Source organism: Pyxidicoccus xibeiensis (assembly GCF_024198175.1).
GTDB classification, from domain to species: domain Bacteria; phylum Myxococcota; class Myxococcia; order Myxococcales; family Myxococcaceae; genus Myxococcus; species Myxococcus xibeiensis.
Genome location: NZ_JAJVKV010000006.1, coordinates 173015 through 286301 on the forward strand (window position 1 = coordinate 173015; position 113287 = coordinate 286301).

Below are 113287 nucleotides of genomic sequence, written 5' to 3' on the forward strand. Positions count from 1 at the left end.
CAGCGCCAGCTCCGGCGCCAGCCGCTCCAGCTCCACCACGAAGTCCATCCCGCTCATGCCCGGCATCATCAGGTCACAGAGGATGGCATCGAACTGCTCTCCGGCGGACAGCAACTGGAGCGCCTCGCGCGCGTCCTGCACGGCGCGCACCTCGTACACGTCGCGCACCAGCCGGGCCACCGAGCTGCCCACGGCCGGCTCGTCGTCGATGAGCAGCAGCCGCCGGCGCGGCGCTCCCCGGCGGGGCTCGCGCGGCGGCATGCCCGGCTGTGCCGGGGCCTGCACCGCGCCCACGAGCGCGGGCAGCACCACGCGGAAGGTGCTCCCCCACCCTGGCGCGCTCTGGACTTCGATGCGCCCGCCCATGGCCTGGACCAGCGTGAGGCAGATGGACAGCCCCAGCCCGGTGCCCTCGCCCACGGACTTGGTGGTGAAGAACGGGTCGAAGATGCGGCGCTGCACCTCGGGCGTCATGCCGTGCCCGTTGTCCGCCACCTCCAGCTCCACCGAGCCGCCGCGGCCGGGGCGCAGGCAGATGCGCACCACGTTCTCATCCACCGCCCGCTCCGGCAGGGCCTGCAGCGCGTTCACCAGCAGATTGACCACCACCTGCCCCAGGCGCACCTCGTTGCCGTGCACGCGCGGCACCGGCTCGAGCGTGCACACCAGCCGGGCCCGGTGCGACAGCTCGTTGCGCACCAGCCGGAGCGCCCCGTCCACCACGCGGGTGATGTCCACCGGGCCGTGGCCGTCCTCCTCCGCGCGGGCGAAGGTGCGCAGGTCCCGGACGATGGCGTTGACGCGGCCGGCGCCCTCCTCCGCCTCCGCCACCACCTCGCGCAGCTCCGGAAGCTGCTCGGGCGCCAGCTCCGCCTGGGACAGCCGGTCGCGCAGGAAGGACAGGTTGGAGCTGACGTAGGCCAGCGGGTTGTTGATTTCGTGCGCCACGCCCGCGGCCAGCGTGCCCACCGAGGCCATGCGCTCGGCCAGCATCAGCTGTGACTCCAGCAGCTTGCGGTCCGTGACGTCCCGGATGACGGCGACGAGGAACGACTCACCGTCCGCGCTGCTGAAGGAGGCCTTCTTCGTCACCAGGTGGCGCGACTGGCCCGTGCTGCCGGTGTGCGTCTCCTCGTTCTCGTCGGTGACGCCGGAGCGGAAGACCTGCTCGTCCTTGCGCCAGAAGACGTCCGCCTCGTGGGCGGGGACGAAGTCGTAGTCGGAGCGGCCCAGCAGCTCGTCCGCGGTGTGGCCCATGAACCGGCAGAAGGCGCTGTTGACGGCCACCCAGCGGTGCTGCCGGTCCTTCACGAAGAGCGGGTCCGGCAGCGCGTCGAGCGCGCTGCGCAGGAAGTCCCCGGTGCGGCGCATGGACTGGAGGTCCGCTCCGGCGCGCTCCGCCTGCAGCCGCCGGCTCAGCGCCACCAGCCGCGCGCCCCAGTGCGCGCCCGGTGGGGCCACGCACTCGTCGGCGCCGGCCTCGGCGAGCGCCTCCGTGTCCGAGGGAGCACGCCCCGTCAGCAGCACGAAGTGCGTGCGCGACGCCACCCGGGACGCGTGGATGCGCTGACACGTCGCGAGGGCCGCCTCCAGCGGGCCGCCCTCGTCCCAGGCGACGACCAGGCCCTCCGTCACGGACTCGACGGGCAGCGCCACGGCCCCGGCCACACGCAGGACATGACAGGGCCGGCCCGCCTCGGACTCGCGCAACCTGCGCTCGATCTCCTCCGCTACGGCGGAGGGTACCGCCACCAGCGTTGCGTGCACCCCGTCACTCCCCGGCCACCAACAGGCCCTGCTGCCCGTGTGTACATGCAAGACACGGGACAAGCCGCGCGATTGCAGCGCCCCGAAGCGAAACGGTCAACGTCGCCCCCGTTTCGGGATTCCATTGCCTCCGCGGCCAGAGGTTTCACGGACCCGCTGGGTCATCTTCGCCACCAGTCCGGGGCCCACACCACAGGCGGGCAGGAGGGAGCAGCGGGCGCAGTTGTCCGGGACGGGCTGGGCGGGGCAGGCGCCGCTCATGCCGTAGTGGCAGAGGGCGAAGTCGTAGCGCACGGGGTCGGCGGCATCCAGCGCGCGCAGCGAGGCGGTGACCTCCTCGGCGGTGCGCCACGTGAGGTCCTTGCGCCGGGTGAGGCCCAGGTGCTGCGAGATGCGGCCGATGTGCGTGTCCAGGGGGATGAGGAGCGCGGCGGGGGGCACGCGCTTCCAGATGCCGAAGTCCACGGTGTCGGGGCCTCGCACCATCCACCGGAGGAAGAGGTTGAGGCGCTTGGCGGCGCCGGTGCCCAGGGGCGAGGGCAGCAGGTGGTGCAGGCCACGCTCCGGGCCGAGCGCGGCGCGCAGCGCGTCCATGGGCACCTGGCGCAGGCCGGTGGTGAAGGCGTCCAGCGCGCCGTGCAGCGTGCCGCGGGCCTCCAAGCCCTGGACGAAGAGGGCCTCCAGGCTGCCGTGCTCGCGCAGCGCGCGGCCCATGCCGAGCAGGAGGACGGCGACGTCGGTGCCCACGTTGAAGCGGTAGACGAAGCCCGACAGCAGGGCGCAGGCGCCGGACACGTCGAGCGCGCGGACGAAAGCGGCGGGCGAGGGGCCCATGCGCCGCAGGAGGGCGTCCACCTTGGGGCGGAACAGGTCCGCGCGGCCGTAGGCCAGGGCGGCGGCGAGCAGCGCGCTGACCTCGATGTCGCGCGCGTCGGTGTAGCGGTGGGGGAACTCCACCGGGTCGAAGCCAATGCGGGCGCGGGCGTCGGTGGAGGCCAGGAAGGCGTCCAGCCTCGGGCGCAGGTGGTCGGCCGCCTGGGGGGTGAGCCCGGTGTCGCGGGCGGTGCGCCGGCTGGAGCGCGGTGTCACGTCGGAAGCTCCCAAATGTCCCTGGAACGGCTGCCTGGGCGTCAAGCTTCCCGGACTCGCGCGGATGCACGGCATCCCCCCTCCTCCGGGACTGAGGAAGGGGGACGGGTCAGCAGGCTACGGCTGCACGGCGAACACGAGGTCGTCGTGGTCGTTATAGGAGCTCGTGCCGCAGGCGGTCGGGCTCCCGCCGTAGCGGAACCGTGCGCGCACGGCCTGCACGGCGCCGGCGGGCAGCGTGTACGTCGTGGACAGCACCTGCCGGCCCTTGGCGGTCGGACGCAGCGTGGCGATGAACGTCCACGCCGGGCTGCCGGAGGTGGCGGCGTTGCCCGTGTAGTACAGGTCCAGCTTGTCGTTGGTGACGTTGAAGCACCACACCGTCGCCTCGATGCGCACCAGCTTGCCCGGACCGAAGGGCGTCCCGTCCACCGTGGCCACCTTGATGTGGTCGTTGGACTCGTCCGAGTGGTAGCTGCCCGACAGGCCGTCCGAGCACGAGTTGTTGATGGTGTTCGGGAAGTTCACCTCGGGCCCCAGGTTGGCGCGGCCGTTGAGCAGCGCGCCGGAGTCACACGACTCCGAGACGGAGAAGCAGCGGGGCGCCCGCAGCGCCGGGTCATACCCCGCGACGCTGGCGGAGTTGCTCACCGTCACCTGGATGGCGCTCGTCGCCGGGAGGTTCACCCTGTCGTAGGCGCGCGCCTCCAGCGTGTGCGCGCCGTTGGGGGTGGCCCCCGTGTCCCAGGTGAAGGTGTACGGCGCGACGGTGTCCGTGAACTTCACCGCACCGTCCACGAGGAACTCCACCCGGCTGATGCCCGAGGCATCCGTGGCCGTCGTGGTGACGCTCACCGAGCCCGTCAACGTGGCGCCCGCCGCGGGCGCGGTGATGGCGACCGCGGGCTCCGTGGTGTCCGTAATCGTCAGCGTGCCCTCCGCCAGCTCCGCCACGAACGCGGAGGCAATCTTCGCGAACTTCAGGGCGTGCGCTCCGGTGACGTCCGTGTTGGCGAGCGTGTCGGCCGCGCTGTGGATTCTCTGGTTTCTGCCGTCGAACAGGGCCTCGAAGGGCATGGAGACCGGAAAGCCCGCCGAGTTCCAGGAGGCGTGGTCCGAGCACGCATAGTTGCACTGCGTGTTGGCCCACTGCACGCCCGGGATGTACGTGCCGATGAGGTTGGTGACGAACGTGTTCTGCGCGGCGTTGGTGAAGTCGGAGATGATGCCCACGTCCACCGTCGAGCCCTTGTAGTTCGTCATGTCCAGCTGGAGCACGCCAATCACGTTGCGGTTGTTGGCCTTGTGCTCCTGGGCAATCGCCTGCGAGCCCCGCAGGCCGACCTCCTCGGCGGCGTAAGCAATGAACTTCACCGTCTTCGCCGGGCGGTAGCCCTGGGCCATCGCCACTCGCAGCACCTCCGTGAGGGTGGCGATGCCGGAGGCATCATCGTCCGCGCCGGGCGCGGCGGGGTTCGTGGTCGAGCTGGTGGTGGAGTCCAGGTGCCCGCCGACGATGACGATTTCATCCGGGAACGTGGTGCCGGTGATGGTGGCGATGACCGACGGCTGGAGCCAGCTGTGGCCGAAGAGGGTGATGGCCACGTCGTCCCGGTCCAGGGGGACATAGCCCTGCCACTCGTCCGCCAGCCAGGCGGCCGCGGCCGCGCCCGTCTCCGACGTGAAGTAGCGCGTCGGGTAGGTCGTCGACAGGTGGGTGATGGTGGCGAGGATGTTCGCCGGGTCGAGGCCCGCCTGCATCGTGTTCACGAGGTAGGGGTTGTCCAGCGTGTAGTTGGCCGCGAGCGAGCGAGGCGTCTCCACCACGGGCGCGTTCATCGCCGCCAGCGCCTCGGCCTCCGTGCCGTGGTAGAAGAAGCCGCCGCAGCGGTGGAACTGGTTGTGCATCACCGCGGAGACCAGGGGCAGCTGGGACTCGGGAAGGCGCAGCGCGGTGACCTGCCCCTTCTCGCCGACGCGGGCGGGGGCGGCGAGCCCCTCCCCCATCAGCGCGGCGTTCACGAAGCCGACGGCATCCGAGCCGATGGTGATCCACACCTCCGGATCCTTGGACTTCGCCGCCGGAGCCTTCTCGGCGGGAGCCTTCGCGTCAGGAGCCTTCGCAACGGGGGGCTTCGCGAAAGCCGAGACACAACCAAGCACCATGACGGCCGAAGCCAGGCGCTTCATGTTCATACGCTTCTCCACTGCATGCGGGGGAACTGGTGCTGCGGGACCGAGGCAGCGGGCTTCACTGCCTACACAGTGACTGTGACATTTTCCGTGATAACAGGGAAACGGTGTCGGTCCTGAAACAGCCGCAGCTCCTCCCAGCCTGGAGGAAGCGTCATTCGCTGAGAAAATGATTAAAAAAGCTCAGCGTGTCAGCTCGCGGACGGCATGGCCCAGCTCCGGGAGGATGAGCGCGTCCAGCGCGAGCCGCACGGCCCTGGGTGAGCCTGGCAGTGCGAAGAGGATCATCCCCTGCCAGGTGCCCGCGGTGGCCCGGGACATCATCGCCGCGCTGCCAATCTGCCGGTACGACAGCATCCGGAAGAGCTCGCCGAAGCCAGGCAGCTCCTTCTCGAACAGGGCCTGGAGCGTCTCCACCGTGGTGTCGCGCCGGCCAATGCCCGTCCCGCCGTTGAACACCACGGCGCGCGCGCCCGCCTGCCGTGCCTGCTCCAGCGCGGCGCGGATGGCCTCCGGGTCGTCCTTCACCACCGTGTAGCCGGCGAGGCCATGCCCCGCGGCCTCCAGGGCCTCGCGCAGCACGCGGCCGCTCTCGTCCTTCGCCGCGTCCCGGCTGTCCGAGCACGTCACCACGAACGCGCTCACGTGCACCGGCGCTCGCGCCTTGTGCTCCGCCGCCACGTCCGCGTCCGCGCCGCCGTGGGCATGGGCCTGGTCATGGGCATGCGGGGGGTGGTGGTGGTGCTCGTGCCCGTGGCCATGCTCGTGGTCATGGTGCGGATGCGCGGGCCCGTGGTGGTGCCCGTGCTCATGAGCGTGCTCGTGGTCGTGCTTGTGCCCGTGGTCATGACCGTGCTCGTGGTCATGGTCGTGGTCGTGCCCCTCGTGTGCCATGGCGGTGCTCCGGTGCGCGCGTGGGCGCCTCAGGTGTTGTCGGGCAGCTCGACGACGAGGGTTCCGTCCTGGACCTCGACCGTCACTGTCGGCTGGTCGTCACAGACGCCCGGGGACGTCTCGTTGCGCCCGGTGTCCATGTCGAAGCCGACCTCGTGGCACGGACAGACGACCAGGTTTTCCTCGATGCGACCGCCCGACAGCAGGCAGCCCGCGTGGTTGCACCAGTCGTCGAGCCCCTTGTAGCGGCCCTGGATCTTCGCGATACACACGTTGCGCTTGCCGACTTCGTAGCCGCGCATCTCCCGTTCGGCGAAATCCGCCGGACCCAGCTTGATCTTCGTCATCGCGGTCCTTTTTCCCACAATGCAGGTCGGCCTGCACCCCCGTTCCCCGGGCATTACCTTCCCCACCGTGACTCCAGACGTCAGCCCCCCCACCGTCGACAAGGCGGCAGTTGCCCAGGTCCTCCGGGACATCTCCATCCTGCTCCAGCTCCAGGGAGAGGGCGGATACCGCGTGCGCGCGTACGACATGGGCGCGGACCGCATCGTCGGCCTGCCCCAGGAGCTGGGGCCGCTCGTCGCGGAGGGCCGCCTGGAGAGCCTGCCGGGCATCGGCCCCGCGCTCGCCGAGAAGATCACCGAGCTGGTGACCACCGGACGCCTGCGCTACTTCGAGGAGCTGAAGGCGAAGTTCCCCCCGGGCCTGCTGGAGCTGACGCGGCTGCCGGACATCGGCCCCAAGAAGGTGGCCGCGCTCTGGCGCGAGCTCCAGGTGGGCAGCGTGGAGGACCTGGAGCGCGCCTGCCGCGAGGGCCGGGTGCGCCAGCTCAAGGGCTTCGGTGAGAAGAGCGAGGCGAAGATGCTGGAGGGCATCGCCGTGTACCGGCGCGCCCGCGGCGAGCGCAAGCTGCTGGGGGACGTGCTGCCCATCGCCGAGGCCCTGCTGGAGCGGATGAAGGCCGCCCCCGGCGTGGTGCGCGCCAGCCTGGGTGGCAGCGTGCGCCGCCGCGCGGAGACGGTGGCGGACGTGGACATCATCGCCTCGGCGCCGGACCCGGTGCCCGTGCTGGACGCGCTGGCCCACGCGCCGGGCGTGGCGGCGGTGCTGGGCAAGGGCGGCAGCAAGTGCTCCGTGCGGCTGGAGGCGGGAGACCTGCAGGTGGACCTGCGGGTGCTGCCGGACGAGGACTACGCCACCGCCCTGCACCACTTCACCGGCTCCAAGGCGCACCACATCCGCCTGCGCAACCTGGGCCAGGAGCGCGGCCTCAAGATTTCCGAGTGGGGCGTGCACCGCGAGGACGGCACCAAGGTGCCCGTGACGGACGAGGCCGGCCTCTACGCGCTGCTGGACATGCAGTACGTGCCGCCCGAGCTGCGCGAGGACAACGGCGAGGTGGAGGCCGCGCGCGAGGGCCGCCTGCCGCAGGACCTGGTGACGCTGGAGGACGTGCAGGGCGCCGTCCACGCGCACAGCACCTGGTCCGACGGGAAGCACTCGCTGGAGGAGATGGCGCTCGCCGCGCGCGAGCTGGGCCTGAAGTACCTCACCGTCACCGAGCACAGCGAGGCGGCCATCTACGCCGGCGGCCTCAAGGTGGACGACCTCAAGCGCCAGTGGGAGGAAATCGACCGCGTCAACGCGGCGGTGCCCGGGGTGCGCCTGCTCAAGGGCATCGAGGTGGACATCCTCGAGTCCGGCGCGCTCGACTACGCCGACAGCGTGCTGGAGCAGCTCGAGGTGGTCATCGGCTCCATCCATGTGCGGCACGGCATGGACGAGGACCAGATGACGCGCCGGCTGCTCACCGCGCTGGACAACCCGTGCCTCCACATCCTCGGGCACCCCACCGGCCGCCTCCTGCAGAGCCGCGAGCCCTACCCCGTCCGCATGGAGGAGGTGCTGGAGCGGGCCGCCGAGCGCGGCGTGGCCGTGGAGGTCAACGGCAAGCCGGCGCGGCTGGACATCAAGGCCGAGTACATCCGCCAGGGCCTGAAGCACGGGGTGCGGCTGGTGGTGAGCTGTGACGCGCACCGGCGGGAGGACCTGCGCAACCTGGCCTTCGCCGTGGCCACCGCCCGCCGGGGCTGGGCGCGGAAGTCGGACATCCTGAACACCCTCCCGGCGGACCGGTTCATCACCTCGCTGCGCGCCCGCCGGTGATAGGCTGCGGCGCGCGCCGATGTCCCGCCTGCTGCCGCTGCTCCTCTGTCTCGCCTGCCTGCCCCACCCCGCCCTCGCCGGGGAGGGCCGGCCCTCGCGCGCCGACCTGCAGCGGGTGATGGAGCAGCACGCGCGCTCGGTGGTGCGCGTGCGCGGCCCGAAGCAGGCCAGCCCGGGCGTCATCGTGGGCGCGGCCGGACAGGTGCTCACCTCCACGGAGCCGGTGGGCGGCGAGGCCTTCGTGGGCCTCAACGCCGCCACGGTGGAGCATGACGGGAAGGCCCTGCCCGCCCGGGTGGTGCTGGCCAACGCGGCCCTCAAGGTCGCGGTGGTGGCCGCGCCGGACGGCACCTACCCGGCCGCGCCGGTGAAGCTGCTCAAGGAGGGCGACAGCCTCCGGGGGCGGTGGGTGGTGGGCGTCCTTCCGGCCACGAAGGCCCAGCCCGCGCGGCCCGTGTCCGCGCAGGTGGGCAGCGCCCCGGCGCCCTTCTTCGACGTGCCCCTGGCGCTGCCGGCGGGCAGCCCGGTGTTCGACTCGGACGGGCGGCTGGTGGCGGTGGTGGTGCAGCGCCACCGGCGCGGCTGCCGGGTGCTGCCGCTGACCGAGGTGAAGGTGCAGCTCGCGTCGGCGGACGCGCCATGAGCGGCGCCATGGCGACACCCTGGCGCCCCACCGCCGTGCAGGAAGCGGTGGGCCTGTGGGCCGTGGGCTTCCTGGGCATCATCGCCGCCTTCCTCCTCTTCGGCGGCACCAGCATCCCCAAGCTGGTGGCCACCGTGGGCTTCCTCTACCTGCCGCTCATCCCCATGCGCTGGCGGGATGAGGACTACCGCGACTACGGGCTGACGCTCCGGGCGTGGCGCCAGGACGTGCGCCTGTTCCTGGTGCTGTCCGCGGTTGTGGGGCCGCTGTTCTTCCTGGCCTTCGCCGGCTTCGTGGAGGTGCTGCCCCACCTGCCCCACGCGCTGGCGCGCCACCTGACGCCCATCGTCGGCGAGGGCCACTTCCGGCCCCGGCTGCCCCCGCGCTTCGGCGAGTGGGTCATCGACCAGCTCTTCGTCGTCGCGCTACCGGAGGAGTTCTTCTACCGGGGCTACCTCCAGAGCCGGCTGCGCGACGCGTGGCCGGAGGGCCGGCGCGTGCTGGGCGGCAGGCTGGGGCGCGCCTTCTGGGTGACGGCGCTCCTGTTCGCGCTGGGGCACCTGGCCATCTTCCAGGTGTGGCGCCTGTCCGTCTTCTTCCCCGCCCTGCTCTTCGGGTGGATGCGCGAGCGCACCGGCACCATCCTCGGCGCCGCCCTCTTCCACGCGGCCTGCAACCTCTACGTGCGCTTCCTCGAGGTGTCCTTCTTCGGAAGTCCCTGAGGCCGTCAGCCCGTCCCCGGCCTGCCGCATGCCCCAGTCCCGGCAGAACAGCGCTCGACTCCGCCCGGGCCAGCGCCCGCGCGCCGAAGGCCCCCCTCTGACGTGATTCGCGGATTCATGGAATAGTGCAGTCCCGAAATAAAAATAGACGCGAAGCAGCAACTTCTTGGGACCTGAGTCCGACAAATACGTACCCCCCTCGCAGCGAGGCCCCCACCATGAGCGTTCGTCGCACCGATGGCCCGAAGCAGCCGGTCTCCCTCCGCCCCACCACCACCGAGACGCAGCCGAAGAACGCCGTGAAGACGGGGACCACGCCGGCGCGGGTGAAGGACGGGTTCGAGTCGTCCGCGCCCCGCCGCACGGAGCTGGCGCGCGCGGAGCAGACGCTGACGCCGGTGCCCGCGCGCCCGGGCCGGCTGCCCATCGACAGCAAGGACGCGCAGAACGCCATCCAGGCCTCGCTGTCGTACCTGAGCCCGGCCACGGGGGCCATGACGCTGGTCGCCCCCTCCCCGAGCTTCGTGCCGAAGAACGTGGAGCGGGACGAGCTGGGCATGACGCACGTGCGCCTGGACCGCGTGCACGAGGGTGTGAAGGTCTTCGGCGAGCAGGTCATCTCCCACCTGGACAAGGACGGGAAGGTGTCCAGCGTCACGGGCGAGCAGTCCACCATCCCCGCGGGGCTCGGCAGCCAGAAGCCGAAGCTGTCGCCCGCGCAGGCCATCGAGTCCGCGCGCAAGGAGTTCGACGGCAAGCCGGACCGGCAGCCCCACGCCGAGCGGGTCATCTACCAGGACAAGGCGGGCCAGTACCACTCGGCCTACCGCGTGGAGATGTCCCAGATTGAAGGCCAGCAGAACCCGCGCCGGATGAACTACCTGGTGGACGCCAACAGCGGGAAGGTCTTCGAGAGCTTCAACGAGATTGACGGCTTCTCGATTCCGAAGGGCACCAAGACGGCGACCCTGCCCACCGAGGCCAGCGCCACCACGTCTCCCAAGGCGAGCATCGCCGACCTGGGCACCGTGACGTCGAAGCTGAAGCTGGACCAGGACGTCACCATCGACAAGCTCAAGCTGTCGCTGGACATCGACCACACGTACCGCGGCGACCTGTCCGTCACCCTGACGAGCCCCTCCGGCAAGAGCGCGGTGGTGCACAACCGCACCGGCGGCGGCGCGGACCACGTGAAGGGCGACTTCGACCTGAGCGCCTTCGCGGGTGAGCAGGCGAAGGGCGAGTGGACGCTCACCGTGAGCGACAAGGCGCGCGCGGACACGGGCGTGCTCAACAGCTGGGGCCTGAAGGCCACCGGCAAGGCGCCCCCGCCGACGACCCCGCCCGCGGGCAAGGCGGACGACACGTCGCTGTACAGCGGCAAGGTGGAGCTGCAGACGACGAAGAACGCGGACGGCACCTTCAGCCTGCGCGACTCCACCCGCGGCAAGGGCGTGGAGACGTTCGACGCGCAGAACAAGGCGCGCGCCACCGGACAGACGGACTTCAAGGACACCAACGACGTCTGGGGCGAGTCGACCGACGATGCCCGTAGCCACGCCGCGGTGGACGCGCAGTACGGCGCCTCGATGACGTACGACATGATGAAGAACGTCCTCGGGCGTGACTCGCTCGACGGCGCGGGCGAGAAGCTCGTCTCCTACGTGCACGTCGACAACGGCCTGGTCAACGCGTTCTGGGACGGCCAGAAGATGAGCTACGGCGACGGCGACGGGAAGACGTCCGGCCCGCTCACCGCGCTGGACATCGCGGGCCACGAAATCGCGCACGGCCTCACCGAGCGCACCGCCGGCCTCATCTACCGCAACGAGTCCGGTGGCCTGAACGAGGCCATGAGCGACATCTTCGGCGCGGGCGTGGAGTGGTACGCGGCGCAGAAGAACCCCGGCGTGAAGTTCAACTGGACGGTGGGCGAGACGGCGTGGACCCCCGGCAACAGCACCGAGGACGGCCTGCGCTACATGGATGACCCGACCAAGGACGGGTACTCCATCGACAACTACAAGCACTACCCGGAGCAGACCGAGGTCCACGGCTCCAGCGGCATCGCCAACAACGCCTTCTACCTGATGGTGAACGGCGGCAAGAACCGCACCTCCGGCCAGGAGGTGAAGGACGGCATCGGGATGGAGAAGGGCCTGAAGATCTACTACCGCGCCCTCGCCCACTACATGACGCCCAACACCACCTTCGCCCAGGCGCGCGAGGCGTGCATCAAGGCCGCCACCGACCTGCACGGCGCCAGCTCGACGGAGGTCCAGAAGGTGAAGGAGAGCTGGTCCGCCGTCGGCGTGAGCTAGCTGCGCTTCATGGGCTGACGGCTCCCTGGTGCGAAGAGCGCCGGGGAGCCCGGCCCGGGCTCAAGAGGCCACGGCCGGAGAGCCCAGGTCGCTCGCGGAGGGAGGAAGTCCCTCCGCCAGCAGCATCATCGTGTGGGCGGAGACCTGACGGAGCGCCTTGGCCGGGGCGTACTCGGGCGAGGCCCACCAGGCCCGGGCCTGCTCCGCGTTCGGGAACTCCAGGATGACGAAGCGTGGAGGAGCCCAGGTGCCCTCCAGCGTCTGCGTCGCGCCCCCGCGCACGAGGTAGCGCCCGCCGTACCGGGCAATCGACGGCGGGGCCAGCTGCTTGTACCGCTCGTAGGTCTGAGCGTCATGCACGGCGATTTCGACCACGACGTAGGCAGGCATTCACGTTCCTCTCGCGGGCGGCTCAGAACACGAACGGGAAACGGACGGGGCCTCCCTGTTCCTGGTGCTTCGGGAAGGTCCAGGCCCGGACCTTCCCCTCGATGCAGCGCGCGATGGGCGTGCCCTTGAGCGACGCCGTCTCGGTGACGACGTCCGACACCTGACCGCTCGGGAGGATGCTCCAGCGCACCACCACCCGGCCTCCCGCGCCGGGGGTCGGCGGCTGCTGCTCGCTGGCGCACGCGGAGATGTCGTCCTTCTTGGCGAGCACCACCTCGAAGATGTCGGACTGGGCGAGCTCGGCGGGCGGCTTGCTCGGGTCCGGCGGGACGTACACCGAGCGCTCCGCGCGTGCGCCGGCACCCGGCGGAGGTGACGCCAGCTCACGCTCGAAGGCCTCGTCGGGGCCCAGCTTCTCCGCCGGTGCCGTGTCCACGGCCGGAGCGGCCTCGGCGTCCAGCTCGTTCTCGAAGTCGGCCTCCGCCAGGGGCGGTGGCGCCGCCGGGCGCTTCTCGGCCGAGGGAGCGGAGACCGCCGCGCGAGCGACAGGCGCCTCCTCGGGCAGGTCCTCCGTCTCCAGTGACTCGGCCACGGAGGCCGGGGCGCTGGTGGCGGCGGGCGCCTTGCGTCCACCGGAGGCGGCCAGCACCGGCACGGCGCCGCCCCTGTCGAGGGTGCCCGCGGTGACGCCGGCGAGCGAGGTGCCGCCAGCCGTGCCAACGCCAGGCGTTCCCAGCTTGGCGCCCGCGGAAGCGACGACTGCGCCCGGAGCGGCGCCTGCACCGGAGGTGCCCGGCAGAACGCTCGCGGCTCCCGGCGAAGCGCCAGGGACGGCGGTCCCCGACGCGGCACCGACGGCGCCCGGCGTGGCACCACTGCCCGTGGCTCCCACCGCGGCAGCATTGCCGACACCGCCCGGCGTGGCACCGCTGCCGGTGTTCCCCGGTGCGGGCTGAGCGCCATCCACGCCCCGCGCCGTGCTCCCGGCGCCGGGAGTCGCGGTGGCGCTCACTCCCCAGGTCTCACGCGAGGTCATGCGGGCCAGGAGCGCGCGCCCATCGGCGCTGCCCATCAGCCCCATGACGATGGCGACCGACACCCCGCCCGTGACGCCCCCCAGCAGCGCGAGCCACACACCGCCGCGCCACCGCACCTCCACCCTTCCCGCCTCCCTGCCCAGCACCGCATGGGTGCCCACCGGCTCCACGGAAGGACCCGCGACCTCGGCAGGCACCGTCACGAACTGGAGCGAGGCGCTCACCTCCGCGGCCACCGTCCCAGGCTGCGGCGCGGCGCCCACCTGCGACGCAGCCACCTCGGTGCTCACAGCCACCGGCCCCGTCGCCTCCACGCGCAAGAGCTCCACCGCGGGCTCAGTCACCGGAGCCGCCGCATCCCCGGGCAGGGAGCGCAGCGCCTCGGCGCCCTTGAGCGCGAAGTTCGAGCCACTGGGCTCACCGGTCGACTCGGCGGGCGTGGGCAGCTTCTCCTGCGGCAGCGGCACGAGCGCCTCGGCCAGCTCCGGAACCTGGCACAGGGGCGTCCACGCGCTGAACCCCTCCCGCCAGCACAGCGAGTCCGCCCCCAGCTCTCCCCGCTCCAGGAAGGACTTCAGCGCCGCGACGTCATGCGGCCCGGAGACCTGGTTGCCGGGCGCGACGTACCACGCGTGCGTCGCCACCTCCTCGGGCACGGACGACACGAGCGGACGCCGTCCGGCATGCAGCCGCTCCGACAGCATGTCTCCACGGCCCCGCGACTGCGTGGCGGGCGCCACGACACGGTTCTTGTCCGTGCGCAGCTTGCCGACGAAGGCATCCAGCTCTGCTTCGGACACGCCACCCAAGACGGGTGCCTGTCCCCCTTCAACGTCCTGCGAGGAAGCTCCCCCGGTGCTCCCCAGGTTGGAACCACCGTCCCCTGAGTTGCCGACCATGCGTGTGCTCCTTGCCAGACCCCAACTGACGACCCGCGCCCCGACCTGCTGACCTGCTACCCCAATGGAATGCCCGTGCCGCGATTCGTCAACGGAGAGTCTAGGCGCAGAGGTGGACTCCATGCCCACTTGGAACAGCGTCCCAGCGGAAATCTCCGTCTCCACCCCGGTGCTTCCGCTCCACTGTGGGGTGTCCACACACAGAGACCGTGACGTGCCTCCCGCGGAATCGCGATGACCCTTCAGAACAGCGGGTCCTTCGGATTCAGCCCGAGCCCCAGCTCCAGCCGGCCGAAGTTCTCGCCCGCGGCGTCGAAGTTGATGCCCGCGTGCACGGCCATGGCATGGATGTCCCGCCAGTAGCGCTGCAGCGGGTTGCTCTCGAAGTTGGCACCCGCGCCACTGGCCGTGTAGAGCCGCTCGACGGCGCGCACGCACAGGGTGGCGGCGTAGGCGTAGTCGCGGCGCACCTGCACGCGCTGCTGCAGGGTCAGCATGCCTCCGGGGCGCAGGGTGTCGAGCGCCCGCCGCAGCAGCAGCTGCGCGGCCTCCAGTTCCGCCGACACCTCCGCCATGCGGATCTGCTGGTGGGACAGCGTGGCGACCTGCTCGCGGCTGAAGGTGGTGTAGCGCGTGCGCATCAGCTCACGCCACGTCTCGTACGCCCCGAGCGCCGCCCCGATGATGGGCGCGACCAGCGACGACGCCATCGGCGGCAGGAAGGGCAGCTGGTAGAGCGGCGAGGCATGCACCCTGGAGCCCGGGGAGCGCCCCTCGCGCACGTCGCCCAGCGCCATGTTGCGGTGCTCCGGCACGAACACGTCGTTGACCACCACGTGGTTGCTGCCGGTGCCGCGCTGCCCGGCGACGAACCAGGTGTCCTTCACCTGGAAGTCGGCGCGCGAGACGAGGAACAGCCGCACGTCCGGAGGCCCGGCCTCGGCGCCCGCCGCGGACGGGACGATGCCCGCGAGCAGCGCCCAGCCACAGTGCTGGATGCCACTGGCCCACTGCCAGACGCCGGTGAGCCGGTGGCCGCCCTCCGTGGGCACCGCCTGTCCTCCGGGCGCGTTGACGTTGGCGATGCACGCGTCCGGGTCCGCGCCCCACACCTCCTGCTGCGCGGCCTCCGGCATCATCGCCATCAGCCACGAGTGGATGTTGAGGAAGGAGAAGCACCAGCCCACCGAGGCATCGGCCCGGGCAATCTCCAGCGTGGCGTCGATGAACGCGTCCAGCCCCAGCTCATGCCCCCCGAAGCGCCGGGGCGTGAGCAGCCGCACGAGGCCCGCATCGATGAAGTCGCGGATGAGCGGCTCGGGGACCCGCCGGCCCGACTCGGCCTCTCCCGCGAGGGCGCGGACCCGCGGCGCGAGCGCCTTCGCGCGGGCAACGGCCGCTGCTGCGTCGAGGTGAGGGGGAGCGACGGAGGACTGCACGGAGTTGACGCTCATGCTGTGGGTTCCAGTCCGCGGGAGGTCGAAGCCAGCCCGAGGATACCAGCCCCCTGCCAACAGCTTCCAATGCCCCCAGGTCACAGGGGCAATCGGATTGTCAGGGCCGCTTCTCGAGCACCACGAACGTGGGCGAGGTGTAGCCCTCGTGGGTGCCGTGGCTCCGGAAGGTGTACCCCTGCCGCGCGTACCAGTCCTGATGCTCCTGGAGCGCGAGCCGCACGTTGAGCCGCACCGGCAGGGGGCCGAGCGCCCGGGCACGCGCCTCCACCGCCTCCATCAGCGCCCGCGCCACGCCCTGGCCACGAAAGGGCGGGAGCACCGCCAGCCGGTCCAGGTACACGTGGTCCTTCCGGACGTGGAAGAAGACGCATCCCTGCGCACCGGACGGCGCATCCGCGAGGAGCGCGCCGCCGTCCCGCAGCTCGCGCCGCACCACCTCCTCCGTCTTGCCGTGGGCGCTGGACGGAGGATCCAGCCGCCCGCGGTACTCCTCGAATGCCTCACGCAGCAGGCGCGCCAACAGGGACGCGTCCGCATCCACGGCCTCGCGAATCTCCACTTCCGCCTACTCCTTCAGCGCCGCGGTGAACTGGGTCAGCGTCTTCTTCGCGTCGCCGAGCACCATCATGGTGTTGGAGCGGACGAAGAGCGCATTTTCGATGCCGGCGAAGCCGGCGTTGAGCGAGCGCTTCAGCACCAGGCACGTCCTGGCCATGTCCGCGGACAGGATGGGCATGCCGTAGATGGGGCTGCTCTGGTCGGTGCGCGCGGCGGGGTTGACCACGTCGTTGGCGCCCACGACGAGCGCCACGTCGGTGGCGGCGAAGTCGTCGTTGATGACCTCCAAATCGTAGAGGTGGTCATACGGGACGTTGGCCTCGGCGAGCAGCACGTTCATGTGGCCGGGCATGCGGCCGGCCACCGGGTGGATGGCGTAGCGCACGTCGCAGCCGTTGGCCTGGAGCGCGTTGGCCAGGTCCCGCACCGCGTGCTGCGCCTGGGACACCGCCATGCCGTAGCCGGGCACCACGATGACGGAGCGCGCGGCACGCAGCACCTCGGCCGCCTCCTCCACGCTGCCCACGTTGGGCGCGGGCCCGGCGGGCGTGGCCCCCGCCGTCATGGACTTCTGCTCCGGCGCCGCGCCGAAGGCGCCGAAGAGCACGTTCGCGAACGAGCGGTTCATCGCCTTGGACATCATCATGCCCAGCAGGAAGCCGGAGAAGCCGTCCAGCGCGCCGCAGATGATGAGGACGTTGTTGCCCAGCGCGAAGCCCGTGGCCGCCGCCGCGAGGCCCGCGTACGAGTTGAGGAGGCAGATGACCACCGGCATGTCCGCCCCGCCGATGGGCAGCACCAGCAGCACGCCCAGCAGCACGCCCAGCACCGCCACCGCGTAGAAGGCCCAGGACGCCCCCGGCATGTAGACGAGCAGGCCAATCAGCCCGAGCGTGCCGGCAATCATCAGCATGTTGGACGCGTTCTGCCCCGGGTAGGTGACGGGCCTGCCGGTGATGAAGCCCTGCAGCTTGCCGAAGGCCATGAGGCTGCCGGTGAAGGTCAGCGCGCCCAGCGCCACCTCCAGGCCAGTGGCCGTAATCTGGAGCGTGCTCATCTTCGGCCCGCCATGCTCCAGGTACTCGACGACGCCCACGAGCCCCACCGCCAGGCCGCCGAAGGCGTGCGAGAGCGCGATGCGCTCGGGCATCTTCGTCATGGGAATCCACAGGCCCATGCCCGTGCCCACCGCCGAGCCGATGAGGATGGCCAGGATGATCCACTCCCACCGGACGATGACGCCGGACACCGCCACGCCGTACAGCAGCGTGCCGGCGACGGCGGCCACCATGCCGACCTCCGCGAGCAGCACGCCCCGGCGCGCCGTCTGCGCGTCGCCCAGGTCCTTCAGGCCCAGGATGAAGAGGATGGACGCGGCCAGGTACAGCAGCTGGACGAACGTCTCGGTCGTGGAGAGCGTCACCGCGTGCCTCCCTTCTTCTTGAACATGCGCAGCATGCGGTCGGTGATGAGGAAGCCGCCCACCACGTTGATGGTGGCCGCGAGCACCGCCACCGCGCCCAGCACCGTCGACAGCGTGCCGTAGTGGCCTCCCGCCGCCAGCAGCGAGCCCACCAGGGAGATGCCGGAGATGGCGTTGGTGAAGGCCATCAGCGGCGTGTGCAGCAGGTGCGGCACCTTGGAGATGACCTGGTAGCCCGTGAAGGCGGCCAGGAAGAAGACATAGAGACCGAAGATCAGCGTCAGTGACATGTCAGCTCTCCCTCAGGGCCACGTCCGCCACCGCCGGGTGGACGATTTCACCGCCGCGGGTGATGAGCATGCCCCTCACGATTTCATCCGCGGTATCCAGCTTCAGGGCGCCGTCCTTGTCGGTGACGTGCGCGAGCAGCTTCTCCAGGTTGCGCGAGAACATGGCGCTGGCGTGCACCGCCAGCTGGCTGGGCAGGTTGCGCTCGCCGATGACGGTGACGCCATTCTCCGTGCGGTAGCGCTCACCCGGGCGGGTCAGCTCGCAGTTGCCGCCCTGCTCCGCGGCGATGTCCACCACCACCGAGCCGCTCTTCATCCGCCGCACCATGTCCGCGGGCAGCAGCAGCGGGGCGCGCCGGCCGGGCACCAGCGCCGTGGTGATGACGGCGTCAGACTTCGCCACGTGCACCGCCAGCGCGTCCGCCTGCTTCTTCTTCGCCTCCTCGCCCAGCTCCTTCGCGTACCCGCCCGCGCCCGCGGCATCCTCGATGTCGATGTTGACGAAGCGGGCGCCCAGGCTCTCCACCTGCTCCTTCACCACCTTGCGGACGTCGTACGCCTCCACCACCGCGCCCAGGCGCCGCGCCGTGGCGATGGCCTGAAGGCCGGCCACGCCCGCGCCCAGCACCAGCACCTTCGCGGGAGGAATGGTGCCCGCGGCCGTCATCAGCATGGGGAACAGCTTCGGCAGCGCCTCGGCCGCGAGCACCACCGCGCGGTACCCGGCGATGGTGGCCTGCGAGCTGAGCACGTCCATCATCTGCGCCAGCGTGGTGCGCGGCACCATGTCCATGGCCAGCAGCGTCACCTGGCGCTGGGCAATGGCCTTTGCCAGCTTCGGGTTGGACATGGGGTACGCCAGGCTCACCAGCACCGAGCCGGGCTTGAGCAGCTCCAGCTCCTCCGGACCCGGGGGCTGGACCTTGAGGAGCACGTCGGCGGCGGCATAGACGGCCGCGGCGCCCGACTCGAGGCGCGCTCCGGCGGCGCGCAGCTCCTCGTCGGAGCACTCCGCGCCCAGGCCCGCTCCGCTCTCGACCACCACTTCGTGCTTCTTGCCGACGAGGCGTTTCACGCTCTCCGCCACGAGCGCGACCCGCCTTTCGCCCGGCACCGTTTCACGGGGAATGGCGATGATCATGACGGGGAGCATAGGCGAACACGCCCGCTCCCATCTGCCCCGCCCGGAGAGAAGTCCCTACCTGCCCTCCGGTACTAGGGGATACCCCCGATGCGTCCCACCACCGCGGTGTCAGGCGCGGCTCAGGCGGCCCGCTGCGAGTGCTGCGCGGCCACCCAGTCCTTCGCCTCGTCCTCGGTATCCACCGTGATGAGGGGCCGGGTGCCCGGGCGGCCCCCCTGCGCCATCACGCTCGCGATGGACCTGACGGCGAAGCTCGCGCCGAAGATGAACCGGCTCGCGAAGGGGGCCGGGTCCGGGTGCTCGGCGAACGTCTGCCGCAGCTCCGGGGTGATGCCGGTGCTCTGCCGCATGTCGGCGACGAGGTGGAGCGTCGGATGCTGCGCCTGGAGCTCACGCGCCAGGTCCTCCAGCTCGCGGAGAAGCTTCACGTCGAAGGCGCCGACGACGACGACCCGCAGCGTGCCCGGCGCCTCGAGCCACACCTTGTGCGGTCCCAACGTCCTCATGGTTCCCATGCTCGGAGTCCCCCGCGATGAGAATCGAGGCGTGGCTCAGGCGGTCTTCTTCGCGCGGTCTGCCTCGCGCTGCTTCGCCACCCAGGCCTTGGCATCCTCCTCGGTCGCCACCATGGCGAAGGCGGTGGTGCCCGTGCGCCCGAGGAGCTGCTGGGCGCGGATCATCATGTTGATCATGGTCCGCATGGCGAAGCTGCTGCCGTACATCGCCGAGCCCACGTAGGGCAGGTAGTCCGGGTTCTCGCCCAGCAGCTTGCGCACGTCCGCCGTCATCCCGGTGCCCTGCCGCGCGTCGGTGATGATGTAGAGGCGCGGATAGCGCTTCTGGAGCTCACGGGTGAGCGCGACCGACTCCTCCAACAGCTTCATGTCGTACGGGCCCACCGTGACCATCCGCACGGTGTCCGGCTCCTCGAACCACATCTTGTGCGGGCCCAGCGTCCACATGGTCTGCATGGCAATCTCCTAGGGATTCAATCCAGGTCGGGGCAAAACGGCTCAGGCGGTCTGCTTCAGGCGGTCGGCCTCGCGCACCTTGGCCACCCAGGCCTTGGCCTCCTCCTCGGTGCCCACCATGACGAAGGGCCGGCTCGAGGAGCGCCCCAGCAGGCTCCCGGCGCGGACCATCATGTTGATCATCGTCCGCATGGCGAAGCCGGTGCCGAACATCGCCGAGGCCGCGTAGGGCATGTAGTCCTCGGAGGTGCTGAGCTGCTTGCGCACGTCCGCCGCCATGCCGGCGCCATTGCGCGCATCCATGATGAGGTAGAGCGTCGGGTGGCGCTTCTGGAGCTCCAGCACCAGGGCGCGCGACTCCTCCAGCAGCTTCATGTCGTACACGCCCGAGAGGGTCACCCGGACCGTGTCCGGCTCCTCGAACCACATCATGTGGGGGCCCAACGTCCACACTGCACCCATGCTCTTGCTCCTCGCTTACGGTCCGGGTTGGCTCAGCGCTGCGCCGTCGGCGTGCCGCCAGCGTGCTTGCGCAGGTAGAGGAAGCACTCGCGCAGACCTTCCTTCAGGCTGCCGAGCGTCTTCACCTCACGCAGGTCCACGCCAATCTGGACCAGCGTCTGGGCGATGAGCGGGCTGATGCCCGTCACCACGCAGTACGCACCCAGCAGGCGGGCCGCGTTCACCATCTTGATGAAGTGGTTGGCCGTCATCGTGTCCACCACCTCCACGCCGGTGATGTCGATGATGACGCAGCGGGCCTTGCCCTGGACGATGCGGTGCAGGAGCCGCTCGGTCATCTCCACCGAGCGCTGCGTGTCCACCACGCCGACGATGGGCAGCGTGAGGATGTCCTCCCACAGCTCGATGATGGGCGTGGACAAATCCCGGATGGCCAGGCGCTGCTGCTCGATGGTGGAGAGCTTCTCCTGGAGCTCGCGGTGGCTGGTCTCCAGGCGGCTGAGCGCCTCGTCGTGCCCGCGGCGCGTGCTGTCCAGCTCGCGCACGAAGACGTTGAGCGTCTCCTCCAGGGCGGCGAGCTCGTCGTGCTCCTGGATGTTGATGGTGGTCCGCTCCGGGGAGAACTCTCCCACGGAGATCATCGACAGCACGTCGATGATGCGGCCGATGCGTTCAGGGTCGATGGTGAGCTGCTGGGGCTTGGGCAGGGCGCTCATGATGGGGGTGTGGTTCCTCAGACAGCGGACTTGGGGAGGGCGGTAGCAGGGGGCAGACCGAGCATCTCGTCGGCGAGCTGCTGGGCGGCTTCCCGCTCGGTGCTGGCGGTGCGCCCGCCCACCACCTGCACGCCGAGCAGCGTCAGCCCCTCTTCCAGGCCCAGGGCCGTCTCCACGCCCTCCAGCTGGATGCCCATGCTCTGCAGGGTGAGGGCCACGTCCGCGCCCATGCCGCTGAGCACGGTGCGGGTGCCCATCAGCCGGGCCGAGCCGGACAGGCGGGCCAGCACCGCGCACAGGTGGCTGTCCACCAGCCACAGGCCGGAGATGTCCACGACCATGCCGCGCGCGCCGGTGCGCTGGATGTCGCGCAGCACGTCCGAGCACAGCTGCGCGGCCTGCGCATCCGTGATGTCTCCCTGCAGGGGGACGATGAGCTGGCCCCAGAGGGGGATGATGGGGATGCGGGAGATCTCCCGCTCGGGGCCGGAGCCCCCCGAAAAGTCATGCTGGCTCATACGGTCTCCACATCCGCCACCAGCACGGTGGCGTCGTCGGTGGTGCGGGCGTAGCGCTCCATCAGCAGCGCGCAGGCCTCGCCGGGTGGAAGGCTTCGGGTGGGCTCCAGGTCCAGCCTGAAGCTGAGCCCGTCGCTGAAGAACACGAGGCGGTCCCCGTGCTGCAGCGGCGCGGAGGCCGTGCGCAGCGAGCGCATGGACTGGCCGAGGATGCCGGGCGTGGGAATCACCGGCACCTTGGTGCCCCGGGAGCGCAGCTCCACGTTGCCCACGCCGGCGCAGTGCAGGGTGTGGCCGTCGAACAGCCCCAGCATCACCGCCGCGCCCCGGCCGTTGCGCAGCGCCGCGTGCAGCGCGTCCACCACGGGCCCCACGCCGCCGCTGAGCGACTGCTGCTCCAGGCACCGGGCCGCATCGGACGCCACCCGGGCCGCCACCGGGCCGTGGCCCAGCGCGTCCACCACCGCCAGCAGCGTGTGAGCGCCCTCCTGACGGACCAGCGCGATGTCGCCATTCTCCTGCTCACCCGACTTGGGACGCGAGCGGTGGGCGATGGTCAACCTCAAAGCCATACCTCGAACTCCACCTGGGTGCCCGTGGGCCCGGTACGCACGTCGAACCGGTCCGCCAGACGCTTAACGCCCAGCAGCCCCAGGCCCATGCCCGTCTTGCTGCGATAGGTGCCCGACAGCACGCGCTCCAGGTCGGGAATGCCCCGGCCCTGGTCCTCGGCGCGCACGCGCAGCAGGCGCTTGGGCGTCTGCTCCGGGGCGAGCTGGATGGTGCCGCCGCCGGCATACGCAATCTGGTTGCGCGCCAGCTCACTCACCGCGGTGGCCACCTTCTGGCACTCGAAGCCTCGGCCACCGAGCGTCTCGCACAGCGCCCGCGCCGCGAGCCGGGCGTGGCTGGCGTCGGACTCGTTGCGCACCAGATAGGTGGTGGGCCGCGTGGGCGTCTGCGGCGCGGCGGGCCCCTTCAGCGACACCATGGGCATGGGCGCCGGCGTGGGGATGGGCGCGGAGGCCGGCGCTGCGTAGGAGGGCGCCCCGGAAGCGGGCGCCGTCAGCGTCCGCAGCTGCGCGGCCAGCTGCGGCCTCCGGGACGGGTCCACGAAGTGGCGGGTGGCCGGCTCCAGCGCCTCGATGACGCGCGGGAGCTCCGCGGCACCGACCGACTCCAGCGACAACCGCAACGGCTCCAGCGTCCCGCGCAGCACGAGCCGCGCCGCGGTGTCCGACATGAACTGCTGCAGCACGCGCAACAGCTCGGCGCACATCGAGCCCCGGCTCACCAGCGCCTCCTTTCCTGGAGAACGACCCGCTTGCGGGCCACCACTTCAAGACCTCCGCCCTCGCGATTGGTCACCTGGACGGCATCCGTCAGGCGCCGCACCGCCGCGCCCCCTTCGCCCAGGCTCTCTCCGGGCAGCGGCCCGGGACGGCCGTCGCGGCCGGTGAAGAGCCGCTCCGGCTCCACCATGCCGGGCCCCCGGTCTCTCGCGCGGATGAAGAGCCACTCCTCCTCACGCCACAGCTCCACCGTGCCTCCCGCGCCCGCATGACGCACCAGGTTGGTGGCCAGCTCGCTGACGACCACCGCCACCTCCGCGCTGGCGGCCGCCGCCATCCCCACCTGCCGCGCGAAGCGACGGCCCAGCGCGGCGGCGACGGCGGCGTCCGACTTCAGGCGGACCTCCACGCACAAGGGGGACTCGGGAAGAGGAATTGGAGAGTGCTGGGCCGGCAAGCTCATTCCTAGCGGAAAATTTCGATGAGACTCACCAAAATAGTCCTCCAATCTGACGGTTATGTAAAGTGGTGCACACCGTACCCACCGGTACCCACTTCCTTTTCGCGGAAGCTCGGGCTAGAACGCGGACCTTTTGGGTATTGGAACCCGGCTTCACCGGATTGAGTCGGGAAGCTCTGAGTTTTCAGTCTTCAGGACAAAGCAGGCTAGCGGGCACAGGGGAGCCCAGGCTCCCCGCGCCACACGCATCACGCCTCGTGCAGGTGATGCACCTGCAGGTCCGGGCCGACCACCAGCGTGGTGCCCTGGGTCAGCTCCACCCAACCCGCGGGACGCTTGAGGTGGCTGGCCACCACCACCGTGCGACGGCGCCGGTGCGCGCCCACCGCGGGCTGCGACTCCGGCGTGCCCGGCGTCACGCCACAGCGCTCGCACTCCGCCGAGCCCTCCAGCCGCGTATAGAAGAGGGGCTGCTCACCGAAGCGGCACGCCACCAGGAGCGAGCCGTTGGTGGCGACGAGGTTGAGCGTGGGCGTGCGCGTCACGCCCGAGTCGAAGGCGGCCTTCATCACCTCGCGCGCGGCGTCCGAGAGCACGTGGCCGGCGACGCGCGGCTCCAGCCTCGGGTCGTCCGTCCGGCCGAGGTCTCTCAGGTGGCGCAGGAAGACGCCGAAGAGCACCTCGCTGTCGGTGCCGCCCCGCACCTGGCGCCGCAAGTGCTCCGGCAGCGACTCCAGCAGCGGCGCGCGAAGCGACTCGAGGCCCGTCACGCTCCCCTGGTGACCGAACAGCCAGCGGCGGGCCCGGAACGGCTGGGTGTTGTCCTCCAGCGACAGGCCGACCGGCAGCCTGCCGCCATGGAAGAGCAGCGCATCGGACTCGTGCGGCGGAGCAAGCGAGGCCAGCTCCAGTGCCTCGTCGCTGGCGAAGCGCCGCAGCAGGACCTCGTCCTGGGCATAGGTGCCCACGCCCATGGCGTTGGCCCGATGCTCCGCCCGCAGGAGGACCTGCCCGGCGAGCCGGTGCAGCTCGCAGCCGAGCAGGTTGGGGTCTGACGTGAACGCAGCGAGGATGACGGACATGGGTGAGGCCCCCTCTTCCAGTTCATAGATAATGTCGCCACCCCACCCCCTCAAGCCAGCAGGCGCGCTCACTCGCCTCCTCGCTAAGTGCTTGAAATGGCTGGGCTTTGCGTGATTGGAACATTGACAGTTCCCGTCCGGGGCAACTAACCTCCCCGCGCTTCACCGACGGGCCTGTTTGCAGGTCTTCACCGGAGATGGAATGGCGGACGACATCGCAATCGGCATCGACCTGGGCACGTCCTATTCGTGCGTCTCGGTGGTCCAGGACGGCCAGCCCGTGGTCATCCCCAACGAGTGGGGAGAGACGACGCATGCCTCCTGCGTGTCCTTCCTCGAGGATGGCTCGGTGCTGGTGGGCAACGCTGCCAAGAAGAACATCATCACCAACCCCGAGCAGACGGTGTACTCGGCGAAGCGGCTCATCGGCCGCTACTACTTCTCCGACGAGGTGAAGAAGGCGCAGGCGGTGATGCCGTACCGCATCGTCGAGGGCGACAACAACTCGGTGCGCATCGCCGTGAGGGAGCGGACGTACTCGCTGCCGGAGATCAGCGCGCTGGTGCTCAAGGAGATGAAGGCGGTGGCGGAGACGTACCTGGGGCGGGAGGTGACGAAGGCGGTCATCACCGTGCCGGCGTACTTCAACGACAACCAGCGCCAGGCCACCAAGGACGCGGGCCGCGTGGCCGGGCTGGAGGTCTTGCGCATCCTCAACGAGCCCACCGCGGCGGCGCTGGCGTACGGCTTCGGCCGGGACGTCAACCAGCGCATCGTCGTCTACGACCTGGGTGGCGGCACGTTCGACGTGTCCATCCTGGAGATTGGCAAGGACGTCTTCGAGGTGCTCGCCACGGCGGGTGACACGTACCTGGGCGGCGACGACTTCGACGACCGCATCATGACGTGGCTGGCGGACGACTTCCTGGCGAAGACGCGGCTGGACGTGCGGCAGAACAAGTACTGCCTCCAGATGCTCAAGGAGGCGGCGGAGAAGGCGAAGATCGACGTGGGGCAGACGGGCACGGCGGACATCCTGTGCCAGGGCATCTGCCAGGACGCGCAGGGCAACATCATGGACCTGCGCGGCACGCTGACCCAGGACCAGTTCAACCGGATGGTGATGGACCTGGTGCAGCGCACGTTCAAGGTGTGCGACGAGGCGCTGCAGAGCGCGCGGCTGACGGCGGCGGACATCGACGCGGTCATCCTGGTGGGCGGCCCGACGCGGCTGCCCATCATCCGCAACTCGGTGAAGCACTACTTCCAGAAGGACCCGCTGGAGGGCGTCAACCCGGACCAGGTGGTCGCCATGGGCGCCGCGCTCCAGTCGCACGCGCTGCTGGACAGCAAGACGGAGACGTTCCTGGTGGACGTCACGCCGCTGACGCTGCGCATCGGCACGGTGGGTGGGTACACCGAGAAGATCATCGACAAGAACACGCCGGTGCCCATCGACCGCTCGAAGACCTTCACCACCAGCCGCGACGGGCAGGAGAAGGTGAAGATCCGCGTGTACCAGGGCGAGTCGAACCGCGCCGACGAGTGCGAGATGCTGGGCGAGTTCGAGTTCTCCGGCTTCCGCATCGGCTACCGGGGCGAGGTGAAGATCGAGGTCACCTTCGAGATCAACACCGATGGTCTGGTGAATGTGTCCGCGTGTGACACGGAGACGGGTCAGAAGACGTCGACCACCATCACCCTGTCTTCCGGCATGAGCGAGGCCGACATCCAGCAGTCCATCCAGGCGAACCGGAACACGCGTCTCGCCGGCCACAACACCAACGACCTGCCCGCCGTGGCCCAGTAAGTGGCCCGATAGACGACGCCGATGTCCCAGCCTTCCGACCCCAGCACCGGCAAGCCGCCGGGAGCCCCGCCCGGGACACCGGCGGCTCCCGCACGCCCCGCCATTCCCCGGGTGACGGCCGCCGTTCCCGGCGCCGTGACGCCACCGGCGCCGGCCGCCGCGGCGCCCCAGGCCCCACGCCCGCCACAGGCCCCCGCAGCGCAGCCTCCGGGCGCCGCGCTGCCCCCTGGGGCCCAGGCTCCGCACGCCGCGGCGCCCGGTGCTCCGGCCGTCCCGCCGCGCGCGACGGCCACGGGCCTCCCCACCGTGGCAGCCCCGACTGCGGCATCGCGTCCCACGGCCACGGGCATTCCCAGCGTGGCGGCTCCGACGGGGGCACAGCGCCCCACTGCTACCGGCATTCCTGCCGTGTCGGCCCCGACTGCGGCACAGCGCCCCACGGCCACGGGCATTCCTGCCGTGTCGGCTCCGACAGGGGCACAGCGTCCTGCGGAGACCGGCACCCCTGCCGTGTCGGCCCCGACGGCGGCACAGCGTCCCGTAGCCACCGGCACCCCTGCCGTACCAGCCCCGACGGCGGCACAGCGTCCCACGGCGACTGGCCTTCCCACCGTGGCGGCTCCGACGGCGGCACCGCGTCCCACTGCCACGGGCATTCCGGCCGTGGCGGCCCCGACGGCGGCGCAGCGTCCCACCGTCACCGGCATCCCCACCGTGGCGTCGCCACAGCCCGCGCCGGGCAGTGCCTCCGCCCAGGGGCCGGGGGCTCCCGCTCGCGCAATGCCGGGCAACGCGCCCGTGGCTCCGTTCCAGCCGGGACAGCCATTGGCGGGTGCGCCCCAGGCGGTACCGCCCGGCCATGCGATGAACCCCAGCGCTGTGCCCGCGACGGGGCCCGCCCCGCGTGGCACTCCCATGGGCCTGCCGTCCATCACTCCCGCGACAGCGGTCTCGGGGCCCGCGCCTCAGGGGACTCCCGCCGGGCTGCCCTCCATCACTCCCGCGACAGCAGTGCCGGGGCCCGCTCCTCGGGGGACTCCCGCCGGGCTGCCCTCCATCACTCCCGCGACAGCGGCTCCGGCGACTCGCGGCGCGCCCGCCGAGGTCCGGCCTCCTGCAGGCTCCGTCCCCACGGCTCCGCCGGCTTCCGCCTCGCAGCGCGCTACCGTCACCGGCCTCCCCACTGTCGCGGGCTCCGGCCCGGCGGCCGCGGCGATGCAGAGACCTGCCTCGGGTGCCAGCCCGGGCGTCCCGCCCGTCACGGGCACCGTGCCCACCGTGGCGCCGGCCGTGCCCCGTGCCACGCCGGGCGTCCCTTCCGGTATCCCGCCCGTGGCCGGTGCTGCCTCCGCGCCTGCCGGGACTCCGGCCATCGCCGCGCAGCGCCCTCCCGCGGGCCCGGGGCCCGCGATGCCTCCGGCCATGCCGCCGGCCGTCGGTGCCGCGCAACGCCCTGCCACCGGTCCCGTCCCCGCGATGCCTCCGGCCATGCCTCCCGTGATGCCTTCGGCTGCGATGCCTCCAGCGATGCCTCCGGCCATGCCGCCCGCGATGCCTCCAGCGATGCCGCCGGCCATGCCTCCAGCGATGCCTTCGGCCGCGATGCCTCCGGCCATGCCTCCCGCGATGCCGCCGGCCATGCCTCCCGTGATGCCTTCGGCCGCGATGCCTCCGGCCATGCCGCCGGTCATGGGCGCCGGAGTGCGTCCGCCCGTCGCGAGCACGGCGGCCCCTCGCCCGCCTCCCACGCTCGCGGTGGGCCAGCCCGTGGCGCCGCCTCCCACCGCGGAGGCCACGCCGGCGCGTCCCGGGGCACGCCCCACCGTCTCGCTGCCAGCGCTGGCCACCGCGGGCACCCCGCCGCGTCCGCCTCCCGCCGTCGGGCCCGTGACGGCGCCTCCGCCGTCCGCCGCCATGCGCGTGGCGCCCGCCGTCCCCGGCATTGCCCCCATGGCGCACGCCGTCCCCGGCATCCCTCCGGTGCCCGCCATTCCGTCGATGGCGCCGATGGTGCCGCCCATCGCCCCGGCCATCCCTTCCGTGGCCGCACGGATGCCGCCCCCACCGCCCGCCGCCGCCATGGCCCCGCCGCCGCCTCCCGCCGAGGCGAAGGGCCCGGGCCTGGACATGCAGCAGCTCATGGACCTGGAGGACCGCACCTCCAAGCTGGACCAGCTCGACTACTTCGAGCTGCTCACACTGGAGCGGACGGCCACCCCGGCGGACATCAAGAAGGCCTTCTACCGCGAGAGCCGCACCTACCATCCGGACCGCTTCTTCCACGTGGAGGCGAAGGAGCTGAAGGACCGGGTGCACGAGCTCTACAAGCGCGTCACCGAGGCGTACTACGTCCTGCGCGACGACACGAAGCGCAAGAAGTACCTCGCCGACATCACCGGCCCCGAGCGCGCGCAGAAGCTGCGGTTCACCGAGTCCTCCGAGGCGGAGACCAAGGCCGCCGCCAAGAAGGAGCAGGAGGAGCAGATCGGCACCCACCCGAAGGGGCGCCAGTTCTACTCCCAGGCCCAGAAGGACAGCGACGGCGGCAACCTGTCCGCCGCCGAGCGCAACCTGAAGATGGCGCTCACCTACGAGCCGTCCAACGCCCGCTACAAGGAGCGTCTGGCGGAGGTGCAGAAGCAGCTCGCGGACGACGCCAAGGCCAAGGGCGACTCGTCTTTCAAGATCCGCTGACGGAGCTCAGGGGGGAGCCCCATGGTCATCGACCTCATCATCCTGGGCCTGGTGGTGTTCTTCGCCATCATCGGCGCCATCACCGGCGCCTCGCGGCAGGTGGCCAACCTGGTGGGGCTGGCGGTGGGCTACTTCGCCTCGCGCCAGCTGGGCCGGGTGCTGGGCCCCCGGCTGGCGGACGCGCTCGGAGGCCCGCTGTTCCTCGGCGTCGTCGTGGGCACGGTGCTCGTCTTCATCTGCGTGTGGCTGGCGGTGCGCTACGCGCTGGGCGCGCTGCTGCTGCGCATCCTCGGCTCCGGGAAGCACTCGGAGGACCGGGGCGTGGACCGCTTCCTGGGCTTCATCCTCGGCGGCGCGAAGATGGGCATCATCGCCTGGGTGCTGCTCAGCGCCATCGCCTTCTTCGAGCAGCACGTGGTGGTGGCCGGCCGGCGCGTCGGCCTCTCCCCGAAGGAGTCGCTGTCCATCAGCCTGGCGCGCCGCTTCAACCTCTTCGAGATGACGCAGTTCGCCCCGGTGGGCAACCTGGTGCGCGTGGCGAAGGCGTCCGCGGACCCCCAGAAGGCGGCCCGCCTCCAGGAGGACCCGTCCTACAAGGCGCTGCGCAAGGACGCCCGCTTCCAGCGCCTGCTCCAGGACGACAAGCTGAAGCAGGCCCTGGCCCGGGGAGACACCGCCACCCTGCTCCGCAACGACCTCGTCCTCCAGCTCATCCAGGACCCGGACGTGGCCGCCCGACTGGGCGCGGCCGCCCGGGCCTCGGAGCGCGGAGACTGACTCACACGCCGATGTGCGCGGAGTCCAGCCCCACCAGCCGCTGGCGCACGAAGTCCGCGTCCACCTCCACGCGGCGGCGACGGTGCTCGGGCGCCTCGAACATGATGTCCGCCATCACGAACTCCAGGATGGAGCGCAGCCCGCGCGCGCCCAGCCCCCGCTCCACGGAGTAGCGCACCACCTCGCGCAGCCCGCCGTCGGCGAAGTCCAGCTCGATGTCGTCCATGGCCAGCAGCTCGCGGAACTCGCGGACGATGGAGTCCGGCGGCTCGGTCAGCACGCGGATGAGCTCCGGCTCGCCCAGCTTCTCCAGCTGCACCACCACCGGCAGGCGGCCGAGGAACTCCGCCAGCATCCCGAAGTCCACCAGCTGCTTGGTGCTGATGCGCCGCCGCGAGCGCTTCGCCGCGTCCTCGGCGCCAAAGCCCATGGCCCGGCCGCCCTCGTCGCCGTACTCGTGCAAATCACTGAACGTTCCCGCGCAGATGAAGAGGATGTCGCGTGTGTCCACCTGCACGAAGTCGCTCTTGTTCCACGCCTGGGTGACGTTGAGGGGCACGTAGACGTCGCGGCCCTCCAGCAGTTTGAGCAGCGCCTGCTGGACCCCCTCGCCGCCGATGTCGCGGCTGCCCGCCCCGTTGCGCGCGCCCTGGGAGCGCCGGGCAATCTTGTCCACCTCGTCGATGAAGATGATGCCCCGCTGGGTGTCCTCCACCGAGTGGTTCGCCTTGAACAGGAGGTCGGAGATCATCACCTCCACGTCCTTCCCGTAGTATCCGGCCTCGGTGTACTCCGTGGCGTCCACCGTGGTGAACGGGACGTTGAGGATTTCCGCCAGGTTGCGGGCAATGTGCGTCTTGCCGCTGCCGGTGGGGCCAATCAGCAGGATGTTCGATTTCTTGATGAGCGACTGCCTCCGCAGCCGCCGCGCCTGGATGCGCTTGAGGTGATTGTGAGCGGCGATGGCCACCGCACGCTTGGCGGCATCCTGCCCGATGACGAAGCGGTCCAACCGCTCGTAGATCTCCCTCGGCGTCTGCACCCCGTCTTCCCTGCGTGCGGACGACTCCATGTACCCTCCCCTTCTGTCCACGCGTCCTCCCGGACTCCCTGGGAAAGGGTAGGAATTGAATGGAAGGCTGGCCCGCGGGACTACAGGCACCGGCCTGTCACCCAACCCGCCTGCCTGCCCCTCTGGCAGGCGGCTGTTGAATACCGGGGGGGTTTCCTATAGTTCCCGCGCCCTTCCGTTGTTCACGGGAGTCACCCCCCCTTTCCCAGGGAGCTTCGAGACGCCGATGCCCGCAAACGCACCTCCACACCGCTGGACCCTCGCCGACGCCCAGGAGCTCTACGGAATCCGCAACTGGGGCAACCCCTACTTCGGCGTGAACGAAAAGGGCCACGTGTGCATCCACCCGGATGGCCCCCAGGCTCCGAGCATGGATCTCAAGGAGCTGGTGGACGAGGTCCGCCGCCGCGGCATCGGCCTGCCGCTGCTGCTGCGCTTCACGGACGTGCTCCGCCACCGCGTGGTGCACCTCAACGAGGCGTTCCGCAAGGCCATGGCCGACCAGGGCTTCAAGGGCGGCTACCGGGGCGTGTACCCCATCAAGGTCAACCAGCACCGCTACGTGGTGGAGACGCTCATCGAGGCGGGCAAGCAGTACAGCTACGGCCTCGAGGCGGGCAGCAAGCCGGAGCTGCTGGCGGTGATGGCGCTGCTGGAGAACGAGGACGCGCTCGTCATCTGCAACGGCTACAAGGACGAGGAGTACATCGAGACGGCGCTCTTCTACTCGCGCCTGGGCCGCAACGTCATCCTGGTGGTGGAGAAGCCCAGCGAGCTGCCGCTCATCGCGGAGGTCGCGCGCCGCACGGGCATCACCCCGCGGCTGGGCATGCGCGTGAAGCTGTCCACCCGGGGCGCCGGCAAGTGGGAGGCCAGCGGCGGAGACCGCTCCAAGTTCGGCCTGTCCTCGTCGGAGCTGATGAGCTGCATCGGCTTCATGAAGGACACGGGCCTGCTGGGCTCCTTCGAGCTCTTGCACTTCCACCTGGGCAGCCAGATCTCCAACATCCGCAACGTGAAGAACGCGCTGCGTGAGGTGGGCTGCTTCTACGTGGAGGTGGCCCGCCAGGGCGCGCCCCTGAAGTACCTGGACGTGGGCGGCGGCCTGGGCGTGGACTACGACGGCTCCCAGACGAACTTCGCCTCCTCCATGAACTACACCACGGAGGAGTACGCCAACGACGTGGTGTTCGGCGTCATGGAGGCGTGTGACCGCGCGGGCGTGCCGCACCCCACCCTGGTGTCCGAGTCCGGCCGCGCGGTGGTGGCGCACCACGCGGTGCTCATCGTCGACGTGCTGGGCACCAGCGAGTTCGACCCGGCCACGGTGCCGGAGAAGGTGGACGAGAAGGCGCCCTCGGTGGTGCGCAACCTCTGGAACACCTTCCGCGAGGTGACGAACAAGAACCTGCTGGAGGCGTGGCACGACGTGCAGGACGCCAAGGAGGAGAGCCTCACCCTCTTCTCGCTGGGCCACCTGTCGCTGGAGCAGCGCGTGGCGGCCGAGAACATCTACTGGGCCGCCTGCCACAAGATCATGCGCATCGCGAAGGAGGCGGGCGAGATTCCGGAGGAGCTGGAGTCGCTGGAGAAGGCGCTCAGCGACACCTACTTCTGCAACTTCTCCGTGTTCCAGTCGCTGCCGGACTCGTGGGCCATCGACCAGCTGTTCCCGATGATGCCCATCCACCGGCTGGCGGAGAAGCCGACGCGCCGCGCGACGCTGGCGGACATCACCTGCGACTCGGACGGGAAGATCGAGCACTTCATCGACAAGCGCGAGGTGAAGGACGCGCTGGAGCTGCACGCGCTCAACGATGACGACTACTACCTGGGCATCTTCCTGGTGGGCGCGTACCAGGAGATCCTCGGCGACCTGCACAACCTGTTCGGCGATACCAACGCCGTGCAGGTGTCGCTGGCGCCCAACGGCGGCTACCTCATCGACAACGTGGTGGCCGGCGACACGGTGACGGAAGTGCTCAACTACGTCAGCTACAACAAGGACGACCTGGTGGCGAAGCTGCGCAAGTTCACCGAGACGGCGCTGCGTCAGGGCCGAATCTCGCTGGACGAGTCGCGCAACCTGCTGCGCATGTACGAGGACGGCCTGTCCGGCTACACGTACCTGGAGCGCGAGGTGGACGCGAGCTTCGCCAGCAACGCCAACCAGCTGCGCCTGGTGCCGCAGCCGGACGCCGCCGCCACCGGCCCCCGCCCCACCCTGCCCCCCGCCGGCACGTGAGGCCGTAGCGCCCCCCTCCGGCCACGTCCGGAGCCCAGGGCACCCGAAGCCCCCTGACGCTCCACGCGGCAGGGGGCTTTGCCGTTTCCGGGCCCTGGAGGACGCCCGGAGAGCGGCGCTAGAGGCTGGAGATGGCGGGCTCGCCGGAGCCGAACTGCACGGGCTCGTCGGCGAAGGCCACGTCCGAGGCGCGGCCGCGCAGGTGCTGGAGTGCCTGCTGCTGGGCCTCGCCCCGGGCGATGAGGGCCTCGAAGTCGAAGCCGGCCAGGCGGGTGTCCCTCGCCGACAGCCGCGCCAGGGTGCGCCACAGGGACAGCCGGCCCTCGGTGGCCACGCACAGGCCCTCCAGCTCCACCAGCCGGCTCAGCGGCGAGTAGCGCAGCAGGGAGCCGTTGAGCTTGAGCCGGCCGAGCTTCTCGCCCACCCACGACATGCGCGTCTTGAGCGGGTCTCGCTTCACCTCCAGCGTCTTCATGACCGCTTCCAGGATGGACTGGTCATGCTTCAGCTCGGGGATGAACGCCGCCAGGTAGCGGCCCACCGGGTTGCTCCGGTTCTCCGTCTCCGTGCGCACCGCCAGCTCGATGCCCGCCACCGAGCCCGCCAGATGGTCGTTGAGGTAGATGCCCAGCCGCTTGACGTCCATGCCGCTCCCTCCTCGTACCGAGTCAGGGTGGCCACGCTGGCGGGGGCACGCACTCCCTGCCTGCCTCTCCGGTCAGCAGCCAGGCAGGCACGGAACAGGGGCCGGGCGGTTCAGCATGCGCTGCCGAGCGGCGCACGTCCCCACGCCGGGTGGTGCCCGTGAGGCCACCCGGCGTCTTCCCGCTTGTGCAAGCCCGGCGATTCAGTCCGGGTAGCTGAACGTCAGCGGCAGCTTCACGTCCGGGTGGAGGCTGCGGGCCACCGGGCAGTGGCGGCCCGCCTCTTCCACCCGGGCGCGCTGCTCGGCGCTGAGCCCCGCCGGCATCTGCAGCTCCAGCACCAGCTCGCCAATGCGGCGCGGAGGCGGCGTCATCCGCTTCTCCACCCGGCCGCGCACCTCGCCCAGGGCGATGCCCTCGCGCGAGGCGAACAGGTGCATCGTCGTCACCGCGCAGGACAGCAGCGCCGCGCCCACCAGGTCCGTGGGCGAGAAGCTGCCTCCGGTGCCACCGTTGTCGCGCGGCGCCTCCGTGACGGCCACCGAGCTGGACGGGCCGTGGGTGAGCTGCGTCTTGAACTGGGGCTGGCTGACCACGGTCATCACCACACCCGTGGCGGGGGTCTGCGGCTGGCTCATGTCGGCGCTCCTCGGTGGCACTGCGGGGTCCTGGGCGGCTTCAGCGCACGAAGGTCTCGTGCTTCTTGACGTCGTCCTCGGTGGAGGGCTCCGCGTCCTCCACGCTCCAGTCCAGCGTCTTCATCAGCGACTTGCTGCGCTTGCGCACGTCCGCGTCCAGGAAGGCGACGGCGTCCGCCATCCGGTCCATCAGCCGCATCGGCTTGCGCTTGTTCTTCGGCTCGCTGAGCAGCGCGTGCGTCAGCCAGGGGAACACCGCCGTCACGTCGGTGTGCACGTAGACGGAGCCGGTCTCCACCGCCTCCACCGACACCTTGCCCCACGTGTGGCCCTCACCGGCCGGGCAGCTCGACAGCGCGCCGTTGTCCACCGGGTCCACGCAGAACTGCACGTCGATGTCGAAGCCCGTCGTCGGGACGTTGAGGATCTGGTCCAGCAGCGGCTCGCCCTGCAGCGTGTAGTTCTTCGGCACGCCGCCGCCCAGAATCCAGATGGCCAGCCGCTTGCTGCCGTTGTGCCGGCAGAAGTGCTGCATGGCCGCCATGGAGTAGACGTCGTCGTTGATGTCGAGCTCGAACTTGAACGCGTCCCCCAGCAGCCGCTTGAGCTTCACGACGTTGAGGAAGATGGAGCCGTCCTGCACCGCGCCCACCCAGATGGGCACCGCGTGCTTGTACGCCGTGGCCAGCAGCGACGGCTGCTTCACCCCGAGCTTCTTCTCGATCTGGTAGATGGCCTTGCCGAGCAGGTAGTGGAACTCCGGCGTGGTCATCTTCTTCTGGAACTCGGGGCCGCGGATGATGGCGGAGAAGAGGCGGTCGGTGTCGAGCAGCGCCTCCTCCCAGAAGCCCAGGTCGTAGATGCGGATGATGCGCGCCAGCCGGTACTGGAGGTCGCCCGCGTTGGGGTTCACCTCGCGGATGGCGTGGCCGATGATGCGGTGGGCGTCGTGGTAGAGGTTGGCGCCCGTCGTCGTAATCGCGGAGATGACGCCCTTCTCGATGAGGGGAATCAGGCAGCTCTGGTGGAGCCCCGCGGGCGTCATCGCGCCGGACAGCGTCAGGAAGACGGAGGCGTCCTGCTCCATCGACTTGGACATCAGCTCGAAGGCCGTGCGCTCCTGGCGGCCCACGTAGGCGCTGAAGGCGTGCGCGAGCAGCTCCGCCGGCTTCTCCTTGCCGGTGATGGGGCGGGGGTCCGCCTTGCGCGCCCCGGAGTACGCGGCGCGAAGGGACTTCTTCGGGTTCGAGGAGGTCTTGGCCATGGCGCGGCGACATAGCACCGCCGGCCGGACAAAGGGAGCGCCGCCTGTGCCCCGGCGCTACTTGTCGCGCTTCTTGCCGCCCCCGCCGCCGCCGTTGCCGTCGTCCCCGGCGGCGGCCGGTGCGTCCTCGGGCCCGGCCTCGGCCTCGGGCAGGCCCAGGACCCTGTCCCTCACCTCCTCCGCGGACAGGGCGGCTGTGTCGGACACCACACAGGACACGTACGCCAGCTCCGCCAGGGCCCGCCGGGCCCGCTCACGGACGGCCGGGTCATCCGAGCCCAGCTCTTCCGAGGCGGCGGAGACGTAGCTGCTGGCCAGTGACTCGAAGAGGTACACCCGGTTTTCGATGGTCGAATCGTTCTTCTTTCCCATGGGGCGGCCAGTGTAGGCACGGGCCCCTGCGGCGGCAGGCCCAACGTCTTAAGTTGGTGTGAAACCGAACCAGGTCGCGTAAGTGCGACACTCACCGCTCGCCGGGAGCCCGTCTTGATTGACCTGCACTCACACACCACCGCCAGTGACGGGCAGTACCCTCCGTCGGAGCTGCTGGCGCGCGCGGCGGCGGCCGGGGTGACGGTGCTGGCGGTGACGGACCACGACACCGTGGCGGGGCTGGCGGAGGCGGCGGAGGCGGCGCGCGCGCACGGGGTGGAGCTGGTGCCGGGCATCGAGCTGTCCGCCTTCATCCACCGGCGGGAGGTGCACATCCTGGGGCACTTCCTGAAGCCGGACGACGAGGACATCGCCCGCTTCTCCGAGCGCCTGCGGGACGAGCGAGAGCAGCGGATGGAGCGGATGCTCGAGCGGATGCGGCAGCTCGGCTACCCGGTGCGGATGGAGCACGTCCGGGCAGTGGCGGGCAACGCGCAGCTGGGCCGGCCCCACCTGGCGCGGGTGCTGGTGGAGCGCGGCTGGGCGGTGGACGTGAAGGAGGCCTTCGACCGCTTCCTGGGGACGCGGGGAGCGGCCTGGGTGGACCGCTACAAGCTGGACGGCGCGGAGGCCATCCGCCTCATCCGCCGGGCCGGCGGCACCGCCACCCTCGCCCACCCGGGCTCGTCGCGGATGGAGCGGCCGGAGATTCGCGCGCTGGCCAAGGCGGGCCTGGCCGGACTGGAGGTGCTCCACTCGGACCACAACCCGAGCGTGCGGCACAAGTACCTCGCCCTGGCCGCGGAGCTGGACCTGGTGCCCACCTCCGGCAGCGACTTTCACGGAGAGGCCGTGTCCCCGGACCACAAGCTGGGCGCCGCCGCCATGCCCCCGGACCTGTTCGCGAAGCTCAAGGCCCGCGCCGCCGCCTGAAAGCCGGGGAGGAGAGGAATTCTCGTTTTTTGATACGCTCCTGCCGCCCATGGAGTGTCCGAGCGAGACGACACTGAGCGAGTTCCTCGAAGGGCTGCTGCCCGAGGAGCGCCGCGTACGCGTTCTGGCCCACGTGGAGGGGTGCGAGCGCTGCCAGGAGAGCGTGGCGTTGGGGGCCAGCTCCACCGAGGGCGCCGCCGCGGCCCCCTGGGACGGCCCGCTGCTGGCCCAGGGCGCGAAGCTGTCCCGCTACGTGGTGCTGGAGCGCATCGGCCAGGGGGCCATGGGCGAGGTGTACGCGGCCTATGACCCGGAGCTGGACCGGCAGGTGGCCCTCAAGCTGCTGCGGCCGGAGGGCCGCCACGTGGAGGAGCTGCGGCTGCGGCTGCTGCGCGAGGCCCAGGCCCTGGCGCGGCTGGCCCACCCCCACGTCGTCACGGTGCACGACGTGGGCATGGCGGGGGACTGCGTCTTCCTGGCGCTGGAGCTGGTGGAGGGCACCACGCTGTCGGACTGGCTGAAGGCGCCGCGCACCGCGCGCGAGGTGCTGCGCGTCTTCCGCGATGCCGGCCGGGGGCTGGCGGCCGCCCACGCCGCGGGCCTGGTGCACCGCGACTTCAAGCCCGCCAACGTCCTCGTCGGCCAGGACGACCGGGTGCGGGTGACGGACTTCGGCCTGGCCCGCCCCTCCAACCGCCGGCCCGTGGACGGGCGCCTGCCCCAGACGCCGGCCCCCGAGGAGCGGACGCCCGCGCCCCTGACGCGCACGGGCGCCCTGGTGGGCACGCCGGCCTATATGGCGCCGGAGCAGCTCCAGGGCCACGGCGTGGACGCGCTGTCGGACCAGTTCAGCTTCTGCGTCGCCCTCTATGAAGCGCTCCACGGGGTGCGCCCCTTCGAGGGGCGGAACCTGGAGGAGCTGGGCCGCGCGGCGCGCGAGGGCCGGGTGCGGGCGCCGGTGCGCGAGGCGAAGGTGCCCGCGCGGGTGCGGCGGGCGGTGCTGCGCGGGCTGCGCGCCAAGCCGGAGGAGCGCTTCCCGTCCATGGACGCGCTGCTGGCGGAGCTCGTCCCGCGCGCCTGGAACATCCGCACCTGGGTGGCCACCTCCGCGGCGGCGGCCAGTCTGCTCGGGCTGACGGTGGGCTACGTGGTGGCGCAGCGGCACGAGGCGCGCTGCGAGCAGGACGCGGAGAAGCTCACCACCGTGTGGAACCCCGAGCGGCGCGAGCGGCTGCACGCGGCCTTCCTCGCCAGCGGCAGGGCCGACGCCGCCTCCACGTGGGAGGCCGTCTCCAGCGTGCTGGAGTCCCAGGCGTCCGCGTGGCGCACGCTGCGGCTCGACTCCTGCCTGGCCGACGAGGACGCCGCCAGCACCTCGTGGCAGACGATGGCCTGCCTCGACGCGCGGCTGTGGCACCTGGCCGCCGTCACCGACGTGCTGGAGAAGTCGGACGCGCAGACGGTGCGGGACGCCCCGCAGCTCGTCGCCTCGCTGGAGGGCATCTCCGGGTGCCGGGACGCGCCCGCGCTCACCACCCGGCCCCAGCCGCCCGACGCCCTGCGCCCGCGCGTGGACGCCGCCCGGCGCCGGCTGGCCGAGGCCCGCGCCCGCATGGACCTGGGCAGCCACTCGGCGGCCATCGAGGTGACCACCGCCCTGCTCGGGGAGCTGAAGGGCCTGGACTACCGGCCGCTGGAGGCCGAGGTCCTCACCCTGCACGGCCACCTGCACGGCCTCACCGGCAAGCTGAAGGAGGCGGAGGAGTTCCTCTACAAGGCCCTTTGGGCCGCCGAGGCCAGCCGGGACGACGAGACGGTGGCGCGCGTGTGGAACCTGCTGCTGTGGGTGGTGGGGGACCAGATGGCGCGGATGGACGAGGCGGACCGGCTCGTCCAGCACGCCCGCGCCGCCGTGGAGCGGCTGGGACGCGAGCGCTTCCCGGCCATCGCCATCGACCTGCACCTGCGCATGGGCGGGCTGCGCCTGGTGCAGGGGCAGCTGGACGAAGCCGAGGCCGAGTACAACCAGGGGCTCGCGCTGTCGCGCAAGGCCCTGGGCCCCGAGCGCCAGCGCACCACGTACTTCCTCTCCGGCCTGGGCCGTGTCCGCTCGCGCCAGCTGCGCGCGGCGGAGGCGCTGGAGCTGTACCAGCAGGTCCAGGAGCACGCGCTGCGTGAGCGCCAGTGGAGCCCCGAGCACCCCGTCGTCGCGCTCAACCTCAACAACATCGCCACCGAGCTGCTGGCGCTGGGGCGCACGGAGGAGGCGCTCGCCACCTTCCGGCGCTCGCTGGCGCTGCTGGAGGCCGCGCGCTCCAAGGACCACCCCAGCCTCGCGCCCCCGCTCAACAACCTCGCCGGGCTGCTGCGCCGCGAGGGCCGGCTGGACGAGGCGCGGCAGCTGTACCAGCGCGCCTTCACCATCTTCGAGCGCAGCAAGGGCCCCGACCACCCCAGCACCCTCGTCGCGCTCAGCGGGCTGGGGATGGTGGCCTATGACTCGAACCAGCTCGACGAGGCGCTCGCCCACAACCAGCAGGCGCTGGAGCGGCTGGAGCGGACCCTGGGGCCGGACACCCCGCGCGCGGAGAATGCGCTGCGCAACCTGGCCCTCATCCTCCTGCGGGCCGGCCGCCCCGCCGAGGCCCGGCGGCACCTGACGCGCGCGCTGGGCCAGCTCCAGAAGGCGAACGGCCCGGACTCCGTGACGACCACCGGCGTGGTCCGCGACCTCGCCCGCGTGGACCTGGCCACGGGCGCGCACCGGGCGGCGCTGGCGCACTGCCAGCGCAGCCTGAAGCTCGACGAGCAGACGCAGGGCGCGGAGAGCCCGGACGTCGCGCTGGACCTCGCCTGCCTCGCGGAGGCCCACCTGGGCCTGGGCGCCGTGGAGCGGGCCGTGCCCCTGCTGGAGCGCGCGCGGCGCATCCACGAGAAGTCCTGGCTGGACCGGAAGGACTCGGCCCGCATCTCCTTCCTGCTGGCGCGGGCGCTGTGGGAGCGGCGTGCCCCCGCCGAGCGGACGCGCGCCCTGGCGCTCGCGAAGGAGGCCCGGGACTGGCTGGAGCCCCAGGGCATCCGCACCCGTCAGGAGCTGCGCGAGGTGATGGCCTGGCAGCAGACCCGGCAGCCTCCCGCCATGAGCAAGGCCAGCCGATGACGCCCACCGAGGCCCCGCTCACCGCGCTGCTGCTGGCGCACGCGCCCCCGGAGCGGCACGACGCGCTCCGCGCGCTGCCCGCGATGGAGTCCCTGCTGGAGGCGCACCTCGCGAGGGGCCGGGAGGAGTGGCCGGCGGTGACGCTCGCGCCCGGGGACTTCGTGCGCCACCTGGCCCGCCACCTCCCCACGGAGGGCCGCCTCGAGGACGCGCTCCAGCAGCTGCGCGGGGCCGACCTGTACCTGGCCTGCGCGTGCGCGGCGGGCGAGCCCCAGGCCCTGGAGCTGTTCGAGCGGCACATCCTCCAGAAGGTCGCCGCCCGGCTGGGCCAGCTCCCGCGAAGCGCCGTGGACGAGGTGCTCCAGGTGGCGCGCCAGCGGCTGCTGCTGGGCGTGGCGGGCTCGACGCCGAAGATTGCCGAGTTCTCCGGTCGGGGCTCGCTGAGCGGCTGGGTGCGCATCGTCGCCTCGCGCATCGCCGGGGAGCTGCTCAGCGGGGATGGCCGCCAGCAGCGTCTCTCCGAGCCGCCCCAGGCGCTGGAGCGCATGCTGTCCGGCGACAACCCCGAGCGGAACCTGCTCCAGGCCCACTCGCGCCAGGTGGTCACCGAGTCACTCCAGGCCGCGCTGGCGGAGCTGTCCGAGCGCGAGCGCGCCCTGCTGCGCCTGCACCACGTGCTGGGGCTCACCATGGACCGCATCGCGACGATGTATGGCGAGCCCCGCTCCAGCGTGGCGCGCCATGTGGTCCAGGCCCGTGAGCGATTGCTGAAGCTCACCCACCGCGAGCTGGCCACCCGGCTGAAGCTGGATGGACAGGAATTGCAGAGCCTGCTCGGGCTGGTGCGGAGTCAATTGGACCTCAGCCTCCACCGACTGATGGACTCGCCGGCTTCATCCTGACGCAATTGCCTTCCGCCCCTCTTTGCGGCGGAGGACTCGGGCATCGGCTGCGCCGCGGGCACGGGCGCGCCGCTGGGGCTGGGTTGGGGCGCGCTGCTGCTGCTCGGCTGCCTGTCCCGTCGACGGGGGGCGCGGCGCGGCTGAAGCGGGCCAGGGCTGCTAGGCTCGGAGCCCATGGACCCCACAGACCCCACCCTGGACACGTTCGCCCAGGAGCTGTTCAACGGCATGCTCCTGGGCGCGCTCGCCTACGTCTTCCTGCGGTATGTGCTCGGCGGCCTCTTCACCGTCGACCAGAACGTGCGCGCCGTGAAGGTGCGCTTCGGCCGCGCCGAGCGCCTCTCCGGCAACCCCACCAACAAGGAAGGCCCCCTGTCCGAGGGGCTCGCGCGCACCGACGAGGAGCGCTACGTCTACCCGCAGCTGCGCGTCATCTCCTCCGGCGGCCCCTACTTCAAGCTGCCCTGGGAGAAGGTGCGGAAGATCTCCGTCGCCACGCAGACGCTCAACATGGCGTACGACCCGGACTCGCCCGAGGCGAACCAGGGCGGCACCATGGTCGAGGCCGTCACCAAGGACCAGCTCAACACGGGCCTCATCGGGCAGATCCGCTACCGCGTCTCGGAGAAGAACCTCTACGCGTACCTCTTCGGCGTGAAGAACCCCGTCGCACACGTGATGGGCTTCTTCATCTCCATCCTCCGCCAGCGCATCGCCAACTTCGAGGCGCCCGCCGCCGCCCGCGACAGCGACAGCCTGGAGGCCAGCGTCGTGTCGGGCGTGTCCATCAACGACTTGCGGAAGAACCTGAGGGACCTCAACGAGCACATGGACCACGAGTGCCGTGGCAGCGAGGCGCGCTACGGCGTGGTGCTGGAAGCGTCACTCATCACCGGCATCGACCCGCCGGCCGAGGTGGAGAGCGCCCTGGCCGCCATCAACACGGCGCACAACCACGTCTCCAGCGACATCAGCCTGGCGCAGGCCTCCGCGGACCAGAAGATCGTCCAGAGCCGCCGCGCGGTGGAAATCGAGACGCTCAAGGCGCAGGCCGAGGTGGAGCCGCTGGTGGCCCTGTCCACGGAGCTGGCGCTGCTCAAGCGCAGCGGCCCTGGAGCGCTCCAGGCCTACCTGCGCAACATCCGCCTGGGGCTGTACCAGAAGGCCCAGGCCGTGGTGATGGGGGTGAAGCATGGGTAGCACCATCGTCGGCTTCATCCTCGGCCTCGTCATGATGGCCATCGGCGTGCCCGTCTTCTTCGCGCTCCTGCGCCTGTTCGGCTTCTACGCCGTCGTGGAGGAGCGCACCTGCCGGGTGTACGTGCTCTTCGGCTCGGTGGTGTGCACGCTGGACGAGCCGGGGCTCCACTTCCTGTGGCCGAAGCTCGGCCCCAAGGCGCTCATCGTGAACCTGGTGGGCCGCTGCCAGGTGGTGGACCTGAGGCTGGACCAGCAGTACCTGCGCAGCCAGGCGGTGAACTCCGAGGAGGGCGCGCCGATGGGCATCGGCATCTGGTACGAGATGTACATCTCGGACCCGCAGCGCTTCCTCTTCGAGAACGCGGACCCGCGGGGCAGCCTGGCCGCCAACGTGAGCAACGCCGCGGTGCGCTGCCTGTCCAACATGAAGCTGTCCGCCATGCTGGAGACGCGGCACGAGATGAGCCGCACCGTGCGCGCCGAGGTGAGCCCCCAGAGCCACGCGTGGGGCTACAAGCTGGGCAGCGTCTACGTGCGCAAGGTCCACTTCCGCGACGCGGTGATGATTCGCCAGATTGAGGAGAAGGTGGTCAACCGGCTGCGCCAGGTGACGAGCGCCATCCGCCAGGACGGCGCCAACCAGGTGAGCATCATCACCAGCACCGCCGAGCGGCAGAGCGCGGTGGAGTTCGCCCGCGCCGCGGCGCTGCGGCCCCAGATTGTCGGCACCGCGCTGCGCAAGATTGGCGAGGACCCCGAGGTGCTGGAGGCCACCTTCGAGCTGCTGGAGACGCAGCGGCTGCTGGAGAGCGGCGCGCAGCTCACGCTCATCCCCGATGGCCAGCGTGGCGAGCTGCTGTCGCAGTTGCTGGCGGCCCGCGCCACCAGCCACTCCAGCAAGGGCTGAGTGGCCCGGCGCCCGGCGGACCTGTTTCCGCCGGGTGCCTCAGCGCTTGCGCAGGATGGCCGAGTCTCCCGCGAGCCACAGCTCGGTGGCGGAGGCGGCCCATACGCGTGCAGCGCCGTTGTACCCGCGCACCTTCGCGCACCGGAGCCGTACCGCGGCTCGGGGCGCTCCCGCGTCTCGACTCAGGCCAGCTCTGCCGCCGCGGCAAGGACTTCGGCCACCACCGTGTCCACGTCCTCGGGGGTGGTGCGGTGGTTGACGAAGCAGGCGCGCAGGGCGAAGCGCCCGTGAATCGTGGCGTTGGAGATGTAGACGCGGCCGCGCGCGTTGATTCGGGCGAGCAGCTTCGCGTTGAACGCGTCGCGCTCTGCCTCCGCGAGCGTGCCCACGTAGCGGAAGCACACCGCGCTCAGCGGCACGGGGGCGAGCAGCTCCAGCGCGGGCGTGGCGCGCACCGCGGCCTCCAGGCGCTTCGCGTTCTCCACGTCACGGCGGATGGCCTCCCGGAAGGCCTCGAGGCCGTGGTAGCGCACGGACAGCCACACCTTGAAGGCGCGGGCGCGGCGGGACAGCTCCATGGACTCGTCGAAGAAGGCGAAGCCCTCCACCGCGTCGGCGCTCATCGCGAGCACGTAGTCTCCGGAGAAGGAGAACGTCCTTCGCGCGGCGCCCGCGTCCCTGAACAGCAACACGCCGCAGTCCGCCGGCTGGTAGAGCCACTTGTGCGCGTCCATGGACAGGGAGTCCGCCAGCGACAGTCCCTCGAAGCGCTCTGGCAGGGCCATGGCAGCGAGCGCTCCGAAGGCGCCATCCACGTGCAGCCACAGGCCGTGCGCGCGGGCGATGCGGGCCACCTCGGGCAGCGGGTCCACCGAGCCGGTGTTGACGGTGCCGGCCGTGGCCACTACCGCCAGCGGGCGCCGGCCAGCGGTTACGTCCTCGGTGATGGCGTGCTCCAGCGCGTCGGGGCGCATCCGCCACTGCGCGTCGGTGGGAATCAGCCGCAGGTGCTTCCGGCCCAGCCCCAGCAGCGCCATCGCCTTGGGGATGGACATGTGGACCTCGGAGGACGCGTACACCACGCCCGAGGGAGAGCCCTCCTCGTTGGCCGGGGCGCGGGACTCGCGCGCCATGGCCAGCCCCATGAGGTTCGCCGCCGAGCCGCCGCCCGTGAAGCTCCCGGTGAAGCCCTCGCAGCCCACCGCACGCGCCAGGCTGCGCACCACCGCGCGCTCCATGCTCACCACCGTGGGCCCGGAGCGCCACGCGGTGACGTTCTGGTTGATGACGCTGGCCATGTAGTCGCCCAGCACGCCCACCGGCTCACCCGAGCCGAACACGTAGGCCAGGAAGCGCGCGTTGCCCGCGCGAGCCCCGTCCATCACCGGCTTCAAGGCCTCCAGCGCGGCGTCCTTCAGCCCCACCTCGGGCAGGCCGTCGGCGAACAGCGCCTCCGTGGCGCTGCCGGGAACACCGGGCGCCACCGGCCGCGAGTCGAGCTCCTGGAGCCACTGCTCCGCCAGCGACGAGATGCGGTCGGCGAGACGACGGAACTCCGTGGGCGACACGTCCAGAGCGCTCATGCGCGCGCACCATAGTTGTCGCCGCCCGACGGTGGAACGGACGTTCCATTCCGCACGCGGGCGTCGCGCCCGGCGCCTGCTCCCTCCAGGACTGGGCGGTCCACCCGGGGCGAGGCAGCGCACGAAGTGGAACGGACGTTCCATTCCACACGCGAGCGCCGCTCCGGCGCATGCCCCCTCCGAGAATGGGTGGCCCATCCGGGGCGAGGCAGCCCGCGAAGTGGAATGGACGTTCCATTCCGCACGCGGGCGTCGCGCCCGGGGCGCCTCCGCTGGCAGGATGGACGGCCCACCTGAGAGCAAGGAGCGAGCAATGGCGAAGCGTCCCGCGAGAGACCTGGAGAAGACCTACCCGCGCAAGGAGTTCGTCGCGAAGCTCCGGCGGCTGGCGGATGCCCTGGAGGCCGGCAAGGCCTTCAGCATCCAGATTGCCGGAGAGCGCCTGCACATCCCCGCCGATGCGCTCTTCAACATCGAGCACGAGCGCGAAGGCAACGTGGACGAGGTGGAGTTCCAGCTCCGGTGGAAGCGCGAGTAGGCGCGGCCGGAGGCCTCAGCTGCGCGTCGTCTTGAAGCGGCCGGTGACGGCGGTGAGCCCCTCGGCCACCGCCTGCAGGTCCTGGGCGATGCGGGTGGTGCGGCCGGTGGCGTCCACGCCCTGCTTCACCAGCTCCGCCACGTTGCGAGCGCCCTGCACGGCCTGCTCGCTGGACTGGCGCTGCTGCCGCGTGGCGATGGTGATTTGACGCGCCGCCTCGCTGGTGCCGCGCGCCAGCTCCACGATGCGCTGGAACACGGAGGAGGCCTGCTCGGCCACCTCCACGCCCCGGTCGCTGGTGGCCATGCCCACGCGCGCCTTGGACGCCGCCTCCTCGCCCGAGTCCTGCACCTTCTCGACGATGCGGGCGATGTCGCGCGCGGACGCGGACACGTTCTCCGCCAGCTTGCGCATCTCCGCCGCCACCAACGAGAAGCCGCGGCCCACCTCGCCCGCCTTGGTGCCCTCCAGCGCCGCGTTCAGCGCCAGCAGGTCCGAGCGCTCCGCCACCTGGTTGATGACCTGGGCAATCTTGGACACCTGCTGCAGGTCCTGGTTGAGGCCGACAATCGCGTCCGCCACGCCCTTGGACTCGGTGCGGATGTCGTTGATGCCGGCCACCACCTGCGCCACCACCGCCATGGCCTCGGCCACGGCCTCGTGGGTGCGCCGCGCGCTGGACTCCACCACCTCCGTGGAGCTGGAGATCTGCTCCGCCGTGCGGCTCAGCTCCTCGAACGTGGCGGCAATCTGCTGCGCGTACGCCGCCTGCTGGCTGATGACGTGCTCCTGGTCCGCGGACGCGACGAGCAGCCCGCGCGAAGCACCGCCCAGCTGGTCCGTGCGCGACACCAGCTCCATCACCGTGGTGCGCAGCGTGCCGAGCATCTGGTTGAAGGACTGCGCCATCAGGCGCACCTCACCCGTGGCGGACACGTCCAGCTCCGCGCGCGACATGTCCCCGCGCGACACGTCCTGGACCACCTCCGTCACCCGCGACACGGGCTCGACGATGGAGCGGCTGATGAACATCGCCAGCAGCAGGCCCACGCCCAGCGCCGCCGTCAGCGCCGCCAGCGCCATCCCATCCAGGTCCACCAGCGACGCCACCGCCTCCTCCACCCCGAAGCCCGCGACGTAGGTGTGGCCACCGCTGGCGCAGCGCACCCGCACCTCCCGCTCGGGCGCTCGCGACGTCTCACAGCCCTCCAGGGGCCGCGCGGGCCGCGCCCTCACGTCGTCGGGGATGGGCCCGCGGGCGTGCACCACGGCGCCCTCCGGGCCCAGCAGGCCCTGGTAGTGCACGGTGAAGCCCCGGCCCCCCTCGGCCCCGTTGGCGAGGTCCAGCTGGGACAGCACCCCGTCCGCGCGCGAGCGGGCCTCCGTGGTGCCGTCCACGGCGAGCACCGCGGGGTGCTGGGCCACGAGCGTTCCCACCACGCGCACCCGCTTCTCCAGGAGCCCCAGCGTGACCTCCCGCTGCCGCTCCGGGAAGTACAGGCCGCAGAAGAAGACCACCGCCAGGCAGGGCACGAGCACCGCGATGGCCACCTGCATCCGCAAGCTGAGCCGGCCCCACATGCCTGTCTTCTCCCGGGAAGTGCTGATCCACGCCGGCCGCGGCGCGCCCACCGACGGTAGGCGCCCCGTCGAGGAGCGTCAAACGTGTCCCCCGACGGGAGACCGCCCGGCCGGCCAGGCGCCGGCAGGCAGGCACGGTGGGCCTCATGGCGGCGCCACAAGCCCTGCTTTTCGCCGTCATCTCAAGGGGTTGGAGCGCTGCCCCGGGGGAGTTTCCCTTTGACATGGCGCGGCCGGTGTCATTAGGTTCCGCGCGCGATGACTCCCACTCCACTCTCGCCCTATCTGCCGCTGGCGGTCGTCCTGCTGCTGGCCGGCGGCATGGCGATGCTCATTCCCCAGATCACCACCCGCCTGGGGCCCCGGCGTCCGAGCGCCATCAAGTCCACCAGCTTCGAGGCCGGCTCCGAGTCGACCGGCCCGGCACGTCAGCGCTTCGCGGTGAAGTTCTACGTGGTGGCGCTGTTGTTCATCGTGTTCGACGTCGAAGCGGTGTTCCTGTACCCCTGGGCGGTGAACTTCCAGGCGCTCGGCTGGTTCGGGTACGTGGAGATGCTGGTTTTCGCGTCCACGCTCGTCGTCGGGCTTATCTACATCTGGAAGAAGGGCGCCCTGGACTGGGAGAGCTGAGACACCATGGCTGACGCTGACATTGCTCCTGTTTTGACGACCCGCCGCGACGAGGCCATGGGCTTCTTCCAGCGGATGGTGTCGAAGGGCCTGGGTTGGGCCCGCAAGTACTCGCTGTTCACCTATCCGTACGCCACCGCATGCTGCGGCATGGAGTACATGTCCGTGGCGGCGAGCCGTCACGACATCTCGCGCTTCGGCGCCGAGTTCCCCCGCTTCTCGCCCCGGCAGGCAGATCTGCTGATGGTGGTGGGCACCATCAACCTGAAGCAGGCGCCCATCCTCAAGCGCGTGTACGAGCAGATGGCCGAGCCCAAGTGGGTGGTGGCCTTCGGCGTGTGCGCGTCGTCGGGTGGCTTCTACGACAACTACGCGGTGCTCCAGGGCATCGACCGCATCATCCCCGTGGACGTCTACATCCCCGGCTGCCCGCCGCGTCCGGAGCAGGTGCTGGACGGCCTGATGCTGCTCCAGGACAAGATTGGCAACCAGGTGCACCGCATCGCGGACCGCGAGCAGCCCAACGCCACGGCCGCCCGGCACGACCTGCTGCTGTCCATGGGCAAGTAACGAGTCACGCGCCCCACGCGCGGTACCTCAGGGCCCCGCCCGCCTCCCCTCGTCAGAGCGGAGGCGCCGGGGCCCTGGCTTTTCCAGCCGCCGCCTACCAGCGGTGGTACGCGGGGTGGCCCGGCTTCACCGCGACGAAGGTGCCCCGGCAGGTGGCCGTCACCTTGCCGCCGGCGGTGAGCGTGCCCTCGATGATGGCGCGGTCGCCCTGGATTTCCACCGGCTTCGCCTCCAGGTGCACCGGCCCCGTCATGGGCGTGGGGCGCTTGAGGGAGATGGAGTAGTCGGCGGTGACGGTGCACGGCGGCGAGTCCGCGCCCTGCGCCTTCATCAGGTGGAAGGCGGCCGTCCAGTTGCAGTGGCAGTCCAGCAGCGCGCCGATGATGCCGCCGTTGAGGACGCCGGGAAACGCCTGGTGGTGCTCGGAGGGCGTCCAGTCCGCGACGACGAGGTCACCCTCCGCGCGGCTGCGGATGCGCAGGCCCTGCGGGTTGGCCGGACCGCAGCCGAAGCAGCTGTTGTGGGGTGCGTAGCGTTCCTGAAGGCTGGGACTGTCTGGGGTCGTCGACATGGCCCGCCACCTTACGCCAGCGGCCCTCCGCCGTGCGGCCCAGGACACCGTCCAGCCACGCCTCCAGCGCGTGGGCGTCCGCGCCTTCACAGTCGCCCTCGCAGGTACGCAACACACTGCCGTCCGCGCGGGGCCGGTCCACCCACCAGCGCCGCCCGTCGAAGGCGCCCTGGTCCTTCTCGCGAACAATCGCCGCGTGGGCCGCGTCGCCCAGCTCCACCACGCCGTCCGGGCGGATGCGGTACGCGTCGAAGGCGCGCGGCGCGCCGGGCCAGTGTCCCGGGTCGAACACCTCCGGCAGCACGTGGGTGAAGCCCGTCTCCGCGTAGAGCGCCAGCGGCTCCAGCGGCTCGCCGCGCAGCAGCGGCGCCAGCGAGACGCCGTCCACGTCCTTCAGCGCGGGCAGGCCGCTGAGCGCCAGCACCGTGGGGCCCACGTCCACCAGTCGCACCAGCGCGTCCACCTCGGACGGCCCCGTGCCCCGCCCGCGCGGCGGCTTCACCGCCAGCAGCACGCGGTTCTCCTCGTGCGACAGCCGGGCGCCGTGCACCGGCGTCGCGCCCGCCAGGTCCGGCCGGTCCGCGTGGAAGCTCTCGCCGTGGTCCGACAGCAGGACGATGAGCGCGTCATCATAGCGCCCGGTGCGCTTCAGGGCCTCCAGCACGTCTCCCACCTGCGCGTCCGCCTGGGCGAGCAGCTCGTCGTAGAGCGCCTCCGCGCCCTCGCGGCTCCACCCGCCCTTCGCGCCCGGCGACACGGGGGCGAAGTGCATGCGCAGCCGCCGCTCCAGCGGCTCGGAGGGCGGGACGAAGCGGCGGTAGAAGGGGTGGACGGGGTCGCCCGGGAAGTGGGCCGCGGTGGCGTGGAAGGCGAACAGCGTGGGGCCCTGGCGCGCCTCGTCCACCAGCCGCGACGCCAGCCGCCGCGAGTAGCCCATGGGGTCATGGATGCCGGCCAGCGCGCGGTTGTCGATGAACTCCGGCACCCACGCGGCGCCCAGGGCGTTGTCCGCGAAGACGCCCAGCGCGCGGTAGCGCAGCTTCTCCAGCAGGAAGTTCACCGCCCCGCGCGGCGGCTGCAGCCGGGTGTCGAAGCCGGAGGCCGGCCCCTCGGCGTGGAAGCGCGAGCAGTCCGTGGCGAACACCGTGCGCCAGCCCGCCTCGGAGAACGTCCGCGCGAAGGTGGGCTGGAGCTTCAGGCGCGAGTCGGCCGTCAGCGCGTAGCGCACGCCCGTCGTGTGCGGCCACCGCGCGGTGAGCAGCGAGCGCCACGCGGGCTCCGTCTGGGCAATGGGCGTGTACGCCTGGGTGAAGAGCGTCGCGTCCTCCAGGAAGCGCTCCACGTGGGGCGCGACATAGCCAGAGCCCCCCTGCGACTTCAGCCGGTCCGGCCGGAACGCGTCGATGCCGATGACCACCACCAGCGGCTGCCGTGCCTCGCCCGAGGGCAGCCGGCCCGCCCCCGCCGACAGCAGCGCCACCGCCCCGGCCACCGTCGCGCCCACGAGCAGCCGCCGCCGGGGCACCTCGGTGCGCCGCACCCACAGCACCCCATGGAGCAGCAGCCACGCCGCCGCCGCCGCGCGCGGGTGCCAGGGCTCGCCGTGCGCCACCAGCCAGGCCAGCAATGCCCGCACCGCCGGCAGGTCATCGAAGAGGGCCGGCCGGGCGATGGCGCGGTCCCACGCGAGGAAGCCCACCAGCACCAGCCCCTGAGCGAGCGTCAGCAGCGCGCCCCGCCACCCCGCCACGCGCCACACCCTCGCCAGCACGCCCGCCACCAGCGCGAGCACCGCGCCCGCCACCACGTACACCGCGGCGATGCGCAGCAGCAGCGCCGGCAGCACCGGACGCACCGCCGCCGCCAGCGCCGCGTACGGGCCGTCCACCGGGATGTCCATGCCCACCACGCCCGAGCGCAGCAGCAACCAGGACTCCGCCGCGAACAAACCCAGGCCCAGGCCCACCCCGGCCAGTACACGCAGGACATGGGGGCGCAGGGAGCGGGACGGGGAGGAGGCGACCATGCGCCCGCGTCTATACCCGATTGCAACAGTCCCGCCACGCTTGGAGCAGCAAGTTTCCGGAAAGGTGCCCGGGGGCGGGAGGCGGTGCAAGATGGGGTGTGGGAGAACCTACCCAGGGCACCGGGCGAGGGGGTGCGAGCGTGCGGTCCAGCCAGCCTGAGGGCAGCCAGGACTCGGTGAGCCGGGCCCTCGAGGCCGAGCGCCAGCGCAACGCACGGCAGATGGCATGGCTGCGGCTGGCGGCCGTCTCGGTGCTCTTCGGCGTGTCCGCGTACCTGGGCCGCTTCCGGGGCCTGGCGGACTGGGAGGTGTACCTCCAGGCGTTCGCCGGCTACTGGCTGTTCACCGCGGTGGCGGGCGTGGCGGTGGCCCTCTCTTCGAGGGCGGCGCGGTGGGCTGGACTGACGCTGGCCCTGGTGGACGTCCCGGCGGTGTACTGGCTCCAGCACCTGGCGATTCCGGTGTCGCCCTCACCCGGAGGCGTGGCGGGCTTCACGCTGGGCATCTACGCCGTGCTGGTGGTGCTGGCCGCGCTGTCGCTGCGGCGCTCGGTCATGCTCCTGGTGACGCTCATCGCCATCGCGGCGGAGGTGCGGCTCCAGCAGGAGGCCGGCATCGGCGTGGGTGCCCAGGTGGTGGCCGGGGTGGTGCTGGGGGTGGCCGCGGCCGGGGCGTGGCACCTGCTCAGCCGCATCCGCGCCCTGTCCGCCGCCGTCTCCGAGGAGGAGCTGAAGCGGGCCCGGCTGGGGCGCTACTTCTCCCCGTCGGTGGCCGAGCGCCTCCAGCGCCAGGCCTCCCCTGCCCCGGAGCTGCGCGAGGTGACGGTCCTCTTCGCGGACCTCCGGGACTTCACCGCCCTGAGCGAGCGGCTGGCGCCCGAGGAGGTCGTCAAGATCCTCAACGAGTACTACGGCCGCATGGTGGAGGTGGTGTTCCGCCACGGAGGAACGCTCGACAAGTTCATCGGGGACGCGCTCATGGTGTACTTCGGTGCACCGCTGGACGACCCGGACCATGCCGGCAGCGCGGTGCGGTGTGCGCTGGCCATGGTGGCCGAGCTGGAGTCCGTCAACGCCGAGCGCCTCGCCCGGGGAGACCCCAGCCTGCGGATGGGCGTGGGGGTCCACACCGGCCCCGTCGTCCTGGGCAACATCGGCTCCATCACCCGGCGCCTGGAGTACACCGCCATCGGCGACACGGTGAACCTGGCCAGTCGAATCGAGGGGTTGACCAAGAAGGCCGGCGTCCCGGTGCTCGTCTCCCAGGTCACCCGGGAGCGCGCCAAGGGCCACTTCTCCTGGGAAGCCGTCACCAGCGCCCAGGTGCCGGGCAAGAGCCAGCCGGTGGCCACCTTCGTCCCCTCTTCCAGCCCCCCGCCTGACTCGGGCCCGAGGCTCGCCTCCAGGGCGGGCGCAACCGGGGGGGCGGGATGATCCATTCCCCTCCCCCAGGTCCGGAAGGCCCCCCACGTCCGGCCGGGCGCAACGCCCGCTTCTGACGCGCCTAAGTAGCCTACATGGCTAAGGGTTTACGTTGACGCCCCCCTCCGGGGCTCCTTATAACGCCGCGGATTCTTCTCCCTCAGTCATTGGGGCCCCCTTGAGCACTTTCGCGTTGGACAGGGTCTCCGCCCAGCTCCCGGAGGCGGTGGCGGATCGCTACGTGGACCGGACCGGCGGCGCCTGGGCCGTGATTCATGCGGACTCTCTTCCGAAGGTCGCCGCGTTCCTGAAGAACGACCCGGAGCTGGAGTTCAAGCTGTTCGGCTCCATCGACGGCGTGGACCGCCTGCACCTGGCGGAGAACGACCCGCGCTTCGAGGTCGTCTACTTCCTCTACTCCATCAAGCGTCACGAGCACGTGCGCCTGAAGGTCCGCGTGAGCGAGAGCCAGCCGGTCATCCCCTCCCTGACGCCGCTGTTCCGGGGCGCTAATTGGTGGGAGCGGCTGACGTTCGACTTCTACGGCATCCGCTTCGACGGCCATCCAGACCTGCGTCGCATCCTCCTGTACGACGAGTTCCAGGGGCACCCGCTGCGCAAGGACTACGCGCTGCGTGACCGCCAGCCGCTCATCCCCGAGCGGCCCATCAAGGACATCTTCCGCGGCCCCGGCACCAGCGGGCTCTCCTGACCGCCGCCGCCAGCATCTTCCGAGGACATCATGGCTGACCCCGTCAAGCCCGAATCCCACGCTCCGAACCCCGACACCGACGCGTACGCCCACGAGTCGGAGCTGGAGTCCCACCTCCAGACCAAGCGGATGGTCATCAACATGGGCCCCTCGCACCCCGCCACGCACGGCACCGTGCGGCTGAAGGTGGAGCTCGAGGGGGAGACCATCGTCAAGATCGACCCGGAGATCGGCTTCCTCCACCGCGGCTTCCAGAAGAGCTGCGAGAACGTCACGTGGACGCAGTGCCTGCCCTACACGGACCGGCTCAACTACCTGTCCGCGATGATGAACAACTTCGGGTTCCTCAACGCCGTGGAGAAGCTCATCGGCCTGGAGATTCCCGAGCGCGCCCAGTACATCCGCGTCATCGGCTCCGAGCTGCACCGGCTGACGGACCACCTGACGTGCGTGGGCGCCACCGGCCTGGAGATGGGCGGCTTCGCGCCGTTCCTCTTCGCCATGGAGTTCCGCGAGCTGCTCCATGACCGCACCGCCGAGCTGACCGGCGCCCGCCTCACGACGAGCTTTGGCCGCGTGGGTGGCATCAACCGCGACCTGCCCGAGGGCTGGATTCAAAAGGTCCACAAGTCCCTGGACCGCGGCCTGGAGCTCATCGACGAGATGGACGTGCTCCTGACGCGCAACCGCATCTTCGTGGACCGCACCAAGGGCACCGGCGTCATCAGCGCCGAGGACGCCATCGACTTCGGCTACACCGGCCCGGCCCTGCGCGCGTGCGGCGTGGACTACGACATCCGCAAGACGAAGCCCTACTGGGTCTACGACCGGTTCGACTTCGACGTCCCGGTGGGCGAGCACGGCGACAACTACGACCGCTACCTCGTCCGCCTGGAGGAGATGCGTCAGTCGGTGCGAATCCTCCGCCAGGCGATGGACACCATCCCCGCGGGCCCCATCATCGTGGATGACTGGCGCATCGCCCTGCCGCCCAAGCCGGAGGTGTACGGCACCATCGAGGGCGTGATGTCGCACTTCAAGCTGGTGATGGAGGGCATCCAGGTGCCCGCCGGCGAGGTGTACGACTCCACGGAGGCGTCCAACGGCGAGCTGGGCTGGTACATCGTGAGCGACGGCGGTGGCCGTCCCTACAAGGTCCACGTGCGCGCCCCGGGCTTCCCGGTGCTGGCGGCCGTCCCCCACATCATCGAGGGGAAGATGCTGGCGGACCTCATCCCCACCTTTGACACCATCAACATGATCGGCGGCGAGGTCGAGCAGTGAGCGACAACGACACGAAGAAGCCCACCGGTGATGCGCAGCCGCCCCCGAAGGGCGCGCCCACGGACACCCCCGCGGCGAAGATTGGCCCCGAGCCGTCCAACCCGCCCGCGGGCGCGAAGCTGGACAACCCGCCCGTCGCGCACAGCGGCCCCACCGGCACGCCCAAGCCCCCCACTTCGGGCCCGCCGCCCAAGCCGGCGCCGAAGAACCCGGGCTTCGTGACCTGCACCATCGACGGCAAGGAAGTCGTCGTGAAGCCGGGCACGAACATGATCGAGGCGGCCAAGACGGTCGGCTCGGAGATTCCGTACTACTGCTACCACCCGCGCCTCTCCATCGCGGCCAACTGCCGCATCTGCCTCATCGAGGCGTCCAACGCGCCCAAGCTGGTGCCCGCGTGCCAGACGCCGCTCGCCGAGGGCGTGGTCGTCAAGACGACGACGCCCAAGGTGAAGGAGCAGCAGCGGTCCATCATGGAGTTCCTGCTGCTCAACCACCCGGTCGACTGCTCCATCTGCGACCAGGCCGGTGAGTGCAAGCTGCAGGACTACTACATGAAGTACGACTACCGCCCCTCGCGACTGGAGGGCGGCAAGATCCTGAAGAACAAGCGCAAGGTGCTCGGGCCCCGCGTGGTGCTGGACCAGGAGCGCTGCATCATGTGCACCCGCTGCGTGCGCGTGATGAACGAGGTGGCGAAGGAGCCGCAGCTGGGCGTGTTCGGCCGCGGCAGCCACGAGCGCATCGACGTGTTCCCCGGCAGCGAGCTGGACAGCAACTACTCGCTGAACACCGTGGACGTGTGCCCGGTGGGCGCGCTGCTCAGCCGCGACTTCCGCTTCAAGGCGCGCTCGTGGTTCCTGTCCGCCACCCCGTCGGTGTGCACCGGCTGCTCGCGCGGCTGCAACACGTACGCGGACTGGATGTCGCAGGACACCTACCGCTACCGCCCGCGGGAGAACGAGGCCGTCAACAAGAGCTGGCTGTGCGACCAGGGCCGCCTCTCGTACAAGTACCTCAACCTGGGGCGCGCGCTGCGTCCGCAGGTGGGCCGCCGCGCCGGCAAGGCGGGCGAGGCCGAGCCGGTGGTGACGCGCAAGGAGGCCGTGCAGGCCGCGGGCAAGGCGCTCAAGGCGCTGGTGGGCAGCGCCCAGCTGGCGGTGCTCGCCTCGCCGCTGCTCTCCAACGAGGACCTGCTGGCGGGCCTCACCTTCGCGAAGGCCACGCTGGGCGTCACCACGGTGTACGTGGGCGGCCGGCCGCAGGGCGCCGCGGACCACTACCTGATGACGGCGGACAAGAACCCCAACCGCAAGGGCCTGGAGCTGATTGCCCAGGGGCTGGGGCTGAAGCTGGAGTCCTTCGAGTCGCTCACCGCCGCGCTGGGCGCGGGCCGGGTGAAGGCGCTGTACGCGCTGGGCACCGAGGTGCCGGGTGACGCGGAGGCCTTCGCGCAGGCCGCGGGCAGGCTCGAGGTGTTCGTGGCGCACGCGTTCACCGAGTCTCCGGTGACGGCGCAGGCCACGGTGCTGCTGCCCGCCTCCGTGCACGTCGAGGACGAGGGCTCCTTCGTCCAGGTGGACGGCCTCATCCAGCGCTTCCGCAAGGCGTACCCGCCCAAGGGCGACGTGGTCCCCAACTGGAAGTGGGCCGCGGAGCTGACGCGCGAGCTGGGCGGCGAGGCCGCCTGGGGTTCCGCGCGGGACGTGTGGCGCGAGCTGGCCGGCAAGGTGGCCGCGTTCGCCGAGTTCAACTGGGACAAGGCCTCTCCGCCGGACCGGGAGAAGCCGGGCATCAATCCGCTGCCTTCCGCCTCCGACGGGCGTCCTCCGGGGTACCGTGAGTTCGGTACGCCCCGGGTGAGGGGTATCTAGCCATGAGCCGCGTACTGACCATCCTCCTCGCCATGTTCACCATCGTCGTCGCCATCTTCGGTGGCATGGCGACGGCGTACCTCGTGGGCGGCCTGGTGGAGGAGCACTGGTTCACCGGCGCCAGCCGGCTGACCAACATCCTCTTCCTCGTGCTCGTCTTCGTGATGATCATCGCCACGTTGCTGACGATGGCGGAGCGCAAGTGGAGCGCGTTCATCCAGGACCGCGTGGGTCCCAACCGCGCGCGCATCGGCCTGCCCGGCCTGAAGAACCGCGCGCTGGGTGGCCTGCCGCACATCCTCACCGACGTCCTCAAGATGCTGACGAAGGAGGACTTCATCCCGGGGACGGCCAACCGGTTCATGTTCAACCTGGGCCCCATCCTCGCCTTCGCGCCGGTGTTCGCGCTGTTCGCGGTGGTGCCGGCCGGTCCGTCCGTGCCCGTCTTCGGGCACATGGTGGACATGGTGGTGGCCACGCCGGACTTCGGCATGCTGTACGTGCTCGCCATCGCCTCGCTCGCCGTCTACGGCACGGCGCTGGCGGGCTGGGCCTCCAACAACAAGTTCGCCCTGCTGGGCGGCGTGCGCGCCACGTCGCAGATGATTTCGTACGAGGTGGCGCTGGGCCTGTCGCTGGTGGGCCTGTTCATCGCCTTCTCCTCCGTGCAGCTGCCCGCCATCGTCGGTGACCTGGGCAACGCCCTCGCCGGCAACGGCTCCGGCCAGGCGCAGTACCTGTGGCGCACCGACGGGGCCTTCGACTTCGGCCTGCCGGCGTGGGGCTTCATCCTCCAGCCGATTGGCTTCCTCGGCTTCTTCGCCGCGTCCTTCGCGGAGACCAAGCGCGCCCCGTTCGATCTGCCCGAGGGCGAGTCGGAGATCATCGGCTACTTCGTCGAGTACTCCGGCATGAAGTTCGGCCTCTTCATGATCTCCGAGTTCGTGGAAGTGGTGGTGCTGGCCGGCGTGACGACGGCGCTCTTCTTCGGCGGTCACCACCTGCCCTTCGGCGGCGAGTGGCTGGCCAGCCAGGCCATCTTCCAGGAGCACGGCTGGCTGCTGGGCGCCATCTTCGGCACGGTGTTCTGGCTGAAGGTCGTCTTCCTCATCTGGGTGCAGCTGCTCATCCGCTGGACGTTCCCCCGCTTCCGGTATGACCAGATCCAGTCGCTGGGCTGGAAGATCCTCCTGCCCATGGCGCTGGTGAACATCTTCGTCAGCGGCGCGCTGGTGCTGTGGGACCCGTCGCTGCGGGCGCTGGCCATCCTCGGCATGCTGGAGATTGCGTTCGTGGTGGTGCTGACGCTGACGCAGAAGGAGCCGGCGGAGGGCGGTGCGCATGGGGCCCACGGCGGCGCTCACGGCCACGGTCACGACTCCCACGGGCACGGGCTGCCCGCCGGCGCGCATGGGGCCCACGGGCTTCCGGCGCATGGCGCGGCCCCGGCCTCCACGCACTAGACTTCCACCGGCGGCCCCGCCCTTCCGGGAATCGAGAACACCATCATGGCCCTCAAGGTAACCCAGGACCCGCGCACCGACATCCGTGAGCGGGCCTACGTGCCGGAGCTGCTGCGCGGCCTGGCCGTCACCACGAAGCACTTCTTCCGCAACCTCTTCGGTACCCGCGACACCAACGTGCGCGTGGAGGACCGCACCGGCACCAGCCTGATGACGACGGTGCAGTACCCCGAGGAGAAGCCCATCTACCCCGAGGGCTACCGCGGCCTGCACCGGCTGGTGCCGCGCGAGGATGGCAAGCCGCGCTGCGTGGCCTGCTACATGTGCGCCACCATCTGCCCGGCGCAGTGCATCTACATCGAGGCGGGCGAGTACGAGGAGACGACGGCCGAGGGTGAGTCGCGCGTCATCGAGAAGTACCCCACCCAGTTCGTCATCGACGAGCTGCGCTGCATCGTCTGCGGCCTGTGCGTGGATGCGTGCCCCAAGGACGCCATCCGCATGGACACGTACACGCACACCCCGCCGGAGTACACGCGGCAGAACTTCGTGTACGACATCCCCAAGCTGCTGAAGGGGCCGGCGGTGTCCCACCCGTCGGACCCGTGGAACAAGCGCGACGGCTCCGAGGAGCCGCACCACTCGCACAAGGAGGCCCACACCCGCGTGGGCGAGGGCCTGGTGGAGCTGAAGCTGCCGCAGCACGGCAACATCGGCGCGGGCCACGGCCACGGCGGCCACGGCAAGGCGACGCCGGGCGCCCAGACGGGCGGCCACGGCCAGACGGTCGTCACCCAGCAGGGCCCCATCCAGGTCACGAAGTTCCTCAAGTAGATCCGTTCTCCTCACGGGCCCGTAGGGCTCTTGAGACCTCGCCGGCCCGCCCTCCCGCTCTCACAGCGGCAGGCGGGCCGGTGCCTTTTCGGGGTGCAGGTGGTGACGATGAAGCTCTTCAATGGCCCTGGCGCCATGCACCATGCCGGGAGCCCCCCGGGCCCGCGCGCTGTGCAGGCGGGCTTCGCGTTGCGGAGCCCGTCTGCTTTCGGACAGTCCAGGGACGCCGTAGGGTGGAGTCCCCCATGAAGCGTTACCGCCTGTCGGTGTGCAAGGGCGCCAGCTGCAAGGCCGCCGGTTCAGATGCCGTCTACGCCGCGGCGCGGGACACGCTGTCGGCCCAGGGCCTGGTGCCGCGCTGTGAGCTGTACCGCGGCGGCTGCTACGGCTTCTGCCACATGGGCCCCAACGTCGTCGTCCGCGAGGACACCGGCCGCAAGAGGGACCCGCTGTCGCCCGAGGACTACCAGCTGATGGGCTGGCCGGGCGAGGTGTACTACTCGCACATGACGCCGGAGAAGATGCGGCGCGTGGCGGAGGAGCACATCGGGAAGAATGCGCCGGTGCGCGAGCTCTTCGGCCAGCCGGACTCCGATTCCGGAGACGACTGACTCACGCCGCGGCGGCGGTGGGCCCCGCGTCCTCCAGCCCGTGCACGCCGTCCCACTCGGCGGGCGGCGGCTGGACGATGAAGCGGGCGCAGCGGGCCACGTACACGGCGGCGACGGTGTCCTGGAAGTCCATGGAGGCGCGCTCGAAGAGGGCGTGGGCCTCCGCGAAGCGCCGCTGGTGGTACGCGGTGAGGGCCTGCTCGTGGAGGGCGAGCTGCTCCTGCATGCGCGGGGTGAGCTCTCCGCGGCGCGCCACCAGCTCGTGGACGCGCACCGGCTGCGCGCGGCCCTTGAAGCGCACGTGGTCCACCACGCGGAAGACGTAGCCGTCGCTCGCGAGCCGGGCCGTCTCGTCCCCCACCAGCACGTAGGTGCCGTACACCTTGTTGACGGACTCGAGCCGCGCGGCGAGCCCCACCGCGTCACCCAGCACGGTGTAGTTGGACTTCAGCTCGCTGCCCATGTCGCCCACCACCACCTCGCCGGTGTCGATGCCGGCGCGGAAGCCCAGGCGGCGGCCGTACTTCTTCTCCCAGGCGTCCTGCTTGTCGGCGAGCACCGCGCGCAGCTTCAGCGCGGCCTCGCAGGCCAGGTGCGCGTGCCGGTCCGTGCGCACCGGCGCGCCCCAGAAGGCCATGACGGAGTCGCCGATGTACTTGTCCACCTGCCCCGCCGTGGAGCGCACCACGGCGGCCATCTCAGTGAGGTACTCGTTGAAGAGGCCCACCAGCTGCTCGGGGGACATGCCTTCCGACAGGCGGGTGAAGCCCTCGATGTCGCAGAGGTACACGGACATCTTCCGGCGCTCGGGCCGCATCAGGCTCAAGTCCCGGGCCACCAGCCGCGCCACCTCCGGGCTGACGTAGCGGCCGAGCGCGTTGTGGACGAAGTCGCGAATCTGCCGCTCGGTGCTGAAGGCGTAGAGGATGGTGACGACGAAGGCGCCCACCATGGCCATCAGCGGGCCGGCCATGGCAATCCACAGCCGCTGCTCGACGAAGACGTAGGCGGCGGCCGCCGCGTAGCCCGCGCCCGCGGCGACGAGCATGCCCACGTAGAGGACGGCGCCGCGCACCGAGCGCAGGAGGAAGCTGAGCGACAGCGCGAGGAAGGCCCCGGAGAAGGCCAGGCCCACGGTGAGCACCAGGTCCAGGTCCGGCGTGGCGCGGGTGATGCCGTCCGAGCGGAGGATGTTGGCCAGGGCCTGCCCCAGAATCGCGCCCCCCGGCGTCTCGGGGCCGATGGGCGTCGGGCGCAGGTGGCCGGCCTCGCCCGCGGTGAGCGTGAGGACGACGGAGCGGCCTTCCAGGTCGTTGTCGAAGCGCGCGGGGCGCTCGTCCGCCACGTCGAAGACGTTGAGGAGCACGTTCCACGCGCGGATGGAGCGGGCCAGCGAGCCGCGCGAGCCCCGGCCCGCCGTGGGCGCGTCCCAGCGCAGCAGGCTGAAGCCCGACGCGTCCATGGGCACCGAGTGCGCGTCGCCGATGTACAGGCGGCCGTCCGCGTAGCGCAGCTTGCGCGTCTCGGCCAGGCGCATGGCGGCGGCGAGCGGCAGCGAGGGCAGGATGTGGCGCTGGCCGCGCACGTTGAAGGACACGAGGTGCGGAATGGCGCGCACCACGCCGTCCGGGTCCGCCGGGAGCGTGACGGCGCCGTAGCCGGTGCCGCCGCCCAGCAGCGGCGCCACGGGGTGCTGGAGGTGACGCACCTCCACCAGCTTCGAGGCGTCCAGCCCCTCCACCTGCACCTCCGCCAGCGAGACGAAGAGGTCCGTGGGGCCCACGCGGTGGGTGTCGTCCACGGCGCGGCGCTCCTCGATGGCCGCGGAGCCCACGCCGAGCCGGGCGCCCAGCGCCCGCCCGTCTGCTTCATCGGTGGCGCCGCCCCAGACCTCCACCTGGTTGCCGGCGGGGATGATGAACGCGGGCCGCTGCACGGCGAGCACCGCCTGCGCGCGGGTGAACGCCTCGGCGGGCGTGGCGTAGGCGCCCAGCTTCACGCGATAGGGCCACAGGCGGCTGGCGGGGGGCAGCACGCGCGGGCCCTGGGACTCCCAGGAGAAGGCGAGCAGCGCGCGGCCGGGCTCGCGCTCCAGCAGCGCGCGGAAGGCGGCGTCGTCGCCGGTGGGGCCCTGGGGCGACAGCTTCGGGTCGACGCAGGCGCTGGGGCTCAGCTCGGGAAAGGGCAGGTCCACGAGCACCAGCAGGGCGCCCTCCTCCACCAGCCGGTGCACCATGCCGCCCACCAGCTGGCGCGGCCACGGCTGCATGGCGACGCCGGGCCGGTCGTCCTGGCGGGCCTCGGCGAGCGTCTCGTCGTCGATGGCGACCACCACCGCCTCGTCGGGCCGCTCGGAGCGCTCGCCCAGCTCGCGCACGCGCCAGTCGTAGGTGGCGCGCTCGTAGCCCTCCAGCCAGGCCTGCGCGGTGTCGAGCGCGCCCAGGGGCACCCAGGTGGGCGAGTCCTCGCGACGCGGCTCCGCCAGGCCGGGCGCGCGCAGATAGACCAGCAACCCCAGCACGCAGCCGAAGAGGATGGCCATCAACAGCGAGACGCCGAGCCGCTTGAGGAAGCGCCGGCCTGCGGTGTGTGCGCGGTGACCTTGCACGGGAGCCCGGAGGATACCCCGACTCGGGGCCTGGCGCGGGTGTCGTTCCACGCGCGCCTGCTATGCTCGGGCGTCCCGCAGCACCTCTGGAAAAAAGTGCCGATGAAACGCCTCCTGCTCTCCGCCGCTCTTGCCGCCTCCTCCCTCGCTCCCCTGGCCTGCGACCTGGAGAAGACGGGCAACCAGCTCGCCGCCGACCACGTCATGGTGGGCACCCTGCTCGCCACCCCCCAGGTGGACGTGTCCGCCTCCGCGATGGCCGGCTACGACGCCGGGACGTTCGGCCCGGACGGCGGTGACGTCCTCTCGCTGCCGGCGCAGACGGGGGCCGTCGTGTTCTTCGGCACGCGCAACGGAGAGAACTCCCAGCCCTCGGGCGTGGGGGGCGCGGAGGTGACGCTCCAGCCGGTGAGCGGCCAGGCCACCTCGCTCTCCGAGGACGGCTCGGGCAGCTACAGCCGCACCAGCGTGGGCGAGGCCGAGCTGAAGTACCAGTCCGGCGCCACGTACCAGTTCATCGCCTCGCGCGGCGGCACGCGCTACGTGGGCCAGGTGGACAACGCGCCGGTGCAGGAGAAGATCACCGCCTTCCACCCGCCGGAGGGCTTCCTGACCGTCGACGCGCGCACGGCGCTCGCGTTCGACCGGGTGGCGGTGCCGGACAACCAGGACCGCACGCTGGGCTTCGTCACCGTGGTGCCGCTGAGCGCCAGCGGCGCGCAGGGCGAGCCGACGTACACCAACATGCCGCAGACGCCGCTGCAGTTCCTCCAGCTGGTGGGCCTGCCGGGCCCCTACCGCGAGGCCCGCGTGACGGTGCCGGGCACGGCGTTCCCCCAGGGGAACCAGACGTACCTCGTCATCTTCCAGGCCGTGCGCATGGGCGGGGCGGAGTCCGACAACCTCTTCCTCGGCAGCGCCCTGCTGGCGGGCACCGCGGACGTGGGCGTGGTGCGCACGCGCTGAGCCGAAGCCCGGGAGGCGGGCCTCAGCCCGCCTCCAGCTCCAGGTCGATGCGCCCCTCCAGCTTGAGGCGCAGCAGGTGGCCCGCGAAGCGCTCCGACTCCTCGCGGGTGAGGACGTTGCGGAACGCGGCGCCGTCGGCCACCTCCACCTCCAGCACGGCGCCTCTCTGCAACAGCCGGAAGAAGTCCTCGCCGCCCGCCGCGCGCGGGACGAACACGGGCAAGAAGCCCTTGAGCGGCACCACCTCCCCTGCCCCGCGCACCCGCGCCTCCAGCCCCGCCGCGTCCGGACGCACGTCCGCCGGGGCCACGCCCTCGTCCGCGTAGAGCGGCGCGGGCGGCAGGGCCACGTCCTCCGTGGAGTCATCCAGCAGGAAGCCGTGCCGCGACGGAATGCGCCCGCTGAGCAGGAAGCACAGCAGCACCGGCGCGTCCCCGGACAGGCGCTCCACGTGGAGGATGGAGCGCTCCGCCCCCACTCGGCGCAGCAGCAGCGTCAGGCGCGGACGGCTCGCGGCCAGGTGCCGCCGCACGCGGTCCTTCAGCGTCGCCCGCAGCTCCGCGAAGGCCTCGGCGTAGCGGGCTTCTGACTCCGCCTCCCGCTGCGCCAGGGCCTCGCGGGCCGTGGCCAGCTTCGCCTCGGCGTCCCGCACGAAGTCCGTCGCTGACGCCGCCGTCGGCACCAGGCCCGGCGCCGGAGGCTCCGTGGCGGAAGGCGGCACCAGCCCCGCGGCGCGCACCGCACCCAGGAGGAACGAGCCCTGCTGACTCAACCGCTCGCGCTCCTCGCGCAGGCGGGCCCGGGAGGCCGCGTGGTCCACCTTCAGCTCCAGCCAGGCCTCGTAGCCGGCCTCGAGCGTCTCCAGCGCGCGCAGCCGCGCCAGGGCCGCCTCCGGACCGGCCGCCGACGCGGACTCCGCTCCCGGCAGCCGCGACATCCCGCCCTGCTTCTTCTCACTCACGCCGCCGACTCTAACCGGCTCGCAACAGGAAGGCCTCCACCCGCTGCCGTCTTCCGGCACGAATGGAGGCCTCCAGGTGACGCAGCGCTGCCGCCGCGACTCAGACGTTGCGCGGCGTCGACGACGTGCCCTGCTGGGCGTTGTCGCCCGAGCGGTTCACCGCGTTGTTGATGAGCTCCTGGCCGCTCGCCAGCCGCTGCTTCAGGTCGTCACGAAGCTGGTTGCCCGGCTTCGGCGCGAGCAGCAGGCCCAGGCCCGCGCCCACCAGGATGCCCGCCGCGAAGGCGCCCAGCACCGGCAGGAGCGTGTCCGTCGTGTCGCGACGGGTCTCCAGGCCGATGAGGTTCAGCAGGTCATCCTTGTCCATCTTCTTGAGGCTGTTGAGATTCACCATGCTCGACTCCAGGGGTACGGTACGACGTGAGGGAAAGACGCCCAGCCTAGTAGCTGGGAGGGCGCGGGGTACCGGCGGACGTGGCATTCACCGAGGCGGAACCCTGCGCCTCGCCGGAGCCACCCCCGGAGCCCGCCATGGAGCGGCCGGTCTGGTAGCCCTGGAAGGCCGACTCCGCCATGCCCAGCAGCTCGTCCTTGACGAGGGGCAGCGCGGCCAGGCGCACGCCCAGCCGGAGGATGCGCGCCGTCAGCGGCGTGAAGAGGCCACCGCCCAGCACGTAGCCCACGCCCAGCGCGGCCACCATCATCCCGTACGGGTTGCGCTCCACGCGCCCCCGCAGGTCCAGCGTCTGCCCCAGGTCCGTCACCGCCGCGCTCGCGTCGGTCCAGAGCTGCTGCGCTTCCGAGCCAATCTGGTCCACCCGCTGTCCGAAGCCCGCGTTGGAGCCACTTTCCTGCGACTGGGGCGTGCCGTTGCCCGTTGCACCTGGATAGGTCGTCATGAATGCCCTCTCTCGTGTTCTTCCCAGCGGGGGGACGGTCAGCGGCGCGAAGCGATGCGGCCGACGAGGAAACCAACGGCAATCGCCCCCAGCAGGCACGTGCCCGGGTTGGCGCGGATGAAGGTCACCACCCGGGTGTTCAGGTCCACCAGGTTCTGGCGGGCCTCGTCGATCTGCGGCACCACGCGGTCCTGGAGCTGCCGGGCCCTATCGGCCATCTGCTGTGGGTTCATCTCCATCGAAGTCATCTCCTCTTTCAGGGGGTGGAACGGAAGAAAAGCGCTAGCGGCGCGAGCCCAGCCAGAAGCCCACGACGAAGGCGGCGCCGACGCACGCATGCGGATGGCGGCGCACCCACTGGCGCCAGTCGGCGGCCACCGCCACCTCCTCGCGCAGGGCACTGACGGACGTGGCCAGCTCCGCGCGCGTGCGCTCGATTTCCGCGCGCAGCGCGGCGGCGCTCCGGGGAGTGGCGGCCTTGGGAAGTCCATTGCTAGCGGCCATTCGTCGACTCCTTCAAGAATTCACTGTTCGCGCCCCGGAGCGTATTCACGGGAACGCCCGGCGCGGAGTGGGTCAGCGCGGCCATGCTGCGCGTCAGCTCCTGCGAGCTGTCGTCCATCACCCGGCGCGCCTGCAGCCGCTTCACCGCCCAGAAGGCCCCACCCGCTCCGCCCGCGAGGTTGAGCAGCCCCACCCCGCCCAGCGCCCCGGCCCAGCCGAGCCACGGCGACAGCAGCGCGGCGATGGCGCCGCACACGAAGGCGTAGCCCACCAGGATGAAGGGCACGAAGGCGGCGATCATCGCCACGTCCAGGCCGGTGGCCTTCACGTCCTCGGCCAGCTCCATCCTCGCCAGTTGCAGATGCTGCGTCACCAGACGGCTGAAGCCATCCGCCATGCGCCCGACGAGCGCGGTGATGCCGCGCTCCGTCTGTTCACTCCCTGCTTGCATGCGCTTCTCCGGCCGACGCCCCGCGCTCCACGGGTGGGGGCCAACCTAGGCACACCACCTCCGCGCGACAACCACGTCACGGCGGATCTGTCCGGCGTTCGCAAGCGTCGGCCACTGAACGCGCCCGCCGGTGTCCCGCACGCTAGCCGATGAGCTGCACCGGCGGAGAGAGGGGGGCCTCCACGGCGATGGGCGCCTCGAAGCGGAACACCAGCGGCAGGTGGTCGGACGCCACCTTGCTCCGCTCGGTGCGGTGGGGGTGGATGGCGACAGGTCGTACCCCGGCATCCACGTAGATGCGGTCCAGCCGGAGCATGGGCATCCGCGTGGGGTAGGTGCGCGCCGGGGAGCGCAGCTCCAGGGCCACGTCGTGGATGGCCTGGCGCACCAGGGACGGCACCGGGCCGTTGCCCAGGTAGTTGAAGTCCCCGCACACCACCAGCGGGTCCTTGCGCGCGGCCTCGCGGAGGATGTCCGAGGAGAGCAGCAGCGCCTCCTGCCGGCGCCGCTCGCCCATGCGCAGCCCCAGGTGCAGGCTGAAGACGTGCAGCTGGCTGCCCCCGCCCAGGTCCAGGTCGCACCGCAGCGCTCCCCGGGGCTCGCGGCGGCCCACGCTCAGGTCATAGTTCTTCGACTTGAGGATGGGCAGCCGCGACAGGATGGCGTTGCCGTAGCGCCGGCCATTGCGGACCACGTTGGGGCCGAAGGCCATGTGCAGCCCCAGCATGTCCGCCAGGTGCTCGGGCTGGTCCTCGCGGGGCGTCACCGCGCGGAAGTCCCCCACCTCCTGGAGCGCGATGATGTCTGCGCCCACTTCCTGGAGGACCTCTCCCACGCGGCCCAGGTCGAACCGGCCGTCCGTGCCGATGCCGCTGTGGATGTTGTACGAGACGAGGGTCAGCTCCACGCGGCGGGCTCACCCGTTGACGAGATGGAAGCGCCGCGCGGCCAGCCGCACCACCTCCACCGGCAGCGAGGCCAGCCGGCTCACCGCCTTCGCGGCGTCGCCCAGCCCGCCCTGGATGGCCTGGAGCTGGCGCTGCGCCTCGTCCACCAGGTCCATCAGCCGCCCGCGAGGCGGCGGCTCCCGGGTGGGCGGCAGCGCGCCGATGGGCGCCGTGCCACCGATGACGGGCGTGGCCACCGGCTGGGCGGCGCGCTTGCTCTTCTTCGCCTTCGGCGCCTTGAACTCCGGGCCGTGGGAGAACTTGGCGTCAGGCTCGGGGCGGGCGAGCTCCTCCAGCTGTGCGGCCATCTGGTGGGCCGTGTAGAGCTCCTCCGTCTGGGCGAAGCGCTTGCCGTAGTGGATGCCGCCGTCGTTCTCCACCCCCTCCGGATGGGGCCGGGATTGCGCGACACGCTTCTTGTCCTGCCCACGCAGGCCGCGCTTCTCCTGGGGCAGCGTCTTCGGGACCTGGAAGTGGTCGAAGCTGTAGGAACGAGGCATCCGCGAATCTCCAATCAATCGAGTCCGTCGAGAAGCTAGGAAGCGCCCTCGGTCCCGGGTACGCCTTGACGGCACATGCCCTTCTCGCCCGCTCGCCCTCCGAGCTTCCGGACACGAGCGCGGCGCTCCCTGCCGTCCAAGTACCGACAATGTCAGGCAGTCAGCGGTCTCCCGTGGAGCAGGCAGCGGGGCGTGGGGAGGCAGGCGGCAGGGCGGGCGCTGTCCAAACTCTTTCCAACCGCGGGAAGAGGAGTCGCTTCCGTGGTGTAAGAACGGCCCATGCCTCCGCTCCCCGCCGGCCGGAAGTATTCCGCTTCCCCGTACCTGCTGCTCGCCCTGCTCGCCCTTGGTGCGAAGGCCCGGGCGTCCGAGACGTCCCCGGTGCCCGCCGCCGCGGCGCCCCGCCCGCCCGAGGCCCCGCCGCTGGCGGAGGGCCGCCCGCTCTTGACGCTGCAGCCTGGCGCGGCGAAGCCGGGAGACCCGGTGCTGGTGTCCGTGCGCGGCATGGCGGAGCTGCCCTCGGGCACGCTGGCCGGACGGCCGCTGCGCTTCTTCCCCTGGGGCGAGGGCTTCCTGGCCATCTCCGGCCTGCCGGTGGAGCAGGCCCCCGGCGCGGTCCCCGTCCAGGTGCTGGGCCCGGCCGCGCCCGGCGCGGCACCGGTGGAGCTGACCGGCACGCTGGACGTCATGGAGCCGGGCTACCCGGAGCGCGAGCTGAAGGTGTCCGGCAAGTACGTGGAGCCGCCGCCGGGGGTGAAGGCCCGCCTGGCCGCGGACCGCAAGGCCTTCGCGGCGGCCTTCTCGCAGCCGTTCACCGCGCCGCACTTCGGCCAGAACTTCGCGTGGCCGCGGCAGGACCGCATCACCGCGCCCTTCGGTGACCGGCGTACGTTCAACGGCAAGCTGTCCAGCCAGCACTTCGGCGTGGACATCGACGGGGACCCGGGCACGCCGGTGGTCGCCGCCAATGACGGCACGGTGGTGATGGCGCGCGACAACTACTCCGCCGGCAAGACGGTGGTGGTGCACCACGGCGCCGGGCTGTACACGACGTACTTCCACCTGTCCCGCATCGGTGTGAAGAACGGCGTGAGGGTGAAGCAGGGCCAGCGCCTGGGCCTCGTCGGCAGCACCGGCCGCGTCACCGGCCCCCACCTCCACTGGGGCGTGAAGGCGGATGGCCTCTGGGTGGACGGCGAGCCGCTGCTGCGCCTCGACTTCTTCCCGCCCGCCACGCCCGGCGTGGCCAGCGGCTCGACGCAGGTGGGGAGCCCCTAGCTCAGCGGTCGTTCCACTTCGGTGGCCGCTTCTCGAGGAACGCGGAGATGCCCTCGCCGGCGTCGTCGGCGAGCACATTCAGCGACAGCTGCGAGGCCAGGTACTCCAGCGCGGCGGGCAGCGGCAGGTCCTCCGCGGTGAAGAAGGCGCGGCGCCCCAGCGCCAGCACCGCCTGGCTCTTGCCGGCCAGCTTCCCCGCGAGCGCGCCCACCGCCGCGTCCAGCTCCGCGGCCGGCACCACGCGGTTGACGAGCCCCAGCGCCAGCGCGTCCCGCGCCGGCAGCCGGTCTCCCGTGAGCACCAGCTCCAGCGCCCGCTTGCGGCCCACGTGCCGCTGCAGGAGCGCCATCATCATCATCGGGAAGAGCCCCACGTCGATTTCCGGCGTGCCGAGCTCCGCGCCCTCCGCCGCCACGGCCAGGTCACACGCGAGCACCAGCCCCAGGCCTCCGGCCAGCGCGTGGCCGTTCACCCGCGCCACCGTGGGCTTGCGGGCCTCCTGGAACCGGGACAGCAGCCGCCCGTAGGAGCGGCGGCCCTCGTGCGTGGACAGGAAGCCCTCGTCGCCGGCCATCTGCCCCAAATCCCCCCCGGCGCAGAACACCTTCTCCCCCGCGCCGGTGAGCACCACCACGCGCACCGCGGGGTCCGCGTCCGCGCGCTCCAGGCCCGCCACCAGCCCGCGGACCACCGCCGGGGACAGCGCGTTGCGGGCCTTCGGCCTGTCGATGGTCAGGTGCGCTTGGGGGCCCTGGACTTCGTACCGGACTTCTCCGACGGCATCTCCGACTTCCACTCGGGCACCTCCGCACCGTGGGCGCCCGTCAGGACGCCGTAAAGGAAGGAGTCGGCGATCTGCGCCTTGGCCCGCTCCAGCGCGGCGACGTCGCGCGAGTCGGTGAGCCCCACGACGAAGGCGGTGAGCCCCATCTCGATGTTGCCGAAGAGGAGCGCCGAGGCCAGCTGCGGGTCCATGTCCGCGCGCAGCTCCCCGGCCTCCTTCGCCTGGCTGAACAGGCCCGAGCTCAGGCGGATGGCGTCCACGAAGGCCGTCTGCCGGTTGATGCGCGAGCCCGCCGGGCTGCGCGCAATCTCCAGGATGAGGACCTTCACCGCCTTGGGGTCCACGCGGTACGCCTCGAAGGCCACGTCGACGATGCCGCGCACCCGCTCCGCGAGCGTGCCCTCCGCCTCCACCACCGCGCGCACGCGCGTGACGAAGCCGCTCCAGCCGGTGTCGAACACCGTCTCCAGCAGCTCGTCCTTGTTCTTGAAGTAGTGGTAGACGAGGCCGTACGCGACGCCGGCCTCCTTGGCCACGTCCGCGATGCGGCAGCCGTGGTAGCCCTTGCGCGCGAACACGTCGATGGCCGCGCGCAGGATGGTGCGGCGGCGCTCGCTCTCACGCGAACCATTCTCCGCCGCCGGCTTGCTCTGCTGACCCACGACGTCCTCCACCGGCGGGTGATTCGCCAATCAACCGGTGGAGACCCTACGGAGGGAGGGCCCTGGGGTCAATGCCTTGTTGGGCCCTCCCGCCGGTCAGCGAACGTCGCCCGAGACGGGCGGCGCGCGCACCGGCACCTTGTGGCCGTCAATCTGGGCCGCCGTGTACTTGCAGGTCGCGTTCACCGTGAAGGCCACCGGTGGGTCGAAGGCGGGCGGCGGGGGGCTGGCGTCCGGGTTGTGCTTGTCGGTGATGACGTACTCCTCGACGTTGTAGGAGGGGTACGTGAAGGCAATCCCCGAGGCGAAGGGGTCCACGTTCACCGGGCCCTCCGCGCCGCCCTTGCAGCCGTCGTCATTGGCGTTCTGGGCGATGCGGTTGTACCAGGGGTCCGCCACCAGGAAGACGCTGCGCTTGGAGCCGAAGTGAGCGACCTGGATGGGCACGCCGGGCAGCGGGGAGATCTGCCGCACGGTGTCCTCCCGGTCCAGCTCGTGCGGCCAGCCCGTCCAGAGGACACGCTCCTGCACCCAGATGAGGGAGGAGGCGTCGAACTGGTTGTTCTTGCCGTTCCACTTGCCGTCGCCGTTGGTGTCGACGAAGCGCTCGTGCGGGTCCCACGTGCCGTTGTCGTTGTTGTCGACGAACGGCTCGGTCAGGTCGACGAAGGGCTCGCCCTGGTCGTACTGGCCGTTGTTGTTGTTGTCCTCGTACGCCTCCTCGCCGCTGGTGATGGCGACGAGGGAGACGAGGTTGTCGCGCGGGTTGTTGACCTTGCCCGGACGGATGGGGTCATTGCGGCGCGGCTCGGGGCGGGTGTTGTAGGGCTGGGCCGGCGTGCCGTGGGCCGCGACGGGGGAGGTCTCCCAGAGGAACGGGTGCATCCAGAGCGGCGCGATGTACTCGCCGGTGTGGGTGGCGTCGACCAGGGGCTGCCAGGTGAACTCACCCGGCTCCACGTCGTCCGGCAGCGGCAGCGAGGACTTGTAGAGCACCTCGGCGTTGCCCACCACGTCGGTGGCGGACACGGCGCTCGGGCCGATGGTGCCCGCCTCCGTGAGGAAGGAGACCTGGGCGCCGCCGATACCGTCGCCGTTGCGATCTCCCACGTGGGCGATGCAGCGCACCTTCACGCCGGCGATGAGGTTGCGGGTGTCGTCCCAGGCGCCAATGGCGTGGTGCGCACCGGAGGCGTCACCGGAGAACGAGCCGCACTGGAAGGTGAGCTGCCGCGAGCTGGAGTTGGTGCCGGCGAAGCTCACCACCGGGCTGACGGCCGTCTTCGTCTCGCCGTCGCCCGCGGCGGTGGCCACCACCACCACGGACGCCACGCGGCCGCCACGGGCCACCAGCTGCACGGAGACGATGCCGTCACCGGTGTTGGTGACGCCCTCGGTGGGAGACAGCTCCACGCCCGGAACGTCCGATTGAAGGGTGAAGGAGACCGGTGTGCCCGCCTGGGGCTGACCGCGAGAGTCCACCGCCCGGAACCGCAGGGTGGTGATTTCTCCCAGTCGCGGCTGGGCCGGAGACTGGTCCACGAACTCAAGTGTGGCAGGGGCCGGCGGCGAGCACGCCACAAACACCACGCTCGCGAAGGCCACCCATGGGGCCAGACCCGGACGCATCAGCGAAGACTCCTTGAAGATGAGGAAGGCGCGCTGTACGCACGCGGCGCACAGCGAATCCTCCGCATCTTCCCGGGCCACCTACCGTCCAGTCAAGGACAGGGCAGGAAGACCGGAGTCGACTTGCGTCCAGGCCTGGCGCCTGGAGGGGGATGTCAGGCGGCGGAACCGCTGAACATCACCCGAGCGACCCCCAACAGGCGGTCGACGTCCCGCGCGGTGAGGCCGCGGGCACGCGCGAAGTCAGAGAGGGGACGCAGCAGGTCCTCCGTCTGAGCAAGGGTCTGCTCCGTTCCCGTGAAGAGCTCGCCCAGGCTGACGCCCAGGGCGTTGGCAAGGGCCGCCAGCGTCTCCACATGGGGGACACGCTCGCCACGCTCAATCATGGAAAGGAACGACACACTGATTTGAGCCCGCTCCGCGAGCTCTTCCTGCGTCCAGCGCTCCGGCCGCTGCGTGCGAAGCTCGCGGATGCGCTGGCCAATTCGTTTTCCGAGGTCCGACACGAAGTACTTCTCCTGGCTGATTCGAGGTTGTTGGAACCACCACGCACGGCGGGTGATTCCTAGCCGCCGGAACCAAAGGACCCGAACCCGGCCACGCTGAGGTTGATCCCACCGAATTCCGGTGAGTCGGCTCCCCGGCGAAGCACCACCACCCCCTCGATACGCCAGCAGTCACACGCCGGCCCATACGAGAGGCCGAGAGTCTGCTGAGCGAGAGGCTGGTTTTCTTTGGTTGTTGGATCTTGGTAAAGCGGCTGCACATACGCTTCGTACCGCACTCCCAGCCCAAATCCGAGCGTCAAACGCGTACCCCCAATGAGGGTCTGAACCCGCTCGGCCGGAGGGAAGTCGGGTAGTTCGAACGAAGCGCTGCCTACCAGGGTATCAAGCCTGCGACGCACGGCGTCAGGGCCGATGGCCCGCGGACTGGCGCCCAGCTCGAGCCCCAGGTTGCTGGTCGTGAGGTAGTCATCGAACCGACCATAGAGCGCCGCGCCCTTGCCGTTGTCGATGTTGAAGTCCGCGCTCAGCTGCGTGATACGGCGCGTGTTGGGGTCGAAGCGGATCTGCCCACCCGCGGTGAGGACCCCCGCCCCGGCGCTGAAGCGGGCGAAGGTGTCTCGCAGCACCGGCCCGGTGGTGTCGGCCACCTTGCCCGCGGCGGGGGAATACCGGGTCAGGTCGAAGCCCTGCCCCAGGCGCAGGCGCACCGGCTCCCGGGCATCCGCTCCCCGCTTGAACCGCAGCGTCTGATCCACGGCCAGCACCGCGTGGAGGAAGCCCCGGGTGCGCCCGTTGGCCTGGAGCGGAACGGCGGCATCGATTTCGTCATAGGGCTGGGAAAACCCATCAGGGAGGGCGCCCGCCGAAGGAACGCTCCCCCACCCGCCAGGGACGTAGCGCAGCTCCAGCGACGGCGCGACGGCATGCCGGTAGACGGTGCCCCGCCCCTGCCACGTGGTCGCCACCTGGCTGTCCAGCAGCAGGCCGGCCAGGGGGTAGCCTCGCTGCCAGGTCCGGCCGGAGACCTCCCCCAGCCACACGTCCTGGCGCAGCCCGAGCGAGGGCGTCACGCGGGCGTAGTCGCCCAGGGCCCAGGACGTGGACAGCCGGGGGGTGAAGTCCAGCCGGTTGCGGGCCTCGCGGTCCGCAGAGTTGAAGATGCCATCGGACTGGGTGTCGTCCACGCTCCTCGTCAGAGTCCCCAGGCGGACGGAGTCGTTCGCGGCCCGGAAGACGCCGTCGACGCCCTCGTCACCAAAGCCCCCTCCCAGCGGGGCCAGGCGGGTGTACTCCACGCGCACCCCACCGAAAATGCCCCTTCCCAGGGGACGCTCGGGGAGGGCCAGGGTGATGCCGGGCAGGCGCTGGAAGGTGGAGGGGCCCTTCAGCTCCGGCTGGAGGGGGTCCGTCGCGGCCGGCACGCGATTGTCCTGGAAGAAGCGGTAGCCGAACCGGATGTCCTGGCGCAGAGACACGTCCAGGCCGAGGTAGCGGTCATCCTGGCGCTGGTAGACGGTGGCGGTGCTTCGCAGGTACGTGAACTCGCGCGCGAGGATGTCCGCGGTGAGGTCCCGCGTGTAGGCGCCATCGGAGACGAAGGACGCATCCACCCGGTCGTACCAGCCGCCGCCCAGGTCCTGCGAGTGCTGCCACGAGGCCTCGCCGCGCAGGCCGCGCTTCTCGTCCACCGGCGCCTGCAGGTTGTCCCGCAGGGGCCGGTAGTAGTTGAAGTCCCTCGGGTCCCTCACCGGCCGGCTGTCGTAGAGGAGCCCGAGCGTGGCACGGCCCCGGGTGCGCTCGCTGGGCACATAGCGGAGCTCCGTGAGCAGCCGGGGCCCCTGCACGCCATAGGCGGGCGGCTCGCGGACGTACACCTCGTCACCTTTCACAGCGGGGTCATCCACCGTCAGCCGGCTCACGTCTCCGGCACCGGTGAAGTAGCCCGGCGTGAAGGTGATGTCGTAGCTCTGCCCCAGGGTGAAGAAGACGGGCTGCTCCAGGCTGAAGCCGTTGAGGCCGGAGGAGGAGGGCTTGGGGATGAGCAGGCCCGAGCGCCGCTCCGCCAGGGGCAGGTAGAGCCACGGCAGCGCGAAGACGGGCACCGAGCGCACGTACACCACGGGCCAGGAGAGGGTGGCGCGCTCGCCGAGGACGACGTTGGCGGAGCTGGCCTCCACGCGCCAGCTGGGCTCACCGGGGCCGCACTCGCACGGGGTGAAGGCCAGGTCGTCCACGACGAAGGAGTTGGGCCCGGTGCGCTTGATGCGCGTGCCGCTGAGGATGACGGGCGTCTCCCCCATGGCGCGCAGCTCCTGCGGCGTCTTCGCCGTGAGCATGGCCTCCAGGGTGACGCCCCGCTTCTGCATGAAGAGGCCGCCCTCGAGGTTGGCCTCGAAGGAGCGGATGTCCACGCGCACCGAGTCCGCCACCGCGGCCATGCCGCCGGGACCCACGAACATGACGTTGCCGGTGGCGGTGGCCACCTGGTTGGCCTCGTCGTACGTCACCTCGTCGGCGCGCAGGAGCATGTCCCCCGTGCGCAGCTCGCAGTGGCCGCGCGCGAGGAGGACCTGCTTGTCGGCTTCGTAGGTGACGAAGTCCGCCGCCAGCTCCACCGTCTCCCCGGTGGGGAGCTGGACCTGGGTGGCCAGCGGAATCTGCGCCGTCGAGACGAGCAGCGCGGCGGCGAGCGGGACGAGGATGCTCATTCAGGGGCGCAGGGTATGCCGCGCCCGGTCCGCGCGGACGGCCCTTTTCACCGGCCTGTGCGCTGGAAGTCCAATGAAATGACGTTGCCGTCCTGGCGGGCCTGGTAGGGGGCCTGCTCCCGGAGCTGGATGGTGACGCGCACGCCGCGGCCGGCGGAGTCCGCGTCCACACGCGTCACCGGGGAGTTGAAGAAGGACGTGTCCAGCGGGCGGGTGTTGTTGCTCAGGTCGATGCGGGTGTTCTCCAGCTCCACCACCACCGTGCGGCCCTCCTCGCTCACCGTGTAGCGCACCGGCTCGTTGGCGCGGATGAAGACGCGGGAGCCGCCGGTCTGCTGCTGGAACCCGATGAGCGTCATCGTCTTGCGGCGCGAGGACACCTCCGCCGACGCGTCCGAGCCTCCGGACACCTCGCGGCGCGGGCGCTCGGCGGGCTCCGCCTTGGCGACGCGCGTCTCGCGGGCGGCCCGGGCCTCCTCCTGGCGCTGGCGGCGCTCCTCCGCGGCGGCCTCGGCGGCGGCGCGCTTCTCGTCGGCGGCGGCCTGGGCGGCGGCGCGGCGCTCCTGGGCGGCGGCCTCGGCGGCGGCGCGCTTCTCGTCAGCGGCGGCCTGGGCGGCGGCGCGGCGCTCCTCGTCGGTGCTCTTCGCCGAGGCGCGGGCCTCTTCCTGCTGGCGCTTCTTCTCGTCGGAGGCGGCCTGGGCGGCGGCGCGGCGCTCGTCCTCGGCGCTCTTCGCGGCGGCGCGGGCTTCCTCCTCCTGGCGCTTCTTCTCGTCAGCGGCGGCGGCGCGGGCCTCCTCCTCCTGGCGCTGGGCCTGGGCGCGGGCCTCCTCCTGGCGGCGGGCCTCGGCGTCGGCGTCCTGCTTCGCGCGGGCAGAGGCCTCGGCGGCGGCCTTCTCCTGGGCCTCGCGCTCGGCGCGGGCGGAGGCGGCGGCCTCGGCGGCGGCCTTCTCCTGGGCCTGGCGCTCCGCCTCGGCGGCCGCGGCGGCCTGGGCGGCCGAGCCGTCCGTGGTGGGCTGGGCGGCGGCCGTCGTCGGCTGCGCGGCCGGGGCGGCCTCGGGCTGCGCGGGCGCCTGCGCCACGGCCTGGCCTCCGCCACCGGCCACCCTCACGACGAGCTGGTTGCCGTTGGCCTGGATGTCCGTCTCCACCTCGCGCTCGTAGCCGATGAGCACGCGGGCGATGGCGGAGGCGTCCGAGCCGTAGCTGGCGGTGCGGATGCCCGTCACCGTGCCGTTGCCCACCGTGACTTCCTCCGGGACGCCGGAGAAGACGGCCTCGGAGATGTCGATGACGAGCCGCGGCGGGTCCGTCATGGTGAAGGTGGTGAAGTTGGGCTTCTTCGTGCCGATGATGGACACGGTGCCGCCATTCACCTGCACGCCGGTGATGGTGTTCACGTCCGCCGCCGGCGCCTGCGCGAGCGCCACCATGGGCACGAACACGACACCGAGCAGCCACACGGCAAAGGCCTTCATCACCCACTCCCCTTCACGTTGACAGAGGGCACGGATGCTAACACGCGCCCCCTGCCCTCCAACTTTCCGTCCGGACGAGAGTGTCCGGGCCCGTCACTTCAGCCGCGGGAGGCTCGGCGAGCGGTTGCGGTGCGTGCGGGCGTACTCGATGAGGTTCTTGATGTCGTAGCAGATCTGCCGGATGTCGTGCCCCATCGTCAGCTCGATGTGGCTGTTGCCCTTCACGGGGCGCCAGAGGAGGTACTCGCTCTTGGCCGCGCGATACACGCTCCGGGTGGACTCCAGCGAGGCCAGCGGGTCCAGGTCCCCGAAGATGATGGCCATGGGAATCTCGATGCGTCCGAAGCCGCGCTTGAAGTCGAAGCCGGTGCGGTAGCAGACCATCTCCCCGCGGCGGATCCACTTCGCGAACTGCTCCAGCACCCGGCGCGGCTCGCGCTCGCCGCCCTCGCGCAGGAGCCAGCGGATGTCGTCCGCGCTCACCCGCTCCGGGTTGATGAGCCGGTTCAGCCGCGTGGTGAGCTGCTGATACAGGGGCGAGTCCTCGGCCTTCGCGAGCTGCCGCTCCACGAACTTGAGGATGAGGTCCACCGGCATGGCGTTGAAGCGCAGCGCCCGGCGCTCCTCCGGCTCGAGCTTCCGGCCCAGTCCGGCATGGACGGCCCCCAGCCCGCGCGCCAGCAGCTTGCGCCCCACGCCCTCCACCTGCCCGCCCACGTTGAGGCTCGCGAGCGTCAGGTCGATCATCCCGCCCAGCAGCGGCGTGCCATGCGCCAGCAGGCGCAGCAGCATGAAGCCCCGCCCCAGGTCCGCCGGGGAGCCGATGGTGATGAGCCCCTCGAAGTCGCTGTGGATGCCCGCGTAGCCGTAGCCCAGCATCCCGCCCATCGAGTGGCCGCAGTAGAAGATGCGCTCGCGGCGGGTGATGCGCTTCACGCCGGAGACGGCGGCTGGCAAGTCGTAGAGGAAGTAGCTGTCGATGTCCCAGCCGTAGTCCAGGTCCGGGGGCAGCGGGCGCTTGAAGCGCTCGGCCCGCTCCTGCTGGAAGGCGATGGAGCTCTTGCCGTGGCCCCGCAGCTCCAGGATGTGGATGTCCACCCCGAAGAAGAGCAGGTTCTTCACGAACTGGCCGCTCGTCCACGTGTGCCGGTTCTGCGAGAAGCCGTGCACCAGCAGCAAGGGCTCGCCGAACAGCGGCTGCGGGAAGGGCTGCTTCACCGGCCTGTAGCGGGTGATGACGAGAGACCACCCGTCTGCTGTCTCAACGACGTACTTCGTCTTCGAGTAAAGCGCCCGGAAGTCGACTTCGTCGATGGATGGGATGGGCGGCCCTGGGGTCGCGGTGGATCTCCAGTCCGGCAGGCGCATACGTAGAATCTACGACTCCTGATGCATCGCGCCAAGGTTTCGACGCAGGCGGGCTTTCACCATGCCTACCAGGAACAATGAGCCTGTACAGAGCACGACGTCGTCCGGCCCTGCTCGCCTACGTGCCGCGTCGAGTGCGGCTTCGACATCAGACCAGGCGGCCACGTCCGGACACAGGGCGCGCGCCTCCTCGAGATAGTCCGCGGGTGCGAGCGAGCGTGGCGTGTCCAACGGCGTGAGCTGTACCGAGGTACAATCCGGAAGCAGCGCGCGCATCATCGGCCCGCGGTCCTTGTCGCCCACCACGCCGAAGACGAGGTGGAGGCGACGTCCCGGATACAGCGCGCGAAGCGAGGCGCGCAGCACCTCCACCCCCGCCGGGTTGTGGGCACCGTCGAGCAGGATGGGCGGCGGTCCGCCGACCTCCTCCAGCCGCCCCGGCCAGCGCGCCGAAGCCAGCCCTTCCCTCCCCGCCTCCGGTGGCACGGCCACACCCCACGCGTGCAGCGCCTCCAGGCAGGCGAGCGCCACCGCGGCGTTCTGCTGCTGGTGCGGCCCACGGAGCGCCAGCGTCAGCCCGTCCAGCGACCAGGCCTTCCCACGGTAGGACACACTTCCGTCCGCGGCGGCCTGGATGGCGAAATCCCGCCCCTCCAGGAGCAGCGGGGCCGCCACCTCTCCGGCCTTGCGGACGATGGCCTCCAGGGCCTCCGGCTCCTGCCGGGCCACCACGCATGGCACGCCGGGCTTGAGGATGCCGGCCTTCTCCCCGGCGATGGCCGCCAGGGTGTGGCCCAGGTACTCCATGTGGTCGAAGGACACGGGCGTAATCGCCGTCACCACGGGGCTCGACGCGGTGGTGGCGTCCAGCCGGCCCCCCAGCCCTGTCTCCAGCACGGCCACGTCCACGCCCACGCGGGCGAAGTGCCAGAGGGCCACCACGGTGCCGAACTCGAAGTACGTCATCGGCTCGGAGACGGCGGAGGGGTAGCGCTCCAGCACCTCGAGGATGGCGCGCCCGAAGGCCTCGTCGGAGATGTCCTCGCCGTCCACGCGGATGCGCTCGTTGACGCGCACCAGGTGCGGGGACGTGTAGAGGCCCACGTGGTGGCCCGCGGCCTGGAGCGCGGCGGCGGTGAAGGCGCAGGTGCTGCCCTTGCCGTTGGTGCCCGCGACATGGAGCGCCGGGTAGCGGCGCTCCGGGTGGCCCAGCGCCACCAGGGCCTCGCGCACGCGCTCCAGCCCCAGCTTGATGCCGGAGGGGTTGAGCTTCGCGAAGAAGGCCAGCGCCTCCTGTGGCGTCCGGGGGGCGCTCATGCCGGTGGAGGGCGCGGCGGGCCTCAGCCCAGCAGGCCGAGAATCTGGCCCAGCTTCGCGCGCAGCTCCTTGCGGTGCACGATGCTGTCAATCATCCCGTGCTCCAGCAGGAACTCCGAGCGCTGGAAGCCCTCGGGCAGCTTCTGGCGGATGGTCTGCTCAATCACGCGCGGGCCGGCGAAGCCGATGAGGGCCTTGGGCTCGGCGAGGATGACGTCGCCCAGCCACGAGAAGGACGCGGCGACGCCGCCGGTGGTGGGGTTGAGCAGCACGGAGATGTACGGGCGCGTGCCGGTGCGGAAGCGGGCGATGGCCGCGGACGTCTTCGCCATCTGCATGAGGGAGAAGATGCCTTCCTGCATGCGGGCGCCGCCCGACGCGGAGAAGACGATGGCGGAGCACTTCAGGTCATGCGCGCGCTCGAAGACGCGGGCCACCTTCTCGCCGACGACGGAGCCCATGGAGCCGCCCATGAACTCGAAGACGAAGCAGCCCACGGAGACCTGATGGCCCTCGATGCGGCCCACGCCGGAGATGAAGGCGTCCGGCTCGCCCAGGTTCTTTCGCGTGGACTTCAGCCGGTCCTTGTACTTCTTCGAGTCGCTGAACCCGAGCGGGTCCTGCGGCTCCAGCTCCTTGTCGAACTCCTCGAAGCTGTCCGGGTCCAACGTGGCGGCGAGCCGGGCTCGGGCCGACCAGTAGTGGTGGTGCTCGCAGTGCGGGCACACCATCCAGTTCTTCTCCAGCTCCTGCCGGTAGATGATCTCGTCGCAGGTCTCGCACTTGGCCCACAGGCCTTCCATGCGGGACGGACGGGGCTCGGCTTGCTGCTCGGTGGGCTCGGAAATGGAGATGCGGGGCTTCTTGGAGAACCAGGCCATGACAGGCGCGGGGTTAATCCGCCCGCTCCCAGCCGTCAACCGTTCCGTGTGGCGCGCCGCGTCTACAGCTCGAAGGTGTCGCCCAGCTCCAGCACATTCACGGGCATGTCGGCCAGCTCCTTCTTGAGCTGGGCCACGAAGGCGGGCTTGAGGTGGTAGAGCAGGACGGAGGCGCCGTTGCGCTGGAACTTCTTCAGCTCCAGGCCCAGCGTGTGGGGCGTCAGGTGGCCGGAGATGTCCGCCAGCGACTGGAGCTTGTTGGGGAAGGACGTCTCCACCAGCAGCGCCTTGAGGTTCTTCGTCTCGTTGAGCGCCTTCCACAGCTTGTCGGTGGGCCCGGTGTCGCCGCTCATCGCCAGGGTGCTCTTCCCGTTGGAGATGATGAAGCCGCAGGACTCCACCGGGTGGCTCACCGGCACGCTGCGCACGGTGTAGGGGCCCACCTGGAAGGTGCCGCCCGCCCGGAAGGTCTTGATCTGCAGGACGGGGGTGCTCTTGGTCGGGATGCGGGTGAAGTCCGGCCAGAGCGCGTTGTTGAACATGTTGTCGCGCAGGGCCTTCGCACACTCGCGCGACGCGTGGATGGTGACGGGCTTGTCCCGGCGACCGATGACGAGGTCCGCCATCAGCGGCAGGTCCTTCACGTGGTCGAAGTGGCTGTGGCCCACGAGGATGTGGTCCACGCGGCACAGCTCCTCGAGCGAGAGCGTCCCCGTGAGCGCCCCCGCGTCGAGCGCGAGCACGTCATCGACGAGGAAGCACGTGCTCTTGCAGGTGGGCAGCTCGCCGCCGTGGCAGCCGAGGACTCGCAGCTTCACGCTAGAGGTCTCCGAACTTCCACTTCATCTCCAGGTATTGGAGGTAGTCGTGGAGTCTCGTCGTGTCATACACGGTCAGTCTGTCACCGCCGCGCTCGACGAGGCCAGCGCGCTCCAGCTTGTCCAGCATGCTCCGCACCGCGGGCTCGCCCACGCCGAGCTGCCGGGGCATGTCGCGCACGATGAAGTCGATCTCCACGCCCTCGTCCACGGGGCGGCCGCGCGTCAGGGCGGCCTGGAGGACGTGGTGCACCACCCGGCTGGCGGGGTCATGGTGCAGGAGGTTCTCTATCTGGGCGTCCGCCTCGGAGAGGCGCTCGGCCAGCTTCTTGATCATCCGGACGGCGATCTCGGCGTTGCCGCGGATCATCCCCTCGAACGTCTTGGGGTCGATGACCAGGAGCCGGGCGTCCTCGTTGACGATGGCGGACGCGTTGCGCGGCTTGTTGGAGATGATGGCCATCTCCCCGAAGAACTCACCCGGGCCGAGCACCGCGAGGACCTTCTCCACGTCGCGCACGCGCTTGGAGATGGACACCTTTCCCGCCTGGATGACGAACATCTCCTTGCCGGTCTCTCCCTCACGGAAGAGCTCGGTTCCCTTGGGGAATTCCTTCCCGAAACGTTGAAAGAGTGTTTCCTCGGCGCCCATCCTGCGCGGAGTCAATCAGCCCCCACCCCCCCGGTCAAATTCCCTTGCTGTGCGTCGCGGTGCGACAGGCAGTGAGGAGGCGGGGCCCTACGCGTCAGGACCGAGCCTGCATGGCGACCTGGTAGAGCCGGGTGAGGGAGTGGTCCAGCAGCGCCTGGCGCGAGCGCAGGTAGCGGTGGGCCCGGAGGAAGGGCAGCCAGACGCGGTCGGCCACGCGCACCTGGGCTTCCTCCAGCCTCTTGCGCGGTATCCATTGTCCGCCGAGGCGCCTGACCAGCACCTCGCCGAGGTAGGCGCCCACCGCGGGCATCAGGTGCTCGTCGATGACCTGCGGCAGGCGGTTCTTCAGGAAGTCCTTGCACCAGAAGTGGGCGTCGACGTCGGTGAGCGACTCGGGCGTGGCCTCGAAGACGGAGGGGACGTCGGTGTGCAGCAGCGCCACGAGCCTCTCGGCAAGTTCGCCGTATTGGTGGCGCACGAAGGCCACGTCCTTCACGTCCGGAGGCAGGGCCGCGCTCGCGGGGAGCCACTCGTCCGGCTCCGGAGGGCGCCAGTCGTTGAGCTCGGCGATCTTCCGCTGGCGTTCGCTGATGCGGACATGGTCCACCACGCGAGTGAGGAGTGACTCCAGGTCTGGAGGGAAGCGCGGCTCCACGGGCGCGAGGGTGGCGCTGCGCTCGCGCAGGGTGCGCAGCAGGGTGGCGTAGTCGAGGTCCGGCCGCAGGTGGGCGTGGGCGCGGGCCTGGGCCTGGCGGGCCTCGTCGCTGGCGAAGTCCGCGGCGGTGGGCCAGGTCACCAGGAGGATGGCGCCGTTGGGCAACTCCTCCACCCGGTGGGCCGGCGTGGACCGCACCCGCTCGCGGCCGACGGACTCCACCAGCCTGGGGCCGAAGACGTTGAGCCAGGAGACTTCGTAGACCTTGTCGAAGCCGTCGCGAATCGACGTCTGGGTGTCGCGGCCGAAGTCGGGAGCTCCGGACAGCTGGTCCTCCGCCAGACTGTTGGCCCAGGCGTGGGTGACCGGGTAGTGGGAGGCCCAGGCGCGCACCATGTCCACGAACCGTCCGCAGAGGCCGGCGTCCGCGAAGACGGAGAGCGGCTGGATGGCGACCCACACGTCCAGACGAGGCGGACGCGGCGGCAACCTGAGCCTGAGCGTCATGTCCAGGGCGGGCCATTCCTTCCGATAGAGCCCGATGGACGTGTAGTCCTTGTCACGCCTCTCCTCGAAGCTCTTGCAGACCGCGACACGCGAGTACTGGCGCCACCGCTTGCCGTGGACGACCTCCGGCATCCACGCGCCCGCATGTGTCTCGCAGGCCTGGAGCAAAGGCTCCAGCTCGCGCTCGAACGAAACTCGAGAGCGGAGGTCGGCATCAAAGGACAATCGGAGGCAGTCCTCCGGCTTCAAGTCATGGAGCTCCAGCACCTTCATTGAAGCTGCACCTCCACGCCCTCGACCGTGTCCTGGACTGCGTTCACGACCTTTCTCCACTCCGCCAGATCTCGAGGCCTGAGGTCGCCACCCTCGTAGACAAGCCGGACCCGCCGGACCTGAACCTGCGTCGGGTCACCCTTGGGGTTGAGCGCACGTCGACGGATGTTCAGCGTCTCGCCATAATTGTGCAAGGCGTCGCTTGCGTCCGCGAGCACCTGCGCTTCCAACAAGTCGTTTTTCATCCGCGACAGGTCCCGGCTCTTGAAGCTGATGGTCTCCACCAGTGGCGGCTGGCCCGCGGGCGGACGCTCCTCGATGACGAGCACGTCCGAGAATCGCAAGCCCGTCTTCTCCTTCCACACGCCCACGTGCGTCTCGATGCGCGGCACGTCGAAGTCCCGCAGCCACCGCCGCTGTGCCCTGGGCAATGCCGCGTCCTCACGGAGCAGGGCCACCATCGCGCGCTCGAAGTCCAGGCCCCGGGCGAACAGCCCGCGCATCTCCCGGTAGCCTTCCCATCGCAACGGTCCCTTCGTGGTCTGGCCCTGCTCCAGCTCTGCGAGCCTCCGCGACCGGTACGTCACGTACTCGCTCCAGAGCGTGGAGCCCTCGCGCACACCCGGCGGCGGAGCCTCGACAGATGGATGCTGTTGCTTCAGCCGCGTCACGTCCGCGGGCAGGCGCGCTCCCGGCGCCTCCTGCTCCGCCCGCAGCAGCTTCGCTTCCAGCGCCTCGCGCGTGTAGCCCGCTGCCTCGCGCACCCGCGCCGCCACCGCGCTGGCCGCCCTCCCCGCCCCACCTCGCGACATGGTGGGTCCCGCGCGCTGGGACTTCGCCTCGGACAGCCACGCCTGTGCCTTCCCCGCATTGCCCCGCGCCTCAAGCAGGGCCGCCGCCCCCGCTTCGCCCCACTCCGCCACCACGAGGGCTCCCTCCCGGCTTGCCTGGACGTAACGAGCCAGCTCGCCCACGGCGCCCTCACCCAGCCGTGCCTCCAATCGCTCCAGCACGGCCTTCAGCGGCGCCAGCCGAGGCAAAGCCCCCAGAGGCCGGCCGCCCTCGCTTCCGGCGATGGCCCCCTCACGCATCGAGCGCATGCCCCTGCCGCCCGCGTACAGCCCCACCATCAGCGCCGCGGGTGCCAGTTCCCGAGTGGCCTGCTCGTACTCGCCCGCCGCCAGCGAGCCCATGCCCTGAAGCGTCCCGGCCAGCAGGTGGTAGAAGCCCACCGGCACGCCGAACGTCAGGTGGTCGAAGGCCCCCAGCGTCACTTCGCCCGGCGCGTACTGCCGCCGCATGACGGCGCCCTCCACCTCCCACAGGGCCGTCTGGTACGGCGGCGGCAGGACCCGGGCCCGCGCGGACAGCTCCAGCCCCGCGCTTCCATTGGCGACCCAGCTCGTGGAGAGCGCGTCCTCGCCGGCGCGCCCCAGTCCGCGGAGGACATCCCCCGCGCGGAAGACTCGCTCCGGGTACTGGGAGAGGGAAATGCCCCGCTTCGCCAGCTCCTCACGGACGGTAGCCATCGGCTCCAGGACGGCCCGCAGCTGCCTGTCTCCGGCCAGCAGCCGCAGCACCAGCCGGACTTCGTCATCGAAGGCGGAGTGGAGGACGAAGAGGGCAAAGACCTCCGCCCTGGCATGCCCGTACTTCCGGGCAGCCGAGACGAGGAAGACGGCGCGCTTGTGAGCGAGGACGTTGGAGGCGTCCGCACGCAGCGGTCCCAGCGCCCCCAGCCGAACGGCGTCCCAGTCCGAGAGGGACTCGACCAGCACGGGCATGTCCACCGTGCGCTGCAACGCCACGAAGTCCGAAGGGGAAGCGCACGCCAGGAATGGCGTCAGCACCTCCTCACTGGCATCCAGCCGTGGCCAGCCGGAGGGCACGCGTCCACCGCACACGGACTCCCCTGGTGTTACCGCCAGGGTTACCGACACGCCCAGGTCCGAGCCATGCAGGCGCACCGACTTGCGGCGCCGGAGCCGAGCACCGACGTCTCCGACCTCCTGGGACGAAGCGGCAGGAGCATCCTTCTCTTCCGCGAGGCCCTCCGTGTCCCAGTCCCCCGCGGCGAGCCCCAGTCGCCCGAACGTCAGCGTGCTGTCTGGCGCCCTCGCGGCACAGCCGGTGGAGCACAGAACAACCGCCAGCAGCAGGTACCCCCACGCGTGGGCCCGCGCCCCTACACCTCCGAAGCGTCCACTGCGAGGCGAACGCCGGGAAGCGCTGGAGTCCGGCATGAGAGGCTCCGTCGTGACGAAAGGGAGGACCCGCAGCGTACGGCCACGAAACGCTACAACCACGACTTAACGGAAATAAATGACTCCACTGGTTCACCTGGAGCCCCTCGGCCCGGTGGATGCGCCATGGTGCTGGCAGCGGTGGGAGTCAGTGCCACGAAACCCGTTGATTTCAGGCGGCCATGCCCTTGTAGACGCGTGCTGGCTGACTGGCGCGGGAGGAGGCGCAAAGCCAACACCCCCGCGTCACGGCCCGAGACAACGGCGACGGTGGCGGGTAGAAGGCCGCCCGTGGGAACGACCTACAAGCAGTCCGGAGTGGACATCGAGGCCGGCGACGCCTTCGTCGACCGAATCAAGCCCTACGCCGCGCGCACCATGCGCCCCGAGGTGGTCGCGGGGGTGGGCGGCTTCGGCGGCCTGTTCGCCCTGCCGCCGGGCAAGTACAAGGAGCCAGTGCTGGTGGCCGGCACGGACGGCGTGGGCACCAAGCTCAAGGTCGCCTTCGCCGCCGGGCGCCATGGCACGGTGGGCATCGACCTGGTGGCAATGTCGGTGAACGACATCCTCACCTGTGGCGCGGAGCCCTTGTTCTTCCTCGACTACTTCGCCACCGGCCGCCTGGAGGTGGACGCGGCGGCCGAGGTGGTGAAGGGCATCGCCCTGGGCTGCGAGCAGGCCGGGTGCACCCTGCTGGGCGGCGAGACGGCGGAGATGCCGGGCTTCTACGCGCGAGGCGAGTACGACCTGGCGGGCTTCTGCGTCGGTGTGGTGGAGCGGTCGGCCATCATCGACGGCAAGAGCGTGAAGCCGGGCGACGCGCTCATCGGCCTGACTTCGTCCGGCCTGCACAGCAACGGCTACTCGCTGGCGCGCAAGGTGCTGCTGGAGGACGCGAAGCTGCAGCTGGACGCCACGCCCGAGGGGCTGGACCGGCCGCTGGCGGACGCCCTGCTGGAGCCCACGCGCATCTACGTGAAGGACGCGCTGGCGCTGCTCCAGGCGGTGAAGGTGAAGGGCATGGCCCACATCACCGGCAGCGGCATCCCCGGCAACCTGCCCCGCTGCCTGCCCGACGGCACGCGCGCGGTGCTGAGCGAGAAGGCGTGGACGAAGCCGCCCATCTTCGACCTCATCGCGAAGCAGGGGAACGTGGCCCGGGACGAGATGTTCAACACGTTCAACATGGGCCTGGGCCTCATCGTCGTGGTGGCGAAGGAGGACGTGGCCCAGGCGCTCTCCGTGCTGAGCGCGCGCGGCGTGCAGGCGACGGAAGTGGGCCGCGTGGAAGCCGGCCAGGGCGAGGCGACGGCGGTCATCGAGCCATGAGCGTGAAGCGCACGCGCCTGGGAGTGCTGGTGTCCGGCAGTGGCAGCAACCTGCAGGCCCTGCTGGACGCGTGCGCGCAGGAGGACTTCCCGGCCGAGGTGGCCTGCGTCATCTCCAACGTGCCCACGGCCTTCGCGCTGGAGCGGGCGCGCAAGGCGGGCGTGCCGGCCGTGGTGGTGGACCACAAGGCGCACGCGACCAAGGCGGACTTCGAGAGGGCGCTGCTGGAGGCGCTGCGCGCGGCGGGGGTGGAGTGGGTGTGCCTGGCGGGGTTCATGCGCCTGCTGAGCGCGGACTTCCTGGGCCACTACGCGGGGCGGGTGCTCAACATCCACCCTTCCCTGCTGCCGTCGTTCCCAGGGCTCCATGCGCAGCGGCAGGCGCTGGAGCGCGGGGTGAAGGTCGCCGGGTGCACGGTGCACTTCGTGGACGCGGGCACGGACACGGGCCCCATCATCGCGCAGGCGGCCGTGCCGGTGCTGCCGGACGATGACGAGAAGGGGCTGAGCGCGCGCATCCTCGCGGAGGAGCACCGACTCTATCCCCTCGCCGTGCGGCTGGCGGTGACGGGCAAGGTGACGATGGACGGGGCGCGCACGCGAGTGGACGCGCAGGCGACGGTGGGCGAGCTGTCGCTGCGCAGCCCTGGCACGCCCCGGTGAAGCCGGGCCAGGGACGGGCAGGATGAACACGAGCGACAGCGGCATCCCGGGCAGCAACGACGTGACGGCGGCCAGCGCTGGCGCAGGTGCGGCCACGACCCGCGAGGAGCGACTCGCGGCGCTGCGCGAGGCCCGGGTGGTGCTCGTGAGCGCGTGCCTCATCGGCGAGGCGGTCCGCTTCGACGCGCGCTCGAAGCTGTCGTCCAGGGTGATGGCCGCGCTCGAAGGAAAGGAAGTCGTCCCGGTGTGCCCGGAGGTCGGAGGCGGCATGCCCGTCCCCCGCCCCCCGGTGGAGCTGAGCGGCGGGACGGGCGTGGACGTGCTGGCCGGACGGGCACGGGCCCTGGAGCGCGAGGGCGGTGTCGACCGGACGGAGCCCTTCCTGAGGGGCGCCCGGCTCGCGCTGGAGGCGGCTCGGAAGTTCGGCGCGACGGTGGCCATCCTCAAGGAGAAGAGCCCTTCCTGCGGGACGCAGCAGGTGTACGAGGCGCGGAAGCTCCGGCCCGGCGAGGGCGTCACCACCGCCCTGCTTCGCTCCGAAGGCATCGTTGTCCTCAGCGACGAGGACCTTTAGTCCTCCCCTCGGGCCTGGTCATACGGCCTCGCGTGAATGACCGGGCGGCACTGGAGGCCATCGTCCTCAGACGCGGAAGCCGCTCACCAGCCCGTCGATGCGTGCGAAGGCCGCGCTCAGCCGCTGGACCGCGGCCTGGGTGCCCTGCGTGGCCCTGAGAATCTCCTTCATCTTCTCGGTGAGCTGGGACACCACCGTGGACATCTGATTCACCCCGGCGTTCTGCATCGTCACGGCCGCCACGATGGAGCGCGCCGCCATGCTGCTCTCGCGTACGACTTCGGTGATGTCCCGCAGGCTCTGGCCCGAGGCGAGCGCTTCGGCGATGCCCGCCTCCATCCGCCGCTGGTCTGCCTCCGCGCTGCGGGTGACCCGGCCCACCGTCTCCTTCATCTCCGCGAGAATCCTCCCGATGCTCTCCGTGCTGCGAGAGGACTGCTGGGACAGCGAGCGCATCTCCCGCGCCACCACCGCGAAGCCACGGCCGCCCTCCCCCGCCTTCGCCGCCTCGATGGCCGCGTTGATGGCGAGCACGTTGGACTGGTCCGTCAGGTCCTTCACCGACACCAGGATGGAGGACGCCTTGAGCGAGCCCTCCGACAGCTCGCCGATGCCCGTCACCATCGCCGCGACCTGCTCGCGCAGCTCCCCCAGGAACCGCACGCTCTGCTCGACGGAGGCCTGGCCGGAGGTGCTCAGCGTCTCGGCATTCGCGGCCACCTCCAGGACGCGGCCCGCCTGCGCCCCCGTCGCGCGAGCAGTCTCGGAGATCTCCGCCATCGCCACGCGCGCCTCCTCGAGGCTCGCCATCTGATGCTCGAGCACCGCGGACTGCTCGCGCCCGAGCTGGCTGATGCCCTGGACACTCTGCGACAGCTCCGTCAGCGCCTCCCTCAGCGTGAGCGGAACGGTCCGCAGGCGCGTCACCACCTCTCCGAAGCTGCGCGCCAACTGGCCGAGCTCGTCCTCGGAGTCGATGTCGATGCGCTGGGTGAGGTCCCCCTCGGTCGCGATGCGGGAGGCCACCTGGTTCAGCTTCGTCAGGGGCCGGGCCACCTGGGCCACCAGCCACAGCGAGAGCACCCCCAGCACCGCGAGCATCAACAGCCCCACGCCCATCAACCACCGCTGGGCGCGCGTGTGCTCCTCCCGCAGCTCGGAGAAGGCGCCGCTCATCCGGCGCTGGTCGTCCTGGGTGGCCTGGCGCAGCGACTCCCGCAGCCGGTTGTAGCGCTCGCCCATCTCCGCGAGCTGGCTCGGGGCCTGCGCCTCCCGGCGAATCATCCGCGCGCTCGTGTCCCGGGCGTGCCGCAGGTATGCCTCCAGGTCCTGCCCCGCGCGCTGGAGGCGCTCGGGGTCCAGCGTCGGGCTGGAGCGCGCCTGTGCCATCAGCTCGCCGAGGCGCTGGGCCTTCACGTCCACCTGCGCCAGGAGGTCTTCGTCCTCGGCGGCCACTGCGTCCTGGAGGTCGCGCTGCACCTCCGCCAGGAGCTGCTCCAGGTCCCTGCCGAGCAGCACCGCGGGGACGTAGCCCCGCTCGATATCGGCGACGTGCAGCTCCGTGCTGCGCCCCAGCAGCTCCGACATGGTGACGATGACCAGCAGGAACACCGTGGCCAGGCCCGGCAGCAGCAGGACCTTGTGCTGGAACTTCATGCTGGAGGCCCTCACGGGTCCGCCACCACCAGGACGGCGACTCCCTGCACGTCCGCACCCGCGTCGACGTACGCCACCGCGCCCGGCGTGGAGCGCACGAAGTCCACCACCTGGTCCGTCGTCTCCATCACGACTGGAGGAACGCCCCGGCCGGAGAAGATGCGCTGCTGCCACCAGGCCCGCACGGCGGGCAGGGAGCGCTGGAGGATTTCCTCACTGAAGGCCACGCGCACCGCGGAGTCCTCCGGCAGATCCACGGGGAGGACCTCCGTCCCCGACTCCCACCGCGTCGTCTTCTTGAGGAAGAAGTGCGCCAGCTCCTGGCGCGTCAGCGTGTCCACCCCGGCGGAGGGATGCGCGATGACCAGGAACTCCACCACCTCGGCGCTCCGGGAAGACCCGGGGGACATCAGCACCAGGGCACACACGAGCAGGGCCAGGGAACACTGGATGCGGGACATGGAGGGCCTTTCAACGGCACCCGGAGAGCGCCGCCGCTGTGTCGGAACAGACCCGGCACACACGATGCTGCTGTATCATTCCAACAGCACCATTTGTCCAGCACGAAGGAGGGCCTGTCCTTCCAGGGACTTGCCTCCAGTGCTCAGCGCGGCGGCACGGGCAGTACCAGCTCGTCGGCGCCAAGGGGCGCGAAGCAGGCCTCCACCTCGGCGTCGGTGACGTCGGACAGCGTGGCCGGGTGCCAGCGCGGCTTGTTGTCCTTGTCCACGAGGACGGCGCGGATGCCCTCGCGGAAGTCCTGGCGCGCCGTCATCGCCTGGCTCAGGCGGTACTCCACCGTCACCATCTCGTCGTAGTCGCGCGTGCGGCCCATGCGCAGCTGGTGCAGCGTCACCTTGAGGCTCATGGGGCACATGCGCAGCAGCGTGGCCCACGTCTCCTGGGCCCAGGGCGTGCCCTCCAGCTCCAGTGCCTGCTGGATGTCGTCCACCCGCTCGGCCGCGAAGCACCGGTCGATGGCCCCGTGCTGCACGGCCAGCGCGGAGGTCCCCGCGTCCGCGTGGAAGTCCGCGAGCACCTTCTCCGCGACGGCGCTGGCGGCGCCGCTCCCCCACTGCGCGCCCACCAGCGCGTCCAGCACCGCGTCCAGCCGCACCGACTCCACGTGGTGCGTGGCGTACCCGAGCCACAGCGCGTCCGCCGCGCTGCACCGCGCGCCGGTGAGGCCCAGGTACGTGCCCGCCTCGCCCGGGAAGCGCGGCAGGAACCAGCCGCCGCCGATGTCCGGGAACAGGCCAATCGCCGTCTCCGGCATGGCCAGCACCAGCTTCTCGGTGACGACGCGGTACGCGCCGTGGATGGACAGCCCCAGCCCGCCGCCCATGCAGATGCCGTCCACCAGCGCGATGAAGGGCTTGCCGAAGTGGTGGATGCGGTGGTTCAGCGCGTACTCGGCGCGGAAGAACTCGCGCGACAGGCGCTCCTGCTCCTCGCCCGCCGCGCTGCCCGCCGAGGCGGCGACCGCGCGCACGTCTCCTCCCGCGCAGAAGGCCCGTCCGCCCGCGCCCCGGATGACCACCGCCTTCACGGCCGGGTCCACCGCCCACGCGTCGAGCGCCGGCTGCAGCTTCCGGCACATTCCCAGGTCCAGGGCATTCAGGGCCTTCGGGCGGTTCAGCGTCACCACGCCCACCGCCCCCCGCGTCTCCAGGAGCACGTCATCACTCATGCTCGGAGGGGATATCAGGCGGGCGACTCGCGCGCGCGGATTGAGTGAGCCGCCCTGTCGCCGGACGCGCTATGGGGACCCCATGACCTCCTCCATGGCCCCCCTGCGCGCCGTCGTCTTCGACATGGACGGGACGCTCGTCGACAACATGCCCTTCCACAACGAGGCCTGGGTGGCCCTCGCCCGGAAGCTCGGCCTGTCGATGACGGCCGAGGACTTCCAGACCGGCTTCGCCGGCAAGAAGAACGAGGAGATCCTCCCCGAGCTGCTCGGCCGCCCCGTCCCCCACGAGGAGCTGGCCCGGCTCGCCGAGGAGAAGGAGTCCCACTACCGCGCCCTGTACCGCCCCCACCTGAGGCTGCACCGCGGGGCCGAGGCGTTCATCGCCCGGCTGCGCGAGGCCGGCATCGCCACGGCGGTCGCCACCGCCGCGCCCCAGGGCAACCGCGAGCTGGTGCTGGACGGGCTCGGAATCCGCCCCCTGTTCACGGCCGTCGTCGGCGCGGAGCAGGTCTCCCGCGGCAAGCCCGCCCCGGACATCTTCCTGGCCGCCGCGAAGGCGCTGGGCGTGGAGCCCTCCGCGTGCCTCGCCTTCGAGGACGCCGTCCTCGGCGTCATCTCCGCGCGGGAGGCCGGCATGCCGGTGGTGGGCATCACCACGGCCGCGCCCGCCGGGCAGCTCCGCGAGGCCGGTGCGGGGTGGACCCTGCCGGACTTCACCGCGCTGCCCCCGGAGCTGGAGGCCCGCCTCTTCGGCACGCCCGCCTGAGGGGCCCCCGGTCCACCCCGGGTAGGACATGGCCCATGCGCCAAAAGGGCGCCAGCGGCGGGCGCGTTGTGTAGTGTTCCGCGCCCATGGCGACGTCCTCAGCCAAACTCAAGCTTCCATCGGGCCCGTCCCGGCACGTCTATGACGTCATCGTGCTCGGCAGTCAGCTGGGCGGCGCGCTCGCGGCCGCGGTGCTGGCCAAGCGCAACCACCGCGTCCTGCTGGTGGAGCATGACGGCATGGGCCCCGGCTACGAGCACGGCGGCTACGTGCTCCCGTACGCCCCCTTCGTCGCGCCCCCGCTGAAGACGATGCCCACGGTGGAGGAGGCCCTCACCGAGCTGGGCCTCACCGCCACCGTGCAGCGCTCGCTCCGGCCCCATGCCCCGGAGCTGCAGCTGCTCCTGCCCAAGCACCGCCTGGACCTGCACGGCGACACCGCCCGCCGCAAGGCCGAGGCCGCGCGCGAGCTGGGCGAGGAGGGCGAGGCGCTGCTGGGCACCCTGGCCGGCACCGCCGTCCAGCACGAGTCCACCGACGCCTTCTTCAAGGAAGCCCCCGCCCTGCCCCCGGACGGCTTCTTCGAGAAGTGGGGCCTCAACAAGCTCATCAAGGCCCACCCCGGCCTGGAGGCCCCGCTCCGGCTGGTGGGGGACTCCGCCCCGGTGAAGCTGGTGCGCGGGCTCTTGCCCTTCGTCAGCCACCTGGAGGCCCCGGAGTCGCCGCTGGCCCTCACGCGGCCCCTCTCCCAGGTGCTCTCCTCCCCCTCGGCCTTCAGCGGCGGGCGCGAGGGCCTGCGCGAGCTGCTCACCCGGCGCGTGACGGAGCTGGGCGGGGACGTGCTCGGCCGGGACAGCCCGACCGGCTTCATCGTCGAGGAGCTCTCCTTCGACGGCAGCAAGTTCGCCGGCGTGAAGCTCCTGCGCTCGGACACTCTCTACCGCGCGGCGTGCCTCGTCGCGGCCACGGATGCCGGCGCGCTGCGGCGGCTGGTGACGGACAAGAAGCACCACCGCGGCCTGCTGGAGCACCTGGACCAGTCCACCGAGAAGTCGCTCTGCTTCACGGTGAACTGGGTGGTGCCGGAGTCCGCCCTCCCGCGCGGCCTGGGCGAGCTGGCCCTGGTGGACACCGAGGACTCGGAGCTGGGCCCGCTGCTCGTGCAGGTGCACGCGGCGCGCACCCCCGCGGGCCCTGGCGGCAAGGAGGGCAAGGAGGTGGAGGACCTGCGCGTGGTGTGCGCGGGCGCCTTCGTGCCGGCCTCCTACCGGGATTTGGGCGAGGAGCACCTGCAGGGCGTGGCCACGCGCATCGACGAGCACCTGGACGCGCTGATGCCCTTCACCGCGCAGCACCGCCTGCTGCGCTCGGCCCCCTACCTGGACGCCGGGGGAGTGCGCGGCAGCCGGCTGATGCCCCACCCGCTCTACAGCTTCGAGTCGGAAGCCTTCCTGGGCGTCACGGGTTTGCCTCAGCGGACGCCGGCGAAGAACATCCTCCTCGCCAGCCGCGAGGTCCTCCCCGGCCTCGGCCTGGAGGGCGAGCTCATCGCCGGTCTGCGCGCCGCGCGCATGGTGCAGGACATGTTGAAGAAGAAGGATCCGCTCAAGGGCTGATCCACCTAGATCAAAGGCTGGATTTCCGGGCCGTTCTCTGGCAGGTTCCGCCGCTCTTTTAATCGGCAGGCGTGCGACGCCCCAGTTTTCAAGGAGTTAGAGGTCATGGCGTGGAAGTGTGACATCTGTGGCAAGCGTCCGCTGGTGGGTAACAACGTCAGCCACGCGAACAACAAGACCAAGAAGCGGACCCTCCCGAACCTCCAGAAGGTCCGGGCCAACGTCGAGGGGACCACCACGCGCGTGCTGGCGTGCACCCGCTGCATCAAAGCGGGCAAGGTGACCAAGGCCGCCTGAGGCCTGGACGTTCGAGGGTGGGCACGACTCGCGCTTCACGGCCGTCACTGCCCCCCACCGAGCGGCTTCACCCCCGCGCGGACGACCTCGATCTGCTGTCAATCGGGTCGGTCGTCCGCCGGTTGCATGATGAAGACCTGGCCGCCGTCCGTGCGGTCCGTGCCTCGCTTCCGGCAATCACGGAAGCGGCTCGGGCCGTGGCGGATGCGTTGCGGGCCGGCGGTCGACTCCTCTACGTGGGCGCCGGTACCAGCGGGCGGCTCGGCGTGCTGGACGCGAGCGAGTGCCCTCCCACCTTCGGAGTTCCGCCCTCGCGGGTCCGCGCGGCCATCGCCGGTGGACGCCGGGCGCTGACGCGCGCCGTGGAGGGCGCCGAGGACGACCTCGAGGCCGGAGCCACCGCGGTGCGCGCCTTCCGGGCGGGCCCGAAGGACGTGGTGTGCGGCATCTCCGCCAGCGCCTCCACCCCGTACGTGCTGGGCGCGCTGGCCGAGGCGAAGCGGCGCGGGGCCCACACGGTGCTGGTGTGCTGCAACCCGCCGGGCCCCAGGGCCGCCGCGGACACGGTGGTGCTGGCGCGCACCGGGCCGGAATTGGTGGCGGGCTCCACGCGGCTGAAGGCCGGCACGGCGACGAAGCTCATCCTCAACGCGGTGACGACTGCGGCCTTCGTGTCGCTGGGCAAGGTGTACCGGGGGCGCATGGTGGACGTGCGCCCGGCCAACGCGAAGCTGCGCACGCGCGCGGCGCGCATGGTGGCGGAGCTGACGGAGCTGCCCGCCCCGGAGGCCTCGCGGCTGCTGGAGGCGGCGGGCGGCGAGGTGAAGCTGGCGCTGGCCATGCACTTCACCGGACTGGACGCGAAGGCGGCCCGGAAGCGGCTCGCGGCGGAGGGGTTGCGTGCCCTCTCGCCCTCCGGACGGCGGGGCACACGGCCGCGTCGCCCTCGTACCTCCCGGTAGGAGCGGGGCGTGGGCCCCGGGCCTTACACTCCCGGTATGCGCCTGCACCCTCCCCTCGCCGACCCCCGACAGCCGCGCCTGTGCGTGGGGTTGCTGTCCGGCACCAGCGTGGACGCCGTGGAAGCGGCCCTGTGCGAGGTGACGGGGACGGGCGACAACGTGCGCCTGCGCCTGCTGTCCCATGTCTCCGTGCCCTTCCCCCGGGAGCTGGTGGCGCGCGTGCTGGGCCCGCAGGACGCGGGCACGCTGAGCACGCTCAACTTCGAGCTGGCCGAGCACTTCGCCGCCGCCGCGAAGCAGGCCCTGGAGAAGGCCGGCGTGTCACCGGAGCAGGTGGCCGCCATCGGCTCGCACGGGCAGACGATGGCCCACGTGCCGCCAGGCGCCAACGCGCACCCGTCCACCCTGCAGATTGGCGAGCCCGCAGTCATCGCCGAGCGCACCGGCATCCCCGTCATCAGCGACTTCCGCACCCGGGACGTGGCGGCCGGAGGCCATGGCGCGCCACTGGTGCCCTACCTGGACTGGGCCGTCTTCCGCAGCCGCGAGGCGCCCCGCGCCCTGCTCAACATCGGCGGCATCGGCAACATCAGCGTGGTGGGCCCGCGGCTGGAGGACACCCTCGCCTTCGACACCGGCCCCGGCAACATGGTGCTGGATGGGCTGGCGCGTCGCGTCACCCAGGGCCGGCTCGCGTGTGACCTGGACGGCACGCTGTCCCGGCGGGGGCTTGTGATTCCGGAGCTGCTGGCGGAGCTGCTGGCGCACCCGTTCCTGGCCCTGCCTCCGCCCAAGAGCGCCGGGCGCGAGGGCTTCGGCGAGGTGCTGGTGGACGGGGTGTGGGCGAGGCACACGGGGCGCCCCTACGACGTCATGGCCACGGCGCTGGAATTCACGGTGGAGAGCATCGCCCGGGCCTATGAGACGTGGCTCCTGCCGCGCTTCCCCGGGCTGGAGGGGATGTACGCCTCGGGGGGCGGCACGCGGAACCCGGCGCTGATGGAGCGGCTCCGGGCCCGGCTGGCGCCCCTGCCCGTCCAGACGCTGGAGGCCCTGGGTTTCCCGGAAGGGGCGAAAGAGGCGGCCCTATTCGCCCTCCTGGCGGCCGAGCATCTGGTAGGGACTCCGGCGAATGTCCCATCGGCAACTGGCGCAAGGCGTCGAGTCGTTCTAGGAAAGCTGACACCGTGAGCAGCGTGAACCTGATGGCCCGCGAAGTGGCCGCGAAGATTGTCTTCTACGGGCCGGGCCTGTCGGGGAAGACGTCCACCTTGCGGAAGATCTACGAGACCGTGCGCCCCGCGCACCGTGGCGAGATGATGTCCATCGCCACCGAGGGGGACCGGACCCTCTTCTTCGACTTCCTCCCCGTGAAGGTGGAGCGCGTGGGCGACTGCTCCGTGCGGCTCGCGCTCTACACCGTGCCCGGCCAGGTCTTCTACAACGCCACCCGCAAGCTGGTGCTCCAGGGCGCCGACGGCGTGGTGTTCGTGGCGGACTCGCAGGCGGAGGCCATGGACGCCAACCGCGAGTCCCTGGCCAACCTGGAGGAGAACCTCTTCGAGCACGGCATCCGCCTGGACCGCTTCCCACTGGTGATGCAGTGGAACAAGCGGGACCTCGAGAACGTGCTGCCGGTGGAGGTGCTCCGCAAGGAGCTCAACCCGCGCGGCGTGCCCGAGTTCGAGACGGCCGCCACCAACGGCAATGGGGTGCTCGACACGCTCAAGGCCATTACGCGGCTGGTCATCAAGGACCTGCGCGCCAAGCGCATCGTCCCACCGCCCCGCTCCGCGACGCCGGCCACGGGCCCCCAGCCCGCGGGCCTGGAGGCGCAGCTCACCCGGCATCTCCAGAACCGGCAGCCGCCGGCCCCCGGGCAGGCGCAGGCGACCGCTCCGGTGATGGCGCACGGGGGAGGCCCCGCGCCCGCCCTGGCCAACACGCCGGTGCCGCGCGTGACGCCGGTGACGATGGCGCCGCCCCGCGTGGAGCCGCTCCCCGTGCAGGCGCCCCAGACAGGCCCGAAGCTGCTGGGCGCCGCGAGCGCCCTCGCCTCGGGGGACATGTTCGACCATGCCCGCGCCGCCGAGGCCGCGTTCATGTCGGGCGACTACGCCACGTGCGTCACCGCGTGCTCGGACGCCATCCGCCGCGCGCTGGCCTACGCGGGCGAGGGGCCGCTGGCGCAGCAGGCGTTCCTGCTCCGCGTGGACGGCGCCGACCTGCTCCGATTCCAGGGGCTGGCCACGCAGCAGCACATCCGCGTGGATGACGCCGCCTTCGCCCTCTACGTGCTGATGCAGGTCTTCGTCCGGCTCAACGCGGTGGGCCTGCCCAACGCGGAGTAGCGCGGCTCAGCGCGGCATCGTGAGCTGCAGCAGCCCCATCCGCTGCAGCTTCGCCAGCGTCTTCAGCGTCTCCAGCTCCCGCGCGGGGCTGGCGAGCACCAGCGTGGACACGTCCCACGTGCCGCTGATGAGCCCGGCAATCTGCCGTTCCTCCGGCTTGAGCAGCGACAGGCCCTGCGGGTCGTACACCATCAGCGGCACCACCAGCGGGGGCATCTCCGCGTAGAGCGCCGCCACGTGCTCGCGCTGCACCAGCCGGGCGAACTCGCGCACGCGCCGGTCCGCGGGGTCGCTGGCCAGCAGGGACGCGCAGACGATGCCCGCCGCGTCGTACTGGCCCTCGCGCATCAGCACCCCGCCCTTCTCCAGCATCTCCGCCACCGGGTCCGCCTCCAGTTGCGGCGCCCCGTCCACCTCCACCAGCTTCGCCCGCAGCAGCTCGAACACCCGCCGCGTCACCGACGAGCGCGACACGCCCATGGACAGCCGCAGCCGCCCCAGGTTCTGCGGCGTCGTGCACAGCGTCAGGATGATCCGGTGCATCAGCGGCTGGCTCGGGCTCGGCGGCGACAGCGCGCGCACGCTCAGCGCGTCAATCGGCAGCGCCTTGTCCACGTCCGGCTGCTCATCCACCCACCGCAGCGACTCGAAGAGCAGCTCGCGGATGCTCATGTCGGACGGCACCCAGTCCTCGCCCGAGCGGTCCGCGTCCTCCGTCCAGTGGAACGTCCCGCGCGCGGCAATCGTCAGGTCCGTCATCGCCGCGAACAGCTCCTCGCGGCCCAGATCCCGCACCCACCGCGACTGCACCCCATGCGAGTCGAACGCCGCGTCCACGTCCGGCGTGCGCGCCAGCTCGTCGAAGGCCGCCAGCACCTTCGTCCCGGACGCCAGCTTCGCCAGCGTCAAGAGCCGCGCCACCCGCCCGCGCAGCCCCTCCGACGCCGTGGCGCCCACCTGTCCGGACAGGACGAAGAGCTTCCGCTCGCCGGCCTCCCAGGAGAGCTGGAGCGTTCCCGTCTTGCGGGAGCTATCCAACCATTGAAGGAACTCGGGAAGCGGGTAGCTGAAGAGGTCGCCGTGGAGGGCCATGCTGTCGGGTTCGAGGATACAGTCGTCCGCCGTGCGCGTCGCGGTCCTGTTCATCGATGGAGTCGGCATCGGCCGGAAGGACCCGGCCGTGAACCCGCTTGCTCACCGGGAGCACCTGCTATCCCGCTTCCAGGACGCAGCCGGCCCCCCGCTGCCGGACGGAGGCCGCTTCCTCCCGGTGGACACGACGTTCGGCGTCGCCGGTCGCCCCCAGTCGGCCTCCAACCAGACGGCCATCCTCACCGGGGACCCGGCCCCTGCCCTGCTCGGCCGCCACATCCTCGGCTACCCCAACGCCCCCCTGCGCGGGCTGATGGCGGACCGATCCATCGTGAAGCGGCTCGCCGCCGCGGGCCGCACCTCCACCTTCGCCAACGCCTACCCCGCGCCCTACCTGGATGCGCTCGGCGTGCCTCGCCGCCCCAGCACGTCCCCGCCGGAGTTCGTCGTCCCGCCCGAGTCGCGCCGGAAGATGCGACCCTCCGCCGCGAAGCTGGCCTTCGCCGCCGGCGGGGTGCCCCTGCGCACGCTGGATGACGCCCGCGCCGCAGACGGCCTCACCCACGACATCACCGGCGCCGCCGCCCGCGCCTACGGCCTGCCCGCCCCCGAGCGCACGCCCGAGGAGGCCGCCGCCATCTTCTGGCACGTGGCCTCCGGCGCCGACTTCACCTTCTTCGAGCACTACCTCGCGGACGAGGCCGGCCACGCGCAGGACCTGACGGCGGCCCTGGGGGCGCTGGACACCTTCGACGCCTTCACCCGTTCGGTAGTGGCCACACGGCCGCCGGGCGCCCGGGTGCTCGTGTGCAGTGACCACGGGAACGTGGAGGACCTGTCCACGCGCGGACACACGTTGCACCCCGTGCCCGTGCTCTACTTCGGTCCGCCCTCGACAGAGGTGGATGCCTTCTCCACCGTGGCCGACGTGGGGCGCGCGGTGCTGGGCTGGCTCGGGGCGGAGTGAGACACGTGAAGCACGGATGGCGTCACAGTCGCTGGAGTCCCGGGCGCGTCCTGGCGCTGCTGGCCCTGGCGTGGCTCACCGGCTGCGCCAGCACGAAGAGCACCAGCGTGCCCGCCACCTCCGAGTCCGCCCAGGCGGAAGCCACCGGGGACCTGCGCACGTCCGTGGGCCCCCGCATCGACCTGGAGTTCCGCGAGCGCGACACCGGCGCGGCCTCGCAGGTGAAGCTCGCCGTGGAGCGCGCCCTGCCGAAGCTGGCCCGCTGGGGCACCTTCGACGACTCCGTCACCATCGTCATCCACCCCAACCATGCCGCCCTGGAGCGCGCCGCCAACCGCCCCGGCCACGACTTCCTCCGCGCCTGGGCCCGCTACGAGCAGATAGAGCTCCAGAGCCCTCGCACCTGGTCCCTGCTCGGCGCCAACCAGGCCCAGGTGGATGAGCTGCTGCTGCACGAGCTCACCCACAGCCTCATGTACCAGGTGGCCTCGGACCGGCTGGGCTGGACGCGCAAGCGCATCCCCCTGTGGTTCCGCGAGGGCATGGCCTCGTACACCGCCGAGCAGGGCTACCGCGTCTCCTCCCTCGTGGACCTGGAGCGCTTCTGGCGCAGCCAGCCCGGCGCCGACCCGCTCACCGAGGCGGACACCCTCTACCAGGGCTCCAGCGACATCGTTTACGGCGCCGCCCACCACGCCTTCACCTTCCTGGTGCGCCGCTACGGCGAGACGGCCGTGCGCGCCGTCCTCCACGCCATGAGCCGGGGGCCCGACTTCCCCGAGGCCTTCGCGGAGGCCGTCGGCGTGCGGCACGAGGACTTCCTCCAGGACTTCCGCCGCTATGTCCGCTGGCAGGGCTTCAAGGGCGGCCGGCAGCTCAAGCCCCAGCGCCCTCGCCAGGCGCCGCCCGCCCCTACCTCGCCTCACCCCTCCGCTCCTTCACCCACCTCGCCGCCGGCTTCCACTCCTTGAGCACCCAGCACTGACGGGCGGTTGCAGTTTTCAGAACTGCACACTGGCTGCGGGGTGCAAACCAGTGACATTATTCTCACTGCGTTGGAATCTGGAGTGGCGATTGGGGTCGCCAGGGTCCAGAGCCGAGGGGCGAGGTCATGGTGGAGCAGCAAGAGGCCCGACAGGAGCGGTCCGGCGAGGCGGTGTCCGACTCGCGGACGCTGCTGGAGCGTCTCCAGCGGTCCGAGGAGGTCCTGGAGCGACTGTGCGCCGCAGGGGCGCCGGGCGTGCCCGAGGATGCTCACGCCGCGTTGCGACAGGAGGTCGCCGCGCTGCGCCAGATGCGCGGCGAGCTGGGGCTGCTGCTTGAGCGCGGGGCGCTCATCGCCGACACGTCGCACCGGCTGCTCAACCTGCTTCCCGAGGAGATGGAGTCGGGCATCCGCGGCGCGCTCGCGCTGCTCGGTCAGCACGCGCGCGCGCAGCGCTGCTACGTGGGCCTGCTGTCCGACGACGGCGGCCACCTGATGGACGCGTACGAGTGGTGCGCGCCCGGCACGGAGCCCTACGGGCTGGAGTCCTACCGGGGTGCGTCCACCGCGGCCTTCTCCTGGTCCATGCGGCAGTTCCAGGCGGGCCGGACTGTCACGGTGACGGACCCGTCGATGCTGCCGCCGGAGGCCGCCGCCGAGCGTGGCGCCGCCGCGGCGCGGAGGGTTCGCGCGTACGTCAACACGCCGCTGTCGCTCGGGGGCCGGCTCGTCGGGTGGATGGGCTTCGACTCGGTGGGAGCGCCGCGGAGCTGGACGCCGGAGGAGCTGCACCTGCTGGGGCTGACGGGCAGCGCGCTGGTGAACGCCCTGGAGCGCAAGCGGCGCGACACGCTGCTGCTCCAGGAGAAGCAGCAGGAGCAGCGGGCGCGCTCGCTGGGCATCGTCGCCGCGGGGCTGGCGCATGAAATCAACAACCCGCTTGCATATACGACGGGGAACCTGGAGTACCTGAAGCAGCGGCTGCCCTGCCCGCACACGTCCGGGGGAGGGCTGACGGACGAGTGCCAGCAGGTGCTGTCCGAGGCGCTGGAGGGCGCGAGCCGCATCCGGCGAATCGTCGCGGACCTCGGCTCGCTGTCGCTCCGGGACGGTGAGGAGGAGGAGCCGGTGGACCTCCGGGCCGTCGTCGAGAGCACCCTGCGCATGGCGGCCAACCAGCTCCGCCACCGGGCGCCGGTGGTGCGCGAGTACGGCGACGCGCTGCCCCCGGTGCGGGGCTCGACGACGAAGCTGGGCCAGGTGGTGCTCAACCTGGTGCTCAACGCGGCGCAGGCCATTCCCGAGGGGCGCTACTCCGAGCACCGCATCACCGTCGCGCTGCGTGCCGAGGGGGACGGGGTGCTGATGGCGCTGTCCGACACCGGCCGGGGGATTCCTCCGGAGGTGCTGCCGCGCATCTTCGACCCGTTCTTCACCACGCGCCGGGTGGGCGGAGGCATGGGCATGGGCCTGGCCATCTGCCGCGACATCCTCTGCTCGCTGGGCGGGAGGATTGGTGTGCGCAGCGAGCCCGGCCAGGGCACCACGGTGGAGGTGTACCTGCCGCGCGCCGAGCACACCGAGCACGAGGCCCGCGTCGTGGTGGAGACTCCGGCGTCGAGTGCGAAGCGGGTGCTGGCGGTGGACGACGAGCCCCGGGTGCTGGACCTGCTGCGCCGGCTGCTGCGCGGGCACGAGCTGGTGACGGCCACCAACGGCCGCGAGGCCCTGGAGCGGCTGCGCGAGGACCGCGAGTTCGACCTCATCCTCTGTGACTTGATGATGCCGGAGCTGACCGGCATGGACGTGTACGCCGCCGTCCGTGACTTGTGGCCGGGCCTGCAGGAGCGCATCGTCTTCATCACCGGCGGCGCCTTCACCCCGGAGACGCAGCGCTTCCTCCAGAACGTGACGAACCCGCTGCTCGCCAAGCCCTTCGAGCCCGCCCAGCTCCGCGAGCTGGTGGCGACCGCCACCGCGCGGCTGAGGAACTGAGAGGCTTCAGGGCCCCGAGGGCTCGGCGACGAGCTCCACGCGGCGGCTGCGCGCGAAGCACGCGGGCGTGTGCTCGGGGCACGGCGGCCGTGCGTCCCCTTCCGAGCCCAGGACGAGCCGTGCGCGCTCCACGCCGAGCGACAGGAGGTACGCGGCCACCGACTGCGCGCGCCCCTGTCCCAGGGACGTGTTGACGGACTCGGGCCCGCTCGCGTCCGCGTGCCCCTGCAGGCGCACCGCCAGGCCCGGCTGCTGAATGAGGCACACCGCCGCGCGCTGGAGCACCGCCTCCGCCTCCGGGCTGAGCCGCGTGTCGGAGAAGCGGAAGAACACCGGCTCCAGCACGCACGAGCCTCGCGCCTCCGCCGTGGGGGTGGACGTCAGGCGACGCGCCTCGGCCAGCACCTCGTCCACCGCGCGCGAGGCCGCGGCCTCCGCCAGCGGCGTGTTCTCCACCGGCCCGTACTCGATGCCCACCACTGCCTCCCGCGGCTGCCCCGAGAGCAGGAAGGCCGGGCGGTGCTGCCACTGCTGCGTGACGCCCTCCCGCACATAGGCCGTGGAGGTGACGCGCACCGTGTCCCCCGGCCGCGCGTCCAGCGTGACGCGGCCGCGCATCACGAACCGATAGCCCTCCACGTACGAGAAGACCTGCGAGCGCCCCTCGTACACCACCCGCACGTCCAGCTGTCGCAGCCCCACCGGCAGCGGGTGCCGCGCGCCGTCCGCCGGCGTCGCCAGGCGCGTGCCGTCGAGCACGTACTCCACGGACCGCAGCTCCCAGCTCCCGTCCGCCCCCAGCCGGTCCTCATGCCGCAGCTCCAGCAGCGCCCCGCCCCCGGACACGGGCTGGGCGCTCGCGGCGAGCGGCGCCGTGAGGACGAGCAGGCAGGCGAGCAGCATGGGACGCATCATCGACTGGCCACGGCGGCTGCCGCTCCCCCCACTCATGGGCCGACTACTTCTCCTGCCGGGCCGCCGGCTCCTGCTGCGCCGCCGGGCTGGAGAGGATGGGCGGGCGGTCCTTGCCCTCCACCGCGCGCTGCAGCTCGATTTCCTGGAGGAGCATGGCGGGCGCCACGGTGGACACCGGCACGTTGCCGCTCTCCGCGCCGCAGAAGCCGTTGAAGATGCCCGCCCTCTGCCCCGAGGCCAGGATGCGGTTCACCGCCGACAGCGGCGTGCCGACGATTTCCACGCCGCGCACCAGCGACTCCTTCCCCGTCTTCACGTCCACCCGGTACACCATCCGCGGCACGCCCTTGAACGCCTGGTACCCGTAGCTGGACGTGTTCGTGTTGCCGCCGGTGATGTCGCGGATGATGAGGCCGTACGGCTTGCCCTGCCGCTTCGCCTCGGCGATCAGCATCTTCTTCAGCTCCGCGTCGCTCACCGCCTTGGTGCTCTCCACCAGGAGGTTGGCCATGCGCGCCACCGGCTTGAGCGTGCCCTGGCTGCGCCCGTGGCCGTTGGACTGGAGGAAGCCCTCCACCGGCCTGCGGCCCAGCAGGTAGTTGCGCAGCACGCCCTTCTCCACCAGCGTCACCCGCTGGCCCCTCACGCCCTCCTCGTCGAAGAGGTAGTAGCCGTTGAGCGGCTCGCCCTGGAGCATCCGCTGCGTCGGGTCGTCGTGGATGGAGATGAACGACGGCAGCACCAGCTTGCCCACCTGGCCCTTGAACGTCTTGCCCTCGTTGTCCCCGTCCTGCCGATCTCCCTCCAGCCGGTGCCCCACCGCCTCGTGGAAGAGCACGCCGGACGCCTCGGGCGCGAGGATGGCCGGGCCCGTGTACGGGTCGATGGCCGGCGCCGCGCGCAGCGCCAGCAGCTCTTCAATCACCTTCGCCGCCGCCTCGCGCACCTTCGCGTCGTCCGGCAGCCCCGCCTCCGTGGGCGAGTAGAAGTTGCGCGAGTCGTCCAGCAACTGCCCGTCCGGCGCGCGCGTCACCGCGGAGACGTGGAGCCCGTAGAGCACCTCCTCGGTGATGAGGCGGGTGCCCTCGGTGGACACGAACAGCCGCGTCACCTTGTCCGTGGAGACGCGCACCTCCGAGTCGAACAGCTCCGGGTGCGCGTTGAACTGCGCGGACACCTCGCGCGCCAGCTTCACCCAGCGCTCCCGGTTGAACGGGGCCTGCAGGGGCGGCTGCACGTGGGTGCTCGGCTTCTCCTTCGTGAAGGACGGCGGACGCTTCGGGTCCTCGACGGCGTAGACGTCCTCGCCCTTCTTCTTCAGGAACTGGAAGAGGGCCGACTTGTACTGCTCGTCGGTGATGAGCCACAGCGCGGTGCGCAGCGCCAGCGGCGAGTCATCCAGCGGGCCGTCCTTGCGCGCGATGTAGCTGGTGCCCTTGGTGGAGAAGCTGAACTCCAGGCCCTCGGCCACCGAGCTGTCGAAGTCGTAATTGCCCACCCGCACGTCGACGTACAGCTTCCGCTCGCGGTAGCCGTCGTCCAGGAAGACGGCGCCATACCGCGCGGCGACGGCGTGCTGCTCGTAGTCCTTGAGCTGGTAGCTCATGAAGTACGGCGGCTCGTGGCTCTGCATCTTCAGCTGCTGCTGGTTGCGCGTCAGCTCGGTTGCCATCGCGTCGAGCAGCTTCACGCGGGCATCCGGCGCGGGCGCCGCGGCCATCAACAGGCTCGAGGCCACCAGCAGTGGGAGGACGGGACGGAAGAAGGTTCGCACCGCCCCACTGTACCCGACCCATGTCCCAAGACGAGCAGGTCCTCGCCCTCGGGCGCCCCTCCCGGCACCCGAGGACGAGGACCCTTGCCCGGAGGGTCGGTATCCGGGCAGCTCCTCGTTCCTGCCTAGGCCTTGGTCACCTTCTCACGGCCCTTGCTGACGTTCTTCGTCGCGTTGCGCGTGTCGATGATGACCTGCGAGTTGGCCACCACCGCGGCGTAGTCGATGTTCGAGTGGTCCGTGAGGATGAGGACGGCGTCGTACTGGCCGAGCTTGTCCAGGTCCAGGGGCACCGACTTCATCTCCATGTTGAAGCCGTGGCCCTTGTGCAGCTCGGGCACGTACGGGTCGTGGTACTCGAGCTCCGCGCCCTTCTCCTTGAGCAGCGTCATGACGCGCAGAGACGGGCTCTCGCGCATGTCGTCGATGTCCTTCTTGTACGCCGCGCCGATGCAGAGGACCTTCGCGCCGTTGAGCGTCTTGCGGGCGTTGTTGAGCGACTCCATGGTGCGCTGCACCACGTAGTAGGGCATCTGCCAGTTCACCTCACCGGCCAGCTCGATGAACTTGGTGTGGAACTCGAACTCGCGCGCCTTCCACGTCAGGTAGAACGGGTCGATGGGGATGCAGTGCCCACCGAGGCCGGGGCCCGGGTAGAAGGGCATGAAGCCGAAGGGCTTGGTGCTGGCGGCCTGGATGACCTCCCACACGTCCACGTTCATGCGGTCGCAGAGCATCTTCATCTCGTTGACCATGGCGATGTTGACGCAGCGGAAGATGTTCTCCAGCAGCTTGGACAGCTCCGCCACGCGGGTGGAGGAGACCGGCACCACTTCCTTCAGGGCGCTGCCGTAGAGGGCGCAGGCCACCTCGGCGCACTCGGGAGAGTAGCCGCCGACAATCTTCGGAATCGTCTTGGTGTTGAAGCTCTTGTTGCCCGGGTCCTCACGCTCGGGGCTGAAGGCCAGGTAGAAGTCCACGCCCGCCTTGAGGCCGTTCTTCTCGAGCAGCGGCTTGAGCACCTCCTCCGTGGTGCCGGGGTAGGTGGTGGACTCGAGGATGAAGAGCTGCCCGCGGCGCACGTAGGGCGCCAGGGCCTCACCCGTCTGGATGATGAAGCTCATGTCCGGCTCGCGAGAGGCCGTCAGCGGCGTCGGGACGCAGATGATGACGCAGTCCAGGTCCTTCGCCTTCGCGAAGTCCATCGACGCCTTGAGCTTGCCCGACTTGCTCAGCTCCGCCAGCGGCGCGCTGGGGATGTGCTTGATGTAGCTCTCGCCCTTCTCGATCTTGTCGATCTTCCGCTTGTCGATATCGAGCCCCGTCACCGGGAAGCCCGCTTCGGCGAAGGCCATGCCCAGCGGCAGACCCACGTAACCCAGACCCACGACCCCGACCTTCGCGTCCCGCGCCTTGATCCGCTCGAGCAGCGGGCTGCCAACCATCACCCTCATCGTCCTCACCTCTCCTGATGCGACGTGCCGTTCTCCACGGTCACGCCCCGACCCAGCCATCACCTGAAGACAACCACCCACCTCAGCCACACCGGGGGAGTCACCTGCCCCCGGAACTCCACCGCCAGCGACGGCACCACCCGCCCGTACCCTGGCGAATACCTCGACGGCGCCAGCTTCAGCGCCAGGCCCTTCTCCACCACCACCCACGCGTGCGGCGCCCCCTGGGGGCCCAGCTCCACCGCGAGCGGCTCGAACTCCACCGGTCCCTCCGCCACGCGCCTTGCCCGTGACAGGACCTGCATTTCCGGCGCCACCAGGCGCGCGTCCTCGTCCGGCAGGTGGAACCGGCCCACCACGTCGTGCCGGCCCGTGCCGATGAACCTGTCGCGCCCGGCCAGGGCGCGCTCGTGCCTGTCGAGCCGGAACGTGCGCTCGATGCCCACCGGGGCGGGCAGCATGCGGTAGCCGTCGTGACGGACCAGCAGCCTGTCCACGGTGCCTCCCGGAAGGAAGGCCACCACCCGCGCCCGGGCCTCTTCCGGCAGCGCGAACAGCCGCGCCGGGTCGAGGGTGGCCTGCTCCGCGCCATCCACCTGCACCGTGTTGTGCGCCGCCGTGCCGCGGAACCAGTTCCGCGTGGCCGGGTCTCTCGTGTACGTGCCCGTGCCCGGATCCACGATGACGGGGCGCCCGTCGAGGTGGAGCTCGAAAGAAAGTTTGTCGTTGTGGCTGTGTCCCCCGACTCCGCCCTGCCCCTGCTTGCCGGCGCAGACAGTGATAACGGCACCCGCTCCGCGCAAGATGTGGAAGCCACCTTCCGGAAAACTCACCGAAACGGGCGCCGGCGCCGGAGCCAGCGCGCGGAAGCGCTCCAGGCCGGCACGGCCCAACAGCCACGCCGCCTCGTCCGGAAGCTCGCCACCGCCCAGGCCCGCATCGCCGAAGAGCGCCGCGCCCAGCCCCACCAGATAGCCGTGCTCGTTGTCCTCGCGCTCCCGCAGCGGGAAGACGCGGCCGGAGTCGTTGTCACCCACCTGCGGCGCCAGGCCCCGCTCGGAGCACCACGCGCGCACGGCGTGGAACATGCGGCGCAGCCGTGACTCGTACGCCGGCCCCAGCGGCACGCCCGCGCCGCGCGCGACGAGGTACGCCAGGGTGAACAGCTCCACCGACAGCCGGTGGTAGGGAATGGAGCCCTCGAAGGACGTGCCCTCGAGGTGGACCTGTGCCTCCATCTGCTCGCGCAGCCCGCCCACGGCCAGGGCCACCTGCTGCGGCGCGCCCGGCAGCTCCGGGAAGAGCAGGCCCACCACCAGCAGGCCCACGTAGTTGGAGACCAGGTGGTTGTTGGGCACCGCGCCCCGGTCCTCCAGGTGCGCCTCCACCCACGCGGTGTGCTCCGCGAGCGCGCCCAGCACGGGCACCAGGAACTCCGGCCGGTGCACCTCGGGCGCCTCGGAGAACATCACCAGTGCCTGCGCGAGGTTCGCCGCGCGCAGGGCAATCTCCATGGCACACGTCCAGTGGATGCCCTGCCCCACCGGGTTGGCCTGCAGGAAGTCCAGCGTCTGCGACACGAAGGCGGACGCCAGCCGCGAGCGCTGCTCGCGCGAGGTCTCCACCCAGTAGCCCTGCCCCAGCGCCACCACGCTGTCGAGCCGGCCCATCACCCACGGGTACTTCGGGTCCTTCCCCGTCGAGTGGTGCGCCATGCGCTCCACCGGCGTCAGGGGATAGCGGTGGCCGCTGACGGGGTCCAGCGACCACTCCACCGGGCGGCCCTCACCGAAGGCCACGCGCGTGCCGAAGATGTTCCACTCCTGGCGCAGCGCCGTCCGCGCCAGGCCGAGGGCCCGCTCCCGGGCGCCCGGCACCGCGGCGAGCGCCTCGAGGACCGAGGCGCGCTGCGACACCTCACACCAGATGCGCGAGGAGCGCTGGCCCAGCGCCAGCTCCGCGAGCTCTTCCGCGGTGGTGGCGCCGAAGCACTCGAGGAGCTGCACCTCGTCGGCGCGCTCGCGACGACGGTACAGCGCCTGCCTGGCCACGCCCTGAACCCGCCGCACCGCGCTCCGCGCCAGCCCCGCCGGGGCCAGTCGAGCGATTGCCGCGTAGTAGTCGAAAGTCCCCATCCGTCCCTTCCGCCGCCCGTCGCGGTGCCTGATAGCAAGCGGCTGGCCAGTGGGTACTTCCGAGGAGTTGAAGGGGTTTGCACGATCACCCGGGTCGCCGGGACGGTAAAAATTGGGAGGTGACGGCCCTGACGAGGGTAAAGGATTTCCGATCGTCGCCCCCGCGGCTTCCCAACCTGTGAAGCGTTGCGTCCCGGGCACACCATGCCCATACCTTCGTCCGTGCGGGCGGGTGCTTGGAGTGGGCGGCGCATCGAGGACGACCTCGATGCAAGGGTGGACACGGTGCTCGCGGCGGTGGCCGAGCGGGCGCTGCGGTGCGGCACGCGTGCGGGGCTGGAGTCCCTGCTGCGTGAGGCGCTGCGGCTGACCGGGGCCTCGGGAGCGGCGCTCTATGATGGGCGCACGTGCGTGGCACGCGTCGGTATGGGCGAGCCTGCGCGGAGGCCCGGGGCCGCGCTGATGGTGTGGCCGGAGCGTCCCGGGGTGCTGGAGCAGCGGACGCTCGCCCGGCTGGCGACCTTCGGGACTTCATTGATGGCCGCGCATGCGCGCGAGGTGGATGCAGCGGCGCGGCAGGCGCGGCTGCTCGAGGCGAAGCAGCGGCTGGAGCAGACGGTGGCGCAGCAGGAGCGGCGACGCTCCCGGGCGTCGCATGACCTGAGGACACCGTTGATGGTCATCAAGGGATATGTGGACATGATGATGAAGGGCACGGCGGGCCCGCTGACGGAGCCCATGCAGCGGTACCTGGACCGGATGATGCGCGTGGCGAATGACCAGGGTGCCCTCATCGAGCGCCGCCTGGCGCGCGTGGTGGACGAGGGCGTGGAGGACCTGCGCCCGCTGCTGCGCTCGGCCTTCATTCCCTCCGCGCGGCGCGGTGCCGCGGTGGCCGCGGCGCTGACGCTGCCGGGCCGGCCGGTGGCGCTGAAGGGCCCGCGCGCGTCGGTGGATCTGCTGGTGCGCACGCTGGCTCGCGCGGTGGCGGCCTCCGGTGGCGCCGCGTCGGTGCGGGTGGAGTCCGCCGAGGAGCTGGGCATGTGGCGGCTGCGCGTGGACATGCGCGGAGGCCGGCCCCTGCCGGAGAAGACGGCGGCGGTGCTGCGGCACCTGGCGCAGCGGCTGCGCGGCGGGCTGTCGCTTCCCACGGGCGAGGGTGGCGAGCTGGTGGCCCACCTGCCGGCGGACGACACCGTGCCCGCGTCCATGGCGACGCATTGACGCGTGAGGCTTCGACGTCGAAGCCCGTGACGCCCGCGCCCGGCGCCGCGCCTCACACCGGGGCGCGGCCGCGGCTGCGTGGCGTCAGGACGCGGGGAGCAGCTGGCGGACGAGCTCCAGCAGCTTGCCGCGCTCCACCTCGCGCTTGACGAGGTAGCCGTCCGCACCGGCCTCCAGGCCCGCGGCGCGGTCCTCGGGGCTGTCCAGCGAGGTGACGAGGATGATGGGCGTGCGGTGCAGCGCCGGGTGCGACTTGATGCGCCGGGCCAGCCCCACTCCGTCCAGCCGGGGCATCTGCCAGTCGCTCACCACCAGCTGGCAGGGCGTGCGCTCCAGCACGCCCCAGGCCTCCTCACCGTCCGCCGCCGTCACCACCGGGTAGCCGGCAATCTCCAGCAGCGACTTCATGGCGAAGCGCGTGGTGAGCGCGTCGTCGCACACCAGGATGCGGGGCCGCGTGCTCTGCGTGGACGTGGAGCGCGTCTCCGGCCGCGCCGCGCGCACCAGCTCCGTCGCGTTGAGCACCGGCACCACGCGCCCGTCGTCCAGCACCGCCGCGCCCGCCAGGTGCCGCACGCCCTGCACGTGCCGGCCCAGGGAGCGGACGACGATTTCCTGCTGTCCCACCACCTCGTCGATGGCGAACAGCACCCGGTCTTCACCCACGGACAGCAGCGCCGCCGTCTGCAGCTTCCCCGAGTCCAGCGCCATCGGCAGCCGTGGCAGGCCGATGGACTCCGCGAGCGGCAGGAATGTGAGCTGCTCGCCGTCCACCCGCGCCACCACCCGGCCCGCCACCGTGCCCACGTCCGCGGGCGTCAGCCGCAGCACCCGCTTCACGCAGTCGGAGGGAATGGCGGACACCGTCGTGCCCGTGCGCACCAGCAGGCCCAGCGCCGCGGCCAGCGTCAGCGGCAGGTCCACCGTGAAGCGCGTGCCCCGCCCCGCCGTGAAGTCCACGTCCACCGAGCCCTGCAGCCGCTGCGCGGTGGCCTGCACCACGTCCAGCCCCACGCCGCGCCCGGAGGTCGCCGTCACCTGCTCGCGCGTGGAGAAGCCGGGCTGGAAGACCAGCCGCGCCGCCTGTGCGTCCGACAGCTTCGCGGCCGCCTCGGCCGTCAGGAGCCCGCGCCGCACCGCCGTGGAGCGCACCCGCTCCGGCGACAGGCCCGCGCCGTCGTCCTCCACCACCACCGCCATGCGCGTGCCGCGGGGCTCCACCCGCACCGACAGCCGGCCCACCTCCGACTTGCCCACCGCGCGCCGCTCCGCCGTGGACTCGAGCCCGTGGTCGATGGCGTTGCGCACCAGGTGCAGCAGCGGGTCCTTCAGCGCGTCGAGGATGCGCCGGTCCAACCGCACGTCCCCGCCCACCAGGTCCAGCGACACGTCCTTGTTCAGCCGCGCGGACACCTCGCGCACGGTGCGCCGCAGCGGCTCCAGCACCTGCGACGCGGGCACCATGCGCAGGTCGCGCAGGTCGTCGCGCGCCACCTGGGCCACCAGCGAGAGCTGCTCGCCGTCGCGGTGCGAGTCGCGGGCCAGCCCTAGCAGCCGCTTCTGCAGCCCGCGCATCAGCCCCAGGCCCGCGCGCAGGGGCTCCAGCGCCGGCCCGCCGCCCGACATCGTCAGCTGCGACGAGGCGCGCTCCAGGTGGAGCAGCACCTCGTGCATCCCATCCATCATCGCCCGGTGCGCCTCGCCCCGGCGGGCCTGCTGCGCCCGGCCCGCCATCAGCAACTCCACCTGCAGGGCCAGCGACTCCAGCGTCTTCACCGACACGCGCACCGTGCGGTCCGCCGTGCCGCGCGACTCCTGCAAGGAGGAAGGTGACGCATGCACGCCCGAGCCCTCCGCCGCCGCAGGGGCCGGCACGGTGCGCAGCGCCTCCACGGCGCGCTCCACCGCGCCCGCCCCGCCCGGCCCGCTCGCCTGCAGCGCGGCCCGCAGGTCCACCAGCGTGCCGGCCACGTCGGACGCGGCCATGCCCGCGGAGTCCCCGCCCGGCTCCATGCGCGTGAAGCCCAGCGCCGCCGCCTCCGCCAGCGAGGCCACCTTCGGCACTCCGGCCGCCTCCGCGGCGGCCTTCAGCGCCCGGGCCCGCTCCACGGCGGTGCGCACCACCGCCGACCGGTCCGGCACGTCCGGCGAGCACAGCGCCCCCAGCGCCGCCTCGAGCGACTCCAGCGAGTCCATCCCCTTCGCCACCGTGCCGCCCTGGGCCCCGGCGGGCGCCGTCACCGCGCCCTCGCGCCCCAGCGACGCCAGCAGCGCGCCCAGCCCGTCCACCACGGGAGACTGGCCGGCATCGCCGCGCGCCATGGCGCCCTCGATGGCGGACAGGCCGCGCAGCATGGACTCCACCGCGTCGCGGGGAAGCCGGTCCTCCGGCTGGAAGTCGGCCAGGCCATCCTCGATGGCGTGCACCACCTGCTCGATGTCGTCCAGGCCGAGGCTCGCCGCCGAGCCCTTGACGCTGTGGACCAGCCGCCGCAACGACGGCAGCAGGTCCGGCTCCCGCGCCTGGGCCGGGCCCTCCAGCCCGAGCACCTTCGAACCGATGGCCTGGATCTGCTCACGCGTCTCCGCGGAGAACACCGGCCAGATGCTGCGCAAGAGCTGTGCGTCCATGGCCCCTATTCCTGCTCCTGCCGCGCGGCGGAGGGTCCCCCGAGCTGCTCCAGGTCCAGCACCGTCATCCGGTCCTGCGTGAGGAACAGGAAGGGCCCCGGCGGCGGCTGCGACAGGTCGCCCTTCGGCAGCTCCTTGCGCCCCTCGACGTTCTCCGCCGCCAGCCCGAAGCTCTCCTCCCCCACTTCCACGACGACGACCTTCCCCAGGTCCGACATGCCGCCGCCCTCCAGCCCCAGCAGCTGCCGCAGGTCCAGCACGGGGACGATGCGCGAGCGGCTCAGCAGCGCGCCCATGACGTGCCTCGGCGCCCCCGGCAGGGACGCGAGGCCCCGCGCCTCGAGCACGTGGTCCACGTGCTCGATTCGCACCGCGTAGCGCTCGCCACCCACCTGGAAGGCCAGCACCGACAGCATCTCCTGGTGCTCCTCGTGGCGGGACTCGGCCAGCGCCCGCGCGCGCGCGCCCAGCACCTCGCGCCGCCGCTCCGCGCTCACCGCCTGCGTGCCCTCCAGCAGCGCGTGCGCGTCGTCGAGCTGCCGCCGCAGCGAGGCGTAGTCGATGTCCACCTTCGAGTCGTCGCTGGCCATGGGCTCAGTACCGGGTGGCGGGCAGCTTCAGGATGTCCCGCACCTTCGAGCGCAGGTCATCCACGGACACCGGCTTGTTGAGGAAGGCGCTGGCACCCACCAGCTTGCCCTTCTGCCGGCTCGCATCGTCCTTCAGGGAGGTGAGCATCATGAAGGGCGTGTGATGCAGGTTGGGGTCCGCCCGCACCGCCGCGCACAGCGCGAACCCGTCCATCTCCGGCATCTGCACGTCGGAGATGATGAGGTCCGGCTTCAAGTCCCGGGCCTTGGTGAGGCCCAGGGCGCCGTTGGGCGCGTCGAAGAACTCCAGCCCCCACCCCATCAGGTACACCTGGAGGAGGTTGGTGATGGTCTTCGTGTCTTCGACGATGAGCACCTTCATGGCCCGTCGTGCTCCCGCCACCGTTGCGTTCATAGCTGGTACCTACCCACCAGGTCCGAGAACCGCTTCGAAAGAGACGTCAGGTTTCCGGCCACCGATTCGATGCGCCGGGTCTGCTCCACGGAGTCTCCCATGGCGGAGGTCAGCTCGCCCATGGCCGCGGCAATCTGCTCCACGCCAATCGTCTGCTGACGGGTGTTGCCGGCAATCTGCCGTGCCGCACCGGACGACTCGCGGATGACCTCCGACAGCCCGAGGATGGTGTTGCCCGCGCCGCGCGCCAGCTCCATGGCGGACTGCGCCCGGCGGCTGCCCTCCTCGGTGGCGGCGACGGCCGCCTTGGTGCCCTTCTGCACCTCGTTGAGCAGGCCGCGCACCTGGTCCGCGGCGATGCGCGACTGCTCCGCCAGCGTGCGCATCTCCGTGGCCACCACCGCGAAGCCCCGGCCGTGCTCGCCCGCCTTCGCCGCTTCGATGGAGGCGTTGAGCGCGAGCAGGTTGGACTGCTCGGCCACGTCCTTCACCGTGCTGATGATGTCGCCAATCTGCAGCGTGCGCTCGTTGAGGTCCGTAATCGACAGGGCAATGGCCTTCACCTGCTCGCCCAGCTTCTCCATGCCGGAGACGCTCTCCGCCACGACCTTCTGGCCTTCCGCGCTGAGCGACTCGGACTTCTGCGTCTGGGAGATGACCGAGTCCGCGTAGGCCGTGGCCTGCTTGGACGTCTGGGCAATCTCCGCCACCGTGGTGCTCGTCTCGTTGATGGCGGACGCCTGCTGGTGCGCCATGGCGGACTGCTGGGTGGACGTGGCCAGCACGCCCGTCGCCT

The 113287-nt window shown here is 71.2% G+C and carries 103 protein-coding genes (2 of these 103 cut by a window edge); 38 read left to right on the forward strand and 65 right to left on the reverse strand.

All coding sequences use genetic code 11. The features are described from left to right. From LXT23_RS27445 to LXT23_RS27465, 5 genes are all read right to left on the reverse strand, one after another. A protein-coding gene (locus LXT23_RS27445; protein WP_253983281.1) for a hybrid sensor histidine kinase/response regulator crosses the window boundary here: on the reverse strand, nt 1-1767 show its 5' portion. It extends 135 nt beyond the left edge of the window; only the first 1767 of its 1902 coding nucleotides appear in the window; the start codon lies at nt 1765-1767; the stop codon falls past the left edge of the window. Between the two features lie 96 nt (nt 1768-1863). Beyond that, nucleotides 1864-2856, reverse strand: a complete 993-nt coding sequence (locus tag LXT23_RS27450; protein WP_253983282.1) for a TIGR02757 family protein — start codon at nt 2854-2856, stop codon at nt 1864-1866. A gap of 117 nt (nt 2857-2973) precedes the next feature. Beyond that, nucleotides 2974-5052, reverse strand: coding sequence for a M20/M25/M40 family metallo-hydrolase (locus tag LXT23_RS27455; RefSeq protein ID WP_253983283.1), 2079 nt, complete (start codon nt 5050-5052; stop codon nt 2974-2976). 180 nt (nt 5053-5232) lie between these two features. After that, nucleotides 5233-5700: a MogA/MoaB family molybdenum cofactor biosynthesis protein gene (locus LXT23_RS27460; RefSeq protein ID WP_253983630.1), complete on the reverse strand. Its 468-nt coding sequence runs from the start codon at nt 5698-5700 to the stop codon at nt 5233-5235. Between the two features lie 272 nt (nt 5701-5972). Beyond that, nucleotides 5973-6290 carry a Rieske (2Fe-2S) protein gene (locus LXT23_RS27465; protein ID WP_253983284.1) on the reverse strand — a complete coding sequence of 106 codons (318 nt, stop codon included), beginning with the start codon at nt 6288-6290 and terminating at the stop codon, nt 5973-5975. Nucleotides 6291-6357: 67 nt separating this feature from the next. Between LXT23_RS27465 and polX the strand changes: the two genes are divergently transcribed. The 4 genes from polX (at nt 6358) to LXT23_RS27485 (ending at nt 11798) form a co-directional block, all read left to right on the forward strand. Next, nucleotides 6358-8112 (forward strand): DNA polymerase/3'-5' exonuclease PolX, encoded by a 1755-nt coding sequence (polX, locus tag LXT23_RS27470; RefSeq protein ID WP_253983285.1) that lies wholly within the window; start codon nt 6358-6360, stop codon nt 8110-8112. A gap of 19 nt (nt 8113-8131) precedes the next feature. Beyond that, entirely contained in the window at nt 8132-8755 is a 624-nt protein-coding gene (locus tag LXT23_RS27475) for an MXAN_2756 family trypsin-like serine endoprotease (protein ID WP_253983286.1), read from the forward strand. After that, nucleotides 8752-9477: a myxosortase MrtX gene (gene mrtX, locus LXT23_RS27480; protein ID WP_253983287.1), complete on the forward strand. Its 726-nt coding sequence runs from the start codon at nt 8752-8754 to the stop codon at nt 9475-9477. The genes LXT23_RS27475 and mrtX overlap by 4 nt, the downstream gene beginning before the upstream one ends. Nucleotides 9478-9695: 218 nt before the next feature. Next, complete coding sequence (locus LXT23_RS27485) at nt 9696-11798, forward strand: M4 family metallopeptidase (protein ID WP_253983288.1); 2103 nt, start codon at nt 9696-9698, stop codon at nt 11796-11798. A 60-nt stretch (nt 11799-11858) separates the two neighbouring features. On the opposite strand, the gene LXT23_RS27490 is transcribed toward LXT23_RS27485, so the two are convergent. The 16 genes from LXT23_RS27490 to LXT23_RS27565 form a co-directional block, all read right to left on the reverse strand. After that, nucleotides 11859-12188 (reverse strand): DUF1330 domain-containing protein, encoded by a 330-nt coding sequence (locus LXT23_RS27490; protein ID WP_253983289.1) that lies wholly within the window; start codon nt 12186-12188, stop codon nt 11859-11861. 22 nt (nt 12189-12210) lie between these two features. Next, on the reverse strand, nt 12211-14025 hold the full coding sequence (locus LXT23_RS27495) for an AgmX/PglI C-terminal domain-containing protein (RefSeq protein WP_253983290.1): 1815 nt from the start codon (nt 14023-14025) through the stop codon (nt 12211-12213). A gap of 341 nt (nt 14026-14366) precedes the next feature. Next, nucleotides 14367-15578, reverse strand: a complete 1212-nt coding sequence (locus LXT23_RS27500) for an acyl-CoA dehydrogenase family protein (protein ID WP_253983291.1) — start codon at nt 15576-15578, stop codon at nt 14367-14369. Between the two features lie 100 nt (nt 15579-15678). Next, complete coding sequence (locus LXT23_RS27505) at nt 15679-16140, reverse strand: GNAT family N-acetyltransferase (RefSeq protein ID WP_253983292.1); 462 nt, start codon at nt 16138-16140, stop codon at nt 15679-15681. Between the two features lie 6 nt (nt 16141-16146). Next, complete coding sequence (locus LXT23_RS27510) at nt 16147-17562, reverse strand: NAD(P)(+) transhydrogenase (Re/Si-specific) subunit beta (protein WP_253983293.1); 1416 nt, start codon at nt 17560-17562, stop codon at nt 16147-16149. Then, nucleotides 17559-17852, reverse strand: coding sequence for an NAD(P) transhydrogenase subunit alpha (locus tag LXT23_RS27515; RefSeq protein WP_169345576.1), 294 nt, complete (start codon nt 17850-17852; stop codon nt 17559-17561). The genes LXT23_RS27510 and LXT23_RS27515 overlap by 4 nt, the downstream gene beginning before the upstream one ends. A 1-nt stretch (nt 17853) precedes the next feature. Continuing rightward, nucleotides 17854-19005 (reverse strand): Re/Si-specific NAD(P)(+) transhydrogenase subunit alpha, encoded by a 1152-nt coding sequence (locus LXT23_RS27520; protein ID WP_323379087.1) that lies wholly within the window; start codon nt 19003-19005, stop codon nt 17854-17856. 110 nt (nt 19006-19115) lie between these two features. After that, the gene (locus LXT23_RS27525; protein ID WP_253983294.1) at nt 19116-19502 is read right to left on the reverse strand and encodes a SpoIIAA family protein; all 387 of its coding nucleotides are present in this window, start codon (nt 19500-19502) and stop codon (nt 19116-19118) included. 45 nt (nt 19503-19547) lie between these two features. Beyond that, on the reverse strand, nt 19548-19967 hold the full coding sequence (locus LXT23_RS27530) for an STAS/SEC14 domain-containing protein (RefSeq protein ID WP_253983295.1): 420 nt from the start codon (nt 19965-19967) through the stop codon (nt 19548-19550). A 42-nt stretch (nt 19968-20009) separates the two neighbouring features. After that, a complete protein-coding gene (locus LXT23_RS27535; protein WP_253983296.1) occupies nt 20010-20429 on the reverse strand; it encodes an STAS/SEC14 domain-containing protein in 420 nt (139 codons plus the stop codon). Between the two features lie 32 nt (nt 20430-20461). Continuing rightward, entirely contained in the window at nt 20462-21145 is a 684-nt protein-coding gene (locus tag LXT23_RS27540; protein ID WP_253983297.1) for an STAS domain-containing protein, read from the reverse strand. A gap of 17 nt (nt 21146-21162) precedes the next feature. After that, nucleotides 21163-21663, reverse strand: a complete 501-nt coding sequence (locus LXT23_RS27545; protein ID WP_253983298.1) for an STAS domain-containing protein — start codon at nt 21661-21663, stop codon at nt 21163-21165. Next, nucleotides 21660-22235, reverse strand: a complete 576-nt coding sequence (locus LXT23_RS27550) for a SpoIIE family protein phosphatase (protein WP_253983299.1) — start codon at nt 22233-22235, stop codon at nt 21660-21662. The genes LXT23_RS27545 and LXT23_RS27550 overlap by 4 nt, the downstream gene beginning before the upstream one ends. Continuing rightward, complete coding sequence (locus LXT23_RS27555) at nt 22226-22957, reverse strand: ATP-binding protein (protein ID WP_253983300.1); 732 nt, start codon at nt 22955-22957, stop codon at nt 22226-22228. Before LXT23_RS27555 ends, LXT23_RS27550 begins: the two co-directional genes overlap by 10 nt. Then, entirely contained in the window at nt 22954-23364 is a 411-nt protein-coding gene (locus tag LXT23_RS27560) for an ATP-binding protein (RefSeq protein ID WP_253983301.1), read from the reverse strand. Before LXT23_RS27560 ends, LXT23_RS27555 begins: the two co-directional genes overlap by 4 nt. Before the next feature lie 299 nt (nt 23365-23663). Then, nucleotides 23664-24497: a class II glutamine amidotransferase gene (locus tag LXT23_RS27565; RefSeq protein ID WP_253983302.1), complete on the reverse strand. Its 834-nt coding sequence runs from the start codon at nt 24495-24497 to the stop codon at nt 23664-23666. A gap of 202 nt (nt 24498-24699) precedes the next feature. Between LXT23_RS27565 and dnaK the strand changes: the two genes are divergently transcribed. Beyond that, nucleotides 24700-26307 carry a molecular chaperone DnaK gene (gene dnaK / locus LXT23_RS27570; protein ID WP_253983303.1) on the forward strand — a complete coding sequence of 536 codons (1608 nt, stop codon included), beginning with the start codon at nt 24700-24702 and terminating at the stop codon, nt 26305-26307. Nucleotides 26308-27272: 965 nt separating this feature from the next. Here dnaK and LXT23_RS27575 read toward each other — a convergent pair. Further along, complete coding sequence (locus LXT23_RS27575; protein WP_253983646.1) at nt 27273-27986, reverse strand: hypothetical protein; 714 nt, start codon at nt 27984-27986, stop codon at nt 27273-27275. Here LXT23_RS27575 and LXT23_RS27580 point away from each other — a divergent pair. Then, entirely contained in the window at nt 27985-29001 is a 1017-nt protein-coding gene (locus LXT23_RS27580; RefSeq protein ID WP_253983632.1) for a J domain-containing protein, read from the forward strand. The genes LXT23_RS27575 and LXT23_RS27580 overlap by 2 nt on opposite strands. 21 nt (nt 29002-29022) lie before the next feature. Further along, entirely contained in the window at nt 29023-29778 is a 756-nt protein-coding gene (locus LXT23_RS27585) for a CvpA family protein (RefSeq protein ID WP_253983304.1), read from the forward strand. 1 nt (nt 29779) lies between these two features. Here the strand turns inward: LXT23_RS27585 and clpX are convergent, their stop codons facing one another. After that, nucleotides 29780-30850 (reverse strand): ATP-dependent Clp protease ATP-binding subunit ClpX, encoded by a 1071-nt coding sequence (gene clpX / locus LXT23_RS27590; protein ID WP_253983305.1) that lies wholly within the window; start codon nt 30848-30850, stop codon nt 29780-29782. 226 nt (nt 30851-31076) lie between these two features. On the opposite strand from clpX, the gene speA reads away from it, so the two are divergent. Further along, nucleotides 31077-33095: a biosynthetic arginine decarboxylase gene (speA, locus tag LXT23_RS27595; protein WP_253983306.1), complete on the forward strand. Its 2019-nt coding sequence runs from the start codon at nt 31077-31079 to the stop codon at nt 33093-33095. Between the two features lie 118 nt (nt 33096-33213). On the opposite strand, the gene LXT23_RS27600 is transcribed toward speA, so the two are convergent. From LXT23_RS27600 to LXT23_RS27615, 4 genes are all read right to left on the reverse strand, one after another. Then, nucleotides 33214-33741 (reverse strand): hypothetical protein, encoded by a 528-nt coding sequence (locus LXT23_RS27600; RefSeq protein WP_253983307.1) that lies wholly within the window; start codon nt 33739-33741, stop codon nt 33214-33216. Between the two features lie 201 nt (nt 33742-33942). After that, nucleotides 33943-34377 (reverse strand): OsmC family protein, encoded by a 435-nt coding sequence (locus LXT23_RS27605; protein ID WP_253983308.1) that lies wholly within the window; start codon nt 34375-34377, stop codon nt 33943-33945. Nucleotides 34378-34417: 40 nt separating this feature from the next. Next, nucleotides 34418-35641, reverse strand: a complete 1224-nt coding sequence (locus tag LXT23_RS27610) for a deoxyhypusine synthase family protein (RefSeq protein WP_253983309.1) — start codon at nt 35639-35641, stop codon at nt 34418-34420. 57 nt (nt 35642-35698) lie between these two features. Beyond that, nucleotides 35699-36013, reverse strand: a complete 315-nt coding sequence (locus LXT23_RS27615; protein WP_253983310.1) for a hypothetical protein — start codon at nt 36011-36013, stop codon at nt 35699-35701. 114 nt (nt 36014-36127) lie between these two features. On the opposite strand from LXT23_RS27615, the gene LXT23_RS27620 reads away from it, so the two are divergent. The 5 genes from LXT23_RS27620 (at nt 36128) to LXT23_RS27640 (ending at nt 43115) form a co-directional block, all read left to right on the forward strand. Then, nucleotides 36128-36946 carry a PHP domain-containing protein gene (locus LXT23_RS27620; RefSeq protein WP_253983311.1) on the forward strand — a complete coding sequence of 273 codons (819 nt, stop codon included), beginning with the start codon at nt 36128-36130 and terminating at the stop codon, nt 36944-36946. Nucleotides 36947-36995: 49 nt separating this feature from the next. Next, nucleotides 36996-40106, forward strand: a complete 3111-nt coding sequence (locus tag LXT23_RS27625) for a tetratricopeptide repeat protein (RefSeq protein ID WP_253983312.1) — start codon at nt 36996-36998, stop codon at nt 40104-40106. Further along, entirely contained in the window at nt 40103-41008 is a 906-nt protein-coding gene (locus LXT23_RS27630) for a sigma-70 family RNA polymerase sigma factor (RefSeq protein ID WP_253983313.1), read from the forward strand. The genes LXT23_RS27625 and LXT23_RS27630 overlap by 4 nt, the downstream gene beginning before the upstream one ends. A 174-nt stretch (nt 41009-41182) precedes the next feature. Next, a complete protein-coding gene (locus LXT23_RS27635) occupies nt 41183-42208 on the forward strand; it encodes an SPFH domain-containing protein (protein WP_253983314.1) in 1026 nt (341 codons plus the stop codon). Continuing rightward, entirely contained in the window at nt 42201-43115 is a 915-nt protein-coding gene (locus LXT23_RS27640; protein WP_253983315.1) for an SPFH domain-containing protein, read from the forward strand. Before LXT23_RS27635 ends, LXT23_RS27640 begins: the two co-directional genes overlap by 8 nt. A gap of 182 nt (nt 43116-43297) precedes the next feature. Here the strand turns inward: LXT23_RS27640 and LXT23_RS27645 are convergent, their stop codons facing one another. Next, nucleotides 43298-44698 carry a pyridoxal phosphate-dependent decarboxylase family protein gene (locus LXT23_RS27645; RefSeq protein ID WP_253983316.1) on the reverse strand — a complete coding sequence of 467 codons (1401 nt, stop codon included), beginning with the start codon at nt 44696-44698 and terminating at the stop codon, nt 43298-43300. A gap of 313 nt (nt 44699-45011) precedes the next feature. Between LXT23_RS27645 and LXT23_RS27650 the strand changes: the two genes are divergently transcribed. After that, nucleotides 45012-45236, forward strand: a complete 225-nt coding sequence (locus LXT23_RS27650) for an amphi-Trp domain-containing protein (protein WP_253983317.1) — start codon at nt 45012-45014, stop codon at nt 45234-45236. Between the two features lie 15 nt (nt 45237-45251). On the opposite strand, the gene LXT23_RS27655 is transcribed toward LXT23_RS27650, so the two are convergent. Continuing rightward, nucleotides 45252-46817 carry a methyl-accepting chemotaxis protein gene (locus LXT23_RS27655; RefSeq protein WP_253983318.1) on the reverse strand — a complete coding sequence of 522 codons (1566 nt, stop codon included), beginning with the start codon at nt 46815-46817 and terminating at the stop codon, nt 45252-45254. 258 nt (nt 46818-47075) lie between these two features. Here LXT23_RS27655 and LXT23_RS27660 point away from each other — a divergent pair, with 258 nt between their 5' ends. Continuing rightward, entirely contained in the window at nt 47076-47447 is a 372-nt protein-coding gene (locus LXT23_RS27660; protein WP_253983319.1) for an NADH-quinone oxidoreductase subunit A, read from the forward strand. 6 nt (nt 47448-47453) lie between these two features. Beyond that, the gene (locus LXT23_RS27665; RefSeq protein ID WP_253983320.1) at nt 47454-48017 is read left to right on the forward strand and encodes an NADH-quinone oxidoreductase subunit B; all 564 of its coding nucleotides are present in this window, start codon (nt 47454-47456) and stop codon (nt 48015-48017) included. Between the two features lie 94 nt (nt 48018-48111). Here LXT23_RS27665 and LXT23_RS27670 read toward each other — a convergent pair whose 3' ends face one another. Both LXT23_RS27670 and LXT23_RS27675 read right to left on the reverse strand, forming a co-directional pair. Beyond that, complete coding sequence (locus tag LXT23_RS27670) at nt 48112-48588, reverse strand: PaaI family thioesterase (protein ID WP_253983321.1); 477 nt, start codon at nt 48586-48588, stop codon at nt 48112-48114. Continuing rightward, a complete protein-coding gene (locus LXT23_RS27675; RefSeq protein ID WP_253983322.1) occupies nt 48470-50614 on the reverse strand; it encodes a sulfatase-like hydrolase/transferase in 2145 nt (714 codons plus the stop codon). Before LXT23_RS27675 ends, LXT23_RS27670 begins: the two co-directional genes overlap by 119 nt. A gap of 140 nt (nt 50615-50754) precedes the next feature. On the opposite strand from LXT23_RS27675, the gene LXT23_RS27680 reads away from it, so the two are divergent. From LXT23_RS27680 to LXT23_RS27710, 7 genes are all read left to right on the forward strand, one after another. Further along, complete coding sequence (locus tag LXT23_RS27680) at nt 50755-52047, forward strand: adenylate/guanylate cyclase domain-containing protein (protein ID WP_253983323.1); 1293 nt, start codon at nt 50755-50757, stop codon at nt 52045-52047. Between the two features lie 181 nt (nt 52048-52228). Further along, complete coding sequence (locus LXT23_RS27685) at nt 52229-52747, forward strand: NADH-quinone oxidoreductase subunit C (RefSeq protein WP_253983633.1); 519 nt, start codon at nt 52229-52231, stop codon at nt 52745-52747. A 30-nt stretch (nt 52748-52777) separates the two neighbouring features. After that, entirely contained in the window at nt 52778-54031 is a 1254-nt protein-coding gene (gene nuoD / locus LXT23_RS27690) for an NADH dehydrogenase (quinone) subunit D (RefSeq protein ID WP_253983324.1), read from the forward strand. Next, the gene (locus tag LXT23_RS27695; protein ID WP_253983325.1) at nt 54028-55905 is read left to right on the forward strand and encodes a 2Fe-2S iron-sulfur cluster-binding protein; all 1878 of its coding nucleotides are present in this window, start codon (nt 54028-54030) and stop codon (nt 55903-55905) included. Before nuoD ends, LXT23_RS27695 begins: the two co-directional genes overlap by 4 nt. Nucleotides 55906-55907: 2 nt before the next feature. Next, entirely contained in the window at nt 55908-57368 is a 1461-nt protein-coding gene (locus LXT23_RS27700) for a complex I subunit 1/NuoH family protein (protein WP_253983326.1), read from the forward strand. Nucleotides 57369-57413: 45 nt separating this feature from the next. Next, nucleotides 57414-58202, forward strand: a complete 789-nt coding sequence (locus LXT23_RS27705; protein WP_253983327.1) for a NuoI/complex I 23 kDa subunit family protein — start codon at nt 57414-57416, stop codon at nt 58200-58202. A 245-nt stretch (nt 58203-58447) separates the two neighbouring features. Further along, the gene (locus LXT23_RS27710) at nt 58448-58813 is read left to right on the forward strand and encodes a (2Fe-2S) ferredoxin domain-containing protein (protein WP_253983328.1); all 366 of its coding nucleotides are present in this window, start codon (nt 58448-58450) and stop codon (nt 58811-58813) included. 1 nt (nt 58814) lies between these two features. On the opposite strand, the gene LXT23_RS27715 is transcribed toward LXT23_RS27710, so the two are convergent. Then, a complete protein-coding gene (locus tag LXT23_RS27715; protein WP_253983634.1) occupies nt 58815-61355 on the reverse strand; it encodes an adenylate/guanylate cyclase domain-containing protein in 2541 nt (846 codons plus the stop codon). A gap of 168 nt (nt 61356-61523) precedes the next feature. On the opposite strand from LXT23_RS27715, the gene LXT23_RS27720 reads away from it, so the two are divergent. Next, nucleotides 61524-62387 (forward strand): hypothetical protein, encoded by an 864-nt coding sequence (locus tag LXT23_RS27720; protein ID WP_253983329.1) that lies wholly within the window; start codon nt 61524-61526, stop codon nt 62385-62387. Between the two features lie 22 nt (nt 62388-62409). Here LXT23_RS27720 and LXT23_RS27725 read toward each other — a convergent pair whose 3' ends face one another. The 8 genes from LXT23_RS27725 to LXT23_RS27760 form a co-directional block, all read right to left on the reverse strand. After that, nucleotides 62410-63348: a hypothetical protein gene (locus LXT23_RS27725; protein WP_253983330.1), complete on the reverse strand. Its 939-nt coding sequence runs from the start codon at nt 63346-63348 to the stop codon at nt 62410-62412. Between the two features lie 100 nt (nt 63349-63448). After that, entirely contained in the window at nt 63449-63742 is a 294-nt protein-coding gene (locus tag LXT23_RS27730; RefSeq protein ID WP_253983331.1) for a YtxH domain-containing protein, read from the reverse strand. A 46-nt stretch (nt 63743-63788) separates the two neighbouring features. Then, complete coding sequence (locus LXT23_RS27735; RefSeq protein ID WP_253983332.1) at nt 63789-64247, reverse strand: hypothetical protein; 459 nt, start codon at nt 64245-64247, stop codon at nt 63789-63791. Nucleotides 64248-64285: 38 nt separating this feature from the next. Continuing rightward, nucleotides 64286-64486, reverse strand: coding sequence for a hypothetical protein (locus LXT23_RS27740; protein ID WP_253983333.1), 201 nt, complete (start codon nt 64484-64486; stop codon nt 64286-64288). A 43-nt stretch (nt 64487-64529) separates the two neighbouring features. Continuing rightward, nucleotides 64530-64751 (reverse strand): DUF3618 domain-containing protein, encoded by a 222-nt coding sequence (locus tag LXT23_RS27745; RefSeq protein ID WP_253983334.1) that lies wholly within the window; start codon nt 64749-64751, stop codon nt 64530-64532. Beyond that, entirely contained in the window at nt 64741-65202 is a 462-nt protein-coding gene (locus tag LXT23_RS27750) for a phage holin family protein (RefSeq protein ID WP_253983335.1), read from the reverse strand. The genes LXT23_RS27745 and LXT23_RS27750 overlap by 11 nt, the downstream gene beginning before the upstream one ends. A 142-nt stretch (nt 65203-65344) precedes the next feature. Then, nucleotides 65345-66109 carry an endonuclease/exonuclease/phosphatase family protein gene (locus tag LXT23_RS27755; protein ID WP_253983336.1) on the reverse strand — a complete coding sequence of 255 codons (765 nt, stop codon included), beginning with the start codon at nt 66107-66109 and terminating at the stop codon, nt 65345-65347. A 9-nt stretch (nt 66110-66118) separates the two neighbouring features. Continuing rightward, nucleotides 66119-66649 (reverse strand): hypothetical protein, encoded by a 531-nt coding sequence (locus LXT23_RS27760; protein ID WP_253983337.1) that lies wholly within the window; start codon nt 66647-66649, stop codon nt 66119-66121. Nucleotides 66650-66928: 279 nt separating this feature from the next. Between LXT23_RS27760 and LXT23_RS27765 the strand changes: the two genes are divergently transcribed. Next, on the forward strand, nt 66929-67927 hold the full coding sequence (locus tag LXT23_RS27765; protein WP_253983338.1) for a M23 family metallopeptidase: 999 nt from the start codon (nt 66929-66931) through the stop codon (nt 67925-67927). A 1-nt stretch (nt 67928) separates the two neighbouring features. On the opposite strand, the gene LXT23_RS27770 is transcribed toward LXT23_RS27765, so the two are convergent. The 13 genes from LXT23_RS27770 to LXT23_RS27830 all read right to left on the reverse strand — a co-directional run bounded on the left by LXT23_RS27770 (nt 67929) and on the right by LXT23_RS27830 (nt 84408). Then, nucleotides 67929-68723, reverse strand: a complete 795-nt coding sequence (locus tag LXT23_RS27770; protein ID WP_253983339.1) for an enoyl-CoA hydratase/isomerase family protein — start codon at nt 68721-68723, stop codon at nt 67929-67931. After that, nucleotides 68660-69373, reverse strand: a complete 714-nt coding sequence (locus LXT23_RS27775) for a TetR/AcrR family transcriptional regulator (RefSeq protein WP_253983340.1) — start codon at nt 69371-69373, stop codon at nt 68660-68662. Before LXT23_RS27775 ends, LXT23_RS27770 begins: the two co-directional genes overlap by 64 nt. Before the next feature lie 96 nt (nt 69374-69469). Beyond that, the gene (locus tag LXT23_RS27780) at nt 69470-71002 is read right to left on the reverse strand and encodes an Ig-like domain-containing protein (RefSeq protein WP_253983341.1); all 1533 of its coding nucleotides are present in this window, start codon (nt 71000-71002) and stop codon (nt 69470-69472) included. A 155-nt stretch (nt 71003-71157) separates the two neighbouring features. Then, nucleotides 71158-71508 carry a helix-turn-helix domain-containing protein gene (locus tag LXT23_RS27785; protein ID WP_163996972.1) on the reverse strand — a complete coding sequence of 117 codons (351 nt, stop codon included), beginning with the start codon at nt 71506-71508 and terminating at the stop codon, nt 71158-71160. 59 nt (nt 71509-71567) lie between these two features. Continuing rightward, a complete protein-coding gene (locus tag LXT23_RS27790) occupies nt 71568-74219 on the reverse strand; it encodes an LPS-assembly protein LptD (RefSeq protein WP_253983342.1) in 2652 nt (883 codons plus the stop codon). Between the two features lie 47 nt (nt 74220-74266). Next, the gene (locus LXT23_RS27795; RefSeq protein ID WP_253983343.1) at nt 74267-75694 is read right to left on the reverse strand and encodes an AMIN domain-containing protein; all 1428 of its coding nucleotides are present in this window, start codon (nt 75692-75694) and stop codon (nt 74267-74269) included. Between the two features lie 93 nt (nt 75695-75787). Beyond that, nucleotides 75788-77062 carry an alpha/beta hydrolase gene (locus LXT23_RS27800; RefSeq protein WP_253983344.1) on the reverse strand — a complete coding sequence of 425 codons (1275 nt, stop codon included), beginning with the start codon at nt 77060-77062 and terminating at the stop codon, nt 75788-75790. 9 nt (nt 77063-77071) lie between these two features. Further along, nucleotides 77072-78379 (reverse strand): bifunctional folylpolyglutamate synthase/dihydrofolate synthase, encoded by a 1308-nt coding sequence (locus tag LXT23_RS27805; RefSeq protein WP_253983345.1) that lies wholly within the window; start codon nt 78377-78379, stop codon nt 77072-77074. A gap of 23 nt (nt 78380-78402) precedes the next feature. Continuing rightward, nucleotides 78403-79260: an acetyl-CoA carboxylase, carboxyltransferase subunit beta gene (gene accD / locus LXT23_RS27810; RefSeq protein WP_253983346.1), complete on the reverse strand. Its 858-nt coding sequence runs from the start codon at nt 79258-79260 to the stop codon at nt 78403-78405. 62 nt (nt 79261-79322) lie between these two features. Next, complete coding sequence (locus tag LXT23_RS27815; protein WP_253983347.1) at nt 79323-80078, reverse strand: MBL fold metallo-hydrolase; 756 nt, start codon at nt 80076-80078, stop codon at nt 79323-79325. Nucleotide 80079: 1 nt separating this feature from the next. Beyond that, nucleotides 80080-80730 (reverse strand): Crp/Fnr family transcriptional regulator, encoded by a 651-nt coding sequence (locus LXT23_RS27820; RefSeq protein WP_256561234.1) that lies wholly within the window; start codon nt 80728-80730, stop codon nt 80080-80082. 94 nt (nt 80731-80824) lie between these two features. Continuing rightward, complete coding sequence (locus LXT23_RS27825; RefSeq protein ID WP_253983349.1) at nt 80825-82165, reverse strand: hypothetical protein; 1341 nt, start codon at nt 82163-82165, stop codon at nt 80825-80827. Next, nucleotides 82162-84408, reverse strand: a complete 2247-nt coding sequence (locus LXT23_RS27830; protein WP_253983350.1) for a hypothetical protein — start codon at nt 84406-84408, stop codon at nt 82162-82164. The genes LXT23_RS27825 and LXT23_RS27830 overlap by 4 nt, the downstream gene beginning before the upstream one ends. Nucleotides 84409-84699: 291 nt before the next feature. Here LXT23_RS27830 and purM point away from each other — a divergent pair, with 291 nt between their 5' ends. Genes purM through LXT23_RS27845 form a run of 3 tightly spaced genes read left to right on the forward strand, consistent with a single transcriptional unit; the run spans nt 84700 to nt 86973 of the window. Then, a complete protein-coding gene (gene purM, locus LXT23_RS27835; RefSeq protein WP_253983351.1) occupies nt 84700-85737 on the forward strand; it encodes a phosphoribosylformylglycinamidine cyclo-ligase in 1038 nt (345 codons plus the stop codon). Continuing rightward, nucleotides 85734-86399 carry a phosphoribosylglycinamide formyltransferase gene (gene purN, locus LXT23_RS27840; RefSeq protein WP_253983352.1) on the forward strand — a complete coding sequence of 222 codons (666 nt, stop codon included), beginning with the start codon at nt 85734-85736 and terminating at the stop codon, nt 86397-86399. Before purM ends, purN begins: the two co-directional genes overlap by 4 nt. Nucleotides 86400-86421: 22 nt before the next feature. Further along, the gene (locus LXT23_RS27845; RefSeq protein WP_253983353.1) at nt 86422-86973 is read left to right on the forward strand and encodes a DUF523 domain-containing protein; all 552 of its coding nucleotides are present in this window, start codon (nt 86422-86424) and stop codon (nt 86971-86973) included. A 66-nt stretch (nt 86974-87039) separates the two neighbouring features. Here LXT23_RS27845 and LXT23_RS27850 read toward each other — a convergent pair whose 3' ends face one another. The 3 genes from LXT23_RS27850 to LXT23_RS27860 all read right to left on the reverse strand — a co-directional run bounded on the left by LXT23_RS27850 (nt 87040) and on the right by LXT23_RS27860 (nt 90319). Next, a complete protein-coding gene (locus LXT23_RS27850; protein ID WP_253983354.1) occupies nt 87040-88629 on the reverse strand; it encodes a methyl-accepting chemotaxis protein in 1590 nt (529 codons plus the stop codon). Between the two features lie 11 nt (nt 88630-88640). Next, nucleotides 88641-89090 (reverse strand): type 2 periplasmic-binding domain-containing protein, encoded by a 450-nt coding sequence (locus LXT23_RS27855; protein ID WP_253983355.1) that lies wholly within the window; start codon nt 89088-89090, stop codon nt 88641-88643. A gap of 143 nt (nt 89091-89233) precedes the next feature. Beyond that, entirely contained in the window at nt 89234-90319 is a 1086-nt protein-coding gene (locus tag LXT23_RS27860) for an enoyl-CoA hydratase/isomerase family protein (protein ID WP_253983356.1), read from the reverse strand. Between the two features lie 82 nt (nt 90320-90401). On the opposite strand from LXT23_RS27860, the gene LXT23_RS27865 reads away from it, so the two are divergent. The 6 genes from LXT23_RS27865 (at nt 90402) to LXT23_RS27890 (ending at nt 96314) form a co-directional block, all read left to right on the forward strand. Then, on the forward strand, nt 90402-91088 hold the full coding sequence (locus LXT23_RS27865) for an HAD family hydrolase (protein WP_253983357.1): 687 nt from the start codon (nt 90402-90404) through the stop codon (nt 91086-91088). A gap of 86 nt (nt 91089-91174) precedes the next feature. Continuing rightward, complete coding sequence (locus tag LXT23_RS27870; RefSeq protein ID WP_253983358.1) at nt 91175-92704, forward strand: NAD(P)-binding protein; 1530 nt, start codon at nt 91175-91177, stop codon at nt 92702-92704. Nucleotides 92705-92809: 105 nt separating this feature from the next. Next, nucleotides 92810-93001, forward strand: coding sequence for a 50S ribosomal protein L28 (gene rpmB, locus LXT23_RS27875; protein WP_163996957.1), 192 nt, complete (start codon nt 92810-92812; stop codon nt 92999-93001). Nucleotides 93002-93018: 17 nt separating this feature from the next. Further along, a complete protein-coding gene (gene murQ, locus LXT23_RS27880; protein WP_253983359.1) occupies nt 93019-93963 on the forward strand; it encodes an N-acetylmuramic acid 6-phosphate etherase in 945 nt (314 codons plus the stop codon). A gap of 36 nt (nt 93964-93999) precedes the next feature. Further along, on the forward strand, nt 94000-95154 hold the full coding sequence (locus LXT23_RS27885) for an anhydro-N-acetylmuramic acid kinase (RefSeq protein WP_253983360.1): 1155 nt from the start codon (nt 94000-94002) through the stop codon (nt 95152-95154). Beyond that, the gene (locus LXT23_RS27890) at nt 95151-96314 is read left to right on the forward strand and encodes a GTP-binding protein (protein WP_253983361.1); all 1164 of its coding nucleotides are present in this window, start codon (nt 95151-95153) and stop codon (nt 96312-96314) included. The genes LXT23_RS27885 and LXT23_RS27890 overlap by 4 nt, the downstream gene beginning before the upstream one ends. A 6-nt stretch (nt 96315-96320) precedes the next feature. Here the strand turns inward: LXT23_RS27890 and LXT23_RS27895 are convergent, their stop codons facing one another. After that, nucleotides 96321-97406 carry a DUF4388 domain-containing protein gene (locus tag LXT23_RS27895; RefSeq protein WP_253983362.1) on the reverse strand — a complete coding sequence of 362 codons (1086 nt, stop codon included), beginning with the start codon at nt 97404-97406 and terminating at the stop codon, nt 96321-96323. Between the two features lie 31 nt (nt 97407-97437). On the opposite strand from LXT23_RS27895, the gene LXT23_RS27900 reads away from it, so the two are divergent. The 3 genes from LXT23_RS27900 (at nt 97438) to LXT23_RS27910 (ending at nt 101353) form a co-directional block, all read left to right on the forward strand. Beyond that, nucleotides 97438-98373, forward strand: coding sequence for an alkaline phosphatase family protein (locus tag LXT23_RS27900; RefSeq protein WP_253983363.1), 936 nt, complete (start codon nt 97438-97440; stop codon nt 98371-98373). 5 nt (nt 98374-98378) lie between these two features. Next, entirely contained in the window at nt 98379-99344 is a 966-nt protein-coding gene (locus LXT23_RS27905; protein ID WP_253983364.1) for a hypothetical protein, read from the forward strand. Nucleotides 99345-99484: 140 nt separating this feature from the next. Continuing rightward, nucleotides 99485-101353 (forward strand): hybrid sensor histidine kinase/response regulator, encoded by a 1869-nt coding sequence (locus LXT23_RS27910; protein WP_253983365.1) that lies wholly within the window; start codon nt 99485-99487, stop codon nt 101351-101353. A 6-nt stretch (nt 101354-101359) separates the two neighbouring features. Here the strand turns inward: LXT23_RS27910 and LXT23_RS27915 are convergent, their stop codons facing one another. From LXT23_RS27915 to LXT23_RS27930, 4 genes are all read right to left on the reverse strand, one after another. Beyond that, the gene (locus LXT23_RS27915; protein WP_253983366.1) at nt 101360-102304 is read right to left on the reverse strand and encodes an OmpA family protein; all 945 of its coding nucleotides are present in this window, start codon (nt 102302-102304) and stop codon (nt 101360-101362) included. Between the two features lie 7 nt (nt 102305-102311). Next, nucleotides 102312-103988: a TldD/PmbA family protein gene (locus LXT23_RS27920; protein ID WP_253983635.1), complete on the reverse strand. Its 1677-nt coding sequence runs from the start codon at nt 103986-103988 to the stop codon at nt 102312-102314. 179 nt (nt 103989-104167) lie between these two features. Beyond that, nucleotides 104168-105487 (reverse strand): nucleotide sugar dehydrogenase, encoded by a 1320-nt coding sequence (locus LXT23_RS27925; protein ID WP_323379092.1) that lies wholly within the window; start codon nt 105485-105487, stop codon nt 104168-104170. 68 nt (nt 105488-105555) lie between these two features. Further along, nucleotides 105556-107631, reverse strand: a complete 2076-nt coding sequence (locus LXT23_RS27930) for an alginate lyase family protein (RefSeq protein WP_253983367.1) — start codon at nt 107629-107631, stop codon at nt 105556-105558. A gap of 204 nt (nt 107632-107835) precedes the next feature. Between LXT23_RS27930 and LXT23_RS27935 the strand changes: the two genes are divergently transcribed. Then, complete coding sequence (locus LXT23_RS27935; RefSeq protein WP_253983368.1) at nt 107836-108855, forward strand: histidine kinase dimerization/phospho-acceptor domain-containing protein; 1020 nt, start codon at nt 107836-107838, stop codon at nt 108853-108855. Between the two features lie 84 nt (nt 108856-108939). Here LXT23_RS27935 and LXT23_RS27940 read toward each other — a convergent pair whose 3' ends face one another. The 4 genes in view from LXT23_RS27940 to LXT23_RS27955 are tightly spaced (at most 29 nt apart) and all read right to left on the reverse strand, a layout consistent with a single transcriptional unit that may run on beyond the window. Next, nucleotides 108940-111486, reverse strand: coding sequence for a hybrid sensor histidine kinase/response regulator (locus tag LXT23_RS27940; protein ID WP_253983369.1), 2547 nt, complete (start codon nt 111484-111486; stop codon nt 108940-108942). Between the two features lie 5 nt (nt 111487-111491). Beyond that, entirely contained in the window at nt 111492-112076 is a 585-nt protein-coding gene (locus LXT23_RS27945) for a chemotaxis protein CheW (protein ID WP_253983370.1), read from the reverse strand. A gap of 4 nt (nt 112077-112080) precedes the next feature. Then, nucleotides 112081-112458, reverse strand: a complete 378-nt coding sequence (locus tag LXT23_RS27950; RefSeq protein ID WP_223752974.1) for a response regulator — start codon at nt 112456-112458, stop codon at nt 112081-112083. A 29-nt stretch (nt 112459-112487) separates the two neighbouring features. After that, on the reverse strand, nt 112488-113287 hold the final stretch of the coding sequence (locus tag LXT23_RS27955; RefSeq protein WP_253983371.1) for a methyl-accepting chemotaxis protein. It continues 814 nt past the right edge of the window; 800 of the gene's 1614 nt are visible here — the last part of the coding sequence; the start codon falls outside the window, past its right edge; the stop codon is at nt 112488-112490.

Excerpts from the sequence above, each read along its gene's own strand:
- LXT23_RS27455 (WP_253983283.1), bottom strand. The coding sequence starts at position 5,052 with ATGAACATGAAGCGCCTGGCTTCGGCCGTCATGGTGCTTGGTTGTGTC.
- LXT23_RS27465 (WP_253983284.1), bottom strand. The coding sequence starts at position 6,290 with ATGACGAAGATCAAGCTGGGTCCGGCGGATTTCGCCGAACGGGAGATG.
- LXT23_RS27475 (WP_253983286.1), top strand. The coding sequence starts at position 8,132 with ATGTCCCGCCTGCTGCCGCTGCTCCTCTGTCTCGCCTGCCTGCCCCAC.
- mrtX (WP_253983287.1), top strand. The coding sequence starts at position 8,752 with ATGAGCGGCGCCATGGCGACACCCTGGCGCCCCACCGCCGTGCAGGAA.
- LXT23_RS27485 (WP_253983288.1), top strand. The coding sequence starts at position 9,696 with ATGAGCGTTCGTCGCACCGATGGCCCGAAGCAGCCGGTCTCCCTCCGC.
- LXT23_RS27490 (WP_253983289.1), bottom strand. The coding sequence starts at position 12,188 with ATGCCTGCCTACGTCGTGGTCGAAATCGCCGTGCATGACGCTCAGACC.
- LXT23_RS27500 (WP_253983291.1), bottom strand. The coding sequence starts at position 15,578 with ATGAGCGTCAACTCCGTGCAGTCCTCCGTCGCTCCCCCTCACCTCGAC.
- LXT23_RS27515 (WP_169345576.1), bottom strand. The coding sequence starts at position 17,852 with ATGTCACTGACGCTGATCTTCGGTCTCTATGTCTTCTTCCTGGCCGCC.
- LXT23_RS27520 (WP_323379087.1), bottom strand. The coding sequence starts at position 19,005 with ATGCTCCCCGTCATGATCATCGCCATTCCCCGTGAAACGGTGCCGGGC.
- LXT23_RS27525 (WP_253983294.1), bottom strand. The coding sequence starts at position 19,502 with ATGAGGACGTTGGGACCGCACAAGGTGTGGCTCGAGGCGCCGGGCACG.
- LXT23_RS27530 (WP_253983295.1), bottom strand. The coding sequence starts at position 19,967 with ATGCAGACCATGTGGACGCTGGGCCCGCACAAGATGTGGTTCGAGGAG.
- LXT23_RS27535 (WP_253983296.1), bottom strand. The coding sequence starts at position 20,429 with ATGGGTGCAGTGTGGACGTTGGGCCCCCACATGATGTGGTTCGAGGAG.
- LXT23_RS27540 (WP_253983297.1), bottom strand. The coding sequence starts at position 21,145 with ATGAGCGCCCTGCCCAAGCCCCAGCAGCTCACCATCGACCCTGAACGC.
- LXT23_RS27545 (WP_253983298.1), bottom strand. The coding sequence starts at position 21,663 with ATGAGCCAGCATGACTTTTCGGGGGGCTCCGGCCCCGAGCGGGAGATC.
- LXT23_RS27550 (WP_253983299.1), bottom strand. The coding sequence starts at position 22,235 with ATGGCTTTGAGGTTGACCATCGCCCACCGCTCGCGTCCCAAGTCGGGT.
- LXT23_RS27565 (WP_253983302.1), bottom strand. The coding sequence starts at position 24,497 with ATGTCCGTCATCCTCGCTGCGTTCACGTCAGACCCCAACCTGCTCGGC.
- dnaK (WP_253983303.1), top strand. The coding sequence starts at position 24,700 with ATGGCGGACGACATCGCAATCGGCATCGACCTGGGCACGTCCTATTCG.
- LXT23_RS27580 (WP_253983632.1), top strand. The coding sequence starts at position 27,985 with ATGCCGCCGGTCATGGGCGCCGGAGTGCGTCCGCCCGTCGCGAGCACG.
- LXT23_RS27575 (WP_253983646.1), bottom strand. The coding sequence starts at position 27,986 with ATGGCCGGAGGCATCGCGGCCGAAGGCATCACGGGAGGCATGGCCGGC.
- LXT23_RS27585 (WP_253983304.1), top strand. The coding sequence starts at position 29,023 with ATGGTCATCGACCTCATCATCCTGGGCCTGGTGGTGTTCTTCGCCATC.
- clpX (WP_253983305.1), bottom strand. The coding sequence starts at position 30,850 with ATGGAGTCGTCCGCACGCAGGGAAGACGGGGTGCAGACGCCGAGGGAG.
- speA (WP_253983306.1), top strand. The coding sequence starts at position 31,077 with ATGCCCGCAAACGCACCTCCACACCGCTGGACCCTCGCCGACGCCCAG.
- LXT23_RS27600 (WP_253983307.1), bottom strand. The coding sequence starts at position 33,741 with ATGGACGTCAAGCGGCTGGGCATCTACCTCAACGACCATCTGGCGGGC.
- LXT23_RS27605 (WP_253983308.1), bottom strand. The coding sequence starts at position 34,377 with ATGAGCCAGCCGCAGACCCCCGCCACGGGTGTGGTGATGACCGTGGTC.
- LXT23_RS27610 (WP_253983309.1), bottom strand. The coding sequence starts at position 35,641 with ATGGCCAAGACCTCCTCGAACCCGAAGAAGTCCCTTCGCGCCGCGTAC.
- LXT23_RS27615 (WP_253983310.1), bottom strand. The coding sequence starts at position 36,013 with ATGGGAAAGAAGAACGATTCGACCATCGAAAACCGGGTGTACCTCTTC.
- LXT23_RS27625 (WP_253983312.1), top strand. The coding sequence starts at position 36,996 with ATGGAGTGTCCGAGCGAGACGACACTGAGCGAGTTCCTCGAAGGGCTG.
- LXT23_RS27630 (WP_253983313.1), top strand. The coding sequence starts at position 40,103 with ATGACGCCCACCGAGGCCCCGCTCACCGCGCTGCTGCTGGCGCACGCG.
- LXT23_RS27635 (WP_253983314.1), top strand. The coding sequence starts at position 41,183 with ATGGACCCCACAGACCCCACCCTGGACACGTTCGCCCAGGAGCTGTTC.
- LXT23_RS27640 (WP_253983315.1), top strand. The coding sequence starts at position 42,201 with ATGGGTAGCACCATCGTCGGCTTCATCCTCGGCCTCGTCATGATGGCC.
- LXT23_RS27645 (WP_253983316.1), bottom strand. The coding sequence starts at position 44,698 with ATGAGCGCTCTGGACGTGTCGCCCACGGAGTTCCGTCGTCTCGCCGAC.
- LXT23_RS27650 (WP_253983317.1), top strand. The coding sequence starts at position 45,012 with ATGGCGAAGCGTCCCGCGAGAGACCTGGAGAAGACCTACCCGCGCAAG.
- LXT23_RS27655 (WP_253983318.1), bottom strand. The coding sequence starts at position 46,817 with ATGTGGGGCCGGCTCAGCTTGCGGATGCAGGTGGCCATCGCGGTGCTC.
- LXT23_RS27660 (WP_253983319.1), top strand. The coding sequence starts at position 47,076 with ATGACTCCCACTCCACTCTCGCCCTATCTGCCGCTGGCGGTCGTCCTG.
- LXT23_RS27665 (WP_253983320.1), top strand. The coding sequence starts at position 47,454 with ATGGCTGACGCTGACATTGCTCCTGTTTTGACGACCCGCCGCGACGAG.
- LXT23_RS27670 (WP_253983321.1), bottom strand. The coding sequence starts at position 48,588 with ATGTCGACGACCCCAGACAGTCCCAGCCTTCAGGAACGCTACGCACCC.
- LXT23_RS27675 (WP_253983322.1), bottom strand. The coding sequence starts at position 50,614 with ATGGTCGCCTCCTCCCCGTCCCGCTCCCTGCGCCCCCATGTCCTGCGT.
- nuoD (WP_253983324.1), top strand. The coding sequence starts at position 52,778 with ATGGCTGACCCCGTCAAGCCCGAATCCCACGCTCCGAACCCCGACACC.
- LXT23_RS27700 (WP_253983326.1), top strand. The coding sequence starts at position 55,908 with ATGAGCCGCGTACTGACCATCCTCCTCGCCATGTTCACCATCGTCGTC.
- LXT23_RS27705 (WP_253983327.1), top strand. The coding sequence starts at position 57,414 with ATGGCCCTCAAGGTAACCCAGGACCCGCGCACCGACATCCGTGAGCGG.
- LXT23_RS27710 (WP_253983328.1), top strand. The coding sequence starts at position 58,448 with ATGAAGCGTTACCGCCTGTCGGTGTGCAAGGGCGCCAGCTGCAAGGCC.
- LXT23_RS27715 (WP_253983634.1), bottom strand. The coding sequence starts at position 61,355 with ATGGCCATCCTCTTCGGCTGCGTGCTGGGGTTGCTGGTCTATCTGCGC.
- LXT23_RS27720 (WP_253983329.1), top strand. The coding sequence starts at position 61,524 with ATGAAACGCCTCCTGCTCTCCGCCGCTCTTGCCGCCTCCTCCCTCGCT.
- LXT23_RS27730 (WP_253983331.1), bottom strand. The coding sequence starts at position 63,742 with ATGGTGAATCTCAACAGCCTCAAGAAGATGGACAAGGATGACCTGCTG.
- LXT23_RS27735 (WP_253983332.1), bottom strand. The coding sequence starts at position 64,247 with ATGACGACCTATCCAGGTGCAACGGGCAACGGCACGCCCCAGTCGCAG.
- LXT23_RS27740 (WP_253983333.1), bottom strand. The coding sequence starts at position 64,486 with ATGGAGATGAACCCACAGCAGATGGCCGATAGGGCCCGGCAGCTCCAG.
- LXT23_RS27745 (WP_253983334.1), bottom strand. The coding sequence starts at position 64,751 with ATGGCCGCTAGCAATGGACTTCCCAAGGCCGCCACTCCCCGGAGCGCC.
- LXT23_RS27750 (WP_253983335.1), bottom strand. The coding sequence starts at position 65,202 with ATGCAAGCAGGGAGTGAACAGACGGAGCGCGGCATCACCGCGCTCGTC.
- LXT23_RS27760 (WP_253983337.1), bottom strand. The coding sequence starts at position 66,649 with ATGCCTCGTTCCTACAGCTTCGACCACTTCCAGGTCCCGAAGACGCTG.
- LXT23_RS27765 (WP_253983338.1), top strand. The coding sequence starts at position 66,929 with ATGCCTCCGCTCCCCGCCGGCCGGAAGTATTCCGCTTCCCCGTACCTG.
- LXT23_RS27780 (WP_253983341.1), bottom strand. The coding sequence starts at position 71,002 with ATGCGTCCGGGTCTGGCCCCATGGGTGGCCTTCGCGAGCGTGGTGTTT.
- LXT23_RS27790 (WP_253983342.1), bottom strand. The coding sequence starts at position 74,219 with ATGAGCATCCTCGTCCCGCTCGCCGCCGCGCTGCTCGTCTCGACGGCG.
- LXT23_RS27795 (WP_253983343.1), bottom strand. The coding sequence starts at position 75,694 with ATGAAGGCCTTTGCCGTGTGGCTGCTCGGTGTCGTGTTCGTGCCCATG.
- LXT23_RS27800 (WP_253983344.1), bottom strand. The coding sequence starts at position 77,062 with ATGCGCCTGCCGGACTGGAGATCCACCGCGACCCCAGGGCCGCCCATC.
- LXT23_RS27805 (WP_253983345.1), bottom strand. The coding sequence starts at position 78,379 with ATGAGCGCCCCCCGGACGCCACAGGAGGCGCTGGCCTTCTTCGCGAAG.
- accD (WP_253983346.1), bottom strand. The coding sequence starts at position 79,260 with ATGGCCTGGTTCTCCAAGAAGCCCCGCATCTCCATTTCCGAGCCCACC.
- LXT23_RS27820 (WP_256561234.1), bottom strand. The coding sequence starts at position 80,730 with ATGGGCGCCGAGGAAACACTCTTTCAACGTTTCGGGAAGGAATTCCCC.
- LXT23_RS27825 (WP_253983349.1), bottom strand. The coding sequence starts at position 82,165 with ATGAAGGTGCTGGAGCTCCATGACTTGAAGCCGGAGGACTGCCTCCGA.
- LXT23_RS27830 (WP_253983350.1), bottom strand. The coding sequence starts at position 84,408 with ATGCCGGACTCCAGCGCTTCCCGGCGTTCGCCTCGCAGTGGACGCTTC.
- purN (WP_253983352.1), top strand. The coding sequence starts at position 85,734 with ATGAGCGTGAAGCGCACGCGCCTGGGAGTGCTGGTGTCCGGCAGTGGC.
- LXT23_RS27845 (WP_253983353.1), top strand. The coding sequence starts at position 86,422 with ATGAACACGAGCGACAGCGGCATCCCGGGCAGCAACGACGTGACGGCG.
- LXT23_RS27850 (WP_253983354.1), bottom strand. The coding sequence starts at position 88,629 with ATGAAGTTCCAGCACAAGGTCCTGCTGCTGCCGGGCCTGGCCACGGTG.
- LXT23_RS27855 (WP_253983355.1), bottom strand. The coding sequence starts at position 89,090 with ATGTCCCGCATCCAGTGTTCCCTGGCCCTGCTCGTGTGTGCCCTGGTG.
- LXT23_RS27860 (WP_253983356.1), bottom strand. The coding sequence starts at position 90,319 with ATGAGTGATGACGTGCTCCTGGAGACGCGGGGGGCGGTGGGCGTGGTG.
- LXT23_RS27865 (WP_253983357.1), top strand. The coding sequence starts at position 90,402 with ATGACCTCCTCCATGGCCCCCCTGCGCGCCGTCGTCTTCGACATGGAC.
- LXT23_RS27870 (WP_253983358.1), top strand. The coding sequence starts at position 91,175 with ATGGCGACGTCCTCAGCCAAACTCAAGCTTCCATCGGGCCCGTCCCGG.
- rpmB (WP_163996957.1), top strand. The coding sequence starts at position 92,810 with ATGGCGTGGAAGTGTGACATCTGTGGCAAGCGTCCGCTGGTGGGTAAC.
- LXT23_RS27885 (WP_253983360.1), top strand. The coding sequence starts at position 94,000 with ATGCGCCTGCACCCTCCCCTCGCCGACCCCCGACAGCCGCGCCTGTGC.
- LXT23_RS27895 (WP_253983362.1), bottom strand. The coding sequence starts at position 97,406 with ATGGCCCTCCACGGCGACCTCTTCAGCTACCCGCTTCCCGAGTTCCTT.
- LXT23_RS27910 (WP_253983365.1), top strand. The coding sequence starts at position 99,485 with ATGGTGGAGCAGCAAGAGGCCCGACAGGAGCGGTCCGGCGAGGCGGTG.
- LXT23_RS27915 (WP_253983366.1), bottom strand. The coding sequence starts at position 102,304 with ATGAGTGGGGGGAGCGGCAGCCGCCGTGGCCAGTCGATGATGCGTCCC.
- LXT23_RS27920 (WP_253983635.1), bottom strand. The coding sequence starts at position 103,988 with ATGGCCGCGGCGCCCGCGCCGGATGCCCGCGTGAAGCTGCTCGACGCG.
- LXT23_RS27925 (WP_323379092.1), bottom strand. The coding sequence starts at position 105,487 with ATGGTTGGCAGCCCGCTGCTCGAGCGGATCAAGGCGCGGGACGCGAAG.
- LXT23_RS27930 (WP_253983367.1), bottom strand. The coding sequence starts at position 107,631 with ATGGGGACTTTCGACTACTACGCGGCAATCGCTCGACTGGCCCCGGCG.
- LXT23_RS27935 (WP_253983368.1), top strand. The coding sequence starts at position 107,836 with ATGCCCATACCTTCGTCCGTGCGGGCGGGTGCTTGGAGTGGGCGGCGC.
- LXT23_RS27940 (WP_253983369.1), bottom strand. The coding sequence starts at position 111,486 with ATGGACGCACAGCTCTTGCGCAGCATCTGGCCGGTGTTCTCCGCGGAG.
- LXT23_RS27945 (WP_253983370.1), bottom strand. The coding sequence starts at position 112,076 with ATGGCCAGCGACGACTCGAAGGTGGACATCGACTACGCCTCGCTGCGG.
- LXT23_RS27950 (WP_223752974.1), bottom strand. The coding sequence starts at position 112,458 with ATGAAGGTGCTCATCGTCGAAGACACGAAGACCATCACCAACCTCCTC.